The sequence below is a fragment of the Burkholderia sp. HI4860 genome (assembly GCF_002223045.2).
GTDB lineage: Bacteria > Pseudomonadota > Gammaproteobacteria > Burkholderiales > Burkholderiaceae > Burkholderia.
The window spans coordinates 448383-556998 of sequence record NZ_NKFO02000003.1; the positions used below are offsets into that span (position 1 = coordinate 448383).

The 108616-nt window shown below is 66.1% G+C and carries 123 protein-coding genes, 2 tRNA genes and 2 pseudogenes (1 of these 127 running past the window's edge); 44 read left to right on the forward strand and 83 right to left on the reverse strand.

What is annotated here, in order from left to right; genetic code table 11:
- Positions 1-22, forward strand: the end of a protein-coding gene (locus tag CFB34_RS17225; protein WP_089439773.1) for an SGNH/GDSL hydrolase family protein. The gene continues 623 nt to the left of window position 1, outside the view; 22 of the gene's 645 nt are visible here — the last part of the coding sequence; the start codon falls outside the window, past its left edge; it ends in the stop codon at positions 20-22.
- 70 nt (positions 23-92) lie between these two features.
- On the opposite strand, the gene CFB34_RS17230 is transcribed toward CFB34_RS17225, so the two are convergent.
- The 5 genes from CFB34_RS17230 to CFB34_RS17250 form a co-directional block, all read right to left on the reverse strand.
- On the reverse strand, positions 93-1073 hold the full coding sequence (locus CFB34_RS17230) for an NADPH:quinone oxidoreductase family protein (RefSeq protein ID WP_089439772.1): 981 nt from the start codon (positions 1071-1073) through the stop codon (positions 93-95).
- A 148-nt stretch (positions 1074-1221) separates the two neighbouring features.
- On the reverse strand, positions 1222-3051 hold the full coding sequence (locus tag CFB34_RS17235; RefSeq protein ID WP_089439771.1) for an acyl-CoA dehydrogenase: 1830 nt from the start codon (positions 3049-3051) through the stop codon (positions 1222-1224).
- A 107-nt stretch (positions 3052-3158) separates the two neighbouring features.
- Positions 3159-3926 carry a class II aldolase/adducin family protein gene (locus tag CFB34_RS17240; protein ID WP_089439770.1) on the reverse strand — a complete coding sequence of 256 codons (768 nt, stop codon included), beginning with the start codon at positions 3924-3926 and terminating at the stop codon, positions 3159-3161.
- Positions 3927-3998: 72 nt separating this feature from the next.
- On the reverse strand, positions 3999-6323 hold the full coding sequence (locus tag CFB34_RS17245) for a xanthine dehydrogenase family protein molybdopterin-binding subunit (protein ID WP_089439769.1): 2325 nt from the start codon (positions 6321-6323) through the stop codon (positions 3999-4001).
- Positions 6320-6781, reverse strand: coding sequence for a (2Fe-2S)-binding protein (locus CFB34_RS17250; protein ID WP_089439768.1), 462 nt, complete (start codon positions 6779-6781; stop codon positions 6320-6322). Before CFB34_RS17250 ends, CFB34_RS17245 begins: the two co-directional genes overlap by 4 nt.
- A 411-nt stretch (positions 6782-7192) precedes the next feature.
- Between CFB34_RS17250 and CFB34_RS17255 the strand changes: the two are divergent.
- The 3 genes and pseudogenes from CFB34_RS17255 to CFB34_RS17265 form a co-directional block, all read left to right on the forward strand.
- Positions 7193-7525, forward strand: a pseudogene (locus CFB34_RS17255) (hypothetical protein); the annotation flags it as partial.
- A gap of 147 nt (positions 7526-7672) precedes the next feature.
- Positions 7673-9389 (forward strand): annotated as a pseudogene (gene glmS, locus CFB34_RS17260) (glutamine--fructose-6-phosphate transaminase (isomerizing)).
- 112 nt (positions 9390-9501) lie between these two features.
- Positions 9502-10626, forward strand: a complete 1125-nt coding sequence (locus CFB34_RS17265) for a M14-type cytosolic carboxypeptidase (RefSeq protein WP_089439767.1) — start codon at positions 9502-9504, stop codon at positions 10624-10626.
- A 426-nt stretch (positions 10627-11052) separates the two neighbouring features.
- On the opposite strand, the gene CFB34_RS17270 is transcribed toward CFB34_RS17265, so the two are convergent.
- Both CFB34_RS17270 and CFB34_RS17275 read right to left on the reverse strand, forming a co-directional pair.
- Positions 11053-11129 (reverse strand) — tRNA-Arg (locus tag CFB34_RS17270).
- 168 nt (positions 11130-11297) lie between these two features.
- Positions 11298-12128 carry an undecaprenyl-diphosphate phosphatase gene (locus tag CFB34_RS17275; RefSeq protein WP_039347620.1) on the reverse strand — a complete coding sequence of 277 codons (831 nt, stop codon included), beginning with the start codon at positions 12126-12128 and terminating at the stop codon, positions 11298-11300.
- Positions 12129-12606: 478 nt separating this feature from the next.
- Here CFB34_RS17275 and CFB34_RS17280 point away from each other — a divergent pair, with 478 nt between their 5' ends.
- The 5 genes from CFB34_RS17280 (at position 12607) to CFB34_RS17300 (ending at position 18166) form a co-directional block, all read left to right on the forward strand.
- Positions 12607-13518, forward strand: coding sequence for an aldose epimerase (locus tag CFB34_RS17280; protein WP_089439766.1), 912 nt, complete (start codon positions 12607-12609; stop codon positions 13516-13518).
- Positions 13519-13683: 165 nt separating this feature from the next.
- A complete protein-coding gene (locus tag CFB34_RS17285; RefSeq protein WP_089439765.1) occupies positions 13684-14385 on the forward strand; it encodes a peptidoglycan DD-metalloendopeptidase family protein in 702 nt (233 codons plus the stop codon).
- A gap of 368 nt (positions 14386-14753) precedes the next feature.
- The gene (locus CFB34_RS17290; RefSeq protein ID WP_089439764.1) at positions 14754-16391 is read left to right on the forward strand and encodes an acyl-CoA synthetase; all 1638 of its coding nucleotides are present in this window, start codon (positions 14754-14756) and stop codon (positions 16389-16391) included.
- 76 nt (positions 16392-16467) lie between these two features.
- On the forward strand, positions 16468-16791 hold the full coding sequence (locus tag CFB34_RS17295) for a DUF2288 domain-containing protein (protein WP_089439763.1): 324 nt from the start codon (positions 16468-16470) through the stop codon (positions 16789-16791).
- 10 nt (positions 16792-16801) lie between these two features.
- Positions 16802-18166: an MATE family efflux transporter gene (locus CFB34_RS17300; protein ID WP_089439762.1), complete on the forward strand. Its 1365-nt coding sequence runs from the start codon at positions 16802-16804 to the stop codon at positions 18164-18166.
- A 19-nt stretch (positions 18167-18185) separates the two neighbouring features.
- On the opposite strand, the gene CFB34_RS17305 is transcribed toward CFB34_RS17300, so the two are convergent.
- Positions 18186-18362 (reverse strand): hypothetical protein, encoded by a 177-nt coding sequence (locus CFB34_RS17305; RefSeq protein WP_089439761.1) that lies wholly within the window; start codon positions 18360-18362, stop codon positions 18186-18188.
- Positions 18363-18498: 136 nt separating this feature from the next.
- Between CFB34_RS17305 and CFB34_RS17310 the strand changes: the two genes are divergently transcribed.
- On the forward strand, positions 18499-18669 hold the full coding sequence (locus tag CFB34_RS17310) for a hypothetical protein (RefSeq protein WP_011351621.1): 171 nt from the start codon (positions 18499-18501) through the stop codon (positions 18667-18669).
- Positions 18670-18869: 200 nt separating this feature from the next.
- On the opposite strand, the gene CFB34_RS17315 is transcribed toward CFB34_RS17310, so the two are convergent.
- Together CFB34_RS17315 and sixA are read right to left on the reverse strand one after the other, a co-directional pair.
- A complete protein-coding gene (locus CFB34_RS17315; protein ID WP_089439760.1) occupies positions 18870-19676 on the reverse strand; it encodes a GNAT family N-acyltransferase in 807 nt (268 codons plus the stop codon).
- 170 nt (positions 19677-19846) lie between these two features.
- Positions 19847-20308, reverse strand: a complete 462-nt coding sequence (sixA, locus tag CFB34_RS17320) for a phosphohistidine phosphatase SixA (RefSeq protein ID WP_089439759.1) — start codon at positions 20306-20308, stop codon at positions 19847-19849.
- A gap of 139 nt (positions 20309-20447) precedes the next feature.
- Here sixA and CFB34_RS17325 point away from each other — a divergent pair.
- Together CFB34_RS17325 and CFB34_RS17330 are read left to right on the forward strand one after the other, a co-directional pair.
- A tRNA-Pro gene (locus tag CFB34_RS17325) sits at positions 20448-20524 on the forward strand.
- A gap of 209 nt (positions 20525-20733) precedes the next feature.
- Positions 20734-20994: a hypothetical protein gene (locus CFB34_RS17330; RefSeq protein ID WP_143329434.1), complete on the forward strand. Its 261-nt coding sequence runs from the start codon at positions 20734-20736 to the stop codon at positions 20992-20994.
- A gap of 5 nt (positions 20995-20999) precedes the next feature.
- Here the strand turns inward: CFB34_RS17330 and CFB34_RS17335 are convergent, their stop codons facing one another.
- From CFB34_RS17335 to CFB34_RS17435, 21 genes are all read right to left on the reverse strand, one after another.
- Positions 21000-21479: a DUF2514 family protein gene (locus CFB34_RS17335; RefSeq protein ID WP_089439757.1), complete on the reverse strand. Its 480-nt coding sequence runs from the start codon at positions 21477-21479 to the stop codon at positions 21000-21002.
- Positions 21476-21895 (reverse strand): glycoside hydrolase family protein, encoded by a 420-nt coding sequence (locus tag CFB34_RS17340; protein ID WP_089439756.1) that lies wholly within the window; start codon positions 21893-21895, stop codon positions 21476-21478. The genes CFB34_RS17335 and CFB34_RS17340 overlap by 4 nt, the downstream gene beginning before the upstream one ends.
- Positions 21888-22157, reverse strand: a complete 270-nt coding sequence (locus CFB34_RS17345) for a holin (protein WP_242808672.1) — start codon at positions 22155-22157, stop codon at positions 21888-21890. Before CFB34_RS17345 ends, CFB34_RS17340 begins: the two co-directional genes overlap by 8 nt.
- Positions 22157-22492, reverse strand: a complete 336-nt coding sequence (locus CFB34_RS17350; protein ID WP_089439754.1) for a holin — start codon at positions 22490-22492, stop codon at positions 22157-22159. Before CFB34_RS17350 ends, CFB34_RS17345 begins: the two co-directional genes overlap by 1 nt.
- 8 nt (positions 22493-22500) lie before the next feature.
- Positions 22501-24483: a hypothetical protein gene (locus CFB34_RS17355; RefSeq protein WP_143329433.1), complete on the reverse strand. Its 1983-nt coding sequence runs from the start codon at positions 24481-24483 to the stop codon at positions 22501-22503.
- A 91-nt stretch (positions 24484-24574) separates the two neighbouring features.
- The gene (locus CFB34_RS17360; RefSeq protein ID WP_089439752.1) at positions 24575-27196 is read right to left on the reverse strand and encodes a glucosaminidase domain-containing protein; all 2622 of its coding nucleotides are present in this window, start codon (positions 27194-27196) and stop codon (positions 24575-24577) included.
- A 1-nt stretch (position 27197) separates the two neighbouring features.
- Positions 27198-28544 carry a hypothetical protein gene (locus CFB34_RS17365; RefSeq protein WP_089439751.1) on the reverse strand — a complete coding sequence of 449 codons (1347 nt, stop codon included), beginning with the start codon at positions 28542-28544 and terminating at the stop codon, positions 27198-27200.
- A gap of 2 nt (positions 28545-28546) precedes the next feature.
- Complete coding sequence (locus CFB34_RS17370) at positions 28547-29440, reverse strand: hypothetical protein (protein ID WP_089439750.1); 894 nt, start codon at positions 29438-29440, stop codon at positions 28547-28549.
- Positions 29441-29454: 14 nt separating this feature from the next.
- The gene (locus CFB34_RS17375; protein ID WP_089439749.1) at positions 29455-29832 is read right to left on the reverse strand and encodes a hypothetical protein; all 378 of its coding nucleotides are present in this window, start codon (positions 29830-29832) and stop codon (positions 29455-29457) included.
- Positions 29829-30155, reverse strand: coding sequence for a hypothetical protein (locus CFB34_RS17380; protein WP_089439748.1), 327 nt, complete (start codon positions 30153-30155; stop codon positions 29829-29831). The genes CFB34_RS17375 and CFB34_RS17380 overlap by 4 nt, the downstream gene beginning before the upstream one ends.
- Positions 30156-30159: 4 nt before the next feature.
- Positions 30160-30567 carry a hypothetical protein gene (locus tag CFB34_RS17385; RefSeq protein ID WP_089439747.1) on the reverse strand — a complete coding sequence of 136 codons (408 nt, stop codon included), beginning with the start codon at positions 30565-30567 and terminating at the stop codon, positions 30160-30162.
- Positions 30567-31985 carry a hypothetical protein gene (locus CFB34_RS17390; protein ID WP_089439746.1) on the reverse strand — a complete coding sequence of 473 codons (1419 nt, stop codon included), beginning with the start codon at positions 31983-31985 and terminating at the stop codon, positions 30567-30569. Before CFB34_RS17390 ends, CFB34_RS17385 begins: the two co-directional genes overlap by 1 nt.
- Positions 31982-32392, reverse strand: coding sequence for a hypothetical protein (locus tag CFB34_RS17395; protein WP_089439745.1), 411 nt, complete (start codon positions 32390-32392; stop codon positions 31982-31984). Before CFB34_RS17395 ends, CFB34_RS17390 begins: the two co-directional genes overlap by 4 nt.
- A complete protein-coding gene (locus CFB34_RS17400; RefSeq protein ID WP_143329431.1) occupies positions 32392-32694 on the reverse strand; it encodes a hypothetical protein in 303 nt (100 codons plus the stop codon). Before CFB34_RS17400 ends, CFB34_RS17395 begins: the two co-directional genes overlap by 1 nt.
- On the reverse strand, positions 32627-33136 hold the full coding sequence (locus CFB34_RS17405) for a hypothetical protein (RefSeq protein ID WP_143329430.1): 510 nt from the start codon (positions 33134-33136) through the stop codon (positions 32627-32629). The genes CFB34_RS17400 and CFB34_RS17405 overlap by 68 nt, the downstream gene beginning before the upstream one ends.
- A gap of 49 nt (positions 33137-33185) precedes the next feature.
- Positions 33186-33623 (reverse strand): hypothetical protein, encoded by a 438-nt coding sequence (locus tag CFB34_RS17410; protein WP_089439743.1) that lies wholly within the window; start codon positions 33621-33623, stop codon positions 33186-33188.
- Between the two features lie 66 nt (positions 33624-33689).
- A complete protein-coding gene (locus tag CFB34_RS17415; protein WP_089439742.1) occupies positions 33690-34784 on the reverse strand; it encodes a DUF4043 family protein in 1095 nt (364 codons plus the stop codon).
- 9 nt (positions 34785-34793) lie between these two features.
- Positions 34794-35585, reverse strand: a complete 792-nt coding sequence (locus CFB34_RS17420) for a hypothetical protein (RefSeq protein ID WP_089439741.1) — start codon at positions 35583-35585, stop codon at positions 34794-34796.
- Positions 35586-35652: 67 nt separating this feature from the next.
- Entirely contained in the window at positions 35653-37665 is a 2013-nt protein-coding gene (locus tag CFB34_RS17425; protein WP_089439740.1) for a hypothetical protein, read from the reverse strand.
- Positions 37650-39164 (reverse strand): terminase family protein, encoded by a 1515-nt coding sequence (locus CFB34_RS17430; protein ID WP_179243625.1) that lies wholly within the window; start codon positions 39162-39164, stop codon positions 37650-37652. The genes CFB34_RS17425 and CFB34_RS17430 overlap by 16 nt, the downstream gene beginning before the upstream one ends.
- A gap of 102 nt (positions 39165-39266) precedes the next feature.
- Positions 39267-39848: a terminase small subunit gene (locus CFB34_RS17435; RefSeq protein WP_089439738.1), complete on the reverse strand. Its 582-nt coding sequence runs from the start codon at positions 39846-39848 to the stop codon at positions 39267-39269.
- Between the two features lie 147 nt (positions 39849-39995).
- Between CFB34_RS17435 and CFB34_RS17440 the strand changes: the two genes are divergently transcribed.
- Complete coding sequence (locus CFB34_RS17440) at positions 39996-40988, forward strand: IS5-like element ISBmu2 family transposase (RefSeq protein ID WP_006412423.1); 993 nt, start codon at positions 39996-39998, stop codon at positions 40986-40988.
- 179 nt (positions 40989-41167) lie between these two features.
- Here the strand turns inward: CFB34_RS17440 and CFB34_RS17445 are convergent, their stop codons facing one another.
- The 15 genes from CFB34_RS17445 to CFB34_RS17515 form a co-directional block, all read right to left on the reverse strand.
- Positions 41168-41446, reverse strand: coding sequence for a hypothetical protein (locus CFB34_RS17445; protein ID WP_089439737.1), 279 nt, complete (start codon positions 41444-41446; stop codon positions 41168-41170).
- A 14-nt stretch (positions 41447-41460) separates the two neighbouring features.
- Positions 41461-42048 carry a hypothetical protein gene (locus tag CFB34_RS17450; protein ID WP_089439736.1) on the reverse strand — a complete coding sequence of 196 codons (588 nt, stop codon included), beginning with the start codon at positions 42046-42048 and terminating at the stop codon, positions 41461-41463.
- 28 nt (positions 42049-42076) lie between these two features.
- The gene (locus tag CFB34_RS17455) at positions 42077-42274 is read right to left on the reverse strand and encodes a hypothetical protein (RefSeq protein ID WP_089439735.1); all 198 of its coding nucleotides are present in this window, start codon (positions 42272-42274) and stop codon (positions 42077-42079) included.
- A gap of 63 nt (positions 42275-42337) precedes the next feature.
- Positions 42338-42742, reverse strand: coding sequence for a hypothetical protein (locus CFB34_RS17460; protein WP_218828628.1), 405 nt, complete (start codon positions 42740-42742; stop codon positions 42338-42340).
- A gap of 45 nt (positions 42743-42787) precedes the next feature.
- A complete protein-coding gene (locus tag CFB34_RS17465) occupies positions 42788-43174 on the reverse strand; it encodes a DUF2829 domain-containing protein (protein ID WP_218828627.1) in 387 nt (128 codons plus the stop codon).
- Positions 43171-43419, reverse strand: a complete 249-nt coding sequence (locus CFB34_RS17470; protein WP_143329429.1) for a hypothetical protein — start codon at positions 43417-43419, stop codon at positions 43171-43173. The genes CFB34_RS17465 and CFB34_RS17470 overlap by 4 nt, the downstream gene beginning before the upstream one ends.
- 63 nt (positions 43420-43482) lie before the next feature.
- Positions 43483-43797, reverse strand: a complete 315-nt coding sequence (locus CFB34_RS17475; protein WP_089439733.1) for a hypothetical protein — start codon at positions 43795-43797, stop codon at positions 43483-43485.
- Entirely contained in the window at positions 43797-44312 is a 516-nt protein-coding gene (locus CFB34_RS17480; RefSeq protein WP_242808673.1) for a hypothetical protein, read from the reverse strand. Before CFB34_RS17480 ends, CFB34_RS17475 begins: the two co-directional genes overlap by 1 nt.
- The gene (locus CFB34_RS17485; protein ID WP_089439732.1) at positions 44309-45292 is read right to left on the reverse strand and encodes a helix-turn-helix domain-containing protein; all 984 of its coding nucleotides are present in this window, start codon (positions 45290-45292) and stop codon (positions 44309-44311) included. Before CFB34_RS17485 ends, CFB34_RS17480 begins: the two co-directional genes overlap by 4 nt.
- Positions 45289-45549, reverse strand: a complete 261-nt coding sequence (locus tag CFB34_RS17490) for a hypothetical protein (RefSeq protein WP_143329428.1) — start codon at positions 45547-45549, stop codon at positions 45289-45291. The genes CFB34_RS17485 and CFB34_RS17490 overlap by 4 nt, the downstream gene beginning before the upstream one ends.
- The gene (locus tag CFB34_RS17495; RefSeq protein WP_089439731.1) at positions 45546-45857 is read right to left on the reverse strand and encodes a DUF4406 domain-containing protein; all 312 of its coding nucleotides are present in this window, start codon (positions 45855-45857) and stop codon (positions 45546-45548) included. The genes CFB34_RS17490 and CFB34_RS17495 overlap by 4 nt, the downstream gene beginning before the upstream one ends.
- 10 nt (positions 45858-45867) lie before the next feature.
- Positions 45868-46146 carry a hypothetical protein gene (locus CFB34_RS17500; RefSeq protein WP_089439730.1) on the reverse strand — a complete coding sequence of 93 codons (279 nt, stop codon included), beginning with the start codon at positions 46144-46146 and terminating at the stop codon, positions 45868-45870.
- The gene (locus tag CFB34_RS17505) at positions 46143-46412 is read right to left on the reverse strand and encodes a helix-turn-helix domain-containing protein (RefSeq protein ID WP_089439729.1); all 270 of its coding nucleotides are present in this window, start codon (positions 46410-46412) and stop codon (positions 46143-46145) included. Before CFB34_RS17505 ends, CFB34_RS17500 begins: the two co-directional genes overlap by 4 nt.
- Positions 46413-46488: 76 nt before the next feature.
- Positions 46489-46755, reverse strand: a complete 267-nt coding sequence (locus tag CFB34_RS17510) for a hypothetical protein (RefSeq protein WP_143329427.1) — start codon at positions 46753-46755, stop codon at positions 46489-46491.
- Between the two features lie 172 nt (positions 46756-46927).
- Positions 46928-47419, reverse strand: coding sequence for a YmfL family putative regulatory protein (locus CFB34_RS17515; protein WP_278190119.1), 492 nt, complete (start codon positions 47417-47419; stop codon positions 46928-46930).
- Between the two features lie 120 nt (positions 47420-47539).
- Between CFB34_RS17515 and CFB34_RS17520 the strand changes: the two genes are divergently transcribed.
- The 20 genes from CFB34_RS17520 (at position 47540) to CFB34_RS17610 (ending at position 59153) form a co-directional block, all read left to right on the forward strand.
- Complete coding sequence (locus CFB34_RS17520) at positions 47540-48397, forward strand: hypothetical protein (RefSeq protein WP_242808674.1); 858 nt, start codon at positions 47540-47542, stop codon at positions 48395-48397.
- Positions 48360-48584 (forward strand): hypothetical protein, encoded by a 225-nt coding sequence (locus tag CFB34_RS17525; RefSeq protein ID WP_143329425.1) that lies wholly within the window; start codon positions 48360-48362, stop codon positions 48582-48584. The genes CFB34_RS17520 and CFB34_RS17525 overlap by 38 nt, the downstream gene beginning before the upstream one ends.
- 2 nt (positions 48585-48586) lie before the next feature.
- Positions 48587-48991, forward strand: a complete 405-nt coding sequence (locus tag CFB34_RS17530; protein ID WP_242808675.1) for a hypothetical protein — start codon at positions 48587-48589, stop codon at positions 48989-48991.
- Entirely contained in the window at positions 48988-49350 is a 363-nt protein-coding gene (locus CFB34_RS17535) for a hypothetical protein (protein ID WP_089439723.1), read from the forward strand. Before CFB34_RS17530 ends, CFB34_RS17535 begins: the two co-directional genes overlap by 4 nt.
- 114 nt (positions 49351-49464) lie before the next feature.
- Positions 49465-49704 carry a hypothetical protein gene (locus tag CFB34_RS17540; protein WP_089439722.1) on the forward strand — a complete coding sequence of 80 codons (240 nt, stop codon included), beginning with the start codon at positions 49465-49467 and terminating at the stop codon, positions 49702-49704.
- A 100-nt stretch (positions 49705-49804) separates the two neighbouring features.
- Positions 49805-49939 (forward strand): hypothetical protein, encoded by a 135-nt coding sequence (locus CFB34_RS39065; RefSeq protein WP_256979855.1) that lies wholly within the window; start codon positions 49805-49807, stop codon positions 49937-49939.
- Between the two features lie 2 nt (positions 49940-49941).
- Entirely contained in the window at positions 49942-50145 is a 204-nt protein-coding gene (locus CFB34_RS17545) for a hypothetical protein (protein WP_089439721.1), read from the forward strand.
- Positions 50142-50345: a hypothetical protein gene (locus tag CFB34_RS17550; RefSeq protein WP_089439720.1), complete on the forward strand. Its 204-nt coding sequence runs from the start codon at positions 50142-50144 to the stop codon at positions 50343-50345. Before CFB34_RS17545 ends, CFB34_RS17550 begins: the two co-directional genes overlap by 4 nt.
- 8 nt (positions 50346-50353) lie before the next feature.
- On the forward strand, positions 50354-50992 hold the full coding sequence (locus CFB34_RS17555; RefSeq protein ID WP_089439719.1) for a ribonuclease H-like domain-containing protein: 639 nt from the start codon (positions 50354-50356) through the stop codon (positions 50990-50992).
- Positions 50993-51023: 31 nt separating this feature from the next.
- Positions 51024-51368: a hypothetical protein gene (locus CFB34_RS17560; RefSeq protein ID WP_089439718.1), complete on the forward strand. Its 345-nt coding sequence runs from the start codon at positions 51024-51026 to the stop codon at positions 51366-51368.
- A 33-nt stretch (positions 51369-51401) separates the two neighbouring features.
- Positions 51402-52262, forward strand: coding sequence for a DUF2303 family protein (locus CFB34_RS17565; protein WP_089439717.1), 861 nt, complete (start codon positions 51402-51404; stop codon positions 52260-52262).
- A 223-nt stretch (positions 52263-52485) separates the two neighbouring features.
- Positions 52486-54282, forward strand: coding sequence for a DNA cytosine methyltransferase (locus CFB34_RS17570; protein ID WP_089439716.1), 1797 nt, complete (start codon positions 52486-52488; stop codon positions 54280-54282).
- A 17-nt stretch (positions 54283-54299) separates the two neighbouring features.
- Positions 54300-54962, forward strand: a complete 663-nt coding sequence (locus tag CFB34_RS17575; protein WP_242808676.1) for a hypothetical protein — start codon at positions 54300-54302, stop codon at positions 54960-54962.
- The gene (locus tag CFB34_RS17580) at positions 54962-55312 is read left to right on the forward strand and encodes a hypothetical protein (protein WP_242808677.1); all 351 of its coding nucleotides are present in this window, start codon (positions 54962-54964) and stop codon (positions 55310-55312) included. The genes CFB34_RS17575 and CFB34_RS17580 overlap by 1 nt, the downstream gene beginning before the upstream one ends.
- The gene (locus CFB34_RS17585; RefSeq protein WP_089439715.1) at positions 55309-55599 is read left to right on the forward strand and encodes a hypothetical protein; all 291 of its coding nucleotides are present in this window, start codon (positions 55309-55311) and stop codon (positions 55597-55599) included. The genes CFB34_RS17580 and CFB34_RS17585 overlap by 4 nt, the downstream gene beginning before the upstream one ends.
- Positions 55596-56084, forward strand: a complete 489-nt coding sequence (locus tag CFB34_RS17590) for a DUF1643 domain-containing protein (protein WP_089439714.1) — start codon at positions 55596-55598, stop codon at positions 56082-56084. The genes CFB34_RS17585 and CFB34_RS17590 overlap by 4 nt, the downstream gene beginning before the upstream one ends.
- Positions 56081-56845: a hypothetical protein gene (locus tag CFB34_RS17595; RefSeq protein ID WP_089440379.1), complete on the forward strand. Its 765-nt coding sequence runs from the start codon at positions 56081-56083 to the stop codon at positions 56843-56845. The genes CFB34_RS17590 and CFB34_RS17595 overlap by 4 nt, the downstream gene beginning before the upstream one ends.
- Entirely contained in the window at positions 56842-57084 is a 243-nt protein-coding gene (locus CFB34_RS17600) for a DUF4224 domain-containing protein (protein ID WP_089439713.1), read from the forward strand. Before CFB34_RS17595 ends, CFB34_RS17600 begins: the two co-directional genes overlap by 4 nt.
- A complete protein-coding gene (locus tag CFB34_RS17605) occupies positions 57081-58187 on the forward strand; it encodes a tyrosine-type recombinase/integrase (RefSeq protein WP_089439712.1) in 1107 nt (368 codons plus the stop codon). The genes CFB34_RS17600 and CFB34_RS17605 overlap by 4 nt, the downstream gene beginning before the upstream one ends.
- Before the next feature lie 531 nt (positions 58188-58718).
- Positions 58719-59153: a hypothetical protein gene (locus tag CFB34_RS17610; RefSeq protein ID WP_089439711.1), complete on the forward strand. Its 435-nt coding sequence runs from the start codon at positions 58719-58721 to the stop codon at positions 59151-59153.
- A gap of 108 nt (positions 59154-59261) precedes the next feature.
- Here the strand turns inward: CFB34_RS17610 and ppx are convergent, their stop codons facing one another.
- The gene (ppx, locus tag CFB34_RS17615) at positions 59262-60776 is read right to left on the reverse strand and encodes an exopolyphosphatase (protein WP_046545374.1); all 1515 of its coding nucleotides are present in this window, start codon (positions 60774-60776) and stop codon (positions 59262-59264) included.
- 279 nt (positions 60777-61055) lie between these two features.
- On the opposite strand from ppx, the gene ppk1 reads away from it, so the two are divergent.
- A complete protein-coding gene (gene ppk1 / locus CFB34_RS17620; RefSeq protein ID WP_089439710.1) occupies positions 61056-63119 on the forward strand; it encodes a polyphosphate kinase 1 in 2064 nt (687 codons plus the stop codon).
- A 131-nt stretch (positions 63120-63250) separates the two neighbouring features.
- On the opposite strand, the gene phoR is transcribed toward ppk1, so the two are convergent.
- The 11 genes from phoR to CFB34_RS17675 form a co-directional block, all read right to left on the reverse strand.
- Positions 63251-64570 carry a phosphate regulon sensor histidine kinase PhoR gene (gene phoR / locus CFB34_RS17625; RefSeq protein ID WP_089439709.1) on the reverse strand — a complete coding sequence of 440 codons (1320 nt, stop codon included), beginning with the start codon at positions 64568-64570 and terminating at the stop codon, positions 63251-63253.
- Between the two features lie 57 nt (positions 64571-64627).
- Entirely contained in the window at positions 64628-65329 is a 702-nt protein-coding gene (phoB, locus tag CFB34_RS17630; RefSeq protein ID WP_027787869.1) for a phosphate regulon transcriptional regulator PhoB, read from the reverse strand.
- A gap of 30 nt (positions 65330-65359) precedes the next feature.
- Positions 65360-66064, reverse strand: coding sequence for a phosphate signaling complex protein PhoU (gene phoU, locus CFB34_RS17635; RefSeq protein WP_089425007.1), 705 nt, complete (start codon positions 66062-66064; stop codon positions 65360-65362).
- An 18-nt stretch (positions 66065-66082) separates the two neighbouring features.
- Complete coding sequence (pstB, locus tag CFB34_RS17640; protein WP_031400989.1) at positions 66083-66931, reverse strand: phosphate ABC transporter ATP-binding protein PstB; 849 nt, start codon at positions 66929-66931, stop codon at positions 66083-66085.
- A 15-nt stretch (positions 66932-66946) separates the two neighbouring features.
- On the reverse strand, positions 66947-67840 hold the full coding sequence (gene pstA / locus CFB34_RS17645; protein WP_089439708.1) for a phosphate ABC transporter permease PstA: 894 nt from the start codon (positions 67838-67840) through the stop codon (positions 66947-66949).
- Complete coding sequence (gene pstC, locus CFB34_RS17650; protein ID WP_089439707.1) at positions 67837-68823, reverse strand: phosphate ABC transporter permease PstC; 987 nt, start codon at positions 68821-68823, stop codon at positions 67837-67839. Before pstC ends, pstA begins: the two co-directional genes overlap by 4 nt.
- A 94-nt stretch (positions 68824-68917) precedes the next feature.
- Positions 68918-69952 (reverse strand): phosphate ABC transporter substrate-binding protein PstS, encoded by a 1035-nt coding sequence (gene pstS / locus CFB34_RS17655; protein WP_089439706.1) that lies wholly within the window; start codon positions 69950-69952, stop codon positions 68918-68920.
- 450 nt (positions 69953-70402) lie between these two features.
- Entirely contained in the window at positions 70403-71758 is a 1356-nt protein-coding gene (gene glmM, locus CFB34_RS17660; protein ID WP_089439705.1) for a phosphoglucosamine mutase, read from the reverse strand.
- A 28-nt stretch (positions 71759-71786) separates the two neighbouring features.
- The gene (gene folP, locus CFB34_RS17665; RefSeq protein WP_089439704.1) at positions 71787-72728 is read right to left on the reverse strand and encodes a dihydropteroate synthase; all 942 of its coding nucleotides are present in this window, start codon (positions 72726-72728) and stop codon (positions 71787-71789) included.
- Between the two features lie 28 nt (positions 72729-72756).
- Complete coding sequence (ftsH, locus tag CFB34_RS17670; RefSeq protein WP_039347669.1) at positions 72757-74655, reverse strand: ATP-dependent zinc metalloprotease FtsH; 1899 nt, start codon at positions 74653-74655, stop codon at positions 72757-72759.
- 166 nt (positions 74656-74821) lie between these two features.
- Positions 74822-75484 (reverse strand): RlmE family RNA methyltransferase, encoded by a 663-nt coding sequence (locus CFB34_RS17675; protein ID WP_046545366.1) that lies wholly within the window; start codon positions 75482-75484, stop codon positions 74822-74824.
- Between the two features lie 193 nt (positions 75485-75677).
- Between CFB34_RS17675 and CFB34_RS17680 the strand changes: the two genes are divergently transcribed.
- Positions 75678-76205, forward strand: a complete 528-nt coding sequence (locus CFB34_RS17680; protein ID WP_089439703.1) for a YhbY family RNA-binding protein — start codon at positions 75678-75680, stop codon at positions 76203-76205.
- 78 nt (positions 76206-76283) lie between these two features.
- Here CFB34_RS17680 and CFB34_RS17685 read toward each other — a convergent pair whose 3' ends face one another.
- The 10 genes from CFB34_RS17685 to gloB all read right to left on the reverse strand — a co-directional run bounded on the left by CFB34_RS17685 (position 76284) and on the right by gloB (position 89051).
- Positions 76284-76742, reverse strand: coding sequence for a DUF4149 domain-containing protein (locus tag CFB34_RS17685; RefSeq protein WP_021163361.1), 459 nt, complete (start codon positions 76740-76742; stop codon positions 76284-76286).
- Between the two features lie 14 nt (positions 76743-76756).
- Entirely contained in the window at positions 76757-77233 is a 477-nt protein-coding gene (gene greA / locus CFB34_RS17690; RefSeq protein ID WP_057927897.1) for a transcription elongation factor GreA, read from the reverse strand.
- Positions 77234-77351: 118 nt separating this feature from the next.
- Positions 77352-80606: a carbamoyl-phosphate synthase large subunit gene (gene carB, locus CFB34_RS17695; protein ID WP_089439702.1), complete on the reverse strand. Its 3255-nt coding sequence runs from the start codon at positions 80604-80606 to the stop codon at positions 77352-77354.
- A 65-nt stretch (positions 80607-80671) separates the two neighbouring features.
- Positions 80672-81736 carry a 5-bromo-4-chloroindolyl phosphate hydrolysis family protein gene (locus CFB34_RS17700; protein WP_143329424.1) on the reverse strand — a complete coding sequence of 355 codons (1065 nt, stop codon included), beginning with the start codon at positions 81734-81736 and terminating at the stop codon, positions 80672-80674.
- Positions 81733-82926: a toxic anion resistance protein gene (locus tag CFB34_RS17705; RefSeq protein ID WP_089439700.1), complete on the reverse strand. Its 1194-nt coding sequence runs from the start codon at positions 82924-82926 to the stop codon at positions 81733-81735. Before CFB34_RS17705 ends, CFB34_RS17700 begins: the two co-directional genes overlap by 4 nt.
- Positions 82927-82950: 24 nt before the next feature.
- Entirely contained in the window at positions 82951-83610 is a 660-nt protein-coding gene (leuE, locus tag CFB34_RS17710; protein ID WP_039347686.1) for a leucine efflux protein LeuE, read from the reverse strand.
- Positions 83611-83647: 37 nt separating this feature from the next.
- Complete coding sequence (gene carA / locus CFB34_RS17715; protein WP_041492797.1) at positions 83648-84793, reverse strand: glutamine-hydrolyzing carbamoyl-phosphate synthase small subunit; 1146 nt, start codon at positions 84791-84793, stop codon at positions 83648-83650.
- Between the two features lie 365 nt (positions 84794-85158).
- The gene (locus tag CFB34_RS17720) at positions 85159-86376 is read right to left on the reverse strand and encodes an MFS transporter (protein ID WP_089439699.1); all 1218 of its coding nucleotides are present in this window, start codon (positions 86374-86376) and stop codon (positions 85159-85161) included.
- 157 nt (positions 86377-86533) lie between these two features.
- A complete protein-coding gene (locus CFB34_RS17725) occupies positions 86534-88093 on the reverse strand; it encodes a transglycosylase SLT domain-containing protein (protein ID WP_089439698.1) in 1560 nt (519 codons plus the stop codon).
- A 151-nt stretch (positions 88094-88244) separates the two neighbouring features.
- Entirely contained in the window at positions 88245-89051 is an 807-nt protein-coding gene (gloB, locus tag CFB34_RS17730) for a hydroxyacylglutathione hydrolase (protein ID WP_089439697.1), read from the reverse strand.
- An 18-nt stretch (positions 89052-89069) separates the two neighbouring features.
- Between gloB and CFB34_RS17735 the strand changes: the two genes are divergently transcribed.
- Genes CFB34_RS17735 through dnaQ form a run of 3 tightly spaced genes read left to right on the forward strand, consistent with a single transcriptional unit; the run spans position 89070 to position 91095 of the window.
- Positions 89070-89882 carry a class I SAM-dependent methyltransferase gene (locus CFB34_RS17735; RefSeq protein WP_089439696.1) on the forward strand — a complete coding sequence of 271 codons (813 nt, stop codon included), beginning with the start codon at positions 89070-89072 and terminating at the stop codon, positions 89880-89882.
- On the forward strand, positions 89879-90322 hold the full coding sequence (gene rnhA / locus CFB34_RS17740; protein WP_039347704.1) for a ribonuclease HI: 444 nt from the start codon (positions 89879-89881) through the stop codon (positions 90320-90322). Before CFB34_RS17735 ends, rnhA begins: the two co-directional genes overlap by 4 nt.
- A 38-nt stretch (positions 90323-90360) precedes the next feature.
- On the forward strand, positions 90361-91095 hold the full coding sequence (gene dnaQ, locus CFB34_RS17745; RefSeq protein WP_089439695.1) for a DNA polymerase III subunit epsilon: 735 nt from the start codon (positions 90361-90363) through the stop codon (positions 91093-91095).
- A gap of 34 nt (positions 91096-91129) precedes the next feature.
- On the opposite strand, the gene CFB34_RS17750 is transcribed toward dnaQ, so the two are convergent.
- Entirely contained in the window at positions 91130-91462 is a 333-nt protein-coding gene (locus CFB34_RS17750; RefSeq protein ID WP_089439694.1) for a YnfA family protein, read from the reverse strand.
- Positions 91463-92000: 538 nt separating this feature from the next.
- Between CFB34_RS17750 and proP the strand changes: the two genes are divergently transcribed.
- Entirely contained in the window at positions 92001-93488 is a 1488-nt protein-coding gene (gene proP / locus CFB34_RS17755) for a glycine betaine/L-proline transporter ProP (protein ID WP_089439693.1), read from the forward strand.
- A 109-nt stretch (positions 93489-93597) separates the two neighbouring features.
- On the opposite strand, the gene CFB34_RS17760 is transcribed toward proP, so the two are convergent.
- Both CFB34_RS17760 and CFB34_RS17765 read right to left on the reverse strand, forming a co-directional pair.
- Positions 93598-93792 carry a hypothetical protein gene (locus CFB34_RS17760; RefSeq protein ID WP_069249260.1) on the reverse strand — a complete coding sequence of 65 codons (195 nt, stop codon included), beginning with the start codon at positions 93790-93792 and terminating at the stop codon, positions 93598-93600.
- Positions 93793-93977: 185 nt separating this feature from the next.
- Entirely contained in the window at positions 93978-94607 is a 630-nt protein-coding gene (locus tag CFB34_RS17765; RefSeq protein WP_089439692.1) for a glutathione S-transferase, read from the reverse strand.
- 259 nt (positions 94608-94866) lie between these two features.
- Here CFB34_RS17765 and CFB34_RS17770 point away from each other — a divergent pair, with 259 nt between their 5' ends.
- Positions 94867-96084 carry a polyhydroxyalkanoate depolymerase gene (locus CFB34_RS17770; protein ID WP_089439691.1) on the forward strand — a complete coding sequence of 406 codons (1218 nt, stop codon included), beginning with the start codon at positions 94867-94869 and terminating at the stop codon, positions 96082-96084.
- 7 nt (positions 96085-96091) lie between these two features.
- Here the strand turns inward: CFB34_RS17770 and CFB34_RS17775 are convergent, their stop codons facing one another.
- The 11 genes from CFB34_RS17775 to madL form a co-directional block, all read right to left on the reverse strand.
- The gene (locus CFB34_RS17775) at positions 96092-96736 is read right to left on the reverse strand and encodes a phosphoribosyltransferase family protein (RefSeq protein WP_089439690.1); all 645 of its coding nucleotides are present in this window, start codon (positions 96734-96736) and stop codon (positions 96092-96094) included.
- Positions 96737-96860: 124 nt separating this feature from the next.
- Positions 96861-97382 carry a phospholipase D-like domain-containing protein gene (locus tag CFB34_RS17780; RefSeq protein ID WP_089439689.1) on the reverse strand — a complete coding sequence of 174 codons (522 nt, stop codon included), beginning with the start codon at positions 97380-97382 and terminating at the stop codon, positions 96861-96863.
- Between the two features lie 117 nt (positions 97383-97499).
- Complete coding sequence (locus tag CFB34_RS17785; protein WP_089439688.1) at positions 97500-98432, reverse strand: acyltransferase domain-containing protein; 933 nt, start codon at positions 98430-98432, stop codon at positions 97500-97502.
- Complete coding sequence (gene mdcB, locus CFB34_RS17790; RefSeq protein ID WP_089439687.1) at positions 98429-99295, reverse strand: triphosphoribosyl-dephospho-CoA synthase MdcB; 867 nt, start codon at positions 99293-99295, stop codon at positions 98429-98431. Before mdcB ends, CFB34_RS17785 begins: the two co-directional genes overlap by 4 nt.
- On the reverse strand, positions 99292-99960 hold the full coding sequence (mdcG, locus tag CFB34_RS17795; protein WP_089439686.1) for a malonate decarboxylase holo-[acyl-carrier-protein] synthase: 669 nt from the start codon (positions 99958-99960) through the stop codon (positions 99292-99294). Before mdcG ends, mdcB begins: the two co-directional genes overlap by 4 nt.
- On the reverse strand, positions 99947-100654 hold the full coding sequence (gene mdcE, locus CFB34_RS17800) for a biotin-independent malonate decarboxylase subunit gamma (protein WP_089439685.1): 708 nt from the start codon (positions 100652-100654) through the stop codon (positions 99947-99949). Before mdcE ends, mdcG begins: the two co-directional genes overlap by 14 nt.
- Entirely contained in the window at positions 100641-101585 is a 945-nt protein-coding gene (locus CFB34_RS17805; protein ID WP_089439684.1) for a biotin-independent malonate decarboxylase subunit beta, read from the reverse strand. The genes mdcE and CFB34_RS17805 overlap by 14 nt, the downstream gene beginning before the upstream one ends.
- Entirely contained in the window at positions 101582-101896 is a 315-nt protein-coding gene (mdcC, locus tag CFB34_RS17810) for a malonate decarboxylase acyl carrier protein (protein WP_089439683.1), read from the reverse strand. Before mdcC ends, CFB34_RS17805 begins: the two co-directional genes overlap by 4 nt.
- A 10-nt stretch (positions 101897-101906) precedes the next feature.
- A complete protein-coding gene (gene mdcA / locus CFB34_RS17815) occupies positions 101907-103556 on the reverse strand; it encodes a malonate decarboxylase subunit alpha (protein ID WP_089439682.1) in 1650 nt (549 codons plus the stop codon).
- A gap of 133 nt (positions 103557-103689) precedes the next feature.
- Positions 103690-104457 (reverse strand): malonate transporter subunit MadM, encoded by a 768-nt coding sequence (gene madM / locus CFB34_RS17820; RefSeq protein ID WP_089439681.1) that lies wholly within the window; start codon positions 104455-104457, stop codon positions 103690-103692.
- Between the two features lie 11 nt (positions 104458-104468).
- Positions 104469-104864 carry a malonate transporter subunit MadL gene (gene madL, locus CFB34_RS17825; protein WP_089439680.1) on the reverse strand — a complete coding sequence of 132 codons (396 nt, stop codon included), beginning with the start codon at positions 104862-104864 and terminating at the stop codon, positions 104469-104471.
- Between the two features lie 328 nt (positions 104865-105192).
- Here madL and CFB34_RS17830 point away from each other — a divergent pair, with 328 nt between their 5' ends.
- Both CFB34_RS17830 and CFB34_RS17835 read left to right on the forward strand, forming a co-directional pair.
- Complete coding sequence (locus tag CFB34_RS17830) at positions 105193-106041, forward strand: LysR substrate-binding domain-containing protein (RefSeq protein WP_085040476.1); 849 nt, start codon at positions 105193-105195, stop codon at positions 106039-106041.
- 167 nt (positions 106042-106208) lie between these two features.
- Entirely contained in the window at positions 106209-106490 is a 282-nt protein-coding gene (locus CFB34_RS17835; RefSeq protein WP_089439679.1) for a DUF4148 domain-containing protein, read from the forward strand.
- Positions 106491-106524: 34 nt separating this feature from the next.
- On the opposite strand, the gene CFB34_RS17840 is transcribed toward CFB34_RS17835, so the two are convergent.
- Complete coding sequence (locus CFB34_RS17840) at positions 106525-107442, reverse strand: 3-hydroxyacyl-CoA dehydrogenase NAD-binding domain-containing protein (protein ID WP_089439678.1); 918 nt, start codon at positions 107440-107442, stop codon at positions 106525-106527.
- A 247-nt stretch (positions 107443-107689) separates the two neighbouring features.
- Between CFB34_RS17840 and CFB34_RS17845 the strand changes: the two genes are divergently transcribed.
- Positions 107690-108130, forward strand: a complete 441-nt coding sequence (locus CFB34_RS17845; protein ID WP_089439677.1) for an Hsp20/alpha crystallin family protein — start codon at positions 107690-107692, stop codon at positions 108128-108130.
- A gap of 16 nt (positions 108131-108146) precedes the next feature.
- Positions 108147-108557 (forward strand): Hsp20/alpha crystallin family protein, encoded by a 411-nt coding sequence (locus tag CFB34_RS17850; RefSeq protein WP_089439676.1) that lies wholly within the window; start codon positions 108147-108149, stop codon positions 108555-108557.
- Positions 108558-108616 lie beyond the last annotated feature (59 nt).

Sequence of the window (108616 nt, forward strand, 5' to 3'; positions counted from 1 at the left end):
CCTTCTGCAGCAAATCGCGTAACGCGCTCGAGCGCCGAATCGCAGCCGCGCGGCGTGTGCCGGAACGCGGCACGTCGCGCGCGGAAAACCGGTCACGCGTCCGGCAGGATCACCACCTTGCCCTTCACCTGGCGGTTCGCCATCCGCGCGATCGCATCGGCCGCATCGGCCAGCGACACGCGCTCGGTGATCGCGGGTCGTACCTTGCCGGCCGCGAACCATTCGGCCAGCAGGCGCATGTTCGCGACATGCTGCTTCGGATCGCGGCGCACCGCATCGCCCCAGAACACACCCAGAATGTCGCGCTCCTTGAGCAGCGCCAGGTTCAGCGCGAGCTTCGGGATCTCGCCGGCCGCGAAGCCGACCACGAGGAACCGGCCGCGCCACGCCGTCGCACGCAACGCCGCTTCGCTGTAGGCACCGCCCACCGGATCGTAGACGACGTCCGCACCGCGGCCGTCGGTCAATTCGTCCACGCGGCGGCGCAAGTCTTCGGTCGCATAGTCGATCGTCTCGTCCGCGCCCGCTTCACGGCACAGCGCCAGCTTGTCCGCACTCGACGCCGCCGCGATCACGCGCGCGCCGAGCGCCTTCGCGATCTCGATCGCGGCGAGGCCAACGCCGCCCGCCGCGCCCAGCACGAGCAACGTCTCGCCTGCTTGCAGCCGCGCGCGCTGCTGCAACGCGTGCAGCGACGTACCGTACGCCAGCACGAGCGCCGCGCCCTGCTCGAATGTCATGCCCGGCGGCAGCGCGGCAATCTGGTGCACGTCGGCCACGCACTGCTGCGCGAAACCGCCGTGCCCGGTGAACGCGACCACCGCATCCCCCGGCTGCCACGCGGTCACGCCCTCGCCCACCGCATCGATCACGCCGGCGAATTCCGCACCCGGTGAAAACGGCAGCGCCGGCTTCACCTGGTACAGCCCCTGGACGATCAGCGCGTCGGGGAAATTGAGCGACGCGGCCTTCACCTGAACCCGGACCTGGCCCGCGGCCGGCTCGGGAATCGTCACGTCCTCGATGCGCAAGCTGTCGATCGGGCCGAATGCGGTACACAACAGGGCTTTCATGTTCGTCTCTCTCCTTGAGCGGCGTCGCCGCGCATCATGTCATGCTGCGGGGCGGACCCGCATGGCCGGTTCACGGCGAATACACAACAGCCGACGGAATCGGCATCCACGACATCGTCTGCATTCCGGAATGTCGGTGAAACAACGATCAGAACCACGCGTCGCGCATGTCGAGCGTCGTCGTGTCGACGCGCGCGAGCAGATCGAGCTGCGCATCCACTTTCGGCAAGTCCCAGTTGAAGAAATAGCGGGCCGCCGCACGCTTGCCGTCGTGGTAATCGTCGGCGTGCCCGTGCGCGGCAAGCGTCACGTCGAGCCACAGCCACGCCACGACGAGATGGCCGAACGCTTCCAGATAGACGCTCGCGTTCGCGAGCCGCGCCTGCGGATCGCCGACCGCGCCGAGTTGCCGCGTGACGTCGACCAGCCGCGCCCAGCGCCGCGCCAGCGCATCGGCCTGCTCGCGCAGCTCGGCACCAAGCGCTCGCGCGTGTTCGACGGTCGCGCCGATCCGCGCATCGAGTGCGCGCAGCAACGCGCCATCGTCCTGGGCGACCTTGCGGCCCAGCAGGTCGAGCGCCTGGATCCCGTGCGTGCCTTCGTGGATCGGGTTGAGGCGATTGTCGCGATAGAGCCGCTCGACCGCGTAATCGCGCGTGTAGCCATAGCCGCCGTGCACCTGGATCGCGAGGTCGTTCGCCGCGAGACACCACTGCGACGGCCAGCTTTTCGCGATCGGCGTCAGGATGTCGAGCAGGCGCGTGGATTGAGCGCGCACGTCCGCATCGTCATGCGCGCGTGCTTCGTCGACCAGTTTCGCGCAATACAGGATCAGCGCGAGACCGCCTTCGACATAGGCCTTCTGCGCGAGCAGCATGCGCCGCACGTCCGGATGGTCGACGATCGGCGCCTGCGGCGCGGCGGCATCCTTGCCCGCCGGCCCGAGCGGGCGCCCCTGCGGCCGGTTGCGCGCATAGTCGAGCGCATGCAGATAACCCGTGTAGCCGAGCGCCACCGCGCCCGCGCCGACACCGATGCGCGCTTCGTTCATCATGTGGAACATGTAGGCGAGGCCATGGTTCGGCTGGCCGACCAGATAGCCGATCGCGCCTGCGCGCCCTTCCGGGCGGTAGCGCGTGCCTTCGCCGAAATTCAGCAGGCAGTTGGTGGTGCCGCGGTAACCCATCTTGTGGTTCAGCCCCGCGAGCACCACGTCGTTGTGCTCGCCCTGCGCCGCGCCATCGGCGCCCGGCAGGTACTTGGGCACGATGAACAGCGAGATGCCGCGCGTGCCGGGCGGCAGCCGGCCGTGTTCGTCGGGAATCTTCGCGAGCACGAGGTGGACGATGTTCTCCGTCAGCTCGTGTTCGCCACCCGAGATCCACATCTTGTTGCCGGTCAGCCGGTAGCGCGGGCCGAGCGGCGAATCGCCTTCGAAATCCGCCCGTGTCGCGATATCGGACAGCGACGAACCGGCCTGCGGCTCGGACAGGCACATGGTGCCGAGATAGCGCCCTTCCAGCTCCGGGCGCGCAAATGCGTCGATCTGCGCGGGGCTGCCGTGCGCGACGAGCAGGTTCGCGTTGGCGGCGGTCAGGAACGGATAGGCGGACGTAGCGATGTTCGCGGCCTGGAAGAACAGGAACGATGCGGCTTCGACCAGCTTCGGCAAGCGCATGCCGCCGAGCGCTTCGTCGTGGCCCGCGGCGATCAGCCCGGCGTCGGCAAAGGCGCGCACGGCCGGTGCGACGTCGGGGATCAGCGTCACGCGCTCGCCGTCGAACTGCGGCTCCTCGCGATCGCCACGCGCCGCGTGCGGCGCGAACAGGTCTTCGGCAATCCGCTCGCTGGTGTCGAGCACCGCGTCGAACGTCTCGCGACTGTGCTCGGCGTAACGCGGCAGCGCGACGAGCGCTTCGGCGTCGAGCCAGTCGTACAGCAGGAACGCGAGATCGCGTCGCGACATCAACAAGCTCATCGTGCTGCCTCCCGGGACCGGCTTCGTCAGCCGAATGAAGGATTCCGTGACGGAAAGTGCTGGCAGGAATTTAGCACGGTCGTTCTAAAACGACAACGACGGATGCGCTAGTCCGCGTAACCGGGATTGCGCCGGTCGAGCCGGCGCAGCAAGCCGGGCCAGACGAGCGCCCCGGCGCCCATCCCGCGCGTCACCGCGGCGATCTGCTGCTTGATACCGTCGAGAATCGGCTGGCCGATCGGCAACAACGCAGCGCCGCCGGCCTGCGCGCGGACCTGGATCATGCAGGCTGCTTCGAAGAAGTACATCGCGACGAACGCGTCTGCCGGTGTCGCGCCGACGGTCAGCAGGCCGTGGTTGCGCAGCATCAGGTTCGTGTTGGCGCCGAGGTCCTGCACGAGGCGCGCCTTCTCGCCCTCGTTGAGCGCAATGCCCTCGTAGTCGTGATAGCCGAGCGACGCCAGCACGCCGAGCGACTGCTGCGACAGCGGCAGCAAGCCCCCTTCCTGCGCCGATACGGCGACGCCGTTGATCGAATGCGTATGCATCACGCACAGCGCATCGTCGCGGGCCGCATGCACCGCGCTGTGGATGGTGAAGCCGGCCGGGTTGATCTCGTAAGGTGATTCGGACACCTTGCGTCCGTCGAGATCGACCTTCACCAGCGACGATGCCGTGATCTCGTCGAACATCATCCCATACGGGTTGATGAGGAAATGGTGCTCCGGGCCGGGCACGCGTGCGGAAATATGGGTGAATACGAGATCGTCCCAGCCGAATAGCGCGGTGAGACGATAGGCTGCCGCGAGGTTGACTCGCGCATCCCATTCGGCGGGGGAAACCGACTGCATCACACTGACTTCGGAAGAGGCCACGTCACGCTCCTTGCGCAGGGGTCGATGTGCACCGGGCCGCACGATGCGGCCCGGCGTGGGGAATAGTGTGCGTCAGCCCGCGTGCGGCTTCGCGAGCTGATCGGCAATCGGCAGGCTGCGGATACGCGTGCCGGTCGCCGCGAAGATCGCATTGGTCAGCGCCGGCGCAACGGGCGGCAGGCCCGGCTCGCCCACGCCGCCGAGCGGTGTCGCAAAATCGTCCGGTGCGACGAGATGCACGCGGATTTCGCGCGGCGCCTCGTTCATGCGCAGCACCTGGAAGCCGTTGAAGTTGCTCTGCTCCGGATGGCCGTCCTTGAACGTGATCTCGCCGTGCAGCGCGATGCCGAGCCCCATCACCACCGCGCCCTCGAGCTGCGAGCGTACCCGCTCCGGATTGACCTGCGGCCCGCAGTCGATCGCGATGTCGACCCGCGGCACCGTGATCTTGCCGTCGGCATCGACCTGCACCTCGCACACCACCGCCGTGTACGACACGAAGCTGCGATGCGCGGCGATCCCGAGCCCGTGCCCCTTCGGCATCTTGCGCCCCCAGCCGGCGCCGCGCGCGACCGTCTCGACCACGCGCCGCAGCCGGCCGGTATCGATCGGATACAGCGCCGGATCCTCGCCGTAGTTCGCGTTCTTCACCGTGATGTGCGGCTCGAAACGCCGCGCGGGCCCGATCAGGTCGAGCAGGAAGTCCTTCGGGTCGCGACCGGCCGCGTGCGCCAGCTCCGACACGAAGCTCTGGATGCCGAACGCATGCGGGATGTTGTAGACCGAGCGGAACCAGCCGATCCGCGTGTGCGCTTGCGCGGCCGGATTCTCGATCCGCACGTTCGGAATCGCAAACGGCAGGTCCGCAATCCCCTGCGCGAGCTCGCCCGGCTGCTCATGCACGACACCGGCCCTGAACGTCGACTGGATCGACGGCGCGACCGTGCGATGCTGCCACGCGACCACTTTCCCCGACGCATCGATCCCGCCGTCGAACGCCTCGAGCGACACCGCATGGAAATAGTCGTGCGCGATGTCGTCCTCGCGCGTGAACGTCAGCTTGACGGGTGCGCCGACCGCCTTCGACAGCAGCGCCGCCTCCACCACGTAGTCGGGCTTCGACTTGCGGCCGAAACCGCCGCCGAGCAGCGTCACGTTGACCGTCACGCGCTCCGTCGGCAACCCGAGCGCCTTCGCGACCTCGTCACGCGTGGTCTGCGGCGCCTGCGTGCAGGTCCATACTTCGCAACGGCCGTCGGCCACGCGCGCGACGGCCGCGGGCGGCTCCATCGTCGCGTGCGCGAGATGCGGGATGTAGTACGTCGCCCGCACGCGCTTCGCGGCGCCGGCCAGCGCTGCCGCTGCATCGCCGTCGTTGCGGATCACGTCGCCCGGTTGCGCGGCAGCCGCTTCGAGCGTCTCGCGATACGCGGCGGAATCGTAGTTCGCGTTGGGCCCGCGCTTCCAGTCGATCTTCAGTTGCGCGCGCGCCTGGATCGCGGTCCACGTATCGCGCGCGACGACGGCCACGCCGCCGAGCGGCTGGAAGCCGGACGGCAGCGGTGTTGGCGCAAGCTGCACGACCTTGACGACACCCGGCAGTTTCTCCGCCGCCGATGCATCGACCGATGCGACCGTGTCACCGTAGGCCGGCGGCCTCGCGACGACCGCATACAGCATCCCGTCGAGCCGCGTGTCGATCCCGTAGTGCGCACGGCCGCCGACGATGTCGCGCCCGTCGATCAGCGCCGTTTCACCCTTGCCGATATAGCGAAATTCAGCCGGCGCCTTCAGCGCCACCGTAGCCGGATCCGGCACCGGCAGCGCCGCTGCCTTCGCCGCCAGTTCACCGAAGCCGAGCTTGCGCCCGCTCTTCGTGTCGACGACCTCGTGCACCGTCGCCTTGACCTGACGTGCATCGACGCCCCACGCCGCGGCTGCCGCCAGTTCGAGCATCGTGCGCGCGGCCGCGCCCGCGCGGCGCAACGCGGCGAAACTCTGGCGCAGGCTGCGCGATCCGTCGGTGTTCTGGTTGCCGTAGCGCGGCTCGTCGCCCACGGCCTGCGCGACCTTCACGCGCGCCCAGTCGGCGCCCAGCTCGTCCGCCACGACGAGCGCGACGCTCGTGCGCACGCCCTGCCCCATCTCGGAGCGGATGCAGGTCACGGTGACCGTGCCGTCCGGCGCGATCGCGACGAACAGGTGCGGATCGTCGCGCAACCCGTGCGGCATCCCGGCGCCGCCATACTGCGGATTCGCGCTGACGGGCGGCTGCACCGGTGTCGCCGCGTGGACGAGCGACGGCACGCCGAACGCGAGCAGCAGCCCGCCGGATGCGAAGCCGAGCAGCAGCGCGCGACGGCTTTCGTTATGGACGGAGAGTTCGGGCGCGCTCATGCGGCACCTCCGCGGCGCACAGCCAGGCGGATCGCCGCACGAATGCGCGTGTAGGTGCCGCAGCGGCAGATGTTGCCGGACATCGCATCGTCGATGTCGGCGTCGGTCGGATGGGGATTCGTCTTCAGCAGCGACGCGGCCTGCATGATCTGCCCGGACTGGCAGTAGCCGCACTGCGCGACGTTCAGTTCCTGCCACGCCTGCTGCAGCGGATGATCGACGTTCGTCGACAGTCCCTCGATCGTCGTCACGCGCTTGCCGGAAGCGGCTGCGACCGGGGTGATGCACGAGCGGATCGCAACGCCGTCGAGGTGTATGGTGCAGGCGCCGCACAGCGCCATGCCGCAGCCGAACTTGGTGCCGGTGTGGCCGAGGACATCGCGCAGATACCAGAGCAACGGCATGTCGGGATTGCCGTCGAAGTGCTGCTCGCTACCGTTGACGGTCAGCGTGATCATCGTTCACCTCCTGGTCGAGGCGCCCGCATCGCACCACGGGTGCCGGGTGGGGATTCGAACGGCGGCGGGTGCGCTCTGCTGCGCCGGCTCCGCGCCGTCTTGTGGACTGCTCCGCCGGCAGGGCCGGCGGTCAATGCGTGGTGATTGGCGCGGCTGGCTGGGGATGGCCATCGGGCCCGCGATCCGGATGGATAGCGGGCACGCACCAGCCCGGATTCTGCCCCATGCAAACCGTCACTCAGGCAACGCGATCATGTCGGGGCTGCCAGAAATGGCGACTCGGATCGCAGCACTTGCGTGCCACGTTCGGCCTCGGCGGGTTCGACATTGCCCAGGGGGCGCCAGAATCGTATGCGGAATCGCCCCGGGCTCCAACTCTAACTGATGTGCGGCAGTTTTGCGTCGTCGGTGCAGATCCTCCCGCTCCTTTCCGGTATTCAGGTTCCCGAACAATCCGGCGAGACGTTCTACGCGCAGGGGATGCGGAAGTACGGCAAGAGCTGGCCGCAACTCGCCAACACCGATTATCCGTGGAGCTTGATCGCGCTGGTAGCGCTCAAGATGAACGATTGGGGCACCGTCGCCTGCTGGCAAGCGCGATCGGGCCCGTACCGGCACGGCGCGCACTGGAACGTACTAGAGGAGTCGCTTTATCTGGCATTCGAAAGCCGGATGGCCGCGCCCGTCATCGCCGCTCGATGCGGATTCACGACGGCAGCGGCAACGGCAACCGCATCGCGCTGACGCAACGACGCGCGCGGTCCATGATGACTAACAGGGAGGAGACGTGTCATGTGTGGCATCGTCGGCGCGGTCGCGCAACGGGACATCGTCCCGATTCTGATTGAAGGTTTGCGTCGCCTCGAGTATCGCGGCGACGATTCATGAGGCGTGGCGACGGTCGTGAACGGCCAGGCGCGTCGCGAACGCAGTGTGTCGCGTGTCGCCGATCTCGACGCGCACGTGCGCACCACCGGCCTCGCCGGCGGCACCGGCATCGCGCACACGCGTTGAGCGACGCACGGCGCACCGGCAACCTGCAACGCGCATCCGATCTTCTCGCGCGACGAAATCGCACTCGTGCACAACGGCATCATCGAAAACCACGAAACGTTGCGCAAGCAACTTTCCGATGTGCATTACGAATTCGATGGCCAGACCGACACCGAGGTCGTCGCGCACCTGATCCACAGCCAGTACCGCGGCGATCTGCTCGCCGCCGTCCGTGCAGCGACTTCTCAGCTTCACGGCGCGTACGCGATCGCCGTGTTCAGCAAGCACGAGCCGCAGCGGCTGATCGGCGCGAAAGTCGGCTCACCGCTCGTCGTCGGCGTGAAGGACGGCGAATGCTTTCTCGCCTCCGATGCGCTCGCGCCCGCCGGCATCACCGACCGCTTCATCTTTCTCGAGGAAGGCGACATCGTCGAATTGAGGCCGGGCGGCGTGCGCGTACTCGATCGTTGCGGCGCACCAGTCGAGCGCGCGGTGCAAACCATTTCCTCCGCGCAGGCCGCGGTCAAACTCGGGCCGTACCGGCACTTCATGCAGAAGGAGATTTTCGAGCAACCGCAGGCCGTGGCCGCGACCCTCCCGGATGCGGGGCTGTTCGATCCGGCCGTGTTCGGCCCCGACGCCGCGCGGGCGTTCGAGCAGATCGACAACGTGCTGATTCTCGCGTGCGGCACGAGTCACTATTCCGGCCTGACCGTGCGCCGCTGGCTCGAAACGATCGCACGCCTGCCCGCGCAGGTCGAGATCGCGAGCGAATACCGTTACAGCGATGCGCTCGCGATGCCGAACACGCTGGTAGTCAGCGTGTCCCAATCCGGCGAGACCGCCGACACGCTCGCCGCGCTCAAGTACGCGCAGGCGCTCGGCCATGTCGACACGCTGGCAATCTGCAACGTGCCGACCAGCGCGATGATGCGCCAGACCGCCCTGCGCTTCCTGACGCGGGCCGGCCCGGAGATCGGCGTCGCGTCGACCAAGGCGTTCACGACGCAGTTGGTCGCGCTGTTCATTCTCGCGGTCACGCTCGGCCGGCTGCGCGGCTATGTCGACGATGCGCAGCTCGCGCGCTACACGAAGCAATTGCGGCGGGTGCCCGGTGCGCTCGAGGATGTGCTCGGGCTCGAGCCGCAGATCGAGCGCTGGGCGGAGGAATTCTCACGACACGAGAATGCGCTGTTTCTCGGGCGCGGGCTGCACTACCCGATCGCGCTCGAAGGTGCGCTGAAGCTGAAGGAGATTTCGTACATCCACGCGGAGGCGTATCCCGCGGGCGAGTTGAAGCATGGGCCACTCGCGCTCGTGACGCATACGATGCCTGTTGCAACGATCGCGCCGAACGACGCGCTGCTCGAGAAGCTGAAGTCGAACATGCAGGAAGTGCGCGCGCGGCGGCCAGCTTTACGTGTTCGCCGATGCCGATACGCTGATCGACAACAGCGAAGGCGTGTCGGTACTGCGGATGCCGGATTACTACGGGCTGTTGTCGCCGATCCTGCATGTGGTGCCGTTGCAGCTGCTTGCGTATCACGCGACGTGTTTGCGTGGCGCGGATATCGACAAGCCGAGGAATCTGGCGAAATCGGTGACGGTTGAGTGACGGGGCTGGGTAACCTGGGGCGGACCTGTGTGGGTCTTCGAGGAATCCATCCGACCCGCCCTACGCGATTCGAACGTGTGACCTACGGCGAAACTGTCCTAAGATCACACCTATGCACATCGACACCGATTTCGAAGCCGCCGCCATCGATCACGTTGCCTCTCCCACCAGCGGCTCTCCCCTGCGTTTGCGTCTGCGCCGTGACAACGCCGCCGAATTCGCCCAATGGTTCGCGTTCGAGCTGGTCGATCTGCCGCCCGAGGGCATCGACGTGCGCATCGAGGGTTTGGCCGGCTCGTCCTACCCTAAAGGCTGGGTCGATTATCGCGTCTGCATGCGCGCCGATGGCGGCGAGGCGGCGGCCTGGCGCCGCCTGCCAACGGACTTCGATGGCGATGCGCTCGTCTTCCACGCGCCCGGCCCGGCCCGGCGCCTGCGCTTTGCCTATTTCCCGACCTTCGACCGCGTCGCCGAGGACAACCTCGTCGCTCAGGCGACGCAGGCAGGCGCAACGCTCGAGACCCTCGGGACCTCCGCGCTCGGCGAGCCGATCCGCATGCTCTCGTTCGAGGGCAATGCGCCACGCACTCGCCTCTGGTTCATGGCTCGCCAGCATCCGGGCGAATCGCAGGGCGGTTATTGCCTCGAGGGCCTCGTGCAGGGGCTTTGCGGCGAGCTGCGTCCTGCTTGGGAGAACGGTGGCTCAGCCGTGCATGTCGTCGTCAATGCCAATCCGGACGGTGTGCGCCTGGGCAACCTGCGCACGAACGCGCACGGCGCCAACCTCAACCGCTGCTGGGACCGCGAGTATCCGGATGCGCCCGAGACGGCCGCCGTGCGCCGTCGCATGCGAGCGCTCGGGCTCGACCTGCTCGTCGACTTCCATGGCGACGAGGTCCTGCCCCACGTCTTCTCGGTGGGCGCCGACGGCAGCCCCGCCTGGACGCCACGCTTGCAGGCCCTGCGCCGCACGTTCGACGAGGACCTGCTGCGGCGCTCCCCCGTATTCCAGACGGCGCGCGGCTATTCCGTAGACCGACCTGATCACGCGAGCCCAAGGAAGTGCATCCCGTGGGTGGCGGAGCAATTCGATGCGCTGGCGATGACCATCGAATTGCCGTTCAAGGAGAGCGCCGACCGACCGCGCGACGACGCCGATGCGACCGCATACGCCCGCACATTCGGACGGGCCGTGCTCGAAACCGCGTTGGCGCTTGCGCCGTCCGTGCGGCCTTGAGGTCCTGCCCGCCCTCCGTCGAGCACGCCTGGACGCCTCCAGGGTGCCAAACCTTCGTTTGCGCGACGGTTTGAAGGTCAGGATTGCGGCCCTCGTCCGGACTTCGATTCCGGCACAAGCCAGCTATCTGCGACGGAATACGCTGGTCAGCGGTATAAAAAAGCCAAGACTTGGAGCGTCTTGGCATCTGCGGTTACATCGAGAAGTGTTGGAGGTCAGCCAACCAAGCACCGCCGCCTCGATCTTCTCGTGCGGCCGGCTTGGCATTTCAGCGTACGACGCCATCAAGTGTTTGTCAGTGAGAGCAGCCGGCTTCGCATGGATGGGTTGCGATCCGGTTGAATGCAAACACCTGCATGCTGCGTACACGAGCATGCCGACAAAGGATGGGAAATTTGAAAATATCAGCTGATGAACTGATTTCACTGGCCCGCCCTACACGATTCGAACGTGTGACCTACGGCTTAGAAGGCCGTTGCTCTATCCAACTGAGCTAAGGGCGGTCGGGAAGAAAAGACACGGCTCGCGCGGGCCGCATTTGACACAAAGCTTCAAGCGGCAGCAAAACCACCAACCTCGAAGCCCCGAAACAAAACGGGCCCGGCATGAAGCCGAGCCCGAAATTATACCCGATCATCGCGCCGCATCACGCGAGATCGACCTTCGCAGCGTCAAACCGGCTGCGGATGCAGCATGAACCAGCCGAGGCAGAACACACCGGCGATCACGCAATACACGCCGAACGAAGCCAGCCGGCCACGCCCTTCGAAGTAGCGCATCAGGAACCGCACGCTCAGATACGCGGCGATCGCCGTCAGCACGCCGCCGAGCAGCGCATCGGCGAGCTGGTCGCGCGCATGGAACAGCTTCGGCAGCTCAAGCACCCCCGCCGCGAAAATGATCGGCGTACCGAGCAGGAACGAGAATTCCGCGGCCTTCTCCGCCGTCAGCCCCGCGGCATTGCCGGCGATCATCGTCAGCCCGCTGCGCGAGAAGCCCGGAATCAGCGCGCCGATCTGCGCGAGACCCACGAAGAACGCCTGCTTGAACGTCATCTTCTCCGGTGCCTGATGCGCGCGGCTGCGCTGGATGCGATCGCCGAGCCACAGCAGCACGCCGTTCACGATCAGCGCGACCGCGACGATCCGCAGGTCGTGGAACACGCGTTCGATGCGCTTCTCGAGGAGCAGCCCCACGATGCCGGTCGGGATCGTGCCGATGATGAGCGCCCACATCAGGTGCCCGTCGTCGTTCTTGCGGCCGCCGAGCTGCGCGAAGAAGCCGCTGATCAGCGCGATCCAGCGCGCGCGGAAATACCACAGCAGCGCCAGCGCGGTGCCGAGGTGCAACGCGACGAGGAACGGCAGCAGTTGCGGTGCGTGCTTGTCGATGTGCATGCCGAACAGCGCCGGCACGAGCAGCGTATGGCCAAGGCTGCTGACGGGGAACAGTTCGGTGACGCCCTGCAGGACGCTCAGGAATACCAGAAACCAGAGACTCACGCGTCGGTCCTTTTAGTGAAAATTAAGCGGAAAGAGAAGCGGACGACGCGATGCGCGTCCGTAAAAACGCGCCCCGATTATGCCGAGCCCGGATTACCGCGCCAAGGCATTTGGCTGGATATTGCGGCAATGCACACAAACGCTTGCAATTTGTAAGCGCTCAGAAAGCAAAAAGCCCGCCATTTGCATGGCGGGCCTTTCGACTTCGGCAGGAATTGCCGTCAGCGGCCGAGCTGATAGAAAAATAATACCGTGCTGCCGGTGAACATGCCGAACAGTGCGATACCCATTGCCATTGCCAGATCCATGGCCCCCTCCACGAAGTGTCATGACCCGGCAACATCACCGGTTTAGAGGCATTATCCCGACCGATGACAGTCTGAAAAACTCGCAATTTCCCGAGAAGGGTTTTCCCCGAGCCGCCACGGCCCGATAATGGAGCGCGCCGTTCCCGTCCACCCGCCCAACCCGATTCGCCATGCCGACCTTCCAGCAACACGACATTCACGAACTTCACGCCGGCCCGTCGCTCGTCCGGATCGCGCCGCAATTCGGCGGCCGCCTGCTGTCATGGGATGTCGACGGCGAACCGGTGATCTTCTGGCCGGATTCGGCCGACTGGAGCAACCTCGCACGCGTGCGCGGCGGCAACCCGCTGCTGTTCCCGTTCCTCGGTCGTCATCGCGTCGACGGCGAACTCGGCCGCTGGCGCGACGCCGCCGGCGTGGTGCGCGACCTGCCGATGCACGGCTTCGCGCGCGACCTGCCGTTCGCCGCGCACCCGTCGGCCGACGGCACCGCGCTGTCGATGACGCTCGACGCGACCGACGCGCTGCGCGCCAGTTACCCGTTCGACTTCCAGTTTGAGGCGACTTACCGGCTGGCCGACTCGCACACGCTCGAAGTCGCGCTGACGACGACCAATCGCGGCGACACGCCGCTGCCCTACTACGCCGGCCACCATTTCTATTTCGCGCTGCCGCACGGCGAACGCGCCGACACCACGCTCGAGCTGCCGCCCACGCATCGTTGCGCGCAGCAGGCCGACGGGTCGATCAGCACGCCCGAGCCGGGCGAGGCCCGCTATCGCCTCGACAACCCGGACATCCTCGACCGCTTCCACTGCCTCGACAGCGTGCCGGCCACACCGGTGCGCATCGTGATGCCGGGCCGCCGCCGCACGATCGAGATCGCGCTCGACGTGCCGGGCTCGATCCCGTGGTACGCGGTGACGACCTGGACCGAGAAGCCCGATTCGGACTTCTATTGCGTCGAGCCGTGGCTCGGGCTGCCGGATGCGATCCACAACGGCCGCGGGCTGCGCCTGCTCGCACCGGGCGCGACCGAAACGGCCACGCTGCGGATTCGCGTCCTCCCGCTCGCCGGCTGATACACAGGCTTGATACGCAGGCTGAAACGCCGTCAGGCCACGCGTGGAACCGGCGCGCCGCAGCCCCGATAACGGCCCAAACTGCGGTGCGCGGGTCGAACCCGTTAAAATCGGACGTTTTGTGTTGCCTGTCGCGTCACGCGCGGCAGGGTTTTGCGAGGTTCAATGTTCGGAACAACAACGAAGCGACTCTTCGCAGCCGCCTGCGCCGCCCTGCTCGTCGCGTGCGGCTCCGCGCCCGTCGGCCCCGGGTTCTATCGCGTCGAGCGCGGCGATACGCTCTACAAGATCGCGCGCGACAACCGCACGTCGGTATCGAACATCGTGCGCTGGAACCAGATGACGAACCCCGATGCGATCGAAGTCGGCCAGGTGCTGCGCGTCGCGCCGCCGCCCGGCACGACCACCGCATCGACGCCGTCGACCACCGGCACCGGCAGTGCCGGCCGGGCCCGCCCCGCGCCGTCCGCGCCGGTCGAATCGGCCGTCAAGCCGGCCACGACCATCGCGCTGATCTGGCCGGCCGCCGGCAACGTGGTCCGCACGTTCGACGGCTCGAAATCGAAGGGCATCGACATCGCGAACTCGCCGGGCACGCCGGTTGTCGCGGCTGCGCCGGGTGTGGTGGTCTATGCGGGTAACGGGCTGCGCGGCTACGGCAACCTGATCATCCTGAAGCACAACGCCGACTACCTGACCGCCTACGCGCACAACCGCGCGCTGCTGGTGAAGGAAGGCCAGTCGGTCACGCAAGGGCAATCGATCGCCGAGATGGGCAACAGCGACAGCGATCGCGTCGCGCTGCATTTCGAGCTGCGCTACGGCGGCCGGTCGATCGACCCGTCACGCTACCTGCCGGCGCGCTGAGCACCCGATGGACGACACGCGATGCCGGCACGCATCGCGTGTCGTCGCGGTGAAAACCGGGAAAGGTGATGTCAGCGCTTGCGCAGACGTCCGGTGAACCGGCCGGACAACGGATCGACGTGACGGGCAAACGCTACCAGTACGCCGATTCCGATCAGGCTGAACCCCGCAGCTATCAGAAGCAAATCCATGGTCACACACTGATTTTTTCGTGATCTTATGCGTCATTGTGGAATCGTGCACTGAGCCGAGGCTATTGGACGAGTACGAAGATTCCCTACCCTCAGACGCCATTGTGGATTCGTCTGCGTGAAATCCTGATGTAATCCAATCGGCCGACATCACGTTCGCCCCCAGGAGACACCTCGATGCTGCCCGCCGCCGACCGCTACGACGACCTGCTCTCCCGCTTCGCGTGGGACGTTCCGGCGCGTTACAACATCGGCGTGGACGTCTGCGACAAATGGGCGGACGACAGCGGACGCCTCGCGCTGATCCACGAAACGGCGCAAGGCGAGGTTGTTCGCTTCACGTTCGACGACTTGAAGAATGCTTCTAACCGGCTCGCGAACAGCTTTTCGCGCGCCGGCCTGCGGCGCGGCGACCGGATCGGCATCTTTCTCGCGCAGGGCCCCGAAACGGCCGTCGCGCACCTCGCCGCGTACAAGCTCGGCGCCATCGCGGTGCCGCTCTTCACGTTGTTCGGCGTCGATGCGCTCGAATACCGGCTCGCGAACAGCGACGCGGCTGCGCTCGTCACCGATGCGGCCGGCTACGCGAAAATCGCGCCGCTGCGCGCCCGGCTGCCGGCACTGCATACCGTCTACTGCATCGGCGACGATGCGCCCGATCAGCCCGATGAGCCCGATCAGCCGGGCGTGTTGCGCTACGACGCGGCGCTCGCCGCCGAAACACCCGAGTTCGTGCCGGCCGATACGGCCGCCGACGATCCGGCGATCATCATCTACACGTCCGGCACGACGGGCAAACCGAAAGGCGCGCTGCACGCGCATCGCGTGCTGCTGGGCCACCTGCCGGGCGTCGAGATGTCGCAGCAGTGCTTCCCGCGCGACGCGCGCCTGTTCTGGACGCCCGCCGACTGGGCATGGATCGGCGGCCTGCTCGACGTGCTGCTGCCGTCATGGCATCACGGCGTGCCCGTGCTTGCGCGTCGCTTCGAGAAATTCGACGGCGACGCGGCGTTCGCACTGATGGCGCGGCACGGTGTCACCCATGCATTCCTGCCGCCCACCGCGCTGAAGCTGATGCGCACCGTCCCGGCACCGCGCGAACGCTACGCGTTGTCGCTGAAATCCGTCGCGAGCGGCGGGGAATCGCTCGGCACCGAGCTGACGGCCTGGGGGCGCGACGCGCTCGGCGTGACGATCAACGAGTTCTACGGGCAAACCGAGTGCAACATGGTGCTGTCGTCGTGCGCGGCGCTGTTCGATGCGCAGCCTGGCGCGATCGGCAAGGCGGTGCCCGGCCATGCGGTCGCGATCGTCGACGCGGACGGTACGCCGCTGCCGCCCGGCGTCGAAGGGCGCATCGCGGTGCGCCGTCCCGACCCGGTGATGTTCCTCGAATACTGGCGCAATCCCGCCGCGACGCGCGACAAGTTCGCCGGCGACTACCTGCTCACCGGCGACACGGGCACGATCGACGCCGACGGTTTCGTGCGCTTCGTCGGCCGCGACGACGACGTGATCACGAGCGCCGGCTACCGGATCGGCCCGGGCCCGATCGAGGACTGCCTGCTCACGCATCCGGCGGTGCGAATGGCCGCCGTGGTCGGTGTGCCCGACGCGACGCGCACCGAGATCGTCAAGGCGTTCGTGGTGCTGAATCCCGGCCACGCCGGCGACGAGGCGCTCGTGCAGGCGCTGCAGGCACATGTGCGCACGCGCCTTGCCGCGCACGAGTATCCGCGCGCGATCGCGTTCGTCGACAGCCTGCCGATGACCGCGACCGGCAAGATCGTGCGCCGCGCGCTGCGCGACGCGTAGGCCGGCCGCCCGCCGTGCCGCCGGCTTGGCCGGATGGTTTATAGTGGCGCCACTACGCAGTCTTTCCTAGAAAACGATGTCCTCTGATCACCACTCCGGCGCGGGCGCGTCGCACAGCCCGCTCTACGCCAAACTCCTCGGCGAAACCGCCAAGATCGACTGGTGCGATCTCGAACGCTTCTTCGCGCAGGGCAAGCTGCTGTCCGTGGCACGCGACCTCGATCTCGTCAGCGTCGCGGAAGCCGTTGCCGACGACGATGCCGAGCAGGTTACGCGCTGGCTGTCGTCGGGCCTCGTCGCGCGCATGCCGGCCGAAACCGCTGCCGATTACGCGGCGCGCAACCCGGAGCTATGGGCGGTCGTCGTCTCGCCTTGGGTCTGCGTGCAGGAACGCGCCTGACGCGTCCGCCATGTCCGAAGCCGCGTTATCGCACGGGGCCGGCGCGGCCGCCGTCACGCATCGGCGTGTCCTCGCGCTCGCGTTCCCGATCGTCCTCGCGAACCTGACCCAGCCGATCCTCGGTGCCGTCGACACGGCCGTCGCGGGCCACCTCGACGGCACGCAGTACCTGGGCGGCGTCGCGCTCGGCGGGTTGTTCTTCAATTTCGTGTTCTGGGGGTTCGGTTTCCTGCGGATGGGGACGACCGGCCTCGTCGCGCAAGCGCATGGCGCCGGCGACGCCGCCGGGATCCGCCTGAACCTGCTGCGCGCGTTGATCGTCGCGTTCGCACTCGGCGCCGCGGTACTGGCGCTGCAGGTGCCGCTGCTGTCTTTTGCGCTGTCCGCGCTCGGCGGCAGCGATGCCGTCCGCACCACGGCGCTCGCCTACAGCCAGGCGCGAATCTGGAGCGCCCCGTTCGCGCTCGCGAACTACGTCGTGCTCGGCTACCTGCTCGGCATGCAGCGCGTGCGGCTCGCGCTCGTCGCGCAGGTGTTCATCAATGCGGTGAACATCGGCGCCGTGCTGCTCTACGTGTATGGCTTCGGCTGGGGTATTGCCGGTATCGGCGCCGCGACGGCCACCGCGGACGCATGCGGTTTCGCGCTCGGCGCATGGATGCTGTGGCGGCTGTGGCCGCGCGGCCTTGCGCCGATCGCGGTACGAGCACTCGCCGACCGCGCCGCGCTCAAGCGGCTGATCGTGCTCAATCGCGACATCTTCCTGCGCACGCTGTGCCTGCTCGGCGCATTCGGCTGGTTCGCCCACCTCGGTGCAAAACAGGGCGATGCGACGCTCGCGGCGAATGCGCTGCTGCTGAATTTCCAGACGTTCATGGCGTACGGCCTCGACGGCTTCGCGCATGCGGCCGAAGCGCTCGTCGGCGCGGCGGCTGGCGCACGCGACCGCAGCGCGTTCCGGCAGGCCGTACGCGTCACGCTGTTCTGGTCGGCACTCGGCGCGCTGCTGTTCACGCTCGTGTACTGGGCCGCCGGCGGCTGGATCGTCGCGCGCCTGACCGACCAGGCCGAGATCCGCGAAATGGCGCTGCGCTACCTGCCGTGGGCCGCGCTTTCGCCGATCGTGTCGGTCTGGGGCTTCCTGCTCGACGGCGTGTTCATCGGCGCCACGCAGACGCAATCGCTGATGCGTGCAATGGTCGCGTCGTTCTCGATCTTCGTGGTGGCCACGCTTGCCGCCGTCGGCACGTTCGGCAATCACGGCCTCTGGTTCGCGCTGCTGCTGTTCATGGCCGCACGCGGCGCGACGCTGGCGCGCTACCTGCCGGCGCTGTTGCGGCACATCGGCGCCGACGCGCCCGCGGCCCGCGCCTGACGGCGGGCCGACCCGGCCGTTATTGCGTGGGTTTCGGCGGCGGCGCGTCGAGCATCGACGGCGGCGTCATGTCGGTCGGCACGCCGTGATAGTCGGCCGGATCTTCCGGCGGATGGCCGCGACGGGCCTGATGCGGATCGCTGGTACAGCCGGCGAGCAAGGATGCGGCCAGCACGGCCAGCATGAAACGGTTCATCGGGTAGGGCTCCGGAAATCGGCGCGCCCATCGCACGCCGGGACCGCGCCGAGTCTAGCGGAAATCTCGCTTCGGAGCCGCGCCGCGCATGTCCTACTATATACGCATGGCGCTGTGCCGCGGAAAGGAGGCTGCCATGTCGTCTGAAGAAATTGCCGGCCTGATCGGGCTGTTCGTCGGTCTGATGGTGCTCGTCGCCCTGTCGTTCTTCGAGTCGCGCGAATACAAGCGCAGCCATGAAGGCGAAGGGATGATCCACCACTGGATGGCCGAACACCACCTGCTCGACTGGCGGCGCAAGCACTAAGCGCGCCGCTGCCGTCCGGCCCTTCCCCGGGCCGTTCTCGAACGTGCCGTCCCGCGGCACGCTGGGGATTGTGTATCGCCGAAATTAACAGGGCCCGGTCGCACTCGTCGATCAGATGGACGAACGCCGTCGCGCGGCACGTGCCACGCGACGGCGTTCGCTTGCGCGCGCCCCCGCGGGCGCGACGCGATTCCGACGGCTCAGCCCAGGAAGTGGCGGGCGTAGCGCGCGTTGATGTCGGACAGGCGGAACAGCGTCAGGAAATCCGCGCAGTTGAAGTCGGGATCCCAGGCCGGCGCACCGCAGATCTTCGCGCCAAGACGCAGGTAACCCTTGATCAGCGGCGGCGGCGCCACGACGGTGCCCGTCTGCAGTTCGTCGACCGGCAGGGGCGTGTGCGGGAACGCGCGATATTCCGGCGCCGTCAGCGAGCCTGCCGACAGCGACTGGTACAGGTTCGCCGCGTAGTGGCCGCCGTCGGCCATCGACACGCTCGCGCAGCCGAGCATCGTCTCGTAGCCGTTCTGCATCATGTACGCGCCAAGGCCGCCCCACAGCGCCATGATGACGGCGCCGCTGCGGTAGTCGCTATGCACGCACGAGCGGCCCACCTCGACCATCTTGCCGCGCAGATGCGTGAGGCGCGACAGGTCGAATTCGCCTTCGGCATACAGGCGGCCGACGCGCGCCGCCTGGTGCGGCGGCAGCACGCGATACGTGCCGACGACCTTCAGGGTGTCGAGATCGCGAACCAGCAGGTGGTCGCAGTACGCATCGAACGGATCGACGTCGAGACCGGAGGGACCGCTCACCTGCGCGCCCATCTCTTCGGCGAACACGCTGTAACGCAGGCGCTGGGCTTCGCGCAATTCGTCTTCCGTACGCGCCCACGCGGCGCGCAGGCGATACTCCGATGTGACGGTTTCAGCAGCGCGCGGCAGATGGCGCCGCGACGTGTCGAGGGGCAGCGAGGCAAAAGGGAGCGTAGGCGTCGGCAGTTCTCGCATTAGGCTTTCCTGGTCGTAAGGAATAGGACGACATGCCCGCCAATGTAGTAATCGGCCGTGACCGTTATGTGGCACGACCGTGTCCTTTCAATGACGTGTCGCCGAATTGACTTTAGCAGAAAGCTTGCGAAACCGTATGATCAATCCCTTCAAAGCTCTTCAGGCGGGCCTCAGAGCAGGTCGGGCGTCAATACCGCACGCAATACGGCCTGCCGGCTGCCGTCACGCGTGCGGCTCGCCAGCCACACGATTCCGCCCTTCTTGACGCTCCAGCTGTCGTCGCCGCCGGCGATCAGCTGCGCGGCAACGCTGCCGAGCGTCGGCTGGTGACCGACGATCACGACCGTCGGCGCGATGCCTTCCGGCCAGCCGGCCGCCGTCAGCACGTCGTCGACGCCGCCGCCCGGCGCGAGCGTGTCGACCGTCCGGTACTGGTCGGTCAGCGCCTCGACCGTCTGCACCGTGCGCGCCGCCGGGCTCGCGAGGATCACGGCGTTCGTCTCGAGCCGGCCACGCAGCCATTTGGCCATCGCCTGCGCGTCCTTGCGGCCCCGGACGGTCAACTGGCGCGCGAGATCGCTCGTCGCGTAGTCTTCGGCTTCGGCGTGGCGCCACAGGATCAGGTTCATCATGATGTTCTCCTTGCTTCGGCGAGCGGCCCGCCGATGATCGGGCGAATTGTCGCAAATTGCGGGCGTTTGCCGCCGCGGCATTTGCCCGCATATAGGGATTGACCGGATCGGATATTCAACGATACAATCTTTGGCTCGTCGGAGCGTAGCGCAGCCTGGTAGCGCATCTGATTTGGGATCAGAGGGTCGTAGGTTCGAATCCTATCGCTCCGACCACAAATACCCAAGCGGCACAATGGTTTGCGGATGGTTCACAAAACCACCGCAAACCGTCTCCAAATTCAAAAATCCCCCTTCTCCAAAATGTATGCTGCCGGCCTACGCCGCGACAGTACCGGATTAGCCTCGATCTGGAGAAAATTTCGCGCGCTTGAGCTCCGCATCGCTGGCGCAAATACTGTATGCCCGCACAGTGTTTTAGCACCATGCCGCGCCTCGACCTTCCGTTCTTCAATTGCCCGACGACGCGCGAACTGCGCGCGATGTGGCGCCGCTATCCCGAGGGGCACGAGGTGCGCATGCTCATCCTCGAGATCGTTCGAGCACGGGAACAATTCAAAGAGGCAGAGAGCCTGCGGCAGACGGTTCAATCGGTCTGGACCGAAGACACCGGCGGCAGCCATCTAGTCGCGCTGCACAAGCTCCGGTTGCTTCTGCAGGATGAGGTGCGCCGGTGGGACTGGTAGGCGGGTCAGCGGGCCGCCGTGATCAGCGCGTCGTAATCGCGCTCGCACTGCTGGCCGGCGATGCGGGCCCGGTCAGCGTACTCTGCCAGGTCGCCCGCGCGCTGGTCAGCGCGGCCGAGCACGTCGGCAAGCAGATCGAGGGCGTCGCCGGCTGCCGGGCTTCCGGCGGCAGCGGCGGGATAGCGGGCGGCCGCGACGAGTTGATCGACGCGCTGCTGCAGGCTGCCAGCGGCAGCACGAGCAGCAAAAGCATCAGCCAGTGCCGCGGTGCGTTGTTGGTTCGCATCTTTCGCGATCTCCGATTGAGCCGCAGTGCGGCGTTGTTCTTCGGTGCGGGCCGCGTCGACGGCTGCGAGCTGCGCCTTCTGCGCTGCGGCGGTCGCTGTCCGAACTCCGGCTTTGTGGCCCGCGAAGTAGCAAGTTCCCGCCGTGACCGCGAGCGCGACGATGAAGGCAAGCCAGAGGCGGGGGTCGAGGATCGTCATGCGCCGCTCCGCATCATCGAGGCGAGCCGCGTCGCGCGAGCACCGACCTGACCCGCCCACTTCGACGCAAGCATGCCGTCGGCCGCTGCCGCATAGTCGCCGCGCTTCATCGCCGCCAGCGTGTTCACGAACGTCAGCAGCTGGCCCTGCATGTTGAAAGCCATGTTCACAATCACGCGCTGGCGTACCGGGTCAAGCTGGCGCCACCACGGCAGATTGCGATCGAGCCACGCCTCGGTTTCCGCGACATCGTTCTGATACATCAGATCGATCTCGTTGTCGCGGAAGCCCTTGTCGGTCAGGTTGCGACCGATGCCGCCTGACACCTTGCCGACCGTGTCGGTGTAGATGCGCGGCTTGCGCCCTTCGTCCAGCGTAAGCTCCGCTTTAAGCGCAGCCGCGTCGTAGTTACCCATGCTTGTGCTCCTTCGTCCACCAGTAAGCCTTGCGGCACATCACCCACAGGCACACGATCGCCGTGCCGACCGTCATCATCGTCTCGGGCAGATCGATCACGGGCAGCATGCGGATCGGCTTCAGCACGTTGACAGCTGCCGAGATGCCGACGATCGAGAAGCCGACCGTGCCCCACCAGCCCGTCGCGATCGCATCGGTGACGGCGATCCAAATGCAGAACGCAAGGACGACGAGGTTTGCGAGAACGAAAATCGTGACCATCACGGACCTCCGAAAATGCGTCGTTTGAGGGCCCCGATGAAGTCTGCGTTGTTGATTTCTTTGAAAAGCTCTTTCGTGACCGCCAGGCCGAACAGGCCGACGAGAAAGCCGATTGCCTGTTGCGCGCCGCTGTCGGTGATCGAGAACCACGATACGGCAGCCGGGCCGCCGTAGTATGCGAGCGCCGCCCCCGACAGGAACGAGACGGACTTTTGCTTGCGCGTTAGCCCGTCGCCGATGAAGCTCAGCGCGATCAGCGAGCCGACCGCGCCAGGTACGATCTTCACGAGCAACGCGCCTGCTGCGGCGATAGCGCTGGTAGTCGGTTCCGCCATATAGTCCCCTACTGAATTTCGCAATTGCCGCTGAACACGAGCACCGATCCGTTCGCCGCGGCAAATGAACCGTCGTACTTGCTCACGAATTCGATGCTCGTGTTGGAGCTCAGATACCCGTGCACCGAAAGGTTGTTTTGCGCATCGACGCCCGTGACCGCGACCGACAGTCGAACCTGGAAAGGCAACTGGATCGAAAGTGGCCCCGACGCGGTGCCGATGTTGGTGATCGAAGCGAACAACGTCCACGTCGCGGTTTTTCCGTTCGTTGACCATCGCAACGTCGCCGTGTATGCACCGAGTGCGCCGCTTTGCGCTGTAATCGTCGGGGTATAGGTAGTACCGTTCGCGCAGCCGGTATTCGGATGAAAATCACCGAGGACGTTGTTTGCGACATAGCCTGCCCAGTAGTAGCAGTTGTACCAGCGTGACGACGCATACACACCCCAACCGGAATTATTGAAGATGTGAGATTCGGCAGAAATCGACATCACGATCGACACGTCGTCGATGTGGAAAGCATTGCCCTTGTGGTTGAAAATCTGCCCCGAGCTGACATTGAATCGTCCGTTGGGCCAGCGCTTGACCCACACGCCATGGAACGGCCCGGCACCGGGGCCAAGCTGTCCGGATGACCCGATAAAGCCCGCCAACGTGACAGGAGCATTGCTCGTAAGTGCGTCGTCGAACACGACACCGGCCACCGTCGCACCGTCGCAAACAGATCCTGCTTCGTAGAAAATTTCCCGGTTACGCCATGCAGCGATCGTCGTGTCGAACAGGTAGTTGATCCCGTTATTGAAGCTGTTCAGCTGCCCGGTGCGGAGGCCCCCAAAGCCGCCGCCCTGATGCAGCCCGTTCACGCAGAAGCTGATATTGCCTCGCGTCAGAAACAGATCCGATCCCGAATCGTCGGTGCCGCTTCCGTTGAGGCGCAGCCCGTCGACCATCATCGTTGCGTTCATGGTCGTCAGATAGAACACGTTCACGACGTCGAGCCATGCGCCGTGGTACATCTTGTCGTTCTTGCTGATCATCCCGCACGAGAATTCCTCGACCGAGTTGCGCACCATGAACTTCTTGAGGTGCACGCCGGCGCCCGCCGTCATCTTCACGGACGACTCGAACCCGATACCCCCAATGCACCAATACGAACACGTGGTCGTGCCGTCACCGAACCTGATGGAATCCTGGTCAGTGGCCGCACCGATCCAGTTGATAATCGAGTTCGCCGCACCCGCGGTCAGGATCGAGATGTTGCTTCCGACCTTCGTTACGGTCGCGCTGACGTTATAGACGCCGGGCGGCATATAACCCGCGAGCGTAGGTGACAGCACATTCAACCAACGCTGAATCGCGGCCGTATCGTCATGTCCGGTATTCGATCCAGCGATGCCGTCACCATATGCGCCAGCCTGCTTCAGCGACAGCGGCCCGGTCAGTTGAAGTTTCCAGCGAGCGCCGTCGGCCGCAACGATGATCGTGCAGCCGTTGTCCAAGCTCGACTCGTCGTCCGGATCGACCTGAAACGCACCGCCGCCGTCATCATGCGGCCGGTAGTAACCCGCCGCAAAGGCGCGCTGATAGACCAGACTCGACAGACTGCGCAGCTCCGCGACCGAATTCACAACACGGTTCACGCGGCCCTTGAAGAGCTGCGTAAGCGATACCCCGTCGAACTTCAGCGCGTTCGTGGCCGCCCCATTGTCGAAATCCGCGAACGACATTGCAGCTGCCACGACCGCATCCCACACCACCAGGCCGTTTCGATCCTTCACCACCTGACGGTAGACGGTATTGCCCCAGATCGGCGCCTGTCCGCGCGCGTCGAGCTCGACGGGGTTTGTATTCGGGATCGTCAGATCGATGTCCTGCCATGTGTCGATCTTCGTTTCGGTGCTCGGCTGGTAAAAATAGACCTGGCCGCCGATCAGCGGGCGCCCGTTTGCGTCTTCGAACTGTGTTTTCCCGTTCGGAAGGATCATTGACATGGTTTAATATCCCCTCTTCAAACGAGAAGCCGTCATGGAAAAATTCTGGATTGGCGTCATGGTGTCCGCGTCCTGGACGTTCGTTCTCACGTTAGCGGCTCGCTGGTACGGCCGCCGCCCCAGCAACCCCGGGCACGAACGGGAGAAGCTGATTCAGCGAGTCGAGCGAACGCCGCTGGACCGCCATTGGAAGCTCGCCGCCAAGCGCGGTCTGCGCCGCTCGTTCATTGACGAACTGATTGATCGAATTACGGGCAATGTTCAGCCCCGGTAACTTCATCTTGTCCGCCAGCGACGTCAAAGCGTTCAGCGCCATCGACGCCCCGGCGGCAGCCGTGTTCGAGTGATTCACCGCGGCACCGGCCGGCTCGGCCTGCACATTCGCCGCGACACGTCCGATTTGCCGAAGCTGCGCCGCTTGCTGCGGCCCAAATAGTGCGTTCAGCTTCACATTCCCGATCGAGTTCAGCGCCTTGTTGAACGCCCCCTGCGAGAACGTCCCGATCTCGTCGCTCGCACCACCAAGCGCCTTTCCCTTCAGATATTCGAGCGCCTGCATCTGCAGCGCGCGGCCCTGATCCGGAACCATCCCCATCAGCGTATTGACGTCGTCCGCCGTGCCGTTCAGCACGTATCGGCTGAAGAAGTTGTCCGGCACTGCGCGGCCACTCACGATGGCCTTCAAAGCCGGTGTCGAATCGATCGTGCCGAAGCGCGCGGCAGCTGCATCGCGCGCACGGTTGAATGCGGCGATCGCCTCTGCGCCCTGGGCGGCTTCGCCGCCGAGTAGCGGCTCGGTATTGTCGAGCGCGTCGCGCACGATGCCGAGCGCCCTGACGATGTTCCCGTTCTTCCCATCGTTGTCCGCGATGCCCTGCGACAGGATCGTCTTGAACTGCTCGGCCGTGCTGACGTTGAGGGGCGTTTCGCCGCTGGCGAATCGATCGAGCTGTCGGTCGATCGCGCCGGGCAGATGGAGATCGCGCATCTGCTCTGCGAGCTGCTGGCGGGCCGCGGACACGAACTGCTCATTGTCGAGCGGGATGTCATTTCCGTTGACCGCATGCGCCTGGGCGTACAGAGCAGCGACGCGGGCCTGTGAGGCGGCATCCTCGCGGCCGAGTGCGTCCATCAGCTGGCGTCCGGTCTGGTAATCGCCGAGGGCCTCATTGGCGCCCTGGCGGTTCAGCGAGTCGATCAGGCCGGTATTCTGGTCCGCGTACCGCTGCATCAGCGGTTCGCCGGCGCCTTGGATACCGCGCAGGTTGCGTTCGGTCGTGAATTGGCGTGGGTCGCGGGTTGCCTGCCCCAGCGTCAGCCCGTTTTGCGGGCCGAGCACGGCCGTTCCCTCTGCCTGCCGGAGCGCCGCCGCGGGGTCGAGCGTCCGATTGGTCGCAAGCGCATCGGTAACGCGTGACCGTACGTTGTTGAGGATGTTGTCGGGGATCACCGAAAGGTCGATGCCCTGGTCTGCCGCTGCCTGGCGGATAACCGCGTCGGCATTCTGAGAGGCAGCAGCCTGCGTCGACGGCAGCCGCGCGCCGACATTCGACATGACGCGGCTGATACCGGTCGCCAGGCGATCAGCAACGGCACCGAGCGCTGAACCCGCAGCGCCGCCGACTGCCCCGCCCAGCGCACCAGCGCCGGCACGTTCAGCCAGCGTGCCGAGCGTATCGCCCTGGTGCATCGGCTGCGCAGCACCGGTTACGGCGCCGGCGACTGCCCCGCGGCCGACCATGCTCGCCAGACCACGCGCGCCGCCGACGATCGGGCCACCGATCAAGTTCACCGGGTTCGCGATCGCGCCACCGATCTCACTGGCCATCTGCTCGGAGCTGTTCGCCGGCGCCGGCGTGATCGAATCGACACCGCGCTTGATCAGCGTGTCGACGTCCTGCAGCTGCGGGTCGTGGCCGAGCGCACCGCCGACAGCATTGATCGTCGCGTTCACCGGGTTCGCGACCAGGCCGACCGCATCAGCAACGCCATGGCCGACTGCGCGCGCCGCCAGCCCGAGCTGGTGACCCAAGTTATTGACGGTCCATGGCGAACCCTGCGGAGCGGCCGTCGGGCCCTTTCCGCGCGCCGCCAGCGCCGCGAGCAGGTCATCGTCGCTGATCCCTGCCAGCTCCTGCGGCGTCGCCGCGTTCGCCGTACCCGAGAACGCCGTCGCGACAGCGTTCCCTACGCGCGCGAGCATGCCCGGTTGTGCGGCCGGCTGCTGCGCTTGGGCTGGCGCCTGCGCGCGCTGCACCGTCTGCATCGCGCCCTGCAGCTTTGCGACGTACTGCGGATCCTCGGCGTAGCCCGCTGCCTTCAGCGCCGAAGCGTACCGATTCATATCCGTACCGGCGCCGACGGCGCCAGGGTACTTTCGCGAAATCAGGCTCGCATAGTCGGTAGCAAAATCGCCCGGGCTTGCATAGGCGCGATACGCATCCGTGCTGCCCGTCATGTTGTCGCGAGCGGATACGCCGCCGCCCGACAGATCCTTGATGTTGCCGAGGTTGTTCGTGCCCGGGACTACCGACTTACCCCAGCCGGTTTCGTGCCCCCACTGCGCGAGCAACACGTTTCGATCAACGCCGAGCTGCTTCCCGACGGCGTCCGCGACGCCGCCGTATTGCGCGGCGAACGACGTAGGCGAGTACGACGTCGGCTTGATGGAGCCGATCAGCTGGTCGTCCGACAGTGCGCTCAGATCGGCCATGTCAGTACCCCATCGCCTTCAGGCGTGCAGCAAGTTGCGGGTTCGCCGCCGCGCGCCGGCGGAGTTCTGCGAGCGCAGCATCGGGCGCGGCGCCGGCAGCTGCTGTCGGTTGCTGCGCGGCCGGTTGCTGTTGCGGTGCCGGCGCGCCCGGGCGTGGTTGGCTCGCATAGTCCTGGTTCGCGTTCGCCACGATGGAAGGGATCAGCGAGGCGCCCGGGCCGGCCTGCGCCTTCAATGCTTCGATCGCGAGATCGCGGGCGCGCGCCTTCTGTTCGATCGTCGCCGGCGAGTCGCCGGTCTGCGGGAAATACTTCTTGTCCTCGTTCACGAACTCGGAATCGGCGATCGCCGCGCCCGATTCCTTCCGCAGAATCGCACTGACGAAATTGCGCTTCGCCTGCTCGTACGACTGCTGCTGATCGCTGTTGAGCCAGTTCGTCGCGCCGCCAAGCGCGCCGCCGATCACCGGCAGGCCGCTTGCGGCCCGATAGATCGGGTTCGTGTTCGTCGTGCCGCCTGCCTCGAGCTGCCGCAGCATGTTCTGGGCATCGAGCGCGCGCGCGCCGAACGCAACGGCGTTCGACTGCTCGCCGGACAGGTTGCCGATCGACGAGCTGATCGGCTTCCCGTCCGCGCCGAGCACGGGCGTCGTCTGCCCCGTTAGCTTGTTCACGACAACGCCGTTCTTCGCGTCGTAGTCGAGAGCACGCATGTTTTGCGCGCGCGTCTCGATTCCTTCCGTCGCAACGTTATGCCGCTGCGTCTCGCCGAACTGCTGCTGCGCGAGTTGCTGGTCGATCGCCTTGCTGTGCTGGTCGAGCTGCTGCATGACCGTGAGCGCCTCACGCTGCTTGTTTGCGACGAGCGTCGGGTCGTACGTGGCCGGCATGCTCGCCACCGAATCCGGTCCGAGATGCGATGCCGCCCACTGGCGCGCGAGGTCATAGCTCGCCTGATCCGTAACGCCGTTGAGCACTTGGCCGATCGCACCGAGCTTCTGCAGCGAACCGTCAATGCTGGCCTTCTGCTGCGCGAGCTGCGCCGACTGCGTCTCAGCCAGTGACTTCGCGAGCGCGGGCACGGCGGCGCCATATCCGCTCGACGCGACATTGCCGACGATCCCGCCTGCGTTCAGCGTGCCGTCCGCATTCATGGCTCCCGGCGCTTTGAATGCGGCGTTCAAGGCCTGCGCCTGATCGACCTCGCGCTGCTTGTCCTGAATGGCGAGGTCGTACAGCTGGTTCTGCCGCTGGGCGCCCTGCAATGCGGCGGCTTGAGCATACGTCGTCAGCGGGTTCTGGATCTGAACCGGCTGGACCTGAAGAGCAACGTTCGGATCGAGTGCCATATTCACACCGTGAAGCCGTAGGTATTGCCGCCGACGTTATAGCCGGTCGGGTTTGAAGCGCTCGGCGCGCCATAAAGCGTCGAACCACCGCTCGGCGCCGCGGCTGTCGGAAACAGTTTGTTGAGCATGTAGCCGCTTTGCAGCCCGTTCACCGCCCCGGAAAGTCCGCTGTTGATTGCGTTGGCCGAACCAACGGTGCCGGCCGCTGAGGCCGCCGCGCCTGACGTAATCGCGCTCGCCACGTTGCCTGCTGCCTGGGCGCCCATCGCACCCGTCATGGCCGATGCGTTCTGACCGTTCCCGACGACACCGAGCAGCCGATTCACTGCATCGCTCGCGATCCCGTAGTTCGTGCCGAAATTGCTCAGCGCGTTGCCGCGATTCGTGTTGTACGTCGCGAGACTGCGATTGAAGGTGTCGCCGTACGTCGAATCCGCCAGACCGGTCGCATACGCCTCGGCCCCCTTCATCGCGGCGCCGGACGCGCCGAGTCCACGCGCCGATGCGCTGTTCTGCGCCGCCTTCAACCCCTGGCCGAGCGTGAACTGGTAGCCGGGCGTCGCGGCTGCCTCGGCGGCTGTCGGCGCTGTGAAGTCGCCGTAGCTGAAGACCGAGGACAGAAGCGGATTCTGCAGCGACGTGCGCAGTTGCGGAATGAAGCTGGAGCCGAGATCACGATACGGCGCAAGATCGTCCCGCGTCTGCTGGTACTGCTTCCACTGGAGATCAGCCGCGCGATTCGCAGCGTCCGCCTGCGTCTGTGCGGCATCGCCAGCAGCATCGCTGCCCATCATGCCGCCGATCAGCGAAACACCAGCCCCCACCAAGCTACCCATGTCTTCATAGCGACCATTCGCCGGGCCGCCGAACGGGTCGCCGATCGGGTGCTCGATCATCCATGCGCGGTATCTCATACCGTTGCCTCACAGGTCATGTGCACTACACCATCCACTTCCGACGTCCGACGGAAGCCGAGACGCGTGCAGAAATTCAAGCCAGCTGCATTCGTTGCCCGGACGGTCGTCTCCGCGCGCCCATGTCGCTCGATGACGCCGCCGAGTTCCTGGCGGATGAACGAGCGTGATGCCCAAGCTCGGCGCCCAATCGGCAGCACCGAGATATGGATCTCTGGCCCGTCGACTGCCACCACTCCAACGACGGCGCCCCCATGCGTGACCGGATGCAGATCGAAACGCGCCAGCAGCACCGACACGTCATCGCGCTCGACGGGCAGCTGCTCGCGCAGCACGTCCAGCACGATCGCTTCGAGGCGCACGCGATCGCTCACGATGCGTCCGCCTCCGCACCGGTGATCGTCAGCGTCACTCCGACACCGTCCGCATAGAGCGCGGTCGGAGCGACGATCTTCAGGTTCAGGATGTCGGTCAGCGGGAGTGACTTGCCCGCGGGCACCGACACCTGATGCACGCGCGTCGTGTCTCCAGCTGCGCCACCGCTCGGCACGAGGTAGACGTTCACCACAACGGGTGCGGCGGTCGGGTTCCAGGCGTTCGCCGAATGCACGGCACCCTGCTTGCCGGCGTTCGGTGTGTAGACCGCTGCGGCCGCGCCGAGCACGGATTGCGAGAGGGTCTTCCAGTTCACGGACATGGTTCTATGCCTCGATCAGTTTTCGGACGTCGTCCGGCGCGCGCGGCGCGACGGGCACGGGATCAGGGAGAAGCGAAGCGGAGCGCGCCACTACAGCGACTGGATCCGGCAGCACTACGGCCGGCGCGCGCGCGGGCACCGGTACGGGCATGCTGATCACGAGCGCCTCGAGCTCTGCGACGCGCTGCAGCAGAGTGGCGATGATTGCGGCGGCCGGATCGGCGTTCACGAGCATTTCGATCGCGTCGATCTTCGCCTTGAGTTCGCGCGTATCGATGCCCGGCGCGCCACCCGTGCGCTCGTACTGCTTGAGCAAGAATTCGAGCCATACGCGGCTCCATCGGCCATCAGCCTCGAGCGGCAATACGTTCGAATTCGGGAACGGCGAGTTCATATCGAGCTTCTTCGCCATCACGCCTCCCCGCTCGCTTTGAGGTAGTAGCCGTTGAGCGCGGTCTTCGTCTTCGCCGACCACGACACTTCGAAGACGCGGCCCATGCCCTTGTCGGTCCCGAGCGCGTTGAACTGCGCGCGCCGCTTGACCTCGCCGCGCGCGCCGAGGCCGCGCGAAAGAGGCGTGCCCCACGTCTTTCCGCGAGTATCGGACCAGCGCAGGCGCACCTGCGGCTCCGGATCGTTCGCACCGGCCTGCCCGACTTCCATATCGACGATCAGCCGGTCGTAGGTGATCAGGTCCCCTTCGTTGCCGGTGTTCGGCCACGACCGCAGATGCAGACGCTCCTGACCGTCGTCGTCGAACGCGTCGAGCGTCATCTCGTAGAGGTTCCCGTTCTGCCAATCGCCGACCAGCTGCTTGCCACGCCAGAGCGCGAAGCACGCGCCGCGGTGTCGATGAAGAGCACCGAGGTCATCCATCCACAGCCGTTCGTGCCACTGCTTCGTCGAGAGGTCGTAGCACCACGTCTTGTCAGCGGTCGGGAACGTGAGCACGTAAAACATGTGGCCACCGGCCTGGTGCGTGTAGCCGATCGCGTCGTCGAGCCGCGCGTAGGTGCGCAGCTCTTCCGTAAGTGCGGGCGTCGAGATCAACAGAGCGTTCATCTGGTCGCTGCGGAAGACGAGGCCCTCGCCTTCATCGCCCGCGCCAAGCCAGTAAATCGATGTGTCCATCGCGGCGATCGATGCCGCGGACATGCACCCGTATTCGATGAACGTGCCCGGGTATCGCGCGAATGCGAAATCCGACGCGCCGGCGTTGTACCAGACCTCCGTGGTCTTCTCGCCGAACACCCAGATCGTGCGGTTCGTTACCTCGACCGCTACCGTCTTGTCGGGCGCACCGTTCTTCGCCGCGATGTCGAGCGGATCGAACTGCACGGCGAGCGCGCCGCTCGCGTAAAACTGGCGCGTATTCGGCTGGTTAAACAGCATGAAGTCATCGATCAGCGCGACGCGGCTCGATCCGTAGAACGCGCCGTCGACGATCTTGTTGAACGAATGATTGTCGAGCTGCAGCTCGTAGCCGTCATCGGTACCGTCGACGATGACCATCGTGATGCTGTTATCGAGCATGAACACGGGCCCGGCGACCGAATCGATACGCCCCATTTCGACGAACGACCAGTCGGACATCACGCGATACAGGGCCGTCGACACAACGGCGAACAGCTCGCCATTCGTCGCTGTGTAAAGCCCGCGGAAGCCCTGCAACGGCGCGACGCCGCGGCGAATCAACCCGGGCGTCGGGTAGTGCGTCACCGGGAATTCCGAGTCCGCCGGGTTCTGCTCGGCGTACAGGTTCACGCAGCGCTGATTCGCCGCGATGACGCTGCGTGCCTGGTAGGCCCCAGTCATGAGCATGCCCTTCATACCGGCCATCCTCGGCCATAGCGCCAGCCGTAATCGCTGCCATCCGGCCAGCCGCATCGGCGGTCGTTGTGCACCACCATCACGCCATGCATGAGCGTCGTGCGCTTACCCGTCGCATCGTCCATGTAGATCCGATACGACAGCCGGCCGCATGCGTCCTTCGTATTGTCCGGCACGAACACGAACGCCGATTCCGGGGCACCAGGCGCCGCGATCGTGAGCGGCGGATACACGCACTCAGCGATCTTCAGCGTCAGCGTGTAGCCAGTCAGGTCGACCGGATCGACAGAATCCTCGGAGTCGGTCTGATAGACGTCGAGCAGCACCCGAAAATCATCCCCCGCAGCGACCGCGAAATCGCGTTCCTGCGCGGGCTGATCGAGTGCTACCGCGAATTTCACATCCATCAGAAATACTCCTGTTTTACCGGTTGGCCGGATGTCGGCGCCTTCGTCAGTGCGGTGATTTCCCGCTCGCCCCACGTCCACCACATCGGATCAGCCGGCTTCCCGAACTCCGGTGCCGTAAGGAACGACGCCATCAGCACGTACGGTTCCTCTGCACCCTCCGGAAGCGTCTGGATCGTCCAGCGCACCCGGTCATCCTTGCGCACCGATGCATGCACGGCGCGCAGCTTCTGCTTAGCGACCAGCAGATCCTCGGCGTCGGCCGTTTGCCCCGTCCCGAGCACCCTGATCTTCTTCAGCACCCGGTTTGCCAGATCCGTCTGCGTCACCGCCATCAACATCCCCTTGCGCGGCAGGTGCCGCATTCGCGAGCGCCGCTTCGAGCTGGGCGATACGCGCGTGTGCTTCGTTCAGCTCGGCGCCACGCGCTGCATACGCTTCGAGCAGATCACGATGCTCAGTGGCGAGCGCTGCGTGAGCGGCCTTCAGCAGATCCAGTTCGCGCGCCAGGTCGCCGTGAGCGGCAATTGCGACGGCAGCCGCGGCACGCGGCTCACCAACCAGCAATTCGGCGACGAGTACCTCGACGCCGTCGACCTCGAAATGCGGATTCTTCAGCAGCTTGCGGGCCGGTTCGTCGTCCATTCCGACCCACCGGCCCAGCGGAAGCTCGACGCCCGCGAAGCGCGTGCCGCGCCGATGCTCTTCGCCGCTCGGATCCCCGATAAATCTCACCTTTGCCATATCAGCCTCGTCAGTTCGGAGCGACCACGGCGGCCGCCCCATGCGCCGCTTACGCGTTCGGCGGAAGGAAGAACACGTGAAGCGTCACCGTGCCCGTCGTCGCGCCAGTTGCCGGCGCCGCGCGCACGTTCACGTCGACCGTATCGTCCAGCGTGAGGGTCAACGGCTGAGCTGCAGCAGCCGATGCGCGCGCGACCCCGCCGGCCTGCGCGACGGTCGACGCGGCGATGAAGTGCTGCACGTCGTCGCCGGTGCCGACGTCGAGCGTGATCGTCGGCGTGCCGTTCGTATCGAGATCGCTCGTCACGAGCATCACGTCGACGACGGTCGAGCCCTTCGACAGCAGCGGCCCCTGCAGGACATCGTTCAGCGCGAGGGCGGCGGTCAGCGCGTATTGCGCGGTTGCGCACTTCAGGCTCGACGCGTCGCCGACGCCGACCTTCGTGTTGGATCGCCCGGCGAGCGGGCTCATCAGTTTGGTTGCCATGTCGTTCCCCTATCGGTTCAGGAGGAAGCGCCGCACGCGCGGCGCCGTCCAGGTGCGATCAGCGCGTTATGCGTCGGCGACAGCCGCGGCGTAGACCGTGACCAGGCCGTGCTGCACGAGGTCGGCCGTGTCGTCGGGGCCCTTGCCGAACAGCAGCTTTTCGATGCCGCGAATTTCCTGCACACCGACGCCGGTCCGGAAACCGTAGTCGCGCACGTCAGTCGTCGACTTCGTGCGCTGCGCCCATGCGACGCCAACCGCCTGCGCGCCGCAGAGGAAGTTCGCACCGACGTCGATGCCACCTGCACCGACACCCGACAGCACGGCGATTTCCGGGATCTCGCGGATGATCACGCCGTCCCATACCAGCGAACCTCCCGTGAACAGCGGGTTGCTGTTCATGCCGTTGCCTTCGCGCGCGCGCGCTTCGCGGTTCGCCTGCTGCATTACCGGATCCTTGCCCAAATCACGGAATGCGAGCGAATTCGCGAACATCACGTACCACTCCTCATCCTCGTTCAGACGGATCGGCTTGATCGCCGGCGACGCGAGCTGAGCGCGCCGCTTCGCGAGGCTGATCATGTCCGTCGTCAGCTTGTCGGCCGTGTTGTCGATGTTCGCGAGCGACGCGGAGTGATCGTTGCCGACGTTGTTGCCGACGGCAGCCCCGAACAGTACCCGGTCGGCGTTGTCCACGAGCCATGCATCCTTCTGCACTTCCGTCGCCGCCGCGTACAGCACGCCATTGATCGAATACAGCGCGTCGATCGTCTGGTTGCGCATCTTCTCCATCGCCCACAGCTTCAACGCGGTCTTGCCGGCGTTGCGGAGATCGATCGCCGACTTCTGGTCGTCCCAGTCCGTCACGACGACAGCGTTCCGCACCGGGTTGACGGTGACGGCCATCGAGCGCGAGTCGAGTTCTTCTTCGTTGCCCTCGAGCACCTGATTGCCGGTAACGCCCTGGCCGCGCAGCTTGCGCACGTTCGCGAACGTCACGCGATCGCCCGGCTTGCGGGTGAGATCGTCCTTCAGTTGGATGATCGAGTTCTCGTCCGTGCCCATGTAGCGCAGAAAGCGCGACTGGCGGACGTATTCCATGAAGAACTGGTCGTCCCATTGCTGGGGGGTAAGCCCTGCGCGGGCGGTAGTCTCAGCCATTTTTCAGCCTCATCGTTTCAGAATGTCAGTGAGCGCGGTCGGGCCGGTCCACGCCTGCGCAGTGCGCGGCGCGGCGGATCGAGCCGTCGCAAGGGATTTCGGAATCACGGGGGCGGCCGGCGCAGCCGCGGCGACAGGTTGTGCGGGCGATGCCGCGCCCTGCTGCTGCAGCTCGGCGAGGATCTCGTCGCGAACCTTCTGGCGATATGCCGCCGGATCGCTGCCGATCTCGCTCATTGCCTGAATCCGCTTCGCCTGGTCGAACATGAATTGCCACGGGTGCCGCTGTTGAGCCAGCTGCGCACCGAGCGCGGGGTTTTCCTGCACGGCCTTCTGGAACACCTCGAGCGCGCCGTCGACGTCGGCATCGCCGTGTTGCTGGCGGACCATCATTTCCGACATGTTCATGCGCTCGTTCAACAGCGCGTTTTCGTAGGTCAGCATGGCCGGCGCCGGTTGCTGCTGTTGTTGGCTTGACGGCTGCTGACCCTGCGACGAACGCAGGTGCTTCAGTTCTTCCTCGAAGCGGATCGCCTTTTCCTTCCAGTCCTGGCGGCCCTTTCGCTCTTCCTCCAGCGCCTTCAACGGGACCATCGGAGCCTGTTCGGATGCCGGCGGCGCATCGTTTTGCGCGGCCGCACCAGCATCGCCAGCGACATCTGCCGGCGGCGTCTGGTCGGTCGGCTCGCCCGTGCGGGGCTGATCGCCGTCTACCGGCGCGGCGACTTGCGGCTGCTGCGCATCGCTCGGCGGCGTATCGGCGGATTCCCCACTCAGAACCTGATCCAAACTCGTGCCCATCTTCAGCTCTCCAACACGCCCGATTCGACCCGGCGGCAGTCATAACGCCCGTATCCCCGGCGGCAGGTCATGCAAAATCCGACACCATCGGCGGCCGCTGCGCATCAGCGATGTTGCGCACGGCCTCCGTTTGAATCTTTCCGGTTTCCGCGTCGAGCTTGCGGATCTTCGCGGCCTGTTCCATCTGATCGAGCGACGACGGGGCGGCAGGTGCGCCGGATGCATCGCCGCCCGGCTGCCCAGCCTCGACCATCGTGCGCTGCGCCTCGGCGTTCGCCTTGTTGGCCTGGGCGGTCGTCTTCTGAACGTTCGCCTGCTGCTGAGCCATGCCGATCTGCTGAGCCTGCTGTTGGCCCTGTGCGCGCGCCGCGCGGCCCTGCTCGAGCTTTTCAAGCAACTTGTCTTTGTTGCGGAGCTGCGACGCCTCGATGAGCACTTCCGGAGGAATCGGATCGCCGGCTTGCGCCAGCGCGGGCGCGAGCTGCGCGAGCATCTGGAATTGCTCGGCCTGCACGTTCGCAACGTCCGGGCCTTCCTCGATCGTGATGTCGACGTCGAGGCCGCCAATGTCGTTGTCGACGCGCACGATCTGGTTCAGCCGCGGGTCGCCCTGCTGCAGCCCGATCTGCTGCGCCATCGCGGCCGCTTCTTCCGGCGCCAGCTCGCCGAGCGCATCGGCGAGCGTCACCTGGCGGTTGAGGCCAACCCATCGCGTGTTCTTCTCGTCGTCGGTGACGCGAATCCACTTCTCGCTGGTCCAGAACTGGCGAATGCGCAACCACGTTGCCTCGTACACCTGCTTCGTCCACTGGCGCAGATCGTCGATGATCGGCTCGACCTCGATCGCACCGCCGGCCTGCTGAGCCTGAATCGCGCGGCCTGACTGGATGCGCGGATCCTTGCCGGCCATCGCGGCATTCGGTCCGCTCGCCTGGAGTTCGGCGGTCGCGTGCTGCATCAGCTGCATTTGTGACGCCGCCATATCGCCGGTCGGCAGAATGCCGAAATCCTTGCCGAACTCGCCGGCGGCCTGTACTTCGAGGTGTCCATCGGGGCGTGCGAGCTGGCGCTTCGCCGCGTCGACATCATTGATCGCTTGTGCATTGCCGAACGTCTGCCGCACGGACATGAGGTGCAACGCCTTCGACCGGCGCTTGTTCACCTCGTCCTGCAGCGAGATCATGTCGCGCACGTGGCCGTAACGCTGATTCTCGCGGTCGACGTACGCTGAACGCAGGATCAGCGAGCACGCCGGCTTGCCGTCGCGGCCGATGTACGGCGACGGCATCGGGTCGGTGAGATAACCGCCCTTCGTGAACGTCGCGATAAACCAGACGCCGTCCTGAATCCAGTGGCACTGCACGACACGCACGCGCGTGCGCCGGTTGTCGGCCCACCGCAGGTACTTCGGCCGGTCGTCGTATGTGTCCGAGATCGACACCGACGACAGCGTGTACTCGATCGCATCCTGGCGATCCGGGAATGTGTCGAGCGCCTCCTCGCGGTCCATCCAGATCACGACACCGAGATAGCGCGCGTCGCTGAAATCCTTCTGCCGGCTGTACGGGTCGACCCAGATGCGATCCCAGGGAATACGCGTGATGTCGACGTCATACCCTTCCATGCCCTCGACGACAGTCACGTCGGCGCCACCATAGCCCTCGATCAGCATGTCCTCGTAGACGTCCGAGCGAGTCACGTCGAAGTCGTTCTGATCGGCGACGTAGCGGAGCGAATCCGTCGCAGCCTCGGCGAGCTGGTCTTCGTGCGGCGTGCGCGGGAACGCCTTCGGATCGCTGCGCATGCGGCGCTCGAAGCCGCGCAGGTATTCGACCTTGCGCTTGACGTAGTTCACGGTCAGCGCGGGCTGGCCGCGCTTCGCAAGCGTATCCAGCTCGGCGCGCGTCCATTGCTGCCCGTCGTAGTAATCGCGATCGCGCTCGGAACGTTTCCGCGCGTCGTACGTCATGTCCTCGGCTTCTTCGAAGCGGCGGCACAGCACTGAAACGTCCGGCACGCGGTATTCCTGCACGTCAGCGCCGACGATTGCGACCGGCGCGGCCGTCATGCTGTCCGCCATGATCCCTCCGCGTCGTTGTCGACCTTGTTGAACGCGCGATCCCAGCGATCGACCGGTTTCTCTTCCGCTTTCACCGGCACGACGGCCGGATGTGCATCGGCGATCGCGCGCCCGATCAGGCTGCCGTTGTCGACCTCGTCATCGTTCTTCGCGCCCGGGAACTTCACGTACTGCGCGATGATGTCGTCGCCCTCCGGACCTTCAGGCATGAACACCATGCCGTTCGACGCCATGCCCTGGAACGCCTGCGCTTTCACTTCCTTGTCGGCGCCGTGCGGTGTGATCGGCTCGATGCGCACGAACTGCTTTTCGACGCGCATTGCGGCCTTCACGAAGCCCGCGACCGACTTCCAGTTGTTGTCGTCCTCGGGGAACCATGCGAGCGGCCGGTATTTCTTGATCAGGCCGGTGCGGCGATCTTCCTGCTCGACCTCGCGGCGCCGAGCGGCTTCCACGTTTCCGACGACCTCGGCCGTCATCTTGTCCATCGTCATCTGCCGCCGGAATCCGTCGATCAGGTACACGTTGCCGAGCGCGTCAATGCCCCACACGCGCACACACGCGAAGTCCGACGTGCTCGAGCCGGCCGGCGCGTGGTCGCTCGTGATGTAGTAGTTCAGCCGCTTCGGCTGGCTGCCCGGCCGGTAGCGGCGGAACCATGCCTTCTGGAAGAAAGTGCCCTCGGCCGGTGCCGGCTTCTGCTGGTACAACGACGACCAGGTGCGCGAGTTCCGCTTGAACGGCTCCCAATGCGCATGGCTGAACCATTCCGGCCACAGCGTCTCGCCGATCTCGCGGCCGAGCGGATCGTCGATGCGGTCCGCGATCGCAGGCAGGCAGATCACGTACCACTTGCGGCCGTCGCGGCCGTCGACCCACCCCGATTCACCATCCCAGCCGACCGGTAAGATGCGGCCGGCGACATCGTCCTCGTGCCAGCGCGTCTGGATCAGCACCTGCGGCGCGCCGGGGATGAGGCGCGAGCAGAAATCGTCGATGTATGCGCCCCACGTCTTGCGGCGCATCGGCTCCGATTCCGCTTCGTCACGCCCCGCGACAGGATCGTCGAGCACGCCGAGCGCGCCGCGATTGCCGGTCAGACCGGAGAGCAGGCCGCCGGCCATGAACTCCGATCCGTTCGTCAGCGTCCACTGGTGCGCAGCGCGATTGTCGGCGACGAGGCCGACGTCGAAGAGGCGCTCGAACGTCGCGGAACGCACGAGCTGCCGCGCGCGGCGCCCCTGCTTCATCGCGATTTCGGTCGCATAGCTGGCGAGGATGACGTTGCGGCGCGGCTTGCGCGCCATGAACCACGGAATGAATACGATGTCGCTGTACGTGCTCTTCGCCGAGCCCGGCGGCATCAGCACCATCAGGTTCGGGATCGTGCCGTCGTCTATGCCCTGCAGCTTTTCGCAGAGCAGTTGGTGATGCGCTGCGAGCGAGCCGAGGCGCATCACGGAAAATCGGTCTTCGTCGTCGGCGTCGGTGAGCGGCACGGTCGGAATGTCGACCAGGCAGGCGAAGTCAGGAAGGCTGCGGCGTGAAAGCTCGCGCCGTGCTGCCTGTACATCTGCGATGGTGAATTCCCGAGCGCCCATTCAGATCTTGATCGATGCCAGTATGCGGAGTTGTTCGGTCGTCAGCTTGCTTGTGTCGACGGTGCTGCTCACTCCGATCGGGCCACCGTCCGGCCCGGAAATCTCCCCCTTCACACGCTCGACGCTCCAGCCCATGATCTTCGCGATGCTGTCGAGCGCCGCGCGCTTGTCCGACCACTTCACCTTGCTCGTCACGCCAATCTGGAAGCGGTCTTTCCCACTTCCCTCGAACTCTTCCATCACCTCGAAGCCGGCGAGCGCCGCCGCCGCATCGTCATCGAGTTCCGGCACGCGCTTCAGAGTGCCGTCGGCGTTGAAAAAGTTTCGCGGGTCCGCGAATGCGAGCCGCGCGTACTCCAACATGACGCGCTCCCTCGTGATCTCGAACTTCTTCGCGAGTCGCTCGCGCGCCGCAGAGATCGCCCGCTGAACCCGCACATTCCCCAACAATCGCGGCCCTGCCGACTCGGCCGTCTTCGCGCTGTATCCCGCGCGGATCGCCGCTTGCGTGGCGTTCATGTCGCGCAGGTATTCATCGACGAAGAGCGCCTGCTTCGGGGTGAGGTCTTTCTTAGCAGCCATGGTCCCGACAGACGTTCGAATGCAATTCGTTAGGCATGTGAAGTATCCGACAAAGTGCTAGGGAAACGCTGATTTATTCGGCTCGGCGGTCATCGCAGACGTAGCCGAGGACGTTTAGAAGACAGCTCACGGAACGGACCCACGACGATGAAGAGGCAGATCGGCTTCGCGGAAGCGGAAATTGCAGGCAAGAAGCGAGTGACGAGGCGCCAACGCTTCCTGGAAGAGATGGAGAAGGTCGTTCCGTGGCAGCGCTTGCTGTCGGCCATCGAACCGCACTATCCGAAGGGCACGCGAGGTCGCCCGCCGATTGGCCTTGAGCGGATGCTGCGAATCTACTTCGTGCAACAGTGGTACGGACTGTCGGACGAAGGACTGGAAGACGCGCTGTATGACAGCATCACGCTGCGAGCCTTCGCCGGCATCGATCTGGCGATCGAGAACGTGCCTGATGCAACCACGCTGTTGAAGTTCCGGCGCCTGCTGATCGAACACGAACTGACACGGAAGTTGTTCGACGAGATTGGCATCTCGCTGTGCGAGCGTGGGCTGATGATGAAGGAAGGCACGCTGGTTGACGCGACGATCATTGAAGCGCCGCCGTCGACCAAGAATGCCGGGAAGAGCCGTGACCCGGAAATGCATCAAACGAAGAAGGGCAACGAATGGCACTTTGGCATGAAAGCCCACATTGGCGTCGACGCCGACTCGGGCCTGATTCACAGTGTGGTTGGCACGGCGGCCAACGTGTCGGATGTATCGCAAGCTCATGCCCTGCTGCACGGGCATGAAGAGCAGGTGTTCGCCGACGCGGGCTACATTGGCGTCGACAAGCGCGAGGAAATGGCGGGCAAGGCCGTGAAGTGGCACGTCGCTGCCAGGCGGGGAAAGATCAAGGCGATGCAAGAAGGAGCGCTGAAGGACCTGGTGATCGCGCTCGAGCGAACCAAGGCGCAGATCCGTTCGCGGGTTGAGCATCCGTTTCATATCGTCAAGAATCTGTTTCAGCATCGCAAGACCCGATACAAGGGCTTGGCCAAGAACACCGCGCAACTGTTCAGCCTGTTCGCTCTGGCGAATCTGGTGATTGCGCGAAATCTGTTGCGATCGGTCCATGGGAGCAGTCCGTCATGCGTATGAAAAATGCGAGCAGGGGAGGCTCGCTTACGCGCCAAATTCACTGAATTGAGCGCCGATTCGCTTCGTCATCCAGAAAATTTGAAGCCATCTCGCCTGCAACTTCGGAAGTTGGTCCATTGATCAGCGTTTCCCTAGACGAAATCTTGGCTAAATAGCGGTTTAGGTAGCCGAGATTTCAGCTAAATTGTGTTGGCAGTAGCCGATATTTCGGCCCCCTCGATCGGACGCTCGAGCATCGTCGGCGCTTCGATCGGATCCCGACCGGTTTTCACTGACCATGCGATCAGCAGCAGCGAGCCGACGGAATGCGACGGCTCGACGCCATCGCGATAGCTCTGCAGCGAACTGCGCGGGATACGCGTCGTCATCGACAGCTTGTAAAGCGACGAGCCGCCATGACACAGGTCGGCGAGGACGCGGAACCAGTCGATTCGCAGATCAATCATGGCGGCATGCATTGCGGTCGCTCCCGTCAGAGTGCTTCGCGCAGCTGGCGTACGACGTCGAGCAGCTCGTCGCGCGCATCGTGCTCGAGCGCGGATAGCTTCCGCTCGAGCAATCCGAGCCAGCGATGCGCGGACGCTGGGGCGTCAGCAATCGCAGAAGCATCCGAAGAAATCGAGGTCTGTGTCGCACCGCTCGCATCGGTTTTCGTGCTCGCGACCGCCGCGGAGGCTACTGCATCGCTCGACGTAGAAGTCGAGGAGAATGTCGTCGACACGGGGGACTCCCCCGGCATCGCGACCACCGGCGCGTCACCAGAACCCGACGAACCGGCCACCGGCGACAGCGATTCCGACGAAAGCGACGCGGACGCCGATGAATCGGGCGAACGATCGGCGATGGATTGCCCGGACATGCTGATCGAATTCTCGCCGGAACTGGTCTGCGTGCTCAGGTCGGCACCAGACCCCAGCGGCTCCCCCGCCACGGTCGTGCCAGCCTCCGGCACCGGCGCTGCGGTCGCAAGCGGCGCGGCCGCGAGCGAATCTTTGTTCTCGATCGTGACGGACACGGCCGCCGGCTCGGTGCTGCTCGGTGCTGCATTGACGTCGTTCATGGTGTGCTCCAGGTGAAAAGAGATTCCGTTACTTCGGCTGCTTCTTTGCGAACGCTTTGCGCACGCGCTCTTCCATCGACTCGCGCGTTGGCTTGAGGTTTTTCGGCGCGGCGCGCGTCCGACCGAGGCGCTCGTCTTCAGCGCGGAAATAGAGATCGATGCACCGGCGCCGCTCCGTGTCGAAAAAATTCTCGTGCGCGTTCGGGAGCGCCCACATCACGTCCATGTCGACTCGCTTGCTCATCGATCGTCCTCGCTTTGCTAATTGCAGTATTTCGGCGGCCGCTGGTCAGACGGTGTGCGTGCCTTCGACCCCGCGGCGCATCCGCGCCAATGTGCGCTGCTGCAGCCAGTGCTGCGCTTCCTCGATCTTCGTCAGCGCCAGTGCGTTCTCGCGGCACGCGAACGGTCCCGCCTGGAACGAGCGCAGCCGGTCGGCCACGATCGCGAGCAGCACCTCCTGCGTGATGCCGTTCACGCCAGCTTCGGCTATCGGGCCGTTCTGGAACAGGATCGTCGTGTGATGCGCCGGCTGGCCGTGGCGCGCGACAAACGGGTCCGACGGATTCGACGAGGTGTCGAAGCCTTCGACCATATAGAGGTGATTGGCGCCGCCCGCGCCGGGCTCGTCGGTGACGCTGATCGTCAGCTTGTCGTTCGCCGGGTTGACGACGTGGTCGGTGATGGTTCGCATGCTGGTTGCTCCTATGCTGGTTTGTGCTGCTGGTTGTCGCGCCAGTTACTCGATGACATACCAGTCATCAGCGAGGCAGTCGTTGACGCTCGGCACCCACGTGCTGACCGTATCGTCGACTCCCTTCAACGCGAAGTACGCGTTGTAGGGAACGAGCGCCCCTTCGCCGAAGTGCGCCTTCGCGGCACCCGTTTGCACCGGATATGCCGCCGGCGGCACGAGATACGCGAACATGCCTTTGCCGTTCCAGCCCATGCGCGCGATGCGCTCGCCACGGCGCACCGCGTCGAGGGCATAGCCGAAGTCATGGCCGATGACAGCTGAGGAGCCCACGCCGCCCGGCGAATGCTCGTCGCGGAGAGACTGCCGGGCCTGCTGAATGCGTTTGAACGAATGCATGTTGATCTCCAGAAAATGCTGCCGCGGCGTCATCTGCGCCGCATGCGTGAGGGACTCACGTCCCATTCCAAATCGCCGCTCGCGAGAAACGCGGCCAGCGATTGCCGGTTCACCTTCACCTGCACCTCGGCCCGATATGTGCCGTCGTCGTTGCGCGCCGCCAGCGCGGCATCGCCGAGGTATTTCTCGGGCAAGTCGACATCAGCCTCGACCATGTCCGGGAATCGCTTTCCGACCGCCGGCCGCCGCACGCGGCGCACGACCGTCTCGAACTGCATGTACGCCTGCCCGGTCGCCGCGGTGCGCCGCCACGACTGCCGGACCCGAACGAAGAGCCGCATCTATCGCTGCACTCCCAGCGCCGCGACCTGGCGTCGATCCGCGAGCAGATCCACGACCTTCTCGATGGTGTCGTTCAACACGGTCATTTCGGTTTTCTTCAGCACCGACCAGATGCGCTTCTGCCCGTGGATGCCGTTGTGCTGCCCGCGATGGCAGTCCGCGCACAACGGGATCGACGTGAACCACTGGCCCTGCTCGATCTCGTGCGCTTCGCTCGGCCCGGTCTGCCCGCAGCAGCCGCAATCCATCGCCTTGACCAGGCCGATGTATGCGCGCTCAGCGACGGTCGGCGCCTTCTTGTTCTTCGTCTGCATCAGAACGTCTCCCGAACCCACTCACCTTTCACGCGGCGCACCGCGCTGAATCGGTAGTAGGGATAGAGCTCGGCCGCCACCTTGATCTTCACGCGCGCGTCGTCGGTCCAGTGACCCTTGACCTCGTGAATCTCGCGCGTGCCATCGGGCAGCACGATCGCGAAGTCCGGCGTGTACCAGGTGCGGTCTGCGAGCCTCAGCTTCAGCGACTCGAACTTGAATTCGAGGATCTCGCCGACGTGCACGCGCGCGGTGAGCAGCTCGGCGTACGCGGCCTCGGTCTTGTTCATGCGGCCGCCCGGCAGCCGACCGAGCGCCTGCATGCGCTGCAGCGGCGTCGGGGCCGCGACGGCCGGCGCGCCGCCGACCAGCCGAGCGGTCGCAGCATCGAGCGGCACCGGGCCTGCGGCAGCGAGCCGGGCCGCCGTGTCGGCAACCATGCCGCGCACGCGCGCGGTGCCGAACACGCCGCCGGCGATCGCGCTCTCGGGATAGCGAAGTGCGTTCTTGCTCATGACGGGTAGTCGTCCACGGGCATCAGCGCGTCGCCGAACGTCGTGCGCGCGAACTGGTACAGGTCGACGGCATTGAAGCGTTGCGCGTCGGCCATCACGAATTCCGCCGCCTTGCGATCGTTCGCCGCTCGCACGACGATCACCCGGTAGTAGCGCCAGTCCTCGTCCGGTTTCCGATCACGCGTGCCCAGTTGCTTCGCCTGCGCCTCGACGCCCTGCGGCGACTCGAACCAGCGGACATCGCCGCCTGACGATTGCGACGTGCCCGCGCCGCCCTTCAGCGGCGGCTCCTTCCGCACCCAGTTGCGCCACGTCGCCTCCCAGTCCGTCTTGCGCCCCTTCACTCCCGGTTGCGCGATCCAGTGGTCCCGGAACGCAGCGGCGACCTTGCGCACGTGCTCTTCAGTCCACGTCGGCTGCTCCTGGAGCGCCCAGAGCGCAAGCTTCTTCGTCAATACCCAGTCGGGCGGCAGACGCGCACCCTGCGCGGATGCTTTCGGCCCAGAGTTGTCCACAGGGGCCGATTTCGGAGTGCGGCCGGTTCCCTGTGGATTCTCTTTAAGGTTATTGGTGGTTCTGGGTGCCAAATTGGCGGGGGTTTCCGTCGATTTTGGCGGGGGTGTCCCGTCGATTTTGGCGGGGGTGGGTGCCAAATTGGCGGGGGTGTCATCTTGGCGGGGGTGCCGTTCTTGCGGGGGTGCCAATTTGGCGGGGGTTGAGAGCGGAAACTTCGATTCGTGCACCTGGTACGTCGTGCTGCGGCCCTTGCGGAACGAGCGCGAAATGATGCCGGCCTGCTCGAGGTCGTCGAGGTGCCGCTGTACCGTCCGCTCGCCCATCGAGCACTTGCGGCGGATCGTCTCCACGGACGGCCAGCACACGCCTTCGTCATTCGCGGTATCGCAGACGGCGACGAGCACGAACTTCGCGCCGGTCGCCAGCGTCGTGCGCCACGCCTGGTTCATCAGATGGATGCTCACGGGCGCCCCCCGTTCGGATAGATCATCTTCGGGTCGGTCGCCCACATGGGGTGCTGGGCCTTGCCGTCGCCGCGGTCGATCTTCGCTTTCAGCTGCTCGGCGGCAAGGCACAGGCGGTTGTACGCCTCGACGGAACCCAGCTGCGTTTCGAGGTCGTTCACCGTGTTGAACAAGCCCCACTCGCACGGGCGCACGATGCGCTTCGGGGCGGGACGGTTGGTTTCCTGGGGAACAGGCAGTTGTCGAATGTCGCTCATGCCGCGAGGCCCTCGACGATATCGACCGCGCGGAACACGGCGTGCCCGAGCGTCAGCGCGATCGTGTATTCGAGCGAAGCGCCGCGTGACGTCTGCCAGCCTTCGAGCATGGCGATCGCGTCGCAGTCGACCAGGTGCTTGATGTCCGTCCGCATGCACTGCAGCCAGTCGGCCGCCGGATCGGCGTTCAGCTCGGCCGGATTGACCACGTCATACCCGAGGGCACGCAGGCGCGCCGCCTCGGCGTGGAAGGCTGGGAAATTCAGTTGGGGATGCCCTGTCATCGGGCCGGCGATGTAGACGCGCATGGTGCCCTCCTCAATGGCCGCAGGGCATCGACGTGCCCGATACCTTCACGCCGCACGACAGGCATCGCATGCCGATCATCAGCGCGCGGCGGATGTACCGGTCCGCGAACTCGTCGATCGTCACGTGCAAGTCAGCCTCGACCACGTGGCGCGCGATGAGCTGACCGTCGACCTTCATGCGCAGGCGTGCGCCGCCCGGCGCTTCGTGAACTACGACGTGCACGCCGGCGTCGTCGCCGGCCAGCTCTGTCGCGCGCTGGGTAATCTCGTGAGCGGTCAGGCGCATCATGCCGGCACCTCGACGCCGAGCAGCACGCGATAGACCTTCCCCTTGCCGGGCACCTTCATCGTCTCGATCCAGCCCAGCTCCTCGAGATCCTTGATCGCGCCGCGCACCGCGCTTTCGCTCATGCCGCAGCGGAACGCGAGCGCCTGCACGGTCGGATAGCATTCGCGGTTCGTCAGGTGCGCGAGTCGCGCGATCGCGAGCAGCACGACCTTCTTCAGGGCGGGCAGCTCGATCTCCCACGCGAGGTTTTCGTGGTGGAGGCTCATCGGGGATTCCTCAGGCAGAAAAGGATCGACACGGCGATACACGCCGCCATGCCGAAGGTCAGGATGTCGGCGTCCATCAGGAGGTGCGCCGCAATTGGAAGTAGCGCGCCGCCGGGCCGCACGCGTGGAACGTGATCGCGCGCTCGACGCCAACCAGCGGGTGACGGTGAATGACGACGTCGGGCGTGCTGCCCGGATTGAGAGGTTCGGGATGCATCGTGCGGCCGCACCGCGCGAATTCCCATTTCCACGGAAGCAGACCGAACAGCGAGATCGGGCCGGTGTCCGGCTTCACATGCTGGCAGTCGCGGCAGTTGGGTGTGCCTTTCCCCGGTGCTGTCATGTCGGTTTTTCCGTTCTTAGGTAGCGCCCTATGGGGCGATTCTTGGTGTTCTCCCCCGTGGCTTTCCGGGGTGTCAGCGGTTCAGCACATTCCACTTCCGCTCGTGGTAAGGGGCCGAGCCCCCGCTCTCAAACCCCGCTCCCGCGGGCCGCATGTGCAATGCGTGTCGAAATCAGGCCGTGCGAAGCCCGCGCGCCGCCGACGTCTCGTCGGTCGACTCGTTCGATCGGTAAATGCGGAAAGTGAGCTGCAGCAGCTCCTGGATGTGCCGGTGCGCGTCGTGCGCGATGCGCTCGAGCTCGGCCTTCTCGTGGTCGTCGACGACGCCGTCGGCGATTGCCTGCGCATGCGTGCGCGCGAGCACGCCGAGCTGGTCGAGGATCAGCGTGAACTTCGTCAGCAGCTCCTGGTTGTCGCATTGGTCATCAAGACCCGGCAGCTGCACGAACATGCCGCCGGTGATGCGTGCAACGGCCTCGGCGAAGTCGCTGCGGCCGGACAGCGTCTGCATCGCGAGCGCGTGCTCGGTGTGCAGCACCTGCCCCTTCACCTCGTAGATGCGGTTCTGCAGGCTCGCGGCCGACATGCCGAGCGCCGTCGCCATCGCTTCCGATCCCCCCGGGAACGCGCGGCACATGGCTTGGTAGGCTTTCCTCAGACCCATAGTGATTGGTCCCTCGTTCAGTGGTTACGCCGTGTGTCCGGCGAGCGGAGAATTCGAACCGTCATCAGCAGCGGGCGCAGGCGGAAGCGGCCGGATCGGCTCGTTGACGAGTTCGGGCCAATGCTCTTTCCAGTCATCAAGGCGAAACCAGCGGCGGTCGACACCCGTCGAGCACTCGATCCGATATGCCCGCCGCGGCGGGATGGGCCGTTTCCCATTCGCCCACTGCTGATACGTCTGCGGTCGGACGCCGACGAGTCGCGCAAGGGGCGCTTGCCCGCCCGCGATCGCCGCTGCTCGCTGCAATGCGAGGCCGGTATCGGTGTTCATAGGGAGTCGGGGATTGTGGTGACAGACAAAATAATAAGGCATTACCTTACGACAAGCAAGGCATTGCCGTATCTGCCTGCGTACGTGCCTAATAAGGCAATGCTTACCGGTAAGGAACTGGGCGACGCATTGCGCGCTGCCATCGAGAAAAAGGCGGTCACCAAAAAGGCCGTGGCCGATCATTTCGGCGTAAAGCCACCGTCCGTTCAGGACTGGATGAACTTCGGGCGGATCGGCAAAAAGCACCTCAACGAACTCGTGTCGTACTTCTCCGACGTCGTCGGGCCGGAGCATTGGGGCATCGCGCCCATCGATATCCTGTTCAGCGATAGCGAGGGCCGGTTAACGGTCGTCCAACTGAAAGATATAGCCGGGACATCTACCGATGACAGCCGCGTCGTACCGGGTGCGAAACTTTCCGTAAACGAAACGTCAGAGCGCATTGCTTCACAAATCGTTGCACTGACGCGGGCCGGCCTCCTGGATGAGCGTGGCCTCGCGCTCATCGAGCGCGAGATGCGGCGTTACGTGGCGGCCGCCGACCCCACAACGGACAATGACGCAGCCGGGAAGCTGAGCGACCTGGAGGCGCCGGCACGAGGCGAACAAAATGAACGGCGAGGGCACGGGCGGCAACGTTCAAAGTAATGTCGTATCTTTCGAAGCTTTCAGGCGGAAAGCATCGACGCGGCGATATGGCCGCGTCTATTTGGCGGAGGATGCAACGGGCGATGTGGAATTTCGGATGGAGGGGGTAACAGAGCTCAACGCCCTTCCCTTCATGAAGCTGATGCTGCATCTGTCGGGACGCATGCTTAAAATCTACACGGGGTGACCATGAAAACAAGACTTCTGGCGGCCGCGGCCATCAGTGCCTTACTCTCCGGCTGCGCAACATACGATCTGTCGCTCATGCCTCGCGGGCCCGGAAAAATGGCACACGGCACGGCGAAGCAGATCGACAAATCGGTCGCGATCAGCATCAGCGACCGCATCTACAACGGAAAATATGCTTATGTGCAGGGCGGCTCGTTCACGCTCGGCACTGCGTTTTCCGGTGGCCAGACGGCAACAGGCAATGCAACTTCGATCAGCGCGGTCGGCAATGGGAACGTTCTCGCGCAATCTGACGACGGACATAATCTGCGCTGCGTCTTCTCATTCAGCGGATGGAGCCAGTCTGGAACCGGCACATGCCTGACTGACGACAACCAGCTATACGACCTACAGATTTCGAGATGAGCCGCGTCGAAGGTATAAAGCGCATCGGGACCATGATTCGTATTACAGGAATTCTATGGCTCGGTGCGCTCCTGATTGCCGCCGCGGCCGGGATGATGCATGCCCATAAAGAAGCCTCGGCGGCCACGCAAGCTGCCGCGGAAATGAGACAGCAATACGGCACCTTAAGCGATGCCGAGTTGCAGGCGGTATTGACTGCTACTAGTCCAATGTCGGCTGCACGCAACATATCCCCTTGGTATTCGCGGGACACGGCGCAGATGGCATATCTTTGCATCGCGATCGGCGTATTCGGTGCCCTTTCCGCTTTCGCACTGGCATGGATCCTCGACGGATTCGCCGCACCACCCAAGGCTTAGCTTCCGGAAATCCCGCCCAGGCGGGATTTTTTCCGTACCGAAAATAAGGCATTGCCTATTGACATCAAATAAGGCAATGCCTAAGATGCCTCTCACCCACTCAGGGAGAGGCCCATGCTCAAGAAGACAATCTCCGCCGTCCGGCGGGCCGCCAGCGCGCCCCGCCTGAAGAAGCCGCGCACCTCCGGCGACTTCGAAGCGATCACGCGCGCGCAGCTGAAGCGCGATCGCCGGGCCGCGAAGCTCGAGCGCGACACGTTCATCCAGCGCTGCACCTACTACGTGACCCGCGATGCGGCTGTCGCGGAAGAAGCGCGACGCGTGCATGACCTGCTCGGCGAGCGTGCCGCATGAAGCCCCGCGCCGACTGGCTGCCGCTCGCGGTGCTCGCCTCGTTCTATCTGCTCCGCTCGGCCATCGCGCCGCCCGTCGAGCGCCTGATGGGGCTCTGGTCATGAAAGCCCTGCTCGCTTTCTGGGCGAAATCGTTCGCCGCCCTGCTCGCCGTCGTCCTGGTGCTCGCGCTCGCTCAGCAATGGGATGAAGCCGACACCGTCCGCGTGCGCGCCAGCATGCAGCGGAGCGCCTGACCATGGCCGACCGTCCCGACTACCAGCAACGTGTAATCGACGAGCACGCGCAGCTTGCAGAGCGGCTCGAGAAGCTTGAGCGGTTCGTGGCTTCCCCGAAGTTCGCAGAGCTGCACCGGTGCGACCGGTTTCTTTTGTCGGCCCAGTTCGGTGCGATGAAGCAGTACGAGCGAATTCTGCAGGAGCGCATCTGGAGGTTCGCATGACGACCACCGTTACCGACGCCATGATCGCGCGCGAATTCCGCCTGCAGCGCTGCCGCGGCTCGGCCGTCGACGCCATCACGAACCCGCTGATCCGCCGCTGTCTCGCGCTCGGCGCCGAAGCGCGCGCCGCCCGCGAAGCGGCCGCCGAACACTCCACCTACCGCGACGCGAAGTCCCGCGCCGCCAACGACAACGACTGAGGCACTCCATGACCGAATTCGGCAACTCCCTCATCTACGACATCGAGATCGCCAAGGCGATCTTGGGTCGCGGCGAAACGCGCATCGACGGCATCCAGTATTGCGATGGCTGGCAAGACCACGCCGGCATGGGGATCAGCGTCATCGGCGCGTACGACTACGCCGAGGCGCGCTACCGCGTGTTCTGCGCCGACAACTTCGAGGCGTTCCTCGAGCTGTGCTCCGACCGCGCGCCGCTCGTCTCGTTCAACGGTATCGGCTTCGACGACAAGGTGATCAACGCCGAGCTCGGAAAGGACATCGGCCTGATGCCGAGCTCGTTCCGTTACGACCTGCTGGCCGAGATCTGGCGCGCCGCCGGCCTCGATCCGACGTACGGCGGCAACTCACACGCCGGTTACGGCCTCGACGCGACGTGTGAGGCGAACTTCGGTATCCGCAAATCCGGCAACGGTGCGCATGCGCCGATCGCCTGGCAGCAGGGCCGCATCGGCGAGGTGATCGACTACTGCATCAACGACATCCGCCTTACGAAACGCCTGTTCGATCACGCCGTCGTGCTCGGCGAGCCGATCGTGCTCGCGAAGACCGGCGCATCGGTGCGCCTGCGCACGCTCGACCAGGTCGAGCGCACCTATCTCGGCTGACCACTGCACCCACATAACGGAGAACACGGACATGAGCACCCGACCCATCACCGACACCCTGCGCCATATCGGCGGGGGCGTCTTCATCGACCAGGCGAGCGACAAGCTGGCCGAGCTCGTCAACGCAGTCGACGCCAGCGGCAAGGCCGGCGTCCTGACCATCACGATCGCCGTCAAGAAGGCGACGCGCGGCGGTGCGATGCACATCGGCGGAAAGATCACGCTGAAGAAGCCCGCCGAGGATCCGATGGAAGCCATGTTGTTCGCGACGCCGGACGGCAACCTCATCGCGGACGATCCCCGCCAGCAGAAGCTGGACCTGAAGCGAGTCGACGGCGCTTCGGACACGCCGCCGGCCGCGCTCAAGACGGCCTAACCCTCCCTCCACTCGTAAGGAACGCTACAAGCTATGGACGACCTCAATCAAAACCTCGCCGAAACGCTGGCGCGCGAAATGAAGCAGCCGCTCGACATCGGCTCGAACACCGCGGCCGCTGTGCGGCGCATCGCACTGCCGCCGGGCTGGACGCTCGCCGAGAAGGACGAGCACAAGATGCTGCCAATGCCGCTGCGCAAGGTCGCGCGGGTGCGCGTACGCGACGCCGACAGCTTCATCGAATACGTGAAACGTCACGGCTCGCTGACTGACTGCACGATCTGGTGCCTCGCGGACTACGTGCAGGGCAAGATCGCGTTCACCGGCATCATCAACGACCACGGCGCGGACGAATCGAAGCCCGCATGGCGCGACCACCGCGCGCTGTTCTCGCCCGAGTTCAGCGAGGAATGGCGCCGCTGGACGGGCATGAACAAGAAGCAGCTCAGCCAGACCGAATTCGCCGCGTTGATCGAAGACAACCTGAAGGACATCGCGAGCCCGGACGGCTCCAATCTGCCCAGCGGCTCGGCCATGCTCGAAATGGCCCTGTCGTTCGAAGCGACGCAGGACATGCGGTTCAAGAGCGCGATCCGGCTGTCGAACGGCGGCGTCAACCTCTCGTTCGTGCAGGACGACGACGCGCAGACACTGCAGAAGATGTCGGTGTTCGAGCGCTTCGCGATCGGTGTACCCGTGTTCTGGAACGGCGACGCTTACCAGATCGACGCGCGCCTGCGCTACCGCGTGCGCGACGGCAAGCTCGCCTTCTGGTTCGAACTGATCCGCGCCGACAAGGTGCTCGAGGCCGCCGCCACGACCGTGATCAGCACGATCAAGGAAAAGACGGGCAACCCGTTCTTCTTCGGCAACCCCTTCGCGGGCGAAGAGTAACCCCCTTTCCCCATGGCCTGCCGCGCGCCCCCTCGAAACGCGCGGCACTTTCGGGGCGGATGTCTCGCCCCGCTTTTTTCCACCGGCTTCAACGGTGGGTGCTCGGAGTGACGGGTGGGCGCCGTCACAACCAGGCCTGCAGCGCCGGCACTTCATGCTACCCGCTGCCATATGCGAGCCGAGCACCCACCCCTGAAGCCAGACCATCGAACGGAGATCTCGCGTGAAGCGTGACCTGATGACCCTGCCGCTCGACCTCGGCAGCGAACTGATCGTCGACAACTTCGCCGGGGGCGGTGGCGCAAGCACCGGCCTCGAGCGCGCCTTCGGCCGCCCGGTCGATGTAGCGATCAACCACGATCCCGAGGCGCTCGCGATGCACGCGGCGAACCACCCGCACACGGCGCACCACTGCGAAAGCGTGTTCGACGTCGATCCCATCGCGATCACGGGCAACCAGCCGGTCGGCCTCGTCTGGCTGTCGCCCGACTGCAAGCACTTCAGCAAGGCGAAGGGCGGCAAGCCTGTATCGAAGAAGATCCGCGGGCTCGCGTGGATCGCGCTGCGCTGGGCCGCGACCGTGAAGCCGCGCGTGATCATGCTGGAGAACGTCGAGGAATTCGTGACGTGGGGGCCTCTGGGCGCGGACGGCCGGCCGTGCCCGAAGAACCGTGGCCGCACGTTCCGCTCGTTCGTGAATGCGCTCGCGCGCCACGGATACCACGTCGAGCACCGCGAGCTGCGCGCATGCGACTTCGGCGCGCCGACGATCCGGAAACGCCTGTTTCTCGTCGCGCGGCGCGACGGGCTGCCGATTGTTTGGCCGATGCCGACGCACGGCGACCCGAAGAGCGCGGCCGTGCGCGCCGGCACGCTGCAACCGTGGCGCACCGCGGCCGACTGCATCGATTGGTCGATCCCGTGCCCGTCGATCTTCGAGCGCGACCGTCCGTTGAAGGACGCGACGCTGCGCCGCATCGCGCGAGGCATCATGAAGTTCGTCGTGAATAGCGCGGATCCGTTCATCGTGCCGATCGCGCACTACAACGGCCGCGACAGCGTGCATGCCGGCGACGAGCCGCTGCGCACGATCACCGCACATCCCAAGGGTGGCAGTTTCGCCGTCTGCGTGCCGCACGTGACGAAGTTCCGTGCGAACAGCATCGGCAGCGCTGCCGATGCGCCGCTGCACACCGTGACCGCCGGCGGCGATTGCGCGCGGCCGGCCGGTGCCGCACATGCGATGGGCGTCGTCGCCGCGACGCTCGTGAAGAACAACTTCGGCGAAACGCCGTGTCAGGACGTCGCAGGGCCGCTGCATACCGTTACGACGCAAGGCAACAAATTCGGCGTCGTCGCGGCGACGCTGATCCAGACCAGCTACGGCGAGCGGGCCGGCCAGGCGCCACGCGTGCCGGGCCTCGACAAGCCGCTCGGCACGGTCGTCGCGCAGGGTGTGAAGCATGCGGCCGTGACCGCGTTCCTCGCGAAGCATTATGGCGGCCACGAATCGCCGGGCTCGTCGCTCAGCATGTCGATCGGCACGATCACGACGCAGGACCACCACCACCTGGTGACGTCGAACCTCATGAAGCTGCGCGGCACGAGCCGCGACGGTCAGCCGGTCGACGAACCGCTGCACACGATCAGCGCGGGCGGAACGCACCACGCCGAGGTGCGTGCGTTCCTGATCAAGTACTACGGCGAGGGCGGCCAGTGGCAGGACGCGCGCGAGCCGATGCACACGATCCCGACGCGCGATCGCATCGGCCTGGTCACGATCCACGGCGAGGACTACGCGATCGTCGACATCGGCATGCGCATGCTCACGCCGCGCGAGCTGGCCCGCGCACAGGGTTTTCCCGACAGCTACGTGCTCGACCCCGTCGTGAACGGTAAGCCGCTGTCGAAGTCGGCGCAGGTGCGCATGATCGGAAACAGCGTGTGTCCGGACGTCGCGACCGCGCTGATCCGCGCGAACTTCTCCCACGAACAGCAGCTCGCGCACATCGCGGCCTGACCACCGAGGACCACACCATGACCACCGACAAGAGCCAGCAGCGCGTGTTCACGTATCGCCATCAGCCCGACAACGTCGGTGCGTGGCGGCTCGGCGAGGCATGCCGCTCGGCGAAGCCCGGCGGCGATCCGATCGATCACGGGTTGAGCCTGCTTAAGGAACTGCAAGCGAAGGGCTTCGGCGTCGTCGCCCTCGACGGCGCGCCGCCAGTCCCTGCCGGATACGCGCTCGTGCCTGCGGCGCCGACGCCGGAATGGGTGCTCCGCTACTGCGAGTTCACGAATCGCGATCCGGTTGGCACGCAGCACGCGTCATCGATGGACGGATGGGTCGAATCGACCTTCGCTCAGGTTGCCGAGCGCGAACTCGCCCTCGCGATCCAATCTGCGCCGCCGGCGCCCGCGCCGCATGCCGATGACCTGGCCGTCGACCGCTTCTCGTCCGTGATGAAGGCGAAGCTCGCCGAGAAGCGCGCCGCAGGCCGCGGCGGCTGGGACGACCCGAAGCAGTGCCACGTCACGACCCTTGCGCGCTACCTGGTCGAGCACGTCGCCAAGGGCGATCCGGTCGACGTCGGCAACTTCGCGATGATGCTCCACCAGCGCGCCGCCGGGCCGCTCGTCCTACCGGCCGCGCTCCACGTCTACACGCATCCGGAACCACTGAAGGGAGGCAAGTAATGGCGACCCCGAAGAAGATCCCCGCCGCCGAGCGCGTGCTCGCCGTGATGGTCCCGGGTCAGGTCGAATGCCCATCCGTCCTCGCGAAGCGTTTCAGCACATCGGCTGCGATCCTGCGGCCGGTGCTCGAGCAGCTTGCGAACGACGGCGCCCTTTCCCGCGTGCGGCAGCCACACGTGAAACACCCGAACTACATCCTTGCCGGTAGCGAGAAGCGCGTCGAGCTGCGCGAGAAGTACGTCGGCACGCCGGCGGCGCCGCGCACTTACTTCGTCATGACGGGCGACCTCGATTCGTATGCGGCTGATATCCGGCGCCACGCCGACCTTTGCATGATGGTGCGGCGATGAGCTGCGGCTACGATGGCAAGCACTTCGGCGCGCCGTACATCGACGCAATGTGCATCGACGGCTACCTCTGGGATCTGGATAGCTGCGACGAGCCCGGCGGACCACTGCACAACGGCGGCGATATCCCGTGCCCAAGCTGCAACACCGACGAGTACGTCGAGTCCTGCGCGCCGGACGCGTGGACCGGCGGCAATGCTCAGCAGCGCCGCCGCGCGCGGCGGGCGCAGCTTCGGGCCGTCAAGGCCAATGTGCTGAAGCGGCTCGCCGCCGCCAGAGGTGCCCAATGAGCGCGATCATCAGCAACTGCTGCGGCTACCGGTACCGCCTCGAGCGCGACGTCGCGACGGCCGGCTTCGTTGTTGCCTTCTTCGGCGTGAACCCGTCACGTGCCGATGCCAGCGTGCGCGATCAGACCGATCTGAAATGGACCGGCTTCGCGCACCGCTGGGGCGCGCGCAAGTACATCGCCGGCAACCCCTTCGCCTGGCGCTCGCCGAACGTGCACGACCTGGTCGCCGTCGTCGACCCGATCGGCCCGGAGAACGACCTGCACCTCGCCCAGATCATCGCCGATGCCGATCTGCTCGTCCCGTGCTGGGGTGATCGCGGCAAGCTGCCGAAGAGCATGCGGCCGCGCCTCGACGTCGTCGCGAACATGCTCCGCGCCGCCGGCAAGCCGGTGAAGGTGTTCGGCCTGACCGCCAAGGGGGACCCGAAGCACCCACTGTTCCTCGGGTACGAAACCCAGCTTATCGAATGGAGCCTCCCGTGAAAGAGCGCCCGATCCTTTTCAGCGGCCCGATGGTGCGCGCCATCCTCGAAGGCCGGAAGACGCAGACGCGCCGCGTGATGAAGCCGCAGCCTGACACCCGCACGTCTGAAGTGACCGTGTGCCGCGATAAGTGGACGGGCGTCGGGCCGTCCAGCACCGGGGTCGGCACTTGCCAGTGGGATTCGTGGCAGAAGTCATCGTTTGCTGGCGGGGACAAGCTGTGGGTTCGTGAGACGTGCCGCGCTCACGAACTGACGGACGCGGAAGCTGAGGCCGACACGTACGGAGTTGTTGCTCGGAAAGGATTGGAAGCCCCTCCCTATGGCCTCGACGGCGTCGTGTACCCGGCCGACGGTGCGTTCCGCGAGATCAAAAACACTCTCGACGCGAGCGACGACTGGGGCTGGCTGCATGCCTACCGCGGCCAGCGCGGCGCCACGGTGCCAGCCATCCACATGCCACGGTGGGCGTCGCGCATCACGCTCGAAATCACCGCCGTGCGCGCCGAACGGTTGAAGTCAATCAGCGCCGCCGATGCACGGGCCGAAGGGCTCGAATATCGAGAGGACTACATCGCCGGCCAGCTCTGTCGCCGCTGGCGCTCCTACGGCTCGGCCGACGGCTGGTTTCCGGAAGGCCGCGACATCGCGCCTATCCACTCGTTTCAAACCCTATGGGACGGCCTCAACGCTGCCCGCGGCCATGGCTGGGATGCGAACCCCTGGGTATGGGTCGTTGAATTTCGGAGGATCGAATCATGAGCGAGCGCCTGATGAATGAGGCCGATCTCGTCCGCGTGACCGGCAAAAAGCGATACGGCAAACAGGCCGACTGGTTCAAGGCGACGTTCGGTATCGACGTCGTCACGGCCGCGAATGGCGCCGTGATCATGACCTGGTCGACCTTCGAGTCGCTCCAGGCGAAGAAAGCCGGCCTCGCCGGCGACGCGCCCGGCACGCGCGAGCGGCCGGCCCTCCGATCTGTCCACCGAGCTGCATGAGCCCGAAGCGAAAACTGCCGCTGCGCGTCTACGTGCGCGACGGCTCGTATTACTGGGTCCAGCCCTACACCGAGAAATGGAAGCGCCTGTGCCGCGTCGACGACGGCGAGGTGCGCATGCTCGAGCGGCTCGCCGCAGAAATGGCGAAGGTCGAGAAGATCGACGGTACGGGCAACATCCCGCACCTGGTCGACAAGTACGTGCGGCTGCACGAGAAGGACCACAAGGAAAACGCGTGGCCGGCCTACGGCCGCTACGTCAAGCGCGGGTTCGCCGACGTCGATATCGACCAGATGGACGTGCCCTATGTACGCCAGTTCCTGAAAGACAACTGGAAGGACAAGCTCGCCATGCAGCGCGTCATGCGCTCGTTTCTGTCCGGGTTCTTCGACTGGTGCATCGACCAGCGCCTGATGACGACGAACCCATGTCGCGACGTGAAGCTGAAGAAGCCGAAGCCGCGCACGACGCTGATCAGCGGCGACCACTTCGCGGCGATCCGGGACTGCATGCTGACCTTCACATACGAGCGCGGCGGGCGGCAGCTCACGGCCAAGGTGCCGACCGGCCCGATGATGCAGTGCTTCATCGACCTCTGCTACCTGACCGCGCAGCGCTCCACCGAAATCCGCAACCTGCGCTGGACCGTCGATCCGAAGGATCCCGACGGCTGCTCGTGGGTCGACCGCGCCGCCGGCGTGATCCACTTCAGGCCCTCAAAGACGGAGGATTCCAGCGGCGTCTCGGTCGACTTCCGGATCACGCCCGAAATAGAAGCGGTGCTCGAGCGCGCGCGCGGCATCGGCCGCGTGAAGGGCGTGCACGTGATCCACACGAAGCAGGGAACGCCCTACGCGGCGAACACGGTCCTGAAGGCGTGGAAGGTAGCGAAGAAGCGGGCCGGCCTGGAAGACGCCCGGTACACGATCAAGGACATCCGCGCGATGGCGCTCACGGACGCCGAGAGCGCCGGCTATGACATCGAGGCCCTGAAGGAAACGGCAGCGCACACGAACGAGAAACAGACCCTCGATTACATCAAGTCCAGAAACGTACCGACGAGCGAGGTTCGTCTACATGTACCACTGCGTGCGAGCGCTTGATTGTCCCCAAAAATTGCCCCACAGTGGTCCGCAAACCCGCGCCAGAACTTGCTCGTTTTATGTGCAACATTTTGGGGGCAACAGCGGCGAATGCCTTACTGGATAAGCGATGCAGGCATCCTGTAAGTGCTGCTTTGGGATCAGAGGGTCGTAGGTTCGAATCCTATCGCTCCGACCAAGGAATCAAGGGGTTACGGTTCATACCGTAGCCCCTTTTCCGTTTCTGGGTCCGTCAAGCGTCAACCGGGATTCCCGGTTCGCAGCGCCTCGATTCATTGTAGGGATCAATTGGGGCATCGACGCTACAACGATCCACGCAGCCCCCGGCGGCCCTATTTCGAAGGTCGGCACAAAGCAAAGGGCTGACGACCTTGCGCTTTCATTGCAGGAAAGGCTGACTGGAAAGAATCGAGCGCCCGCCCGGCCCGTCGAATCACATCGACGCCATACGGGCCAACGCGCCATCCGCAGCCCACATACGGCACTTGCCGGAACACGCGATAATGCGCGTGGGACAACCTGCATCCGCGCATGAAAAACAACATCCTCAAGACCGCCCTCTGCACATCGCTGCTCGCGCTCGCGACTGCCGGCACCGCGTCGGCCAAGGCGCTCGACGACGCACTCGACTGCCACTCGACCGGCCACAAATTCGTCGCGCCGCTGCTCGCCGCCGGCGACATCCAGTCGGAGCCGATGCACGTCGAATCGAACTCGGTCAATGCATTCCGCACGAGCCACGCGCTGACGGCGTACGGCTTCGGCGTCTACGTCGTGCTCGGATACCAGGCGAACGACCCGATCTTCCGCGCGGGCGACGGCACGCCGATCGGCGACTGGGCCTATGGTGTCGTGGTGCGGGGCACGAAAAGCGCGGTGGAGGAAGCCGTGCGCAAGGCCGGCAGCGACGCGACCGTGAAGCAGGCGTTTCCGTTCCTGACCGCGATCGTCTGCTCGTCGGACTGAGCGGCTGCCACGACGATCACGCGGCAAGCCTGAGGGGCACCAAGCCTGTCTGCTGCCCCGCCCCTCCCAGCCCCGCTATCGACCTCGCATCGACCTCGCTTCGACCTGTTACGCGCCGGTATACACCACGCGATACGGGATACCGACCTTCTCCCACTCGGCCGCCTCCTGGCTGAGGCTATAGTCGGTCAGCGGGTTCTGCTCGACCCACGCGCTGGGCAGGCGCACTTCATACCCGCCCTTCTTCATCTGCGAAACGGAAATGTCCGGCAGCCCGGCATCGGTCCGGCGCCGGCACAGCAGCGCCGCGAGTCGCAGGCAGAACAGCAGCGGCCACTCGACCTCGCGCGCCTGCGACAGCTTGCCGAGCTTGCCCGCGTGACCGAGCACGAGCGCGGCGAGGCGCGCCTGGTCGGTGCGCGAAAAACCCGGCATGTCCGCGTTGCTCGCGATATAAGCCGAGTGCTTGTGATACGCGCTGTGCGAGATCGACAAACCGATCTCGTGCAATGCGGCCGCCCAGCCGAGGAACATCCGCCCTTCCTCGCGCGCCTCTTCGTCGGCTTCCTCGAGTTCGTCGTAGAAGCGCCCCGCCAGCGCGCCGATCCGCTCGGCCTGCGCCCGATCCACACCGTAGCGGCGCGTGAAGCCCTCGACGGTCACCGCACGCATGTCCTCGTGCTGCGTCCGGCCGAGCAGGTCGTACAGCACACCGAGGCGCAACGCGCCGTCGGTCGTATCGACGTAGTCGACACCGAGTTCCTCGAACACCGCGAGCATGATCGCGAGGCCGCCCGCGAGCACCGGCACGCGATCGGGCTTCAGCGCGATCAGCTTCAGCCGGTTGACGTTCTCCGACTTGATCAGCGCACGCTTGAGCCGCTCGAGGCCGCCGCGCGAAATGCCGTGCGTGATGCCCGGATCGTTGAAGCCGTTCGCCTCGACGAGTTCCGCGAGCGCACGCGCGGTGCCCGACGAGCCGATCGCCTGGTCCCAGCCGGCCTTCTTGTACTCGCTCGAAATGATCTGGATCTCGCGCTTGGCCGCGAGCTCGGCCTGCCGCATCGTGTATTCGTCGACGTTGCCGGCCGGGAAGAACGTACGGCTGTGGCTCACGCAGCCGATATAGAGGCTCTCCATCACGATCGGCGTGTAGTGCGAGCCGATGATGAATTCGGTGGAGCCGCCGCCGATGTCGACGACGAGCCGCTTGCCCGCGCTCGCCGGCACCGAGTGCGCGGCGCCCGCATAGATCAGCCGCGCTTCTTCGCGGCCCGCGATCACTTCGATCGGGAAACCCAGTGCCGCTTCGGCCTCGCCGAGAAATTCGCCCGCGTTCTTCGCGACGCGCAGCGTGTTGGTCGCCACCGCGCGCACGTGATCGGGATGAAAATCGCGCAGGCGCTCGCCGAACCGCTTGAGCGCTTCCCAGCCACGCTCCTGCGACGCGCGATCGAGCATCTTGTCGCTCGACAGGCCCGCAGCCAGCCGGACGGGCTCGCGCAGCGCGTCGACGGGATAGATCTGGCTGCCCGCCGGCGTTTCCTCGACGCGACCGACGATCAGCCGGAAGCTGTTCGAGCCGAGATCCACGGCAGCCAGCAAGTGGGGGGTTGTAACCATCAGAAGGGGGCTCCGTGCGCGTTCACCCGCGGCGGCCGGTGCGGCAACCGCGGGCGATCAATCAAAGGCAACATTTTAAGCGTGGAACGCTTGCCATTGCCACGCTTCACGGGCATGCATCCTGCTCGATTGCATATAGCCGAAACATTTATGAGACGAAACGGTTACAGCGTAGAATTTCCCGATATAACTACATCATTGTCATCAGCACGTCATCGTACCGTGAGAGTTTCCGAGCGTCCTTTCGAATCATCGCCTGAATCACCCCCTACTCTGCCGATGTCCGTCCGCTATCCGCTTCTCAATCGTGAACTCGGCATCCTCGGTTTCAACGAGCGCGTGCTGGCCCAGGCAGCCGATCCGCAAGTCCCTTTGCTCGAGCGCCTCCGCTTCATCTGCATCACCAGCAGCAACCTCGACGAATTCTTCGAAGTCCGGATGGCCGGCCTGCAGGAGCAGATCCGCGACAACCCCGGCGCACTGACGCCCGACGGCATGTCGTTACAACATGCTTACGATCTCGTCGTCGAACGCGCGCAGCGGCTCGTCCATCGACAGTACACGATGCTGCACGAAACCGTGCTGCCCGCACTCGAACAGGAAGGCATCTACTTCCATGCGAGCGACACGTGGAACGACGAGCAGCTCGAATGGGCGCGGCGCTACTTCCTCGACGAGCTGCTGCCCGTGCTGACGCCGATCGGCCTCGATCCCGCGCATCCGTTCCCGCGCGTGCTGAACAAGAGCCTGAATTTCGTCGTCGAGCTCGAAGGCCGCGACGCGTTCGGACGCCAGGCCGTGATGGGCATCGTGCAGGCGCCGCGCGCGCTGCCGCGCGTCGTGCGCATGCCGCACGCGCTGTCGGGCTTCGAGCACGGCTTCGTGCTGCTGAGTTCGTTCATGCAGCGCTTCGTCGGCGAGCTTTTCCCGCAACTGACGGTGAAGAGCTGCAACCAGTTCCGCATCACGCGCAACAGCGAGCTGTTCGTCGACGAAGACGAAATCACGAACCTGCGCGTCGCGCTGCAGGGTGAACTGCCCGCGCGCCACCTCGGCAATGCAGTGCGCCTCGAAGTGTCGGCCGACTCGCCGCCGCACATCGTGCGCCGCCTGCTCGTGGAAAGCGAACTCGGCGAGAAGGACTGCTATCGCGTGGCCGGGTCGGTGAACCTCGTGCGGCTGATGCAGATTCCCGATCTCGTCGACCGTCCCGACCTGAAGTTCACACCGTTCACCGCGTCGACCCCGTCCGCGATCACCAACGCGCCGACGATGTTCGACGCGATCGACAACGGCGACATCCTGCTGCACCACCCGTACGAAAGCTTCCAGCCGGTGCTCGAACTGCTGCAGCAGGCCGCGAGGGATCCGAGCGTCGTCGCGATCAAGCAGACGATCTACCGCACCGGCACCGATTCGCCGCTGATGGACGCGCTGATGGAAGCCGCGCGCAACGGCAAGGAAGTGACCGTCGTCGTCGAACTGCTCGCGCGCTTCGACGAGGAAACCAACATCAACTGGGCGTCGCAGCTCGAAGCCGTCGGCGCGCATGTCGTGTACGGCGTGGTCGGCCACAAGTGCCACGCGAAGATGATGCTGATCGTGCGGCGCGTCGTGCAGGCAGGCAAGGCGTCGCTGCGCCGCTACGTGCACCTCGGCACCGGCAACTACCATCCGCGCACGGCACGCCTCTACACCGACTTCGGGCTGATGACGGCCGACCAGAAGATCTGCGAGGACGTCCATCACGTGTTCCAGCAACTGACCGGCATCGGCGGCGAACTCACGCTGCACGAGCTGTGGCAGTCGCCGTTCACGCTGCATCCGCGCATCATCGATTCGATCCGCGCGGAGATCGACAATGCACGCGCCGGCAAGCGCGCACGCGTCGTCGCGAAGATGAACGCGCTGCTGGAGCCGACGGTGATCGCGGCGCTGTACGAAGCGTCGCAGGCAGGCGTCAAGGTCGACCTGATCGTGCGCGGTGTCTGCGCGCTGAAACCCGGCGTGCCGGGGCTGTCGGAAAACATCACCGTGCGCTCGATCGTCGGCCGCTTCCTCGAGCACCACCGGATCTACTACTTCCACGCGAACGGCGCCGAGGAGGTCTATCTGTCGAGCGCCGACTGGATGGACCGCAACCTGTTCCGCCGCGTCGAAGTCGCGTTCCCGATCCGCGATCGCAAGCTCAAGCGGCGCGTGATCGCCGAGGGCCTGTCGGTGTGCCTCGGCGACAACCAGTCGGCGTGGCAGATGCACAGCGACGGCCACTACCGCCGCCGTCGCGCCGGCAAGACGATCCGCAACGCGCAACTCGGGTTGCTCGCGAAGTTCTGCTCCTGAAGAATCGGCCGCGCGGCACAAGTCGCGCGCCGCGTCGCTCCCAATAAAAAACGCAGCCCGCGGGCTGCGTTTTTTGTTGCGAACCCGGCATGCCGCCGCTCGGCGAACGAGCGACGGCTGCCGTCACGCGATCATGCCTCGTAAGCGGCCGGCCGGATCGCGATGATGCGCGAGCCCGGGAAGCGCGCGGTGAACGTGCTGCCGCGCCCTTCCTCGCTCTGCACGTACAGGTGCGCGTCATGCCGCTGCAGCACGTGCTTGACGATCGCAAGGCCGAGCCCCGTGCCGCCGGTGTCGCGCGAACGGCTGCGGTCGACGCGGTAGAAGCGTTCGGTGAGCCGCGGCAGGTCGGCGGCCGGAATCCCGAAGCCGCTGTCCGTCACGGAAAACACACCCTGCGAGCCTTCGCGCCGCCACGTCACGACGATCTTGCCACCTTCCGGCGTATAGCGGATCGCGTTCGTGACGAGATTCGCGAACGCGCTGAACAGCTCCGTCTGCGCGCCGGTGACACCGAGCGTCTCGTCGATCGAGAACGCGATGTCGTGATGCCCGTTCGACAGCGTCTGCGCGTCCTCCTTCAGATGGTCGAACACGGCGCGCATGTCGATCGCGCGATCGAGCGGCGGCTTGCTCTCGCCCTCCAGCTTCGCGAGCACCAGCAGGTCGGTCACGATGTGCCGCATCCGCGAGGCCTGCTGCTCCATCATGTCGAGATAGCGCGCGCGGTCTTCCTCGTTCAGCGGCAACTCGCGCATCGTTTCGAGGAACCCGGAAAGCACGGTGAGCGGCGTCTTCAATTCGTGCGATACGTTCGCGACGAAGTCACGCCGCATCGCATCGGTCCGCTCGAGCTCGGTGATGTCCTGCGTGAGCAGCAGCTTGCGATTCTCGCCGTACGGAAACACCTGCACTTCCAGCACGTTCTGACGCGACTCGCCCATGCCGCGCATCACGAGCGTCTCCTCGTAATGCTGCGCGTTCAGGTAGCGGACGAACTCGGGATGGCGAACCAGGTTGGTGATGTGCTGGCGCAGGTCGCGCTTCGCGTCGAGGCCGAAGTGGACCTCGGCGATCGCGTTGCACCACTCGATCTGGTCGTGATCGTCGAGCATCGCGACGCCGTTCGGCGACGCCTGGATCGCCTGGATGAAGCGCGAATGCTGCTGTTCGACCTGACGCACCTGCGCATGCCACTGCTTCGCGAGCTTGTGCAGGCGATAGTAGATCTCGCCCCAGATGCCCGGCGCGCTCGGCACCTCGCCATAGACCGGTGCATCGAGCAGCCGCCACAGACGCTGCGTATGAAAGGTACTGAAAAAGCCCTGCGCGACCAGCATCACGACCACGAACACGAGGCCCGCGATCGGGCCGGCGAAAACGCCGACCAATACGCCGATCAGCACGAGCAGCACGAGCGACACCAGAAAGCGCGCCCAGATGATGTTCATGATTCAGCGCCCGAAAGAATGAACGGCATGCCGTGGCACACGGCATGCGTGGATACGTTACGCGTGCTTGGCGAGCCGGTAGCCGCTGCCGCGCACGGTCTCGATCATCGCATCGCAGCCGGCCGGTTTCAAGGCCGCGCGCAATCGTTTGATGTGCACGTCGACGGTGCGCTCCTCGACGAATACATGGTCGCCCCACACCTGGTCGAGCAGTTGCGTGCGGCTGTGCACACGTTCCGGATGCGTCATGAAGAAATGCAGCAGGCGGAACTCGGTCGGGCCGAGATCGAGCTTGATCTCGCTGCCTTCCGCATGCGCGGCGACGCGATGCGTGGCCGGGTCGAGGCGCAGCCCGTTGATCGACACGACGTCCTCGGTCAGCTGCGGCGCGCGACGACGCAGCACGGCCTTGATCCGCGCCATCAGCTCCTTCGGCGAGAACGGCTTCGTCACGTAGTCGTCCGCGCCGATTTCGAGGCCAAGCACCTTGTCCTGCTCATCGCCACGTGCGGTCAGCATGATGATCGGGATGTGCTTGGTCCGTTCGTTGTTGCGCAGGTCGCGCGCGAACGCAATACCGGACTTGCCCGGCAGCATCCAGTCGAGCAGCACGAGATCGGGCAGCACGTCGCTGATCAGGTTCTGCGCCTGTTCGGCGTTGTACGCGCGGATCGGGCAGTGACCGGCGTGCTGGAGATTCACCGAGATCAGTTCGGAAATCGCGGGCTCATCTTCAACGACGAGAATGTTGCTGGGCATCGGCACCTCTGTTCTTCCTTACGGAGTCGATTAACTGTTGGCTTCGCGATCGAGCGTGTCGCGCGGCTGGTGCCGCACGTCGGTGCCCTTCACGATGTAGATGATGAATTCGGCGATGTTCTTCGCGTGGTCGCCGATCCGCTCGATCGCCTTCGCGATGAACAGGTACTCGAGGCCCACCGAGATCGTGCGCGGATCTTCCTGCATGTACGACACGAGCTTGCGCACGAACGCACGGAATTCCTGGTCGATTTCCTTGTCGTCCTTGACGATCTGCGCGGCGGCGACCGTATCGAGACGCGCGAACGCGTCGAGCGCGCGGCGCAGGATCGTCACGGCCATCTCGCCCGACACCTTGATCTCGGCGATGTTGACCGTGCGCGCAGCCGGCTCGTCGACCAGGCGGCGCACGCGCTTCGCGATCTTCTCGGCCTCGTCGCCTGCGCGCTCGAGGTTCGTAATCGTTTTCGAAATCGACATCAAAAGGCGCAGGTCACGCGCGGCAGGCTGCCTCCGCGCGATGATGTTGCCGCACTCCTGGTCGATGTCGACTTCCATCGTGTTCAGGACTTCTTCGTTCGCGATCACCTTCTCGGCCGCATCGCGATCGAATTCGTTCAGCGCGTGCATCGCGCCGACGATCTGCGACTCGACGAGCCCGCCCATTTCCAGCACTTTCGACGACACCGCGTTGAGATCGGCGTCGAACTGGCTCGACAGATGTTTATCCGACATGGCTGTTGTTCTCCGTCATCAGCCGAAGCGGCCGGTGATGTAGTCTTCCGTTTCCTTGCGCACCGGCTTGATGAAGATCTTTTCGGTCTCGCCGAACTCGATCAGCTCGCCCAGGTACATGTAGGCCGTGAAATCCGAGCAGCGTGCGGCCTGCTGCATGTTGTGCGTGACGATCACGACCGTGTAGTCGCTCTTGAGCTCCGCGATCAGCTCTTCGATGCGGCCCGTCGAGATCGGGTCGAGCGCCGAGCACGGTTCGTCGAGCAGCAGCACTTCCGGACGGATCGCGATACCGCGCGCGATGCACAGACGCTGTTGCTGGCCGCCCGAGAGGCCGTAGCCGCTCTGGCTCAGCTTGTCCTTCACTTCGTTCCACAGCGCGGCCTTCGTGAGCGCCCACTCGACGCGATCGTCCATTTCCGAGCGCGTGAGCTTTTCGAACATCTTCACGCCGAACGCGATGTTGTCGTAGATCGACATCGGGAACGGGGTCGGCTTCTGGAACACCATGCCGATCCGCGCGCGCAGCAGCGAGATGTCGCGCTTCGTCGTCAGCAGGTTCTCGCCGTCCATCAGGATTTCGCCTTCGGCGCGCTGCTCCGGATAGAGCGCGAACATCTTGTTGAACGTGCGCAGCAGCGTCGACTTGCCGCAGCCCGACGGGCCGATGAACGCCGTCACCTTCCCTTCGGGAATGCTCAGGTTGATGTTCTTCAGCGCGTGGAACTTGTTGTAGAAGAAGTTGAGGTTGTTGACCTCGATCTTCGCGTTCAGCGGCTCGAGCGGACGGCCGTGCGCCGCGTCTTGCGTGCCGGCGGGCGCAGCGGTGCGCTCGACGGGATTCAGGTGGCTTTCTGCCATATTCATCGGATTGCTCCGCCGTTACTTTTTCGAGAAGATCGAGCGCGCCAGGATGTTGAGTCCGAGCACCCCGAGCGTGATCAGGAACACGCCCGCCCAGGCGAGCGACTGCCATTCCGCGAACGGGCTCATCGCGAACTTGTAGATCGTGACGGGCAGGTTCGCCATCGGCTGGCTCATGTCCCACGAGAAGAACTGGTTCGACAGCGCGGTGAACAGCAGCGGCGCCGTTTCGCCGGCGATCCGCGCGACGGCGAGCAGCACGCCCGTGATGATTCCGCCGACCGACGCGCGCAGCGTGATCTTCAGCACCATGCGCCACTTCGGCGTGCCGAGCGCGAAGGCCGCTTCGCGCAGTGCGTTCGGCACGAGCTTCAGCATGTTCTCGGTCGTGCGGATCACGATCGGAATCTGCAGCAGCGCGAGCGCGATCACGCCGGCCCAGCCCGAGAAGCGCCCCGACTTTGCAACGACGATCGCGTACACGAACAGGCCGATAACGATCGACGGCGCGGACAGCAGGATGTCGTTGATGAAGCGGATCGTGCTCGCCAGCAGGTTCTTCTGGCCGTATTCGGCGAGATAGACGCCCGCGAGGATGCCGATCGGCGTGCCGACCAGCGTGCCGAAGCCGCACAGCAGCAGGCTGCCGACGATCGCGTTCGCGAGACCGCCGCCTTCCGTGTTCGGCGCCGGCGTCGATTCGGTGAACAGTTGCAGCGACAGGCCGCCGATGCCGAGATGCACCGTCGTGTAGAGAATCCACACGAGCCACAAGAGGCCGAATGCCATCGCACCGAGCGACGCGGTGAGCGCGATCGCGTTGACGGCCTTGCGCTTGCGCTGCAGGCGGTTGCGCATCGCGTCGAGAACGGCGCCGTCCGGACCCGGGAAATTCATGATGGGCTCGCTCATTTCTTGCCCTCTCCCTTCTCGAGACGAAGCAGCAGCAGTTTGGAGATGGACAGCACGATGAACGTGATCACGAACAGGATCAGGCCCAGTTCCATCAGCGCGGACGTATGCAGGCCCGGTTGCGCTTCCGCGAATTCGTTCGCCAGCGCCGACGTGATGCTGTTGCCCGGTGCGAACAGCGACACGCTGTCGAGCAGGTTCGTGTTGCCGATCACGAAGGTCACGGCCATCGTCTCGCCGAGCGCGCGGCCGAGGCCGAGCATCACGCCGCCGATCACGCCCGTCTTCGTATAGGGCAGCACGACCTTCCACATCACTTCCCAGGTCGTGCAGCCGATGCCGTACGCCGATTCCTTCAGCAGCACGGGCGTGACTTCGAACACGTCACGCATCACCGATGCGATGTACGGGATGATCATGATCGCGAGGATCACGCCGGCCGCGAGGATGCCGATCCCGATCGGTGCGCCGGACGTCAGCGGGCCGATGACCCACACGTCCTTGAACAGGCGGCCGATCGGTTTCTGGAAATACTCCGCGAAGATCGGCGCGAACACGAGCAGGCCCCACATGCCGTACACGATCGACGGAATCGCGGCGAGCAGTTCGATCGCGATGCCGAGCGGGCGGCGCAGCCACACGGGCGACAGCTCGGTGAGAAACAGCGCGATGCCGAAGCTGACCGGCACCGCGATGACGAGCGCGATGACCGACGTCACGATCGTGCCGTAGATCGGCACGAGCGCGCCGTAGATGTCCGAGTTGGGATCCCACTCGGATTGCCACAGGAAGCCGAGGCCGAACTTCTGGATGGTCGGCATCGACGCGATGATCAGGGAAACGATGATCCCGCCGAGCAGCAGCAGGGTCACGATGGCGGCAAGCCGTGCAAGACCGCCGAATACGACATCCCCGAGGCGGCTCGGCGCGCGTTGCTGCGCAACATCGGCGGACCGTGAGGACGTATAGGAAATATCAGACATGGGTGCCTGCTTTTGATTGCCGGGCGCCGTAACGCCCGGCTTTACCGCACACACTGCCCGACCGGCACGGCCGGGCAGCGAACCGCTGCAATGCTTACTCGGCGGCGACCGGCTTGCCCGAAGCGTCCGTCACCTTGATCTTCCACTGCTTGCGGATTTCCGCTTCGACTGCCGGCGGCAGCGAGATGTAGTCGAGGCTGTCAGCAGCCTTCTCGCCGTTCTTGAACGCCCAGCTGAAGAACTTCAGCGTTTCCACACCCTGCTCCGGCTTGTCCTGCTTCGCGTGCAGCAGCACGAATGTCGCGCCGACGACCGGCCATGCTTCCTTGCCCGGCTGGTTCGTCAGGATCTGGTAGAACGACTTCGACCAGTTCGCGCCAGCAGCAGCGGCCTTGAACGTTTCCGTCTTCGGCTCGACCACCGTGCCCGTCGAGTTCTTCAGGGCCGTGTAGACCATGTTGTTCTTCTTCGCGTACGCCCATTCGACGTAGCCGACTGCGCCCGGCAGGCGTTGCACGAACGCTGCGACGCCGTCGTTGCCCTTGCCGCCCGTGCCCGTCGGCCAGTTGACCGTCGTGCCTTCGCCGACCTTCGACTTCCACTCGTCGTTGACCTTCGACAGGTAGTTCGTCCAGATGAAGCTCGTGCCCGAGCCGTCAGCGCGGCGAACCACGGCGATGTCCGTGTCCGGCAGCTTGACCTTCGGGTTCAGCGCGGCGATCGCCGGGTCGTTCCACTTCTTGATCTTGCCGAGGTAGATGTCGCCGAGCACCGGGCCCGACAGCGTCAGTTCACCCGGCTTCACGCCCGGCACGTTGATGACCGGCACCACGCCGCCGACCACCGTCGGGAACTGGAACAGGCCTTCCTTCGCGAGCTCTTCATCCTTCAGCGGAGCGTCCGAACCGGCAAAGTCGACCGTCTTCGCGACGATCTGCTTCAGGCCGCCCGACGAGCCGATACCTTGATAGTTGACCTTCGCGCCGCCGGTCTGCTGGTAGTCAGCAGCCCATTTCGTATAGATCGGCATCGCGAACGTGCTGCCTGCGCCCGTGATGTCGGCAGCGTGGGCGGCGACGGCGAAAAGCGCGCCAGCCAGGCCGGCAATCGCGGTTTGCATCAATTTCATGAGACCTCCAGTGTGTGAGCGGATGACTACGGCACCGCGAAGGTTAGGGGCTCCTCATGACGGTAATGTGACAATCGATGAAACTGGCGTGACAGTAACATGACTGGTTGAAAGGGAGTATCGGGTGCGGCGGGCACGGCGCCCGGACGGCGCCGGAACGGCGGCAGCGGCAAGAATTGCCTGCCTGGAAGGAACGGGAGACTTCCGTTTTACATCGGTGTGAGCGGATCGTAGCGCAGTGTCTGCGCCACGGAAAGCCCGCTTGTGGCTGGCCCCATATCAGGGTCGGACGATTTTTCGACCCTGGATTGCGGGGGCGACGCGCCCTTCTCTTTATAGGTATCGCAAACCTTTGCGTCTGACGAAATCACGGCGCCCCGAAGGCGCCGTGTGCGGGTTCACCGGAACACCGGCGCGCAGGTGTTTGACCTGACGCGCCGGGCCCGTGCGTCAGGTCGTCGCCGCGCGTACCGCGTCGGCGATCGTCTCCGCGTGGCGCACCGCATCGGCGGCCTGCTGCGCTTCGACCATCACGCGCAGCACGGGCTCCGTGCCCGACGCGCGGATCAGCACGCGGCCGCTGCCGGCGAGCGCGGCTTCGGCCGCGTCGATCGCGGCGCGAATCGACGTGCTGCCCTTCCAGTCGGCACCCGGCTTCATCCGCACATTGATCAGCTTCTGCGGGAACAGCGTGACGCCGTCGAGCATCTGCGCGAGGGTCTTGCCGCTGCGCTTCAGCGCGGCCAGCACGAGCAGTGCCGACACGATGCCGTCGCCGGTCGAGTGGCGATCGAGCGACAGGATGTGGCCCGAGCCCTCCGCGCCGAGCTGCCAGCCGTGCTCGCGCAGCTGCTCGAGCACGTAGCGATCGCCGACCGCCGCGCGGACGAACTTCACGCCCTCGCGCTGCAGCGCGACTTCGACCGCGAGGTTCGTCATCAGCGTGCCGACCGCGCCTTCGACCTTGCCGTCGGTCGCGATCCGGTCCTTCACGAGCACGTAGAGCAGCTCGTCGCCGTTGTACAGGCGACCGGTCGCATCGACCACTTGCAGGCGGTCGGCATCGCCGTCGAGCGCAATGCCGAGATCGGCGTGGTTCGCACGCACCGCGCGCACCAGCGCGTCCGGCGCGGTCGCACCGACACCATCGTTGATGTTGAAGCCGTTCGGTGCGACCCCGATCGGAATCACGTCCGCGCCGAGTTCGTGGAACACGTGCGGCGCGATCTGGTACGCGGCGCCGTGTGCGCAGTCGATCACGAGCTTCAGCCCGCGCAGGTTGAACGCGGCAGGGAACGTGCTCTTGCAGAACTCGATGTAGCGGCCGGCCGCGTCGTCAAGGCGGCGCGCCTTGCCGAGACCGTCGGACGATGCGCACTCGAGCGGCTTGTCGAGCCACGCTTCGATCGCGGCTTCGGTGTCGTCGGGCAGCTTGTTGCCGTCGGCGGAGAAAAACTTGATCCCGTTGTCGTGATAGGGATTGTGCGATGCGCTGATCACGACGCCCGCCGACAGGCGCAGCGCGCGCGTCAGGTACGCGACGCCCGGCGTCGGCATCGGGCCGGCCAGCATCACGTCGACGCCGGCCGCCGAGAACCCGGCCTCGAGCGCGGCTTCGAGCATGTAGCCGGATACGCGCGTGTCCTTGCCGATCAGCACGGTCGGGCGCGAGCCTGCCGCGACATCGGCCGAGCTGGCCAGTACCTTGCCGGCTGCGTAGCCGAGACGCAACACGAAATCCGGCGTGATGGGCGCCTCGCCCACCGTACCGCGAATGCCGTCCGTGCCGAAATATCGACGTCCCATGGTGAACCTTCCTCCTTCGTCTTCTGCTTTATCGTTGCCGCGCGGCTTCGCGCACGGCATTCAAGATTTTCAGCGCGTCGACCGTTGCCGCGACGTCGTGCACGCGCACGATCGCCGCCCCACGCTCGACCGCGCACACCGCGGCCGCCACGCTCGCCGCGACGCGCTCCATCGGCGGCTTGCCGCCGATCACCGCGCCGAGCATCGACTTGCGCGACATGCCCGCGAGTATCGGATACGCACGGCCGTCGGGCCGCACGGGTGCCGTGTCCGGCAACGCGGCCAGCAACGCATAGTTGTCGTCGACGACCGCCTTGCCGAATCCGAAACCGGGATCGACGCAGATCCGCTCCGGCGCAATCCCCGCATCGCGCAGCGCCTGCGCGCGCTCGGCGAGAAAATCGCGCACGTCGGTCACGACGTCGCCGTAATCGGGTTCGCCAACCTGCATCGTCTGTGGCTCACCCAGCATGTGCATCGCGCACAGCCCGCAGTTGCCGTCGCGCACCGCGTCGATCGCGCCCGGCTGGCGGAACCCCCAGATATCGTTGATCAGGTCGGCGCCGGCGGCCAGTGCGGCTCGCATCACGGCCGGCTTGTAGGTGTCGATCGACAGCGGCACGTTCAGCGGCCGCAGCGCTTCGACGAGCGGGATCACGCGTGCGAGCTCCTCGTCGAGCGGCACGGGCGGCGCGCCGGGGCGCGTCGATTCGCCGCCGATATCGAGAAGGTCGACGCCTTCGGCAATCATTCGCTCGGCCTGGCGCAGCGCATCGTCGCGCGCGAGGAAGCGGCCGCCGTCGGAGAACGAATCGGGCGTGGCGTTGAGGATGCCCATCACGAGCGGGCGTTCGAACGTCAGTTCGAAGCGGCCGCACCGGAGCGGCGCGGGAATGAATGGGGAAACAGCGGAATCGGACACGAGCAACTGGCGTGATTGAATGCAAAACGGGCCGGTGTGAAGCCACACCAGCCCGTGAACGGCGCTAAAGCGGAGATTATGCCGCCGGCGAAGCAGGCGCCGGCGCGTTGGCGGGCTTCACCTCGGCGCTGCTGCCACCACCCGACGAATCGCCGCCGACAGCCGGCGAGCTCTTCGGGGAGCGCGGCGGACGGCCTTCCATGATGTCGTTGATCTGATCGGCATCGATCGTCTCCCACTCCATCAGCGCGGCGGTCATCGCTTCGACCTTGTCGCGGTTCTCTTCGAGCAGGCGGCGCGCAAGGCCGTACTGTTCGTCGAGCACACGGCGGATTTCCGAATCGACCTTCTGCTGCGTCGCTTCCGAGATCGTGCGCGTGAAGCCGCGGCCGAACGGCGATGCATCGTTTTCGTCGTCGACGTAGACCATCGGCCCGAGCGCGTCGGTCATGCCGAAACGGGCCACCATCGCACGCGCCGTCTGCGTCGCCTTGTTGAAGTCGTCCGATGCGCCGGTGCTGACGAGGTTCATGAACAGCTCTTCCGCCACCCGGCCACCGAACAGGATCGCAAGGCGGTCCATCAGGTAGTCCTTCGAGTACGTTTCGTTGTCATGCTCCGGCAACTGCCACGTGACACCCAGCGCGCGACCGCGCGGGATGATCGTGACCTTGTGCACGGGGTCCGCCTTCGGCAGCAGCTTCGCGATCACCGCGTGGCCCGACTCGTGATAAGCGGTCGCACGCTTCGCTTCTTCGCGGATCACGGCCGACTTGCGCTCCGGACCCATGAAGATCTTGTCCTTCGCGTCTTCGAAATCCTGCATCTCGACGATGCGCTTGCCGCGACGTGCGGCGAACAGCGCCGCCTCGTTCACGAGGTTCGCGAGATCGGCGCCCGAGAAGCCCGGCGTGCCGCGTGCGATGACTGCCGCATCGACGTCGTTCGCGATCGGCACCTTGCGCAGGTGCACGCGCATGATCTGTTCGCGGCCGCGGATGTCCGGCAGACCGACGTAGACCTGGCGGTCGAAACGGCCCGGACGCAGCAGCGCCTTGTCGAGCACGTCGGAACGGTTGGTGGCGGCGATCACGATCACACCCGAGTTCGCCTCGAAGCCGTCCATCTCGACGAGCATCTGGTTCAGCGTCTGTTCGCGCTCGTCGTTACCGCCGCCCATGCCGGCGCCGCGATGACGGCCGACCGCGTCGATTTCGTCGATGAACACGATACACGGTGCATGCTTCTTCGCCTGCTCGAACATGTCGCGCACACGCGCCGCGCCGACACCGACGAACATTTCGACGAAGTCCGAACCCGAGATGCTGAAGAACGGCACCTTCGCTTCACCCGCGATCGCGCGCGCCAGCAGCGTCTTGCCGGTACCCGGAGGGCCGACCAGCAGCACGCCGCGCGGAATGCGGCCGCCCAGCTTCTGGAATTTCTGCGGATCGCGCAGGAAGTCGACGAGCTCGGATACTTCTTCCTTCGCTTCGTCGCAGCCCGCGACGTCGGAGAAGTTCACCGCGTTGTTGTTCTCGTCGATCAGCCGCGCGCGCGATTTCCCGAACGAGAATGCGCCGCCTTTGCCGCCCCCCTGCATCTGCCTCATCATGTAGAACCAGAACACGATGATCAGGATCGTCGGCCCGAGGTAGTACAGCGCGGACATCAGCGCGTTCGGCTCGTCGTCGGCCTTGCCGCTGACCTGCACGCCGTACTTCATCAGATCGCCAACCATCCAGATGTCGCCGGGCGACACGATCTGGTATTTCTGGCCATCAGCCGGAGTGACGGTGAGGTTGCGCCCCTGAACGATGACGTTCTTGACCTTGCCGTTCTTGGCGTCGTCCATGAACTGCGAATAGGACACGCCTTCCTGGACGCGGGGCTTGTCGAACTGCTTGAACACCGTAAACAGCACCAGTGCGATCACCAGCCACACCGCTGCCTTCGAAAACATATTGTTGTTCAAAGCACCACTCCTTCACTCGTAGACGAGCGCCTACATTTTCCTTGCGGCGCCCCTCGGTCATTCTAATCCAGTCCGACCACCCTCGCCATAAGCATTGACAACCGCCGCGATAGCGCTTCGCTTGTCTGGCAAGGGCCGGAGCCCGTTTGCGGCACCTCGCTGCGCGTCAGCGCGGACGTTTCAGATGCCGACCCAAAATGAACGTTTCGGACGATTTGTCGCGGGACGCCTTCGGCTTGCGCGGCGCGACGGTCTTAAACTGCTGTTTGAATTTCTCGACGATCTGGCTGTAGCCGCTGCCGTGAAAGCATTTCACGAGCAGCGCACCATCCGGCTTCAGATGATTCTGCGCAAATTCGAGCGCCAGATCGCACAGATGCTCGATGCGCGCCGCGTCTGCCGAGGCCACGCCAGAGAGGTTGGGGGCCATGTCGGAAATAACAAGGTCCACCGCGCGCCCTTCGAGCACTTCTTCGAGCTGGTGAAGGACTTCGTCCTCGCGGAAGTCGCCCTGCAGGAAGTGGACGTCGGCGATCGGCTCCATCGGCAGGATGTCGAGCGCCACGATCGTGCCGTCGATGCCGCCTTCGCGTTCCGCGTCACGCTTCTTGCCCTGCGCGAGCTTGTTGCGGGCATACTGGCTCCAGCTGCCCGGCGTCGCGCCGAGGTCGACGATCACCTGGCCCGGACGGATCAGCTTGTCCTGCTCGTCGATTTCCTTCAGCTTGTACGCGGCGCGCGCGCGATAGCCCTCCCGCTGCGCCATTTTGACGTACGGGTCGTTGATGTGGTCGTGCAGCCAGTGCTGGTTGAAGCGGTTTTTTGCCATTCGAGAGAGAGATTGCTGCCCATTGCTTCGTGAAGCCGCGCTTTTAGCGGATAATACGCGTCTTCTTCGCGCGGCTGCGGCCCCTTTTCAGGCCCAAGCCGCGATTTTACGTGGTTTCGGCGCACGGCTGACGCGGTAACTTCCCGCGATCGCTATTCAGTCAGCGCGCCCTTATTTAGATTTCGACATTTCCATGCCCGCCCTTTCGCTTTCTCCCGCCGAGCGCTCCGCGCTGCGCTCCCAGGCCCATGCGCTCAAGCCCGTCGTGCTGATCGGGGCCGAAGGGCTCACCGACGCCGTGCTGAAGGAAATCAAGGTGCACCTCGACGCGCACCAGCTGATCAAGATCCGCGTGTTCGGCGACGAGCGCGACGAGCGCATCGCGATCTACGACGAGATCTGCGACCGCCTGAGCGCGGCGCCGATCCAGCACATCGGCAAGCTGCTGGTGATCTGGAAGCCCGAAGCCGCCGCAGCGGCTCCGGCTCGCGGCCGTCGTGCCGGCACCGTCCCCAGCGCGGCCGAAGCCGTCGACGACAAGAAAGGCCGTGCACCGCGCACCGTCAAGGTCGTCAAGGTATCGCCGAACGCAAGCCCCGTGCGTCGCCCGCGGCCGGTCAAGGTCACGGTGCGCGGCAACGAGCGCGTGACGGCCGGCGGTAACGTGAAGCGCGCCAAGAAGCGCCAGGCCAGCACGAAGCGTCCGTTCCAGGACAAGTAAGCATCGGGGCGGCACGGCTCATCGTGCCGCCACCCTGCCCGCGGGCCCGGCCTTGACCGGGCCCGTGCGGCATTCGCGTCAGGCGTCGCGCGCCGGCAGACGCCAGATCAGCATCAGCCCCAGCACACTCTCGACGAGGTAGAACACGCTCGAGACGCCGTGCAGCATCCCGAAACGGCTCGCATACGGCGAGTTCGCGATATCGGTGCCCGCGTCCATCGCGGCCACCCGCAGCGCATTCATGAACGGCTGCAGTGCGAAATACCCGACCAGCACGCACACGACCATCGCGGCGACGACCCAGCGCACGCGGCGATATTCGCTGCTGCCGCGCCGCACCTGCTGGTTCGACAACGCGAGCAGCAGCACGCCGCACACGACACCGAGGATCGCCTCGATACGGAACAGCTGGGCGGCGACCGAACCGGCCGTCATCCGCTCCAGCGTCTTGAACAGCACGGGCGCGACCGCATACCCGATCGTCAGCAGGCTGCCGACCCACACGGCCGACAGCAGACGGAACACGCGATGCGGCATCACGTCGCCCCGCTTCAGATGTAGCTGACCGAGATGATTTCGTACTCGCGCACGCCGCTCGGCGCCTGCACGGCCGCGACGTCGCCTTCGGACTTGCCGATCAGTGCGCGCGCGATCGGCGAGCTGACCGAGATCAGGCCGTGGTCGATATCGGCTTCGTCGTCACCGACGATCTGGTACTTGACGGTGTCGCCCGACTCGAGATCCTCGAGTTCGACGGTCGATGCGAAAACCACGCGGCCTTCGGCATCGAGCACGGTGGGATCGATGACCTGCGCGGCCGACAGCTTCGATTCGAGTTCCGCGATACGACCCTCGATGAAGCCCTGCTTTTCCTTCGCGGCATCGTATTCGGCGTTTTCGGACAGGTCACCCTGTGCGCGGGCCTCCGCGATCGCGTTGATCACGGCCGGCCGCTCGACGGACTTGAGGCGCTGCAATTCATCGCGCAGGAGTTCCGCGCCACGCTTTGTCAACGGAATGGTGCTCATAAACGGCTCAATCGCTAAAAACGGCTTTAAAAAAAATCACCGCGATTAAGCGCGCTTCCGATGCACTGGAAACACCGCCTAATCGCGGCACGTGTTGCTTCGACAGGTAACTGACTGCTTAGTTTAGGCGAGCGTGAAGACCTTGTAAATCATAGACTTCCAGATCCTTCAGGTAGCGCAAGCCTTCAACCGCCGCGCGCGCGCCCGACATCGTCGTGTAGTACGTGACCTTGTGCGCCTGCGCGCTCATGCGGATCGAACGCGAATCGGCGATCGCCTGGCGCGTTTCGTCGACCGTCGTGAACACGAGTGCGATCTCGCCGTTCTTGATCATGTCGACGATGTGCGGACGGCCGTCCTTCACCTTGTTCACGACCTTCACCGGCACGCCGGCCGCTTCGATCGCGGCAGCCGTGCCCTTGGTCGCGACGATCGGGTAGCCGAGGTCGTGCAGCATGCGCGCGACTTCGACCGCCTTCGGCTTGTCGGCGTCCATCACGGTCAGCAGCACCGTGCCCGACTCCGGCAGGCGCGAGCCGGCCGCGAGCTGCGACTTGAACAGCGCTTCGCCGAACGTCTGGCCGACACCCATCACTTCGCCGGTCGAACGCATTTCAGGCCCGAGGACCGGATCGACGGTCGGGAACTTGACGAACGGGAACACCGCTTCCTTCACGCTGAAGTACGGCGGCTCGACTTCCTTCGTCACGCCCTGCTGCGCGAGCTTCTGGCCGACCATCGCACGCGCCGCGATCTTCGCGAGCGGCAGGCTGGTCGCCTTCGACACGTACGGCACCGTGCGCGAGGCGCGCGGGTTCACTTCCAGCACGTAGATGATGTCCTGCTTCGAACCGTCCGCCTGCGGCACCTGCTGGATCGCGAACTGCACGTTCATCAGGCCGACCACGTTCAGCGCCTTCGCCATCGCGCCCGTCTGGCGCTTCAGCTCGGCCACGGTTTCCTTCGACAGCGAGTACGGCGGCAGCGAGCATGCCGAGTCGCCCGAGTGGACACCCGCCTGCTCGATGTGCTCCATCACGCCGCCGATGAACACGGCTTCGCCGTCGCAGATGCAGTCGACGTCGCACTCGATCGCGTCGTTCAGGAAGCGGTCGAGCAGCACCGGCGAATCGTTCGACACCTTCACGGCCTCGCGCATGTAGCGCTCGAGGTCGCGCGGCTCGTGGACGATTTCCATCGCGCGGCCGCCCAGCACGTACGACGGGCGCACGACCAGCGGATAGCCGATCTCTTCCGCGAGCGCGAGCGCTTCGTCTTCGGCGCGTGCGGTGCGGTTCGGCGGCTGGCGCAGGCCGAGGTCCTGCAGCAGCTTCTGGAAGCGTTCGCGGTCTTCGGCTGCGTCGATCATGTCCGGCGACGTGCCGACGATCGGCACACCGTGCGCCTCGAGGTCGAGCGCGAGCTTCAGCGGCGTCTGGCCGCCGTACTGGACGATCACGCCGACCGGCTTTTCCTTGTCGACGATCTCGAGCACGTCTTCCAGCGTCAGCGGCTCGAAGTACAGGCGGTCGGACGTGTCATAGTCGGTCGACACCGTTTCCGGGTTGCAGTTGACCATGATCGTTTCGTAACCGTCCTCGCGCATCGCGAGGGCCGCGTGCACGCAGCAGTAGTCGAACTCGATGCCCTGGCCGATCCGGTTCGGGCCGCCGCCCAGCACCATGATCTTCTTGTTGGTGGTCGGCTGCGCCTCGCACTCTTCCTCATAGGTCGAGTACATGTACGCGGTTTTCGTCGCGAACTCGGCCGCGCAGGTGTCGACGCGCTTGTAGACCGGGCGCACGTTGAGTTCGACGCGGCGCTTGCGGACGTCTTCCGGCGTCGCGCCGAGCAGCTTCGCGAGGCGGCGGTCGGAGAAGCCGCTCTGCTTCAGGTAGCGCAGTTCGTCGAACGACAGCGACGCCAGCGTGCGGCCGCCGAGCGCCTTTTCCTTCAGGATGATCTGCTCGATCTGCTCGAGGAACCACGGGTCGATCGCGGTTTCCGCATAGATTTCCTGGGCCGTCATGCCAATGCGGAACGCATCGCCGACGTACCAGATGCGGTCCGGGCCCGGCTCGTGGATCTCGATCGCGATCTCGTCGCGGTTGGTCGACTTCTCGTCGAGACCGTCGACGCCCACTTCGAGGCCGCGCAGCGCCTTCTGGAACGATTCCTGGAACGTGCGGCCGATCGCCATCACTTCGCCGACCGACTTCATCTGCGTGGTCAGACGCGAATCGGCTTCGCGGAATTTCTCGAACGCGAAGCGCGGGATCTTCGTGACGACGTAGTCGATCGTCGGCTCGAACGACGCCGGGGTCTGGCCGCCGGTGATTTCGTTCTTCAGCTCGTCGAGCGTGTAGCCGACCGCCAGCTTCGCCGCGACCTTCGCGATCGGGAAGCCCGTTGCCTTCGACGCGAGCGCCGACGAACGCGACACGCGCGGGTTCATCTCGATGACGACCATGCGGCCGTCCTTCGGGTTGATCGAGAACTGCACGTTCGAGCCGCCCGTGTCGACGCCGATCTCGCGCAGCACCGCGAGCGATGCGTTACGCAGGATCTGGTATTCCTTGTCGGTGAGCGTCTGCGCCGGCGCGACCGTGATCGAGTCGCCGGTGTGCACGCCCATCGGGTCGAGGTTCTCGATCGAGCAGACGATGATGCAGTTGTCGGCGCGGTCGCGCACGACTTCCATCTCGTATTCCTTCCAGCCGAGCAGCGATTCTTCGATCAGCAGCTCGCGCGTGGGCGAGAGGTCCAGGCCGCGCTTGCAGATCTCTTCGAACTCTTCGCGGTTGTAGGCGATGCCGCCGCCCGAGCCGCCGAGCGTGAACGACGGACGGATCACGACCGGGTAGCCGCTGCCGCCGGTGAGCGCCATGATCTCGGCGTGCACCTGGGTCGCTTCTTCCATCGAGTGCGCGATACCCGACTTCGCGGAACCGAGACCGATCTTGGTCATCGCTTCCTTGAACTTCTGGCGGTCTTCCGCCTTGTCGATCGCTTCCGGCGACGCGCCGATCAGCTCGACGCCGAACTTCTCGAGCACGCCGTGGTGGTGCAGGTCGAGCGCGCAGTTCAGCGCGGTCTGGCCGCCCATCGTCGGCAGGATCGCGTCCGGGCGCTCCTTCTCGATGATGCGCGCGACGACTTCCCACGTGATCGGCTCGATGTAGGTCACGTCGGCCGTGTTCGGGTCGGTCATGATCGTCGCCGGGTTGCTGTTGACGAGAACGACCTTGTAGCCCTCCTCACGCAACGCCTTGCAAGCCTGCGCGCCCGAATAGTCGAACTCGCACGCCTGGCCGATGATGATCGGGCCGGCGCCGATGATGAGGATGCTCTTGATGTCTGTGCGTTTTGGCATGGCTCTGTCAATCAATAAATAAACGTTAATGCTGCATGTCGCGGCCGGTTCGCTGGCCACCGACTTCACAGGAGAGGCGCGCTGGCCTCCCGCTGCTCTGCCTGCTTCAAATCTTCATTCAGGACGCGAAGTAGCGCCTGGAGTCCCTCCAGATCACTCTCCGCCATCTGGTTCTGCACCTTCTCGAACTGGCCGAGCAGTCCCTTGAGACCCGCCTCGATTTCACGCATGTGTTCCGCTCGGGACGGGTTCGATTCTGTCAATCCGTCAGCCTTGATGAAAAACCAACCAAGCCTGATCGCGTTGGGCAATTGCGACGCGAGAAAGTGGTTCAACAGGCTGTACCGCTCGGCATCGGTGCCCACCATTCGATGGATACGCTGGCTGGTCCTGATCAGCGCACTCCATTCGTCCTCGATCACACTGCCCTTCAGTTGCGCGTGCATCTGGCTCATTTCGGCCATTTGTTCGTCGAGGAGGCTTGACGCCAGTCCGTGCCTGTTCGCCGCCGTACCAGCCACGGACGAAAGCTCGGCTTGCTGCAGCGGCTGCGGCGCCGCTCGTGACGACGACATCCACGCGGTTAGGATGTATTCCCGAATCCAGTCCTGCAGTTCCGGGAACCCGCGGTAATACTTGTGCAACAACCACTCGATCCGCGCGGAGTCCGGGGTTTCCAGCGCGCGCAGCCCCCACCAGACGAGCAGCGCAGCCGGCAACACGATCCATCCTACGCTCAGCCAGACCGTCGGCAGAAAATAGGCAAAAGCGGTCAGAAGCCCGATGGCAAGATGGACGCGCGGCACCAGGTACAGGTGGCGGAACGCCAACCCCATCACCGCTCCCATCAGGAAGAGCGACATGCCTGCACCCGCGATCATCACCGCGATCACCCACGGCCCAAAATCCACGAACCGGGCGTGCTTGTCGAATTCGTGCAACTTGTCCACCAGACCGACTGCGGCGACCAGCGACGCCGCACCCACCCCGACCGCCGTTCCCGCGAACGCGGAACCGTAAGCCACGAATCCGTGCCACAAGCTCATCCACAACGCACGGACAAAGAGCCGGGTGCCGCCTTTCGGCCGTACCTTGGGCAATTGAAGTCGTCCGCCCCAGCGCAGCATCACGCCCCCGCCGCCTGACGTGCCAACGACGTCCGCAGATCGGATTCGAGCTTCTTCAATTCGACCTCGACGGCTGCGCGGTTCTTCCGGCCTTCCGCCTGGATTTCCATTACGTCACCCACCGTGCGCAGCAGCAATTCATTCGCATGACGCACCGATTCGATATCGATGACGCTACGCTGGCTTGCCTGCTCGATCGACGTAGCGCTGCGGTGCAGTTGCTCGGCATTCTTGCGCAGCAGTTCATTGGTCATGTCGACCACGGCCTGCTGCGTCTCGTACGCCTGCTTCTGCCGCTCAAGCGCAAGCGCGGTGATGAACTGCGCCTTCCATGCGGGAATCGCGGTATGAATCGCCGTATGGATCTTGTCCACCAGCAGGGCATCGCCGTTCTGCACGATGCGGATCTGCGGCAGGCGCTGCAACCCGACCATTCGCGCGAGCTTCAGGTCGTGCACCTTGCGCTCGAGCCGATCGATGTTGCGTGCGAGATCCTGCACCTTCTCCTGCTGGAGCGCGCGCTCATCGTCCGACAAGCCGCTCATCGCGGCCTGCAATTCCGGCATACGGCTTTGCCGAAATTCAGCGACGTACTGCTCGCCCGCCGTGATGTAGGTGTCCAGGTTCTTCACATACTGGACGCCGTTCGCGTGCAGGTCGTCCAGCATCGCGATGTCGCGACGCATCGCCTCGCGCCATATCTCGAGCCGCAGCGCCACCTCGTTGATCTGGCTCGACACATCCTCGTAGCGGCGCACGAAACGCTCGACTGCCCGCTGCGCGGTGCCGAGCATACGCGAAACGAACCCCTGCTTCTGCAACGACTCCGGATCCAGTGAACGGATCTGGTCCTGCAGATTCGACAGGAGCGCTCCCGCTTCGCCTACATCCTTGCCTTTCACGTCTGCCAGAATGCGATCGGAATACGCGCTGAGCTCGCGCATCGCGTCGTCGCCGAAGGACAGCACGGCAGTGGACGACTCGATGTCGATCGACGTCCGAATGCGCGCGACCGCCCCGACCGCCCCGTCCGCCTCATTCCGCGGCGTGGCAGCCGCGGATGCGGCCGTCAAATCGATCGATGCAGTGCTCTCGCTCAACGAATTGCTTCCTGGCGTGTCAGTCAAAATGGTTTCCCCGGATGATTGGTCGATTCTTTTTATTGGGCCGCCACCCGACCTGCAAACGCGCAAGCGTTCGCTCGTCGGGTGACTCGCTTAACTCATCGTCGCCAGCGCGAGCTTCACCGAGAATCCGATGAACAGGCCGCCCACGCTGCTCGCCGCGCCTGCTGCAAGCTTGCGGCGGCGGCGGAAGTGCTCGGCAAGCCGTGCACCCGCGAAGATCAGCGTGCTCAGGTACAGGAAGCTCGCGCATTGCGCGATCGCCCCGAGCACGACGAACGACAGCGCGGGATGCGGGAATGCCGGGTCGACGAACTGGATGAAGAACGAGATGAAGAACAGGATCGCCTTCGGATTCAGCAGGCTCACGATCAGCGCCTTGCGGAACGGCCGCTCGCCATCGACCGCAGGCGCTGCCTCGACCGGCTCGTCGCCGCGCGCGCGCAGCTTCTGCCACGCGCTGCGCAGCATGCCGGTGCCGATGTAGAGCAGATACGCGGCGCCGCCGTACTTGACGACGGAAAACAGCAGCGGGTTCGCCTTCAGCAGCGACGCGACGCCGGCGGCGGACAGCACCATCAGCACCGTGTCGCCGACGAACACCCCGCACGCCGCGCGATAGCCGGCCTTCACGCCGCGCTGCGCCGCGAGCGACAGCACGTACATCGAGTTCGGCCCCGGCAGCAGGATGATGAAGATCACGCCGAACACGTAGGTCCAGATATCCGTGATGCCGAGTGCGTGGCCGAACATGATGCGAATCTCCCGTTCTTCGGTTGCGTCGTTGACGTCAGGCGTTGCGCTGCTTCGCCGCGTCCATCAGCGCGGTGAAACGGTCGAACAGGTAGCCGATGTCGTGCGGGCCGGGCGACGCTTCCGGGTGGCCCTGGAAGCAGAATGCCGGCTTGTCGGTCAGCTCGAAGCCCTGCAGCGTGCCGTCGAACAGCGACACGTGCGTCACGCGCGCGTTGGCCGGCAGCGAATCCGCATCGACCGCGAAGCCGTGGTTCTGCGACGTGATCACCACGCGACCGTCGCCGAGATCCTTCACCGGGTGGTTCGCGCCGTGGTGGCCCGTCTTCATCTTCAGCGTCTTCGCGCCGACCGCGAGGCCCATGATCTGGTGACCCAGGCAAATGCCGAAGGTCGGCACGCCGCGCTCGATGAACTGCTTCGTGGCCGCGATCGCGTAGTCGCACGGTTCCGGATCGCCGGGGCCGTTCGACAGGAACACGCCGTCCGGATTCAGCGCGAGCGCATCTTCCGCGCTCGCCTGTGCCGGCAGCACCGTCACGTGGCAGCCGCGCTCCGCGAGCATGCGCAGGATGTTGTACTTGACGCCGAAATCGTACGCGACGACGCGGTACTTCGGCGCTTCCTGCATGCCGTAGCCGCCTTCGAGGCGCCACTCGGTCTGCTTCCATTCGAACGGCTTCGTGGTCGACACGACCTTCGCGAGATCCATGCCCGCGAGACCCGGGAACGAGCGCGCGAGTTCGATCGCCTTCGCTTCGTCGTCCGAGCCCGTCAGGATGCAGCCGTTCTGCGCGCCCTTGTCGCGCAGGATACGGGTCAGCTTGCGGGTATCGATGCCGGCGATCGCGACGACGCCTTCGTCGCGCAGGTAATCACCGAGCGTGCGGTCCATGCGGAAGTTCGATGCGAGCGAGGGCAGATCACGGATGATCAGGCCGGCGGCATGGACTTTCGTGGCTTCGACGTCTTCGGCGTTGACGCCGACGTTGCCGATATGCGGGTAGGTCAGCGTGACGATCTGGCGCGAGTAGCTCGGGTCAGTCAGGATTTCCTGATAGCCGGTGATCGCGGTATTGAACACGACTTCGCCGATCGTGTGGCCTTCGGCCCCGATCGAATAACCACGAAAGACCGTGCCGTCGGCGAGTGCAAGCAAGGCGGGAGTAAAAGACGGCAACACGGGAGGCTCCTTGGGGAACACCCTGCTGCCGACCTGTTTACCCTGCCGCGCGAGCGCCGCGCTGCGTGGGCGCGCGTGGTCGCTTGCTGGACGCGGCCTGCGTTGTCGAGACGCGAACCCGGCGCGTGGCGCACGAGGCTTCGCGGCATCGCCCGGCAGGCGGCGTGCGGCGGATGAACGGGATGAATGAGGTAGGCGCTAGGGTGCGAGGTTGATCAGCACAAACTTTCAAATTATAGCCTGAAAATGGCCCTATCTTCAATTGATATGGCCGTCCGATCGTGCGCGCGCCGCGTCCGGCGACGCGGCGCAACGCGCTGCGGCCCCGTTTACGCGGCCGCCCTACCCGCCAGCGTACCGCCGGATCAGTGCGCTTGACCAGCGCCGCGCGCGGGCCAGACGTACCAGACCGCGCTCGCGAGCTGCAGGGCGAGCAGCACACCCCACGCGGTGAAGTGCGCGGCGGCCGGATAGCGGCCGTCGACCGCCGGCCAGTGCGACAGCACCGCGCCGACCCCGATCTGGAACGCAAAGATCAGCAGGAAGATCACGAGCGTGAGCGTCGTGTTCGCGCGGCCGATCAGGTGAGCGGGAAAATGCCCGGCCATCACCGCGTAGGTCAGGATGCCGACGCCGCCGAACATCCCGTAGGCGGCCCACAGCACGGCCGGCGGCAACGGCACGCGTGCGACGATCGCGGCCTGCGTCGCAACGAACAGCGCCATGCCGACGCCGCAGAATGCGTACACGGACACGCCGCGCCGCTCGAGCACCCGCGCCGCGGCGCCGAAGCCGACGCAGCCGGCCATCATCGCGAAGCCGAGCACCGACACGAGGCGCGCGGCATGCGGCGCATCGAACCCTGCGACGTCGCGCAGGTACGGCCCGACCCACAGCGACTGCATCGCGTAGAACACGCCCTGCGTGACGACGGAGAACGACGAGATCTTCCAGAACGCACGGCTGCTCAGGATGTGCCACGTGCCCTTGAACTGGCTGACGAGCCCGCCCTGGTGGCGCACCTGCTTGGCTTCCGGTGCGCCCAGGCCGATCGACGCCGCGACGATCACCGTCAGCACCGCGAGGCCGAAACAGATCGCGCGCCAGCTCGTCCAGCCGAGCAGCCAGGTCAACGGCGAGCCGACCATCACGCCGCCGAGGCCGCCCACGGCCATCACGAGGCCGTTGACGAGCGGCAGCCGGCCGACCGGGAAATGCTGCGCGAGCGCCTTGAACGCCGCGCCGAGACACACCGAGACGCCGACGCCTATCAGCAGCCGGCCGACCATCATCGTGCCGAGACTGTGCGCGGCGCCGAACACGGCCGCGCCGGCGGCCGCGAACAGCAGCATGCCGGCCGTCACGCGGCGCGGGCCGAAGTGGTCGAGCATCACGCCTGCCGGGATCTGTGCGCCCGCGAAGCCGAGGAAATAGAGACTGGTGAGCAGGCCGAGATCGGCGGCCGACAACCCGAGCTCGTGCGTGACGAACGGCGCGAAGCCCAGATTGACACCGCGAAACACGTACGACACGAAATACCCGACCGAAAACAGCGCGAGCACCCTCACCTGCACCGACGACATCACTCCCCCTTCTTATATGAAGACCATCGAGGCAGCGCCCCCGCGCCGCGCACAAACAAAAACGCCGTCACCTCGGTGACGGCGTTTCCTTGCATTTCGTCGGATGATACCGCAACCGCGCGAACCGGGCCGGCCGCACGATGCGTTCGCGACTGCGTTACTTCTTCTTGCCCTTGTGCGCGGCGGCCTTGGCCGGTGCCGCCTTCGTCGATTTGGCCACCGGCTTCGTCGCGCCGCGCTTTGCGCCGTGCGACTTGCCGCCGACTGCCAGACTCGCGCGCTCGATGTGCGCGCCGCCGGCCGACGTCGCGATCCGCTCCGGGCCGGGTTCCGCCGGCACCGAACGGCCGACCGGCACGTGCAGCACGAGCGCCTGGCCCGGCATCGCGAGATCGCGGTGCGTGCGGTTCCACGCCTTGAGCTGGCCGACCGACACGCCGTAGCGGCCGGCGATCGCCGCCATCGACTGCTTGCGGCGCACGCGGATCAGCATCTTGCGCGTGTCGGGTACGTCGGGTTCCATCGCGAGCGCGCCGTTTTCGGCGACGTCGGCGCTGATGTCCTCGTCGTCGTCATCGCCGCGCGGCACGACGATCGTCGAGCCCGGCTTCAGGCGCATGCCGGCCGGAATCTTGTTGATCGACATCAGCGTATCGGCGTCCACGCCGATCTTCTCGGCGATCGCGGCCGGCCGTGCCCGCTCGCTGACCGTATAGGTGGTCCACGACGACAGCTGGCCGTTGTATGCCTTCAGGTTCTTCTCGAACGCCGACGCGTTGTCGAACGGCAGCAGGATCTGCGGCTCGGTCGCGCCGAGGATCACCGGCTTCGAGAACGACGGGTTCAGCGAGCGGAATTCGTCGAGCGACAGGTTCGCGAGCTTCGCGGCCACCGCCACGTCGATGTCGCGCGACGTCGTGACCGTCACGAAATACGGGTGGTTCGGGATGTCCGGCAGCGCAAGGCCGTACTGCTGCGGATTCGCGATGATGTTCTTCACCGCCTGCAGCTTCGGCACGTAGTTGCGCGTCTCGTTCGGCATCCGCAGGCTCAGGTAGTCGGTCGGCAGGCCGGCCGCCTGGTTGCGGGCGATCGCGCGCTGCACGTTGCCCTCGCCCCAGTTGTACGCGGCCAGCGCGAGATACCAGTCGCCGAACATGTCATGCAGGCGCGACAGGTAGTCGAGCGCGGCGCTCGTCGACGCGAGCACGTCGCGGCGCTCGTCCTGCCACATGTTGCGCTTCAGGTTGTACGTGCGGCCGGTGCCGGGCATGAACTGCCACATGCCGGCCGCCTTCGCGACCGACAGCGCCTGCGGGTTGTACGCAGACTCGATGAACGGCAGCAGCGCGAGCTCGGTCGGCATGTGACGCGCCTCGAGTTCCTCGACGATGTGGTACAGGTACTTCTGCGAGCGCTCGGTCATGCGCTGCACGTAGTCCGGGCGCTGCGTGTACCAGGTAGTCTGCATGTCGACGAGGTCGGTCTGCAGGTCGGGCATCTGGAAACCGCGGCGGATGCGACCCCAGAGATCGGAGTCCGCACTGGTCAGGTCGCCGACGGATTGTTTGTCGACGTCGACAGTTTCTTTGGCGGTGGCGGATTTACGGAGGTAAGTGGACGTCGCCTGCGAATCGGCGGCGTTGTTGGCGACAGGGGCCTGGCTCGCACAAGCGGCGAGCAGCAGAACCACCATCGCACTCAATATAAGTCGCATGAAAATCTCTGCTTCCGACGGCTGGAAATTGCAGGCGATACTACGGAAGTGCGTGCTTCACGTCAATAAAAACACCGAAAACTCAGCGAAATCCTACATTTGGAGCAATTTTTACAGACTCCGCTTGAGCTTTGGAGTCCTCCGGAAATCATCATCGGAACCGGTTTTTCCACTCGCGCATCAGCGTGAACGCCGTCAGACGATCCGGCACCGTTTCGTGCAGTTCCGCTTCGAGCGTCGCGCGGATCGCCTCGCTGTCCGCACGCATGAACGGGTTAACGGCACGCTCGTGCGCGATCGTAGTGGGCAGTGTCGGCACGCCGCGCGCGCGCAGCGCCTGTGCGTCGTCGCGCCACGCGGCGAGCGCCGCATTGCCGGGCTCGCACGCGAGCGCGAAGCGGATGTTGGACAGCGTGTATTCGTGTGCGCAATGCACGTGGGTGTCGCCCGGCAACGCCGCGAGCGCGTCGAGCGACGCGAGCATCTGCGCGGGCGTGCCCTCGAACAGGCGCCCGCAACCGCACGAGAACAGCGTGTCGCCGCAGAACACGTGCGGCGCCGCGTTGCGCTGCCCGGCCGCCTGGAAATAGGCGATGTGGCCGCGCGTATGGCCCGGCACGTCGAGCACGTCGAACGTGGCGGCCGGCGCGTCGAGCGTCACGCGCGCGCCGCCCGAAAGCGGCTGCGTGACCACGCCGATCGCCTCGGCCGCGGGGCCGTAAACGACGAGGGGAACATCGTCCGGTTGGCTATCGCGCAGGGCCGCGACACCGCCGACGTGGTCGGCGTGATGGTGCGTGAGTAAAATAGCGGTCAACCGCCAGCCTCGTTCGGCTAGAACCCGGCGCACCGGCGCGGCTTCCCCCGGATCGACGGCAATCGCATCGCGGCCGTCCGAGACGAGCCAGATATAGTTGTCATCGAATGCCGGAACCGGCACGTATTCCAGCTCGTTCATGGGCGCGCAATCATCGTTATGTCTGACCGTCAAATTATAGACTGGCCCGCCTGGACCGACTCACCACCCGGCCGCTACGTGCTGGGCTGGGAGCAGGCGCAGCTCGACCGGATCGTGTCCGACGTCTTCGGGTTCCACGCGCTGCAGCTCGGCCTGCCGCAGCTCGACGCGCTGCGCGAGAACCGCATGCCGTATCGCGGCCTCGTGCTCGATCCGGCGAGCGGCGCGAGCGCGCCGTACCAGTATCCGTGGGCGCGCGAAGCGCATGCGCCCGAGCACGCGCCCGACGGCCGCAGCACGACCTGGTGCGACCTGCTCGACCTGCCGTTCGAGTCGCAGAGCGTCGACCTGATCGTGATGCCGCACACGCTCGAATTCACGTCCGATCCGCACAGGCTGCTGCGCGAGGCCGAGCGCGTGCTGATGCCGGAAGGCCAGCTCGTGATCACCGGCTTCAATTCGCTCAGCCTGTGGGGCATGCGGCAATCGTTCGGGCGCATGGCGAACCGCCCGTTCGTGCCGGCCACGCGCGACCAGATCGCGTTCATCCGGCTCAAGGACTGGATCAAGCTGCTCGGCTTCGACCTCGAACGCGGCCGCTTCGGCTGCTACCGGCCGCCGCTCGTCACCGACCAGTGGCTGGCCCGCTACGGCTTCATGGAAGCCGCCGGCGACCGCTGGTGGCCGATCTTCGGCGCCGTCTACATGGTGACGGCCGTCAAGCGCGTGCGCGGCATGCGCCTCGTCGGCCAGATCCGGATGAAGAAGCCCGTGCTCGCACCGGGCCTCACGCCGGCGGCCTCCCCGACCACCCATCAAGAACATTCATGACTACCGATACCATCGACATCTATACCGACGGCGCCTGCAAGGGCAACCCCGGCCCCGGCGGCTGGGGCGCACTGATGCGCTACGGCGACAAGGAAAAGGAGCTGTTCGGCGGCGAGCCCAACACGACCAACAACCGCATGGAGCTGATGGGCGTGATCGCCGCGCTCGAAGCGCTGAAGCGGCCGTGCCAGGTGATCGTGCACACCGACTCGCAATACGTGCAGAAAGGCATCAGCGAGTGGATCCACGGCTGGAAGAAGAAAGGCTGGGTCACCGCGGCGAAAACGCCCGTGAAGAACGCCGACCTGTGGAAGCGGCTCGACGCGCTCGTCGCGCAGCACGAGGTCGAGTGGCGCTGGGTCAAGGGCCACGCGGGCCATCCCGAAAACGAGCGCGCGGACGCACTCGCGAATCGCGGCGTCGAATCGCTCACGGCCTGAACGCGGGCCGCTCCCCTGTTTCCTACGTATTTCCCGACATGCGCCAGATCATTCTCGATACCGAAACCACCGGCCTGAACGCCCGCACGGGCGACCGCCTCATCGAAATCGGCTGCGTCGAGCTGCTGAACCGGCGGCTCACCGGCAACAACCTGCACTTCTACGTGAACCCGGAGCGCGACAGCGATCCGGGCGCGCTGGCGGTGCACGGGCTCACGACCGAATTCTTGAGCGACAAGCCGAAATTCGCGGAAGTCGCCCACCAGATCCTCGACTTCGTGAAGGATGCCGAGCTGATCATCCACAACGCGCCGTTCGACCTTGGCTTCCTCGACGCGGAATTCGCGCGGCTCGGCCTGCCGCCGTTCACCGAGCATTGCGGCGGCGTGATCGACACGCTGGTGCAGGCCAAGCAGATGTTCCCGGGTAAGCGCAACTCGCTCGACGCGCTGTGCGACCGCTTCGGCATCAGCAACGCGCACCGTACGCTGCACGGCGCACTGCTCGACTCGGAGCTGCTCGCCGAGGTGTATCTGGCGATGACGCGCGGCCAGGACAGCCTCGTGATCGACATGCTCGACGACATGGGCGCCGACGGTGGTGCGGGCAACGGCCAGCGCGTGTCGCTCGCCGCGCTCGATCTGGTCGTGGTGACCGCGAGCGACGACGAACTCGCCGCGCACCAGGCGCAGCTCGACGAACTCGACAAGTCGGTCAAGGGCACCTGCGTGTGGCGCACGTCCGCCGAAGCCGGCGCCGCCGAAGCGGCTTGAAGCAGGCGGCCGGCGGCACGCGCCGTCGCCGCGCTCACACGCGCGGCTGCAGCGCGATGACCGCCATTCCGCCGAGCGCGAGCACCGCGCCGGCCACGTCCCAGCGGGTCAGCGCGACACCGTCGACCACCCGCAGCCAGACCAGCGCCACCGCGATATACACGCCGCCGTACGCGGCATAGGTGCGTCCCGCCGCACTCGGGTGCAGCGTCAGCAGCCACGCGAACAGCGCGAGCGACAGCGCGGCCGGCACCAGCAGCCAAAGCGGCCGGCCCTCCTTCAGCACGAGCCACGGCAGGTAACAGCCGACGATTTCGGCCAGCGCGGTGGCGGCAAACAGCGCCGCGATCCTCATCAGTTCGGTCATCCGGTTCCTCGTGAATTCGGCCCCGTCACCCGAGGCCGCACGGCCCCGCCGTGCGCCGCCGATCATACCCGAGCCACCCTCGCCGGACGCCCCGCCAGCCGGGCGTTTCCCGGCAATTTGCACGATCATCCGTCATCGTGCTATCATGTCGCCTGTTTCAACATTCAATCTCTGTCTATTCGATTTCGCAAGAAGTCCGTCCGCGCGTTGCGGGCCGGCGCTTCGACCGAAATTGCACCCACAGGAAAGCCCGCCCGACAGGCCCGCTTTTCTCGTTTCGTTGCCCCTCCGGGGCGCTTGCCGGAACGCTGGACACCGTCCGCACCGGCATCTGCCGCCAGCATCACGCGGCCCATTCTTCATGAGCGCACTGTCGCGACGGCCCATCGGGCCCGCGTCGAAGCAGCCCCTTACGGCCCTTTACCGCCTGCAATGCAGTAAGTGCTTAAAGGTCTGCCCCGACGCGCCGCATCCGACACCGCGCTCGCCGGCAAACCGTGTCGGACGGCCCGCCCGTTCGGCGCAGTCAAAGGAGTGCATGACCTTGACCGCAACACACGTCAGCCCGACCGCTGCTTCTTCCACCGCTTCGTCGTCCGGCGAAGCCCCGCTCGTCGCGGACGACATCACCGTCGTCGACCAGAGCCTCCTCAAGCGCGCCGTCAGCGCCATGGCCATCGGCAACGCGATGGAATGGTTCGACTTCGGCGTCTACAGCTACATCGCCGTCACGCTCGGCAAGGTGTTCTTCCCGTCCAGCAGCCCGTCCGCGCAGTTGCTCGCGACCTTCGGCACGTTCGCGGCCGCGTTCCTCGTGCGCCCGCTCGGCGGCATGGTGTTCGGCCCGCTCGGCGACCGCATCGGCCGCCAGCGCGTGCTCGCCGCCACGATGATCATGATGGCCGTCGGCACCTTCGCGATCGGCCTGATCCCCAGCTACGCGTCGATCGGCATCATGGCGCCCGTGCTGCTGCTCGTCGCCCGGCTCGTGCAGGGCTTCTCGACCGGCGGCGAGTACGGCGGCGCCGCCACCTTCATCGCCGAATTCTCGACCGACAAGCGCCGCGGCTTCATGGGCAGCTTCCTCGAGTTCGGCACGCTGATCGGTTACGTGATGGGCGCGGGCGTCGTCGCGCTGCTCACCGCGTCGCTGTCGCAGGAAGCGCTGCTGTCGTGGGGCTGGCGCGTGCCGTTCCTGATCGCCGGCCCGCTCGGCCTGATCGGTCTCTACATCCGGATGAAGCTCGAGGAAACGCCCGCGTTCAAGCGCCAGGCCGAAGAGCGCGAAGCGCAGGACAAGGCCGTGCCGAAGGCGCGCTTCCGCGAAACGCTGATGCGCAACTGGCGTGCCCTGCTGCTGTGCGTCGGGCTCGTGCTGATCTTCAACGTGACCGACTACATGGTGCTGTCGTATCTGCCGAGCTTCATGTCGTCGACGCTGCACTTCGACGAATCGCACAGCCTCGTGCTCGTGCTGATCGTGATGGTGCTGATGATGCCGCTCACGCTCGCCGCCGGCCGCCTGTCGGACAAGGTCGGCCGCAAGCCCGTGATGCTCGCCGGCTGCGTCGGCCTGCTCGTGCTGTCGATCCCGGCGATGATGCTGATCCACGCGGGCACCACGGCGTCGGTGTTCGGCGGGCTGCTGATCCTCGGCGTGCTGCTGTCGTGCTTTACCGGCGTGATGCCGTCGGCGCTGCCGGCGCTGTTCCCGACCGAGATCCGCTACGGCGCGCTCGCGATCGGCTTCAACGTGTCGGTGTCGCTGTTCGGCGGCACGACGCCGCTCGTGACCGCCTGGCTGGTCGACGTCACGCACAACCTGATGATGCCCGCGTACTACATGATGGGCGCCGCCGTGATCGGCATCGTGTCGGTCGTCGCGCTCGCCGAAACCGCGCGCCAGCCGCTCAAGGGCTCGCCGCCGGCCGTCGCGTCGCGCCGCGAAGCTCATCAGCTCGTGCGCCAGATGCGCGAAGACGACGAAGCGGATATCTACAGTGTCGGGTCGCCGGCACGCGCCTGAGCGTCACCCATGAAAAAGCCCCGGCCAAAGCCGGGGCCCGATCGAACCCGATCCGCCCGACCGTCTTGCGCCGGCCGGGCTTTTTTTCATCCATTCGACGCCGGCGCGCTCATGCCTGCGCTTCGCAGTGGCGGCAGAAAATCAGCGCTCGCGAGCGCGACACGGCGGCCTGCGCACCGCGCGCCGCGACGATCAGCCCGACCTGACCGAGATTGAAATCGCGCTCGACCATCAACTGCGTCAGCGCGGCAAGCGGCAACACGAGGGACGGGTGGTACAGGCTCGATTCGATCAGGGCTTTCATCTGCGGCTCCATCAGGCAAGGCGTCATTCGATGGAGTGGATTCTAGGGACCGGCCGCGCCCGGATAAACAGCGCGAATGCGAAGTCACTTGTCAGCCGCCGAGAACAATCGACAGCGCCTTGCCTGACAAGGCTGGGCGGGCGATGGGCAGCGGCGCGGGGCTCCGCCGCAGGTCGCCGCTGCGCCTAGACGAGCGGTGTTTCGACGAACGCCGGCAGCGCCTCCGCCCGCGCCGAATGCGCGGCCAGTGCCGGATAACGGGCCGGATCGATCCGCGCGAGCGTCGGGTAGTCGGCCGCCATGAACTGCGTGAAGCGCCATGCGACCGCGACCGTCACGTCGGACTGCAGCAGGCGCGCGCCGCCGAACCAGCCGTTCGCGGCCGCGACGAGCGGCTCCAGGGCGCCGTATGCGCCCTCGATCTGGCTCAGTACGCGCTCGAGCCACGGCGCATGCTGCTTGTCGGCCGGACGCAGCGCCTGCTCGTAGACGACCTGCACGGTCTTCTCGGCGGCCGCCAGCGCGAAACCGACCGGCACGAGCGCGCGCAGCCGCGCATCGGCGGTATCGGGCAGCAAGCGCCGCTCGGGCGCGACCCGATGATCGAGATAGTCGACGATCAACGACGAATCGAGCAGCGTCGCGCCGTCGTCGGTCACGAGCGTCGGCGCCTTGACGACCGGGTTGGTCGCCCTGAACTGCTCGAAATGACGGAACACCGAGATCGACTCGTGTTCGAACGGGAGGTCGAGCAGTTTCGCCGAAATGGCGACCCGACGCACGAACGGGGAATCCAGCATGCCGATCAGCTTCATCGCGAACGCTCCGCTTCGGAAGAATGGGAGCGACGACTGTAGCAGCGTCGCGCGGCATCGCCTAGGGCTCGGGCCCGTTCCCGCCCGCAACGAGCGGGGGCCGGCGCCGCGACCGCGTTTGCCGAAATAGCGGACCGTACTCGGCTGGCCTTCGCGCCCGTGCGCCTGATGCACATCAACCCGCCGCGCGCGGGACTCACGATGTCCGGCCACAGTGACCATAATGCAAGTTCACCCCCCCTCCGCCTCAAGGTTCGCCATGTGGTACGCCCTCGTCGAGCAGCAGCGGGAATGGATGCGCGCCTGGCGCGCGGCGACGCGGCATGCGTTCGACGCGTGGCCCGCGGCCACGCTGCCGCACGCTGCGTCGTCGTGCTACGACGACCTGTTCGAGCCGCTGCTCGGGCCGCCGGACGGCCCCCCGCACTTCGACATCGGATGGCCGGCGCTCGGCGAGCGCGTCGTCGCGCGCACGCCGTTCTGCGACCTGCGGCGCTTCACGCGGGCCGACGCGCAGCGCACGGTGCTGCTGTGCGCGCCGCTCGCCGGGCACGCGGCCGTGATGATGCGGGAAACCGTCGAGACGCTGCTCGCGGACGGCGATGTCTGCGTGACCGACTGGCGCAATGCGCGCGACGTACCGCTCGCGTCGGGCCGTTTCGGGCTCGACGAGTACGTCGCGACGCTCGACGGCTTCGTCGACGGACTCGCGCACGACGACCGGCCGCTGCATGTCGTCGCCGTGTGCCAGGCGACCGTGCCGGCGCTCGGCGCGCTCGCGCTGCGGGCGGCGCGCGGTCTCCCGTCGCCCGCGAGCGTCACGCTGATCGGCGGCCCGCTCGACGCGCGCCGGAATCCGAGTGCGCTCGGCACCGCCGCTGCCGCCCATTCGCTCGCCTGGTGCCGCCGCCACCTGATCGACGTCGTGCCGCCCGGCTTCGCGGGGCACGGCCGCCACGTGTTTCCCACCTATCTGCAACAGGGCGAGATCGCGCTCGTGTACCCGCAGCGCTTCCTGTCGCTGATCGAAGCGTACGCGCTGGCTGCGTCGCGCTTCGACATGACCGGACTCGCCGGCGCGCGGCGCGCGCTGCTCGAATACACGGCGCTGCTCGACATGCCGGCCGAGTATTTCCTCGATACGGTCGACATCGTGTTCCAGCGCATGAGCCTGGCGCTAGGCACCTGGGACGTAGGCGGCCGGCGCGTCGAGCCGGCGGCGTTGCGCGGCATCGTCCTGCTGACCGTCGAAGGCGCATGCGACAAGGTCACGGGCGCCGGCCAGACGCACGCGGCGCTCGACCTGTGCAGCGGCCTCGCCGACGACGAGCGCTTTCGCATCGACATCGACGACTGCGATCACTACGGGCTGTTTACGGGGGCACGCTGGCACGGGGAAGTGCATCCGATGCTGCAGCGCGTGTTCGCGCGGGCCGAAGCTCGCCGCCCTCGCCCGCGCCGCATCCGGCGGACGTGACACCGGATCAGCGCCGCGCCGCGTCGAGCAACGCGCGCACCTCGTCGTCACTCGTCTGCTCGAAGCGCGCGTAGAACTGGCTGATCCCGAAAAACGGCAGCGGCAGCGTCACCGTGACGAACGCGTCGGCCAGATCGTCGAACCCGTGCCGTGTACCCGCCGGCGCGACCGGTGCAGCCGCGATGATCCGCGCCGGATGACGCTCGCGTAACGCCTGCAGCGCGACGCGCATCGATGCGCCGGTCGCGACGCCGTCGTCGACGACGATCGCAATACGCCCTTCGACCGGCAGCGGCGGCGCGGCACCGCGATACAGCGCTTCACGGCGATGCAGTTCCGCCGTCTCGCGCGCGATCACGTCGGCGAGCTGCGCGTCGGACACCTTCATCGAACGCAGCACCGAACGCTGCAGATGAATCGCCCCACCCGTCGCGATCGCGCCCATCGCGAGCTCGGGATCGTACGGCACGCCGAGCTTGCGCACGACCAGCACGTCGAGCGGCGCATGCAGCGCACAAGCGACCGGATAGGCGACGGGTACACCGCCGCGCGGCAACGCGAGCACGACGACATCGCCACGCCCCGCGTAATCGCGCAATGCACCGGCCAGCTGGCAGCCGGCATCGGCGCGATCGGCAAAACACTCGAACACGATCGACTCCCTGCCGTTGCGCCGGATGCGCGAAACCCGCGTCGGCGCCTGTCAACGAGCATGGTTCATCGGCCGCGCCGATGCAAGCAGGGTCACACCGGCCCGCGCGGGCCGACGGAAAAGGTCAGAGGCCGCCGGCCTGCCGGTACAGCCGCCAGAACGACTGGGCATAGGATTGCGCGAGCTCCGGCGCACGCTGGAACACGTTCACCGTTTCCGCATGCGCGGCCGCGCCTTCGGACAGTGTGGTCAGCGCGACGCTGTCGTCGACGATCACGAAGCGCGGCGCGGGATCGCCGTGCCGCGTATCGATCGCCACGTCGATACCGGAAGACTTCAGATAGCCCGCGCCGCTGTATCTGCCCGCGCGCGGCGAACGCACGAGCACGACACGCACCTCGACCCCGCGCGCGCGGGCCGCGCGCAGCGCGCTCGCGATCGCCGGCGGCACGTGCGTGTAGCCGGCCAGCAGCACGCGGCGCTGCGCCTGCCCGATCAGGTCGACGGTCGCGTCGGCCGCTGCGTTGTCATACGAAAAGTATGTGCCGACCGATGCGGCATCGGACGGAATCTGGGCGGCGTGGGCGCTCGCCGCGCAGCAAAGCGCGGCGAGAAGGAAGGCGGCTGGTCTCATGGCGGGCGCCATTTTAGCGACGCCAATTCGCGTGGCAAGCCCCACCTGAGAGGCTGCTGCGCCGGCGCAACACACAGCGCAAAACCGGTCTCCGGCGAACGGGTTAGCGCCCGTCTTTCATGCGACCGATCAGCCCGTCGCGACGCGCGAGAGCCAGCTCGCCACGCCGTCCACGGAACGGAAATCCGCGAGGCTGCGCGCCGGCAGCGCCGGATAGGCCCCCCCTGCCATCTCGGCCAGCGCGCGGCCGGGACCGAGCTCGAGGAACGCGGTCGCACCGGCCTCCACGCACGCGGCCAGACAGGCCGCCCACTCGACCGGCTCCGCGATCTGCCGCGCAAGCTTGTCGAGGCCGGCGTCGACGTCCAGCACCGATGCGCCATCGATCCCCGCAAACAGCCGCGTGCCGGGCAGCGGCCGCCGTACGTGAGTCGCGGCGAGCGACGCGCGAAACACCGGCACGGCCGCGGCGAGCCGGCGCGTGTGCGATGCGATCCGCACGCAGACGGGTGCGACGCGCAGCGCGCCGGCGCGCGACGCCTCGTCGGCCACCGCGTCGACATCGGCCTGCCGCCCCGCGACCACGAACGCGTCGCCGGGATTCGCGATCGCGATCGCCGCGTCGCGGCCGTCGCACAATCGTGCGAGTTGCGCGCGCGCCAAGCCGCGTACGAACACCATCCGCTCGTCGCCGCCGCTCGCGGCATCCATCGCGCGCGCACGCGCATCGGCCAGGTCGAGCGCGGCGTCCGGCTCGATCATCCCGGCAACGCACCACGACGCGACTTCGCCGACGCTGTAGCCGGCGACGCAGCGCCGGCGCGGCCACACCGCGTCGAGCAGCGCGGCGGCGGCGAGCGCCTGGACCGTGCAGAGAATCTGCGCGGCACGGTTCTCGCGCAACGCGTCCGGCCCGGCCTGCCGGACCCACGCGCGCGGATCGTCGCCGAGGAGCCGGCCAGCGTGCGCGAACAGCGCGTCGGCCTGCGGCGCGGCGCCGGTCAGGTCGAACATGTCGGCGCGCTGCGCGCCCTGCCCCGAACAGAGGATGACCAGCGTCATCGCGCGCCCTCGTCAACTTCGAGCGCATCGACGAAGACGCTCATCGCGAGCAGGTCGGCGGCGCCGCCCGGGCTCAGCCGCCGCGCCACGAACGCACGATGCGCGGCGGCCGCGCGCAGCCGCCAGTCGCGCGCCCGCACGCCGCCCCGTGCCACGAACGCACGTGCGGTCGCCCGCGCGAACGCGAGGCCGGCCTGCCCGCCCCGGTGCAGCAGGTTCGTATCGTCGAGCGCGGCGATCAGCGCGAAGCATGCATCGACGCGCGCGGCTTCCGGGTCGCCCGGCAGGTCACGCTGCGCGCGACGCAGCGCGGGCAGCCCGACCGCATAGACGGTCGTGAAACCGTCGGCCGCCTCGCGACGTGCGCCGCCGACGCCGTAGCGGCGGCTCGCGCGTTCGCCGTGGCTGTCGGGCAAGCGCGGGCCGCCGAGGATATCGGCTCCCCAGCGGCGGGAGACGAACGCACCGAGCGTCATTCCTGCCGGCATGGTTCCCGGCATCGCGCGCCGACCGGCAGCCGCACACAGCAGCCCTAGCCCGAAAATTGCGCCGCGATGCGTGTTGACGCCACCGGTCGCGGCGAGCATCGCGTGCTCGGCACGCAGGCCGATCTTGCGCAGCACGGCCATGTCCGCATCGCGTGCGCCCGCGTCGGCCAACTCGGCGAAGTACGGCCGCAGCACGGCGGCGCTGCGGGCGAACGTCGCGGCATCCATGTCGGTGTGACTGCCGGTGTCGACGTGACTGACGAGCCCCGGCTTCGGATAGGTCGCGATTTCCAGCACGAGGCTGCGCTCGGCCAGGTCGGCGATGCGCTCGGCTTCGGACGGCGCGGGTACGCGGCAGGCAGCCCATGCGCTCATCGTGCCCCTCCGAGGAACGCGTCGGCCGGTATCAGTTCGACGGTGATCGCGGTCTTGACCGCGACTTCAGGCTGCCGCGCGTGCAGTTCGCGCCAGTTGACGCCGGCGCCGTCGTCGCGCAGCAGTTCGCCGTCGATGCGCATCGGCGCGCACGCGTCGATCGCCGCGAGGCCGTCGAGCAGCGGCGCGAGCGACGCAGGGTCCGGCAGCGGGAACACGATATCGAGATCGGACGACGCCCCCAGGTAGGGTTCGCCCGTCAGCGCCTGCCATGCAAGGCTGCCGAACACGCGGCCCTGCACGCCGCAACGCTCACCGAGCGCATCGAGCGCGCGCAACGCCGTGCGCCATGCGTCGGGCGCGGCGGCGAGCACGTCGGACAACGCCGGTAGCGGGCCGACCGTCGCGAGCGCGTCGGCCGCCGCGTTCAGCGCGATGCGCCGCTTGCCCGCGGAAGGCGGCAGCGGCAGGCCGAGCGGCACGCGGCCGGCATCGGCCTCGTCGGGCGACGCGCGGCGCACGATCAGCGGCCAGCCGCGTTCGGCCCACGCGCGCACGAGCGGATCGGCCGCGAGCGCGGGATCGCGCGCGAATGCCGCGCCCCACCCCGCCGCCGTCAGCGTGACGAGCGTGTGGCGGCGCAGCGGCAGCTCAACGTGCGGCATGCGCGAGTGCCTCGACGCGCCGGGCGACGTCGGCGGCAACCGGCCGGCCGCGTGACGCACGCCGGTCGACGCGGTCGGCCGGTTTGCCGAGCCATTCGGCGACCTGCGCGTCGAGCGCGCGGGCCGGATCGAGCACGGCGTCGACGGCGCCCATCTTCACGAGATTGTCGAGCCCCGGTGCGAACACCGGCGTCGAGCGCGACATCTCCTTGAGCACGTCGATCGACAGCTTGGTCACGCGCGACATCGACGGCAGGTCCATCACCTCCGGCTCCGCGCCCGGCACCGCGAGCAGCGTGCGCGTCGCGAGCGCGGTCGCGATGAAGGCGCCGGCGGCCGTGTGGCCATACAGCACGCCGATCGTCCGGTGCCCGGCGAGATCCGCGTGCATCAGGCACTTCGCGAGATGCGACAGCCCTTCGTTCAGGCCGAGCAGTTCGTCGCGTTTGCTCATCCGCTGGCTGTCGCTGTCGACCAGCACGAGGATCGGCGTGTCGCCGCCACGTTCGATCGTGCCGAGCACGTGCGACGCGAGCGTCAGCGCCTCGTCGATGCCGAACGGCAGACGGTCGGCGACGCCGATCACGTCGACGCGCGTGCCGGCCAGTTCCGCGTGGCCAGTCAGCAGGCCGCCGTGACGGGCGATCGCGTGGCCTTGCGGGAACAGTGAATTCAGAACTTCATCGAGCGTCATGCGGGCTCTCCTGCAGTTGGTCCGCGAGCGCGGCGAAGGCTTCGTCGGGCATCCCCGGAATCGCTTCCGGCGCCGCTGCACCCAGCGCACGCCACACGTCGAGCGCATCCTTGCACGCGCCGAACCGTTCGACACGCGCTTCGAGGCGGGCCTGCTCCGCGCGCAACATCGCCGCATCGAACGTCGGCGCTCGGCCGATCAGCGCGAGCGCCGCCGCACGGAACGCAGCGGGCGTATCGGCCACGTAGCGATCCGCGCCGCCGATCAGCCGCCGGTGCTTGCCGCCCATCGTGCGCCAGATCAGCGCGCGGTCCTTCGCGTCGAATTCCTCGACACCGCGATTGGTCTCGATCACTTCGGGGCCCGACACGCTGATGCGGCCCTGCTCCGATACCGCGAGCGCCGAGCAGCACGCGGCGAGCAACCCGCCGCCGCCATAGCAGCCCGCGCGCCCGCCGATCAGCCCGATCACCGGCACGCCGGCCGCGCGCGCTTCGACGAGTGCGCGCATGATCTCGGCGATCGCGAGTTCGCCCGCGTTCGCCTCCTGCAGCCGCACGCCGCCCGTATCGAACAGGATCAGCACCGGCTTGCCGGTGTCGCGCGCGGCCCGCAGCAGCCCGGTGAGCTTCGCGCCATGCACTTCGCCGAACGCGCCGCCCATGAAGCGGCCTTCCTGCGCGGCGACGAACACCGGCTGGCCGTCGAGCCGGCCGTGGCCGACCACCATCCCGTCGTCGAATTGCTGCGGCAGGTCGAACAGCGGCAGGTGCGGGCTCGTCACGCGCTCGGCCGGGCCGAGGAATTCGCTGAAGCTGCCGGCGTCGAGCAGCCCGTCGATGCGCTGCCGCGCCGATGCTTCGTACCAGCTCGCGGCATTCGCGACGAACGCGGGCGTATCGTGCGTATCGTGGATCGCGTCGTTCATCATGCGTCCCCCTCGATCGCCCGCACGGCTTGCGCGAGCCGCAGCGACACCATGTCGGGCCGCGCGCCGCCGTCGTTGATCGACAGCTTCAGGCCGCCCGGCGTGCGCCGCTCGACGAAATCCGCGACGACGGCCTGCCACACCGCGCCGAACCCGACCGCCGCCGTGCGGATGTCGATCTCGCATTCGTTGTCCGGCAGCACGCGCTCGACGAGCACTTCGAGATTGCCGGACGCCACCACGCCGACGAGCGCCGCGGCCTGCTCGCCCTTCGCGCGCTCGCGCGCGGTGAAGCGATAGTTCAACTGTTCCATGCCGTTGTCCTTACCAGTTGCGGAACCGGGCCGGCGGCGCATACAGGCCGCCCGACCAGTGCACGAGATCCTTGATCGAACGCGCGGCGAGCCAGCGGCGGTCGGCGTCGAGCGGATCGATGCCGAGATCCTCCGGGCGACGGATCACGCCGCGTTCGCGCAGCCGCTCGACCATCTTCCGGTCGCGGCCGCGGCCGACTTCCGTATAGCCGGCGACGCCGCGGATCGCGTGCTCGCGCTCGTCCTTGTCGCGGCACATCAGCAGGTTCGCGATCCCTTCCTCGGTGACGATGTGCGTGACGTCGTCGCCGTAGACCATGATCGGCGCGAGGTCGAGCTGCAGCTTGTCGGCGAGTTTCAGCGCGTCGAGCTTCTCGACGAATATCGGCACGTTCTTGTCGCCGAACGTCTCGCCGATCTGCACGACGAGCTTGCGGCCGCGCCTGAGCGCCGCCGGCGTGTCGGGGTCGGCCTCCGCACCGGCCTTCAGCCACGGCTCGCTCGGATGGCGCCTGCCGCGCGCGTCGCTGCCCATGTTCGGCGCGCCGCCGAAACCGGCGATGCGCTCGGCCGTGACCGTCGAAGAATGGCCGGACAGGTCGATCTGCAGCGTCGAGCCGATGAACATGTCGCACGCATAGAGGCCCGCGGTCTGGCAGAACGCGCGGTTCGAGCGCAGCGACCCGTCGGGGCCCGTGAACCAGATGTCGGAGCGCGCGCGAATGTAGTCGTCCATCCCGACTTCCGAGCCGAAGCAGTGGATCTGCTCGACCCAGCCCGACTCGATTGCGGGAATCAGCGTCGGGTGCGGATTGAGCGCCCAGTGCGAGCAGACCTTGCCCTTCAGCCCGAGCTTCTCGCCGTAGGTCGGCAGCAGCAGCTCGATCGCGGCCGTGTTGAAGCCGATCCCGTGGTTCAGGCGCTTGATGCCGTACGGCGCGTAGATGCCCTTGATCGCGAGCATCGCGGTGAGGATCTGCGTTTCGGTGATCGCCGCCGGATCGCGCGTGAACAGCGGCTCGACGTAGAACGGCCGGCCGGCCTCGACGACGAAGTGCACGCGATCGCCCGGGATGTCGACGCGCGGCACCTTGTCGACGATGCGATCGACCTGCGCGATCACGATGCCGTCCTTGAACGCGGTGGCCTCGACGACGGTCGGCGTGTCTTCGGTGTTCGGGCCGGTGTACAGGTTGCCGTCGCGATCGGCGCTGACCGCGGCGATCAGCGCGACCTGCGGCGTGAGGTCGATGAAGTAGCGCGCGAACAGCTCGAGATAGGTGTGCACCGCGCCGAGCGCGATCTTGCCGCCGAACAGCAGCTTTGCGATCCGCTGCGACTGTGGGCCCGAATACGCGAAGTCGAGGCGCTTCGCGATGCCGCGCTCGAACACGTCGAGATGCTCGGGCAGCACGACGCCCGACTGCACCATGTGCAGGTCGTGGATCTTCGCGCTGTCGACGTCGGCGAGCGCGGTGGCGAGCAGGTCGGCCTGCTTCTGGTTGTCGCCTTCGAGGCACACGCGATCGCCGGGCCGCAGCACCGCTTCGAGCAACGCGACGGTGTCGCGCGCATCGACCCGCTTGCCCTGCGCCGCGTAAGCCGCGCCGGCCGCAAGGCGTGCATCGCGCGCCTGCCGCGCGTGATTCCATCCGGTCATGAACAGTTCTCCGCTTCGATGGTTCAGCGGCATTCTAAGCCTGGCGCCGCCGCCGATTGATGATGTTGACGAATGCGACTCAGAGGACGCGGCGATGGATGCGGCCCGCGCACGGGCCGCCCGCCGGTAGAGCCTACGCGCCGACCAGCGCGCGCGTCGTGAAGAACAGCAGCGACGGGCCGAGCAGGCAACCCACGCCGGTATGGAACGTCGCGACCAGCGCGCCATACGGCACGAGCCGTCGGTCGGTTGCAGCGAGCCCCGCGCTCACGCCGCTGACGGTGCCGGCCAGGCCGCCGAAGATCATCGCGGAGCGCGGCGTCTTCAGGCCCATGAAGTTGGCCGCGACCGGCGTGCCGACCATCACGATGATCGCCTTGACCAACCCCGTCGCGATGCTGAGTGCGATCACGTCGGAGCTTGCACCGATCGCCGCGCCCGTGACGGGGCCGACGATGTAGGTGACGGCGCCCGCGCCGATCGTCGTCATGCTGACCGCGTCGGTATAGCCGAAGGCGCGCGCGATGCACGCGCCGACGATGAACGGCAGCACGGTGCCGAGCAGCAGCGACACGACGCCGACGAGCCCGGCCTTGCGCGCCTCGGCGGGCTGCACTTCGAACGCGGTCGCGACGATCGCGAAATCGCGCAGCATCGCGCCGCCCATCAGGCCGATGCCAGCGAACAGCTTGACGTCGGCCAGCCCCTTCTCGCCGCCGGTGAAGGCGCCGCCGACATAGGCCAGCACGAGACCGATCACGATCGCGATCGCCGAGCCGTGCACGCGGCCGAACGTGAGCTTGCGCGACGCGATCGACGACAGCCACATGATCAGGCCGACCAGCGCGAACGACGCGACGAGCCCGTTGTGGGCGACGGTTTTTTCGAGCATCTGCAGCATGGCGGCCTCCGTTACTGGTCTTCGAACTGCGGCACGCCCGCGAAGGCCGTGTCGTCGCGCCCGGTGCGCACGAGTACCGCGATGCAGCATGCGCAGATCGCGACCGCGCCGACGGCCGCCAGCAGCGCGACCGGGCCGCCCTTCAGCGCGGCGACGACGTTCTGGTTCGCGGCCATCGCGACGACGACGGGGATGTACATCGCGCCCCAGAAACCGACGCCGGCCTCGGTCTCCTTCGGCAGCCAGCCGCGGCGGTGCAGCCAGAGGCGCAGGCAGATCAGCAGCAGCATCGCGATGCCGACGCCGCCGACGTTGGTCTTCACGCCGATTGCACTGCCGAGCAGGTCGCCGAGGAACAGTCCGGCCAGGTGGCAGAACGCCAGCAGCGCGGTTCCGTAGATGATCATGAGTCGTCTCCAGTCTCTTCGTGACGGGCGCATGGCCGCCGGCAGGAGCCGAATCTTGCCCGCCGATCCCATGTCGGGCGTGTCTCCTGCGGCAGTGCGCCGCGGCCCGGCGGCCCGTCATGCGGGCACGTTCTCGAGCGGTCGATGGGATGATGCGGTTTCGGGCCGGACGCCGGATGCCGTAGACTGAATGAAGCAGCCGCCGGCCCGACGCGGGCTACGCGTCCGGTGCGCCCCGTTGCGGGCCGCACCGGGGCGTGATCCGATACTAGCGCCGCAATATCCGGCCATTTATGAAGTTGTCGAAACCGATTCAGTGGATTTAGCAATGCGTCCGTTACCGCCCGAGCTGCTGCGCAGCTTCGTCGCCGTCGCCCAGTCCGGCAGCTTCACCGCCGCGTCCGAGCGCGTGAGCCTGTCGCAGTCGACCGTCAGCCAGCATATCCGCCGCCTCGAGGAGCTGCTCGACCGGCCGCTGTTCGAGCGCGACACGCGCAACGTGCACCTGTCGCAGCACGGCGACGCGCTGTTCCGCTACGCGGTGCGCATTCTCGAACTGATGGACGAGGCCGTCACGTCGGTGTGCGGGCCGCCGCTGTCGGGCAAGGTGCGGCTCGCGATGTCGGAGGATTTCGCGTCGGCGCACCTGACGGCCGCGCTCGCGAGCTTCGTGCAACGCAATCCGGAAGTCGAGCTTGCAATCTCGACCGGGCTGTCGGGCGACCTGTTCGACGCGCTCGACGAAGGGCGGCACGATCTCGTGTTCGCGAAGCGCATCGCCGGCAGCCGGCGCGGCCGCGTGATCCGCAGCGAGCCGCTGTACTGGTGCACGGGGCCCGATTCGCGGATCACCGGCCACGAGGCCGTGCTGCCGCTCGCGATGCATCCGGAGCCGAGCGTGTCGCGCCGCCGCGTGCTCGAATCGCTCGAGGCCGTCGGGCGGCCGTACCGGATCGCGGTCGTGAGCAGCAGCGTCGCGGTGTTGCGCGCCGCCGCGAGCGCGGGGCTCGGCGTCAGCGCGTTCGCCGGCTATGTGATCCCGGCCGGGCTCGCGCGGCTCGACGCCGGGTTGCCCGAACTCGGCGAACTCGAATACGTGATCGACCGGCCGACGGCCGCGTCGCGTTCGACGCTCGCACTCGAAGCGACGCTGATTACCGCCGCGTCGGAGTTGTAGCCGCGCCTGGCGCGACCCGCGCAGGGGGCGCCGCACCCGCACCTGACAGCTTTGCCCGGAACGCGTCATCGTCCGCGCAGCACCCGCTCGCGACAATGGGACCCATCGGAACGCACGGCCAGCCGCCGCGCGCATCCGGTGTCCCGTCCCCTTGATCGGAGCACGCCATGAACGTCTTGCGATTCGCCGTCGCGACCGCCGCCGCCGCCCTGCTGTCCCCCGCCTTTGCCCAGACGTCCGATACCGCAGCGCCCACGCAGGGGCTGACCCGCGCGGAAGTGATCGCGCAACTCAAGCAGGCCTATCTCGACGGCGAACTGCCGACGAACGACGGCAACTACCCGCCGAACGCCGCGACCCGCGCGCGCAACCGCGAACTCGTGCAGGCCGCGAGCCCGGCATGGCTCGCACAGACGCCGCAGGCACCGCAAACCGCCGCGCAGCAGTAGCCGGCCGCGGCCCGGACGCGACGCCGCGGCGCGGTCACGGCAGGAAGCTGCGGCGCCGCGCGTCGATCAGCTCGACGAGCAGGCGGTCGCGTTCGGCCGCCAGTTCCTGCATCGAGCGCTCGCCCTGGATCGCGCGCAATGCGTCGTTCAGCTTGCGATCGACGTCCGGATCGAACGAAGGCGTGCCGAGATCGTCCCACCAGCTCGTGATCGGCCCCGACAGGTGTTCGAGAAAGTGCGCGATCCCGCCCGCGCCGCCGCCGAGGTGATAGGTCAGGCATTGCCCCATCAGCCCCCAGCGCAGGCCGGGGCCCCATGCGACGGCCTTGTCCGCATCGGCGACGCTCACCACGCCTTCGCCGACGAGGTGATACACCTCGCGGAACAGCGCGGCCGCGAGCCGGTTCGCGACGTGGCCGGTCATTTCCTTGTTGAGGACGATCGTCTGCTTGCCGAGCGCGTCGTAGAAAGCCTTCACGCGCGCGATCACCTCCTGGCTGGTGGCATCGCCGCCGACCAGCTCGACGAGCGGAATCAGGTGCGGCGGATTGAACGGATGCGCGATCAGGCAACGTTCCGGGTGCTTGTCGCACGCAGTCTGGATGTCCGACATCTTCAGGCCCGACGAACTCGACGCGATCGGCACGTGCGCGGGCAGCACGTCGTCCATCTGCCGGTACAGCGCGCGCTTCAGGTCGAGCCGTTCCGGGCCGTTCTCCTGCACGAAGTCGACGCCGTCGAGCGCACGCACGAGATCGGCGTCGAACGACAGCCGCGCGGAAAGTTCGGCGGCCCGGTCGCCAAGAAACGCGGCCAGCGAATCGCGTAGCCGCGTGTCGGCTTGCGGCGCCGGATCGGTCGCGACGACGTCGAAGCCTTGCGTCAGATAGAAGGCGGCCCAGCTCGCGCCGATCAAGCCGGCGCCGACGATCGCGATGCGTCGAATGTCCATGATTGTCCCATGTCGTTGGTCTGCAAACAGATCGCGGCGATTGTCGCATCGAATCGCGCGGGCCTGCATTGACGCAGATTGCAGATTCCCTCTTGAAATGCGCTTCGGCTGCCACTAATTACGCGTCGTCGGGCAGTGCAGCATGCAGCGCACTGCCCCCGTTTCGACCCAGTGGAGCTTCCACGTCGCGCCCGCCGCAGGCGTCGCGCCGTCACGTCTCCCGCGTTCCCTGTTCAGGAGGACCAACATGAGCGGTATCCATTTCGGCAGCGACCTGTTCGACGAATTCGCCCGCGTGCAGCGGCAAATGGCCAACCTGCTCGGCGATCGCCCGGCCGGCATTCGCGCGGTACGGCCCGGCGCCTTTCCGGCGCTCAACGTCGGCGCCACCGACGGCGCGATCGAGATCGTCGCGTTCGCACCCGGCATGGCCGCGGCCGATTTCGACGTGTCGATCGACAAGGACCTGCTGACGATCAGCGGCGAGCGCAAGCCTGCGGCGCGCGGCGAAGGCGACGATCTGCGCACCTATGCGCAGGAACGCTTTCACGGCGCATTCCGCCGTGTCGTCGAGTTGCCGCGGGACGCGGATCCCGACCAGGTCAGCGCCCGCTACGAAAACGGCTGCCTGCTGATTCGCGTCGGCCGGCGCGAGGCATCGAAGCCGCGTGCGATCACCGTTCAATAATAGTCAGGATACCAACATGAATGCGAACCCGACCCTGGCCGAGCGTCAGACCAACACCGTCCACCCCGCTGCCGCCGAAGCGGCTCGCCGGCCCGCGATCACGCCGGCTGTCGACATCGTCGAAAATCATCTCGGCGTCACGCTGCGGGCCGACCTGCCCGGCGTGCCGCGCGAGAACCTCGACGTGAAGGTGCACGACAACACGCTGACGATCGAAGCCGACACGCATCTCGAGACGCCGGCCGACCTGCGCGTGCGACACGCCGAAATCCGTGCGACGCGCTATGCGCGCAGCTTCGTTCTGAGCCCGGATCTCGATACGTCGAGGATCGACGCGAGCCTGCGCGACGGCGTGCTGACGCTGACGATTCCGCGCCGCGAGGAAATGCGTCCGCGCCGCATCGACGTGACGGCCGGCAACGCGTAAGCATTGGTGCGTGCCGTTATCCCGCACGCATGAAGAAGCCCCGCCGGGTACGCGCCCGG

Excerpts from the sequence above, each read along its gene's own strand:
- phoB (WP_027787869.1), bottom strand. The coding sequence starts at position 65,329 with ATGCCCAGCAACATTCTCGTCGTTGAAGATGAGCCCGCGATTTCCGAA.
- CFB34_RS17395 (WP_089439745.1), bottom strand. The coding sequence starts at position 32,392 with ATGGATGTGAAATTCGCGGTAGCACTCGATCAGCCCGCGCAGGAACGC.
- CFB34_RS17300 (WP_089439762.1), top strand. The coding sequence starts at position 16,802 with ATGTCCGAAGCCGCGTTATCGCACGGGGCCGGCGCGGCCGCCGTCACG.
- CFB34_RS17545 (WP_089439721.1), top strand. The coding sequence starts at position 49,942 with ATGGCCGACCGTCCCGACTACCAGCAACGTGTAATCGACGAGCACGCG.
- CFB34_RS17335 (WP_089439757.1), bottom strand. The coding sequence starts at position 21,479 with ATGACGATCCTCGACCCCCGCCTCTGGCTTGCCTTCATCGTCGCGCTC.
- CFB34_RS17345 (WP_242808672.1), bottom strand. The coding sequence starts at position 22,157 with ATGGTCACGATTTTCGTTCTCGCAAACCTCGTCGTCCTTGCGTTCTGC.
- CFB34_RS17285 (WP_089439765.1), top strand. The coding sequence starts at position 13,684 with ATGTTCGGAACAACAACGAAGCGACTCTTCGCAGCCGCCTGCGCCGCC.
- CFB34_RS17555 (WP_089439719.1), top strand. The coding sequence starts at position 50,354 with ATGACCGAATTCGGCAACTCCCTCATCTACGACATCGAGATCGCCAAG.
- CFB34_RS17525 (WP_143329425.1), top strand. The coding sequence starts at position 48,360 with ATGAACGGCGAGGGCACGGGCGGCAACGTTCAAAGTAATGTCGTATCT.
- CFB34_RS17505 (WP_089439729.1), bottom strand. The coding sequence starts at position 46,412 with ATGAGCCTCCACCACGAAAACCTCGCGTGGGAGATCGAGCTGCCCGCC.
- CFB34_RS17445 (WP_089439737.1), bottom strand. The coding sequence starts at position 41,446 with ATGCATGCCGCCATGATTGATCTGCGAATCGACTGGTTCCGCGTCCTC.
- CFB34_RS17600 (WP_089439713.1), top strand. The coding sequence starts at position 56,842 with ATGAGCGAGCGCCTGATGAATGAGGCCGATCTCGTCCGCGTGACCGGC.
- CFB34_RS17460 (WP_218828628.1), bottom strand. The coding sequence starts at position 42,742 with ATGCGAACCATCACCGACCACGTCGTCAACCCGGCGAACGACAAGCTG.
- CFB34_RS17410 (WP_089439743.1), bottom strand. The coding sequence starts at position 33,623 with ATGGCAACCAAACTGATGAGCCCGCTCGCCGGGCGATCCAACACGAAG.
- CFB34_RS17480 (WP_242808673.1), bottom strand. The coding sequence starts at position 44,312 with ATGAGCAAGAACGCACTTCGCTATCCCGAGAGCGCGATCGCCGGCGGC.
- CFB34_RS17780 (WP_089439689.1), bottom strand. The coding sequence starts at position 97,382 with ATGGCGCCCGCCATGAGACCAGCCGCCTTCCTTCTCGCCGCGCTTTGC.
- CFB34_RS17765 (WP_089439692.1), bottom strand. The coding sequence starts at position 94,607 with ATGAAGCTGATCGGCATGCTGGATTCCCCGTTCGTGCGTCGGGTCGCC.
- CFB34_RS17470 (WP_143329429.1), bottom strand. The coding sequence starts at position 43,419 with ATGCAGTTCGAGACGGTCGTGCGCCGCGTGCGGCGGCCGGCGGTCGGA.
- CFB34_RS17365 (WP_089439751.1), bottom strand. The coding sequence starts at position 28,544 with ATGGCACTCGATCCGAACGTTGCTCTTCAGGTCCAGCCGGTTCAGATC.
- CFB34_RS17355 (WP_143329433.1), bottom strand. The coding sequence starts at position 24,483 with ATGTCAATGATCCTTCCGAACGGGAAAACACAGTTCGAAGACGCAAAC.
- CFB34_RS17725 (WP_089439698.1), bottom strand. The coding sequence starts at position 88,093 with ATGCGACTTATATTGAGTGCGATGGTGGTTCTGCTGCTCGCCGCTTGT.
- mdcB (WP_089439687.1), bottom strand. The coding sequence starts at position 99,295 with ATGAGCGCATGGGCTGCCTGCCGCGTACCCGCGCCGTCCGAAGCCGAG.
- leuE (WP_039347686.1), bottom strand. The coding sequence starts at position 83,610 with ATGTTCGGCCACGCACTCGGCATCACGGATATCTGGACCTACGTGTTC.
- CFB34_RS17850 (WP_089439676.1), top strand. The coding sequence starts at position 108,147 with ATGAATGCGAACCCGACCCTGGCCGAGCGTCAGACCAACACCGTCCAC.
- CFB34_RS17425 (WP_089439740.1), bottom strand. The coding sequence starts at position 37,665 with ATGGCGGACAGCATGACGGCCGCGCCGGTCGCAATCGTCGGCGCTGAC.
- ppk1 (WP_089439710.1), top strand. The coding sequence starts at position 61,056 with ATGTCCGTCCGCTATCCGCTTCTCAATCGTGAACTCGGCATCCTCGGT.
- CFB34_RS17250 (WP_089439768.1), bottom strand. The coding sequence starts at position 6,781 with ATGATCACGCTGACCGTCAACGGTAGCGAGCAGCACTTCGACGGCAAT.
- CFB34_RS17605 (WP_089439712.1), top strand. The coding sequence starts at position 57,081 with ATGAGCCCGAAGCGAAAACTGCCGCTGCGCGTCTACGTGCGCGACGGC.
- pstA (WP_089439708.1), bottom strand. The coding sequence starts at position 67,840 with ATGAGCGAGCCCATCATGAATTTCCCGGGTCCGGACGGCGCCGTTCTC.
- CFB34_RS17610 (WP_089439711.1), top strand. The coding sequence starts at position 58,719 with ATGAAAAACAACATCCTCAAGACCGCCCTCTGCACATCGCTGCTCGCG.
- CFB34_RS17295 (WP_089439763.1), top strand. The coding sequence starts at position 16,468 with ATGTCCTCTGATCACCACTCCGGCGCGGGCGCGTCGCACAGCCCGCTC.
- CFB34_RS17490 (WP_143329428.1), bottom strand. The coding sequence starts at position 45,549 with ATGAGCGACATTCGACAACTGCCTGTTCCCCAGGAAACCAACCGTCCC.
- CFB34_RS17280 (WP_089439766.1), top strand. The coding sequence starts at position 12,607 with ATGCCGACCTTCCAGCAACACGACATTCACGAACTTCACGCCGGCCCG.
- CFB34_RS17835 (WP_089439679.1), top strand. The coding sequence starts at position 106,209 with ATGAACGTCTTGCGATTCGCCGTCGCGACCGCCGCCGCCGCCCTGCTG.
- CFB34_RS17475 (WP_089439733.1), bottom strand. The coding sequence starts at position 43,797 with ATGCAGACGAAGAACAAGAAGGCGCCGACCGTCGCTGAGCGCGCATAC.
- CFB34_RS17330 (WP_143329434.1), top strand. The coding sequence starts at position 20,734 with ATGCCGCGCCTCGACCTTCCGTTCTTCAATTGCCCGACGACGCGCGAA.
- CFB34_RS17315 (WP_089439760.1), bottom strand. The coding sequence starts at position 19,676 with ATGCGAGAACTGCCGACGCCTACGCTCCCTTTTGCCTCGCTGCCCCTC.
- CFB34_RS17305 (WP_089439761.1), bottom strand. The coding sequence starts at position 18,362 with ATGAACCGTTTCATGCTGGCCGTGCTGGCCGCATCCTTGCTCGCCGGC.
- CFB34_RS17310 (WP_011351621.1), top strand. The coding sequence starts at position 18,499 with ATGTCGTCTGAAGAAATTGCCGGCCTGATCGGGCTGTTCGTCGGTCTG.
- CFB34_RS17770 (WP_089439691.1), top strand. The coding sequence starts at position 94,867 with ATGTGGTACGCCCTCGTCGAGCAGCAGCGGGAATGGATGCGCGCCTGG.
- proP (WP_089439693.1), top strand. The coding sequence starts at position 92,001 with ATGACCTTGACCGCAACACACGTCAGCCCGACCGCTGCTTCTTCCACC.
- CFB34_RS17680 (WP_089439703.1), top strand. The coding sequence starts at position 75,678 with ATGCCCGCCCTTTCGCTTTCTCCCGCCGAGCGCTCCGCGCTGCGCTCC.
- phoU (WP_089425007.1), bottom strand. The coding sequence starts at position 66,064 with ATGTCGGATAAACATCTGTCGAGCCAGTTCGACGCCGATCTCAACGCG.
- gloB (WP_089439697.1), bottom strand. The coding sequence starts at position 89,051 with ATGAACGAGCTGGAATACGTGCCGGTTCCGGCATTCGATGACAACTAT.
- CFB34_RS17340 (WP_089439756.1), bottom strand. The coding sequence starts at position 21,895 with ATGGGTAACTACGACGCGGCTGCGCTTAAAGCGGAGCTTACGCTGGAC.
- CFB34_RS17750 (WP_089439694.1), bottom strand. The coding sequence starts at position 91,462 with ATGACCGAACTGATGAGGATCGCGGCGCTGTTTGCCGCCACCGCGCTG.
- CFB34_RS17720 (WP_089439699.1), bottom strand. The coding sequence starts at position 86,376 with ATGTCGTCGGTGCAGGTGAGGGTGCTCGCGCTGTTTTCGGTCGGGTAT.
- CFB34_RS17575 (WP_242808676.1), top strand. The coding sequence starts at position 54,300 with ATGACCACCGACAAGAGCCAGCAGCGCGTGTTCACGTATCGCCATCAG.
- CFB34_RS17385 (WP_089439747.1), bottom strand. The coding sequence starts at position 30,567 with ATGGCGAAGAAGCTCGATATGAACTCGCCGTTCCCGAATTCGAACGTA.
- sixA (WP_089439759.1), bottom strand. The coding sequence starts at position 20,308 with ATGATGAACCTGATCCTGTGGCGCCACGCCGAAGCCGAAGACTACGCG.
- CFB34_RS17510 (WP_143329427.1), bottom strand. The coding sequence starts at position 46,755 with ATGACAGCACCGGGGAAAGGCACACCCAACTGCCGCGACTGCCAGCAT.
- dnaQ (WP_089439695.1), top strand. The coding sequence starts at position 90,361 with ATGCGCCAGATCATTCTCGATACCGAAACCACCGGCCTGAACGCCCGC.
- CFB34_RS17785 (WP_089439688.1), bottom strand. The coding sequence starts at position 98,432 with ATGACGCTGGTCATCCTCTGTTCGGGGCAGGGCGCGCAGCGCGCCGAC.
- carB (WP_089439702.1), bottom strand. The coding sequence starts at position 80,606 with ATGCCAAAACGCACAGACATCAAGAGCATCCTCATCATCGGCGCCGGC.
- CFB34_RS17845 (WP_089439677.1), top strand. The coding sequence starts at position 107,690 with ATGAGCGGTATCCATTTCGGCAGCGACCTGTTCGACGAATTCGCCCGC.
- CFB34_RS17360 (WP_089439752.1), bottom strand. The coding sequence starts at position 27,196 with ATGGCCGATCTGAGCGCACTGTCGGACGACCAGCTGATCGGCTCCATC.
- CFB34_RS17805 (WP_089439684.1), bottom strand. The coding sequence starts at position 101,585 with ATGATGAACGACGCGATCCACGATACGCACGATACGCCCGCGTTCGTC.
- pstC (WP_089439707.1), bottom strand. The coding sequence starts at position 68,823 with ATGTCTGATATTTCCTATACGTCCTCACGGTCCGCCGATGTTGCGCAG.
- CFB34_RS17455 (WP_089439735.1), bottom strand. The coding sequence starts at position 42,274 with ATGGACGTGATGTGGGCGCTCCCGAACGCGCACGAGAATTTTTTCGAC.
- CFB34_RS17370 (WP_089439750.1), bottom strand. The coding sequence starts at position 29,440 with ATGATCGAGCACCCGATCGGCGACCCGTTCGGCGGCCCGGCGAATGGT.
- CFB34_RS17515 (WP_278190119.1), bottom strand. The coding sequence starts at position 47,419 with ATGGGTCTGAGGAAAGCCTACCAAGCCATGTGCCGCGCGTTCCCGGGG.
- CFB34_RS17290 (WP_089439764.1), top strand. The coding sequence starts at position 14,754 with ATGCTGCCCGCCGCCGACCGCTACGACGACCTGCTCTCCCGCTTCGCG.
- pstS (WP_089439706.1), bottom strand. The coding sequence starts at position 69,952 with ATGAAATTGATGCAAACCGCGATTGCCGGCCTGGCTGGCGCGCTTTTC.
- CFB34_RS17350 (WP_089439754.1), bottom strand. The coding sequence starts at position 22,492 with ATGGCGGAACCGACTACCAGCGCTATCGCCGCAGCAGGCGCGTTGCTC.
- CFB34_RS17230 (WP_089439772.1), bottom strand. The coding sequence starts at position 1,073 with ATGAAAGCCCTGTTGTGTACCGCATTCGGCCCGATCGACAGCTTGCGC.
- CFB34_RS17465 (WP_218828627.1), bottom strand. The coding sequence starts at position 43,174 with ATGACGCCGCGGCAGCATTTTCTGGAGATCAACATGCATTCGTTCAAA.
- CFB34_RS17500 (WP_089439730.1), bottom strand. The coding sequence starts at position 46,146 with ATGATGCGCCTGACCGCTCACGAGATTACCCAGCGCGCGACAGAGCTG.
- CFB34_RS17390 (WP_089439746.1), bottom strand. The coding sequence starts at position 31,985 with ATGAAGGGCATGCTCATGACTGGGGCCTACCAGGCACGCAGCGTCATC.
- CFB34_RS17405 (WP_143329430.1), bottom strand. The coding sequence starts at position 33,136 with ATGGCAAAGGTGAGATTTATCGGGGATCCGAGCGGCGAAGAGCATCGG.
- mdcA (WP_089439682.1), bottom strand. The coding sequence starts at position 103,556 with ATGACCGGATGGAATCACGCGCGGCAGGCGCGCGATGCACGCCTTGCG.
- rnhA (WP_039347704.1), top strand. The coding sequence starts at position 89,879 with ATGACTACCGATACCATCGACATCTATACCGACGGCGCCTGCAAGGGC.
- ppx (WP_046545374.1), bottom strand. The coding sequence starts at position 60,776 with ATGGTTACAACCCCCCACTTGCTGGCTGCCGTGGATCTCGGCTCGAAC.
- CFB34_RS17550 (WP_089439720.1), top strand. The coding sequence starts at position 50,142 with ATGACGACCACCGTTACCGACGCCATGATCGCGCGCGAATTCCGCCTG.
- glmM (WP_089439705.1), bottom strand. The coding sequence starts at position 71,758 with ATGGGACGTCGATATTTCGGCACGGACGGCATTCGCGGTACGGTGGGC.
- CFB34_RS17535 (WP_089439723.1), top strand. The coding sequence starts at position 48,988 with ATGAGCCGCGTCGAAGGTATAAAGCGCATCGGGACCATGATTCGTATT.
- CFB34_RS17245 (WP_089439769.1), bottom strand. The coding sequence starts at position 6,323 with ATGAGCGCGCCCGAACTCTCCGTCCATAACGAAAGCCGTCGCGCGCTG.
- CFB34_RS17235 (WP_089439771.1), bottom strand. The coding sequence starts at position 3,051 with ATGAGCTTGTTGATGTCGCGACGCGATCTCGCGTTCCTGCTGTACGAC.
- CFB34_RS17735 (WP_089439696.1), top strand. The coding sequence starts at position 89,070 with ATGTCTGACCGTCAAATTATAGACTGGCCCGCCTGGACCGACTCACCA.
- CFB34_RS17440 (WP_006412423.1), top strand. The coding sequence starts at position 39,996 with ATGAAGAGGCAGATCGGCTTCGCGGAAGCGGAAATTGCAGGCAAGAAG.
- CFB34_RS17530 (WP_242808675.1), top strand. The coding sequence starts at position 48,587 with ATGAAAACAAGACTTCTGGCGGCCGCGGCCATCAGTGCCTTACTCTCC.
- CFB34_RS17435 (WP_089439738.1), bottom strand. The coding sequence starts at position 39,848 with ATGGCTGCTAAGAAAGACCTCACCCCGAAGCAGGCGCTCTTCGTCGAT.
- CFB34_RS17590 (WP_089439714.1), top strand. The coding sequence starts at position 55,596 with ATGAGCGCGATCATCAGCAACTGCTGCGGCTACCGGTACCGCCTCGAG.
- CFB34_RS17580 (WP_242808677.1), top strand. The coding sequence starts at position 54,962 with ATGGCGACCCCGAAGAAGATCCCCGCCGCCGAGCGCGTGCTCGCCGTG.
- phoR (WP_089439709.1), bottom strand. The coding sequence starts at position 64,570 with ATGAACATCATCTGGGCGCGCTTTCTGGTGTCGCTCGTGCTGCTCGTG.
- madM (WP_089439681.1), bottom strand. The coding sequence starts at position 104,457 with ATGCTGCAGATGCTCGAAAAAACCGTCGCCCACAACGGGCTCGTCGCG.
- mdcE (WP_089439685.1), bottom strand. The coding sequence starts at position 100,654 with ATGACGCTCGATGAAGTTCTGAATTCACTGTTCCCGCAAGGCCACGCG.
- madL (WP_089439680.1), bottom strand. The coding sequence starts at position 104,864 with ATGATCATCTACGGAACCGCGCTGCTGGCGTTCTGCCACCTGGCCGGA.
- CFB34_RS17840 (WP_089439678.1), bottom strand. The coding sequence starts at position 107,442 with ATGGACATTCGACGCATCGCGATCGTCGGCGCCGGCTTGATCGGCGCG.
- CFB34_RS17450 (WP_089439736.1), bottom strand. The coding sequence starts at position 42,048 with ATGAACGACGTCAATGCAGCACCGAGCAGCACCGAGCCGGCGGCCGTG.
- pstB (WP_031400989.1), bottom strand. The coding sequence starts at position 66,931 with ATGAATATGGCAGAAAGCCACCTGAATCCCGTCGAGCGCACCGCTGCG.
- CFB34_RS17565 (WP_089439717.1), top strand. The coding sequence starts at position 51,402 with ATGGACGACCTCAATCAAAACCTCGCCGAAACGCTGGCGCGCGAAATG.
- CFB34_RS17380 (WP_089439748.1), bottom strand. The coding sequence starts at position 30,155 with ATGTCCGTGAACTGGAAGACCCTCTCGCAATCCGTGCTCGGCGCGGCC.
- CFB34_RS39065 (WP_256979855.1), top strand. The coding sequence starts at position 49,805 with ATGAAAGCCCTGCTCGCTTTCTGGGCGAAATCGTTCGCCGCCCTGCTC.
- CFB34_RS17675 (WP_046545366.1), bottom strand. The coding sequence starts at position 75,484 with ATGGCAAAAAACCGCTTCAACCAGCACTGGCTGCACGACCACATCAAC.
- CFB34_RS17415 (WP_089439742.1), bottom strand. The coding sequence starts at position 34,784 with ATGGCTGAGACTACCGCCCGCGCAGGGCTTACCCCCCAGCAATGGGAC.
- greA (WP_057927897.1), bottom strand. The coding sequence starts at position 77,233 with ATGAGCACCATTCCGTTGACAAAGCGTGGCGCGGAACTCCTGCGCGAT.
- CFB34_RS17495 (WP_089439731.1), bottom strand. The coding sequence starts at position 45,857 with ATGCGCGTCTACATCGCCGGCCCGATGACAGGGCATCCCCAACTGAAT.
- CFB34_RS17560 (WP_089439718.1), top strand. The coding sequence starts at position 51,024 with ATGAGCACCCGACCCATCACCGACACCCTGCGCCATATCGGCGGGGGC.
- CFB34_RS17540 (WP_089439722.1), top strand. The coding sequence starts at position 49,465 with ATGCTCAAGAAGACAATCTCCGCCGTCCGGCGGGCCGCCAGCGCGCCC.
- CFB34_RS17830 (WP_085040476.1), top strand. The coding sequence starts at position 105,193 with ATGCGTCCGTTACCGCCCGAGCTGCTGCGCAGCTTCGTCGCCGTCGCC.
- CFB34_RS17585 (WP_089439715.1), top strand. The coding sequence starts at position 55,309 with ATGAGCTGCGGCTACGATGGCAAGCACTTCGGCGCGCCGTACATCGAC.
- mdcG (WP_089439686.1), bottom strand. The coding sequence starts at position 99,960 with ATGCCGCACGTTGAGCTGCCGCTGCGCCGCCACACGCTCGTCACGCTG.
- mdcC (WP_089439683.1), bottom strand. The coding sequence starts at position 101,896 with ATGGAACAGTTGAACTATCGCTTCACCGCGCGCGAGCGCGCGAAGGGC.
- CFB34_RS17420 (WP_089439741.1), bottom strand. The coding sequence starts at position 35,585 with ATGGGCACGAGTTTGGATCAGGTTCTGAGTGGGGAATCCGCCGATACG.
- CFB34_RS17265 (WP_089439767.1), top strand. The coding sequence starts at position 9,502 with ATGCACATCGACACCGATTTCGAAGCCGCCGCCATCGATCACGTTGCC.
- CFB34_RS17760 (WP_069249260.1), bottom strand. The coding sequence starts at position 93,792 with ATGAAAGCCCTGATCGAATCGAGCCTGTACCACCCGTCCCTCGTGTTG.
- CFB34_RS17685 (WP_021163361.1), bottom strand. The coding sequence starts at position 76,742 with ATGCCGCATCGCGTGTTCCGTCTGCTGTCGGCCGTGTGGGTCGGCAGC.
- CFB34_RS17520 (WP_242808674.1), top strand. The coding sequence starts at position 47,540 with ATGCTCTTTCCAGTCATCAAGGCGAAACCAGCGGCGGTCGACACCCGT.